The organism is Massilia sp. R2A-15 (assembly GCF_030704305.1).
GTDB lineage: Bacteria > Pseudomonadota > Gammaproteobacteria > Burkholderiales > Burkholderiaceae_D > JAFCUW01.
The window spans coordinates 2,956,097-3,071,439 of sequence record NZ_CP131935.1 but is presented as its reverse complement, the minus strand read 5'-3'; the positions used below and the strand labels follow the sequence as shown (position 1 = coordinate 3,071,439).

Sequence of the window (115,343 nt, the reverse complement as noted above, 5' to 3'; positions counted from 1 at the left end):
TGGCTCATGTCGTCCTGTTGCATTGCAATATAATCCTGCCATCTTTTGTTACATTTGCTTACATTTGGCTTGTATAGCCAAATATTCCCTCGGCTATCTGCCCATCACCAAAAGTAATTCGGTGAGGCTCGGCAGCGGCCGTTGTCAGCATCGGCGCGTAAGGACTAGAATGGAAACCGTTATGGTTCCATTTCGGTGGGAGCGAGTATGGCCAGCACACTGACGCTGAAGAATATTCCTGAGACGGTCTATTTCAGGCTCAAGGAGTCCGCGCTGAGGAATCGCCGCAGCCTGAACAGCGAAGCCATCGTCTGCCTGGAGTCGGCGCTTGCGGCGCAAGCGGACCCGACACCTGATCACATCGCTCGTGCGCGGGCGTTGCGCGCAACGCTGCCGGCCATCGAATTTCGTGCGGAGGACATCGACGCGGCAAAGCGCGCAGATCGCAAATGATCGTCGTGGACTCGAACATCATCGCGTACCTGTATCTCTCGGGAGAGCACACGGCTGCGGCGGAACGCTTGCGCGAGCGCGAGCCACAGTGGGCGGCGCCGATTCTCTGGCGCAGTGAGTTTCGCAATATTCTCGCCGGGTACATGCGTCGCAGGGCTATTTCGTTCGATCAGGCCTTCCAATTGCAAATGGCGGCGGAGAGCCTGATGGATGGAATGGAATTCGATGTGGATTCGCGATCCGTACTTGAATTGGTGCGAGACAGCGAGTGCTCGGCCTACGATTGCGAATTCATCGCTTTGGCAATCAAGCTCGGGATCAAGCTTGTCACTATGGATAAACAGCTACTGCGCGCGTTTCCAGATCGCGTGTTTGCGCTCTAGTGCCGGGCCTGTCAGCTCAACATGCGGCGAGGGAGGATGAATGTCGATCGATCATTGGAGTGACAAGGAAAAGAAAATCGCGCGGCGGGCGTTCGACGCTGCGCTGCAGCGCGAGCGCGCGGCGTTGTTGGACGAGTTCAAGCAGAAGGCGACCGGCGCCAGGGAGTTCAGCGATTTATGGGAAATCGAAGACTACTTGAAGAAAAAGCGGCACGAAATCGACGCTATGTATGACTATCGCTATTCCCGTTTGCGGATGGTCTTTACCTTCCTGCTGGCTCAGGGGCGCGTCACCGACGACGATCTGGTGGGGCTTTCGGAAGATAAGCTGGCCGCGATCAGGGCGCTGCGCGACGACAATCTCAAACGCGAGAGAGACGGAAGTTCGCAGGACCAGCTCCTTGCCTGAGCCGAATCGAGGTCTGGTCCCGCGGGGCAACGGGGACGCCGTGTCCCCATCCTGATTTAGTGCTTCACTTCGCTGGCCGGCATCAGCGTTTCGACCGGCGCGGCGCTGGCAAACAGCTGAGCGCAATCGACCTTGTCGAACTCGTAGTGCTTGCCGCAGAAATCGCAGTTGATGCCCAGGTGCCCCAGTTCGGCCAGCGCATCGTCCACTTCCGGCTGCCCCAGCATCTTGAGCATGTTGCCGACCTTTTCGCGGGTGCAGCTGCAATGGAACAGCGGATGCGCCGGGTCGAACACGCGGATCGTCTCCTCCCAGAACAGCCGGTTCATCAGCGTCTGGATGTCGGTCGCCAGCAGTTCCTCCTGCTTCAGCGTGGACGCCAGCGTGACGGCGCGGTTCCACGTTTCGAGGTCGTCTTCCTCGCTGGCCTGCACCACCTGGTCGTCCTTGCCGCTATGGCGCGGCAGCTTTTGCATCAGCAGCCCGCGCGAGACGGTGTCGTTGGCGCCCAGCCACAGGCGCGTGTCGAGCTGCTCCGAGCGCAGCATGTAATTTTGAATGACCGTCGCCACGTCCTCGCCGTCCAGCGGCACGATGCCCTGGTAGGGCTGCTGGCCCGGCATCTTCTCGAGCGGGTCGAGCGTGATGACGAAGCGGCCCTTGCCGTGCGCGTTGAGCAGCTCGGTCAGCGAGGCGCCGTCCGGCACCACGGCGTCCGGCGCCAGCTTGGCCGTCGCGCGCAGGCGCAGGTCGGAGTCGCACTCGACCACCAGCAGGCGCACCGGGCCGTCGCCGTGGATCTGCATGACGATCGCGCCGTTGAACTTGAGGTTGGCCGACAGCAGGGCGGCTGCCGCCACCATCTCGCCCAGCACGGTCTTGACCGGCGCCGGATAATTGTGGCGCGCCTGGATCTCGCGCCAGGTATCGGAAATTTCGACGAACTCGCCGCGCACGGCGGCGTTGTCGAAGATGAATTTTTGGAGGGTGTCTTTGGTGTCTTGGGTCATGTCTTATCCGATTTTTTTCAGTTCCGCCTGGTAAGTCTTGCCGCGCTTGACGTAGCCGTCGGCGATCTCGCGCAGGCGCGCGATGTCCTGCTCGGCCAGCGTGCGCACGGCTTTTGCCGGGCTGCCGATGATCAGGGAGTTGTCGGGGAATTCCTTGCCTTCGGTGACCAGCGCGCCGGCGCCGACCAGGCAACCCTTGCCGATCTTCGCGCCGTTCATGATCACCGCCTGGATGCCGATCAGCGAGCCGTCGCCGATGGTGCAACCGTGCAGCATCGCCATGTGGCCGATCGAGACGCCCTTGCCGATGTCGAGCGGGTAGCCCATGTCGGTGTGCATCACCGTGTTTTCCTGCACATTGCTGTCGTCGCCGATCGAAATGCGCTCGTTGTCGCCGCGGATCGTCACGCCGTACCACACCGTCGCGTTGGCGCCGAGCGTGACCTTGCCGATCAGGTTGGCCGAGTCGGCCACCCAGGCGGTCGGGTCGATCTGGGGCGCGTCTGGTCCGAGTTGATAGATAGCCATAGTGTGGTGGGAAAGGAATGGTTGGAATGGCGCTATTTTACGCCTCGGGCAGCCAGCCGGCCCGATCACCGCAATTGGGGACGCCCAGCAGGAATTCAACAGCGGCGTATAATTCGAACGGTCGTTCTTTTATTCGCCAAGCATCCATGAAACCGTCCCGATCCGAATTCGTCACCATCCGCGGCCTGCGCACCCACGTCCACCACTGGGGCAGGGAAGGCGCGCCCATCATCTTCATGGTGCACGGCTGGATGGACGTCGGCGCCTCGTTCCAGTTCGTCGCCGACCATTTGGCCGGCGACTGGCACGTGATCGCGCCAGACTGGCGCGGCTTCGGCCTGACCGAGCGCGCCCATGTCGACACCTACTGGTTTCCGGACTACCTCGGCGACCTCGACGCAATGCTGGACCATTATTCGCCCGGCGAAGCGGTCAACCTGCTGGGACACAGCATGGGCGGCAACGTGGTTGGCATCTACGCCGGTGTGCGGCCCGAGCGCGTGCGCCGTCTGATCAATCTCGAAGGCTTCGGCATGCCGGCCACCTCTCCTGAGCAGGCTCCGCGCCAGTATGCCAAGTGGCTCGACGCGCTGCGTCACCCGCCGGAGATGCGCACGTATCCGAGCGTGGCGGCGGTCGCCGCGCGCCTGCAGAAGACCAATCCGCGCCTGTCGGACGAGCGCGCGGCCTTCCTGGCGCCGCACTGGTCGGCGCCGAACGATGCGGGCGAATGGGAAATCCTGGGCGACCCGGCGCACAAGCAGCCCAGCCCGATCCTGTACCGGATCGAGGAAGTGATGGCGTGCTGGAGCGCGATCACGGCGCCGGTGATGTGGGTCGAGGCCGAAGACACCAATATGTGGCTGTGGATGGGACCGAAGCCGCAGGCGCGCATCGAGATCGACCGCCGGCTCGGGCATCTGAAAAATGTCGAGTGCCACATGATGGCGGACGCGGGGCACATGCTGCACCACGACCAGCCGGCGGAACTGGCGCGGCTGATCGAGGCGTTCCTGACCAAGTAGAACGGAGGCAGGGGTCTGGTCCTGCGGACCTGACCCAAGTGTTGGGCCGCGGCTCGGATTGGCCACTCGGCGTACAATGACAACTTCGCCAATTCGCTGATTCGTACATGCTGAACGTAGATTTGCACTGCCACTCGAACGTGTCCGACGGTGTGTTGTCGCCGGCGGCGGTGGCGCAGTACGCGTACAAGGCCGGCGTCGATGTCTGGGGACTGACCGATCACGACGAAATCGGGGGCATTCCCGCCGCGCGCGCGGCCGCCGCCGACATCGGCATGGGATTCATCCCCGGCGTGGAAATCTCGATTACCTGGGCCAGCCAGACGGTGCATATCGTGGGCCTGCGCATCGATGAAACCAACCCGTTGCTGCTGCAGGGCCTGGCCGCCACCCGCAGCGGACGCGACGCCCGCGGGCGCGAGATGGCGGCGCAGCTTGCCGCGGCCGGCATCCCAGGCGCGTATGAGGGCGCACTGCGATACGTCGGCAATCCGGACCTGATGTCGCGCACCCACTTCGCCCGCTACCTGATCGAAACCGGCGCCTGCGCCACCATACCGGAAGTGTTCCGCAAGTACCTCACCGAGGGCAAGCCGGGCTACGTGCCGCACCGCTGGGCCTCGCTGGAACAGGCGGTAGGCTGGATCAAGTCGGCCGGCGGCATCGCGGTGATCGCGCACCCGGGGCGCTACAAATTCAGTCCCGTCGCCGAGGGCGCGCTGTTCGACGAATTCAAGCAGTTGGGCGGTACGGCGATCGAGGTGGTGACCGGCAGCCACACGCCGGATCAATACCCGGTGTACGCGGAACTGGCGCGGCGCTATGGCTTTCTCGCTTCGCGCGGCACCGATTTTCACGCGCCGGGCGAGTCGCGCGCCGAGTTTTCGCTGCTGCCGCCGCTGCCGTCGAACGTCACGCCGGTCTGGCATGACTGGTTCTAGCTCTTGAATTTTCCCTCTAGTAGCCTTATGTTGAGGCTGTGTCAACACTGATCGAAGTCAGCATGGATTCCTGCCTTCGCAGGAATGACGGTTTTTAGGCTGTCGTTCCTGCGAAGGCAGGAACCCATGCTGAGTAAGAAATTCCCCGGAGCCAATAAGAATGAAACGCATCATCCTGTTCCTCGCCACCAACCTCGCCGTGATGCTGGTGCTGACGCTCGTGCTGAACGTGCTCGGCGTGGGCAGGGCGGTCTCCGGCGCCGGCATCAACGTCGGCGCTCTGGCCGTGTTCTCGCTGGTGGTCGGCTTCACCGGCTCGATCATCTCGCTATTAATGAGCAAGCCGATGGCCAAATGGTCGACCGGCGCGCGCGTCATCGACAATCCGGCCAACTCGACCGAGCTGTGGCTGGTCAACACCGTGCGCCAGCTGGCCGAGCGCGCGCAGATCGGCATGCCCGAAGTGGCCGTGTACGACGGCGAGCCGAACGCGTTCGCCACCGGCGCCTTCAAGAATTCCGCGCTGGTCGCAGTCTCCACCGGCCTGCTGCAGGGAATGACGCGCGAGGAAGTCGAAGCGGTCCTGGGCCACGAAATCGCTCACGTGGCCAACGGCGACATGATCACCCTGACCCTGATCCAGGGCGTGGTCAACACCTTCGTGGTGTTCATGGCGCGCGTGGTCGGCTTCTTTGTCGACAAGGTGCTGCTGCGCGGCGACAGCGACCGCGGCCCCGGTATCGGCTACATGGTCACCGTGTTCGTCTGCGAGATCGTGTTCGGCATCCTGGCCTCGATCATCGTCGCCTGGTTCTCGCGCCAGCGGGAATTCCGCGCCGACGCCGGCTCGGCCAGCCTGCTGGGCAATTCGGTGCCGATGCAGCACGCGCTGGCGCGCCTGGCCGGGCTGCATCCGGGAGAGCTGCCGCAGAGCATGGCCGCCTCGGGAATCTCGGGCGGCAACAGCGGCTGGGGCGCCCTGTTCGCCACGCACCCGCCAATGGAGCAGCGCATCGCCGCGCTGCAGGGACTGCGCCCTCAATGAGCCAGTTCTTCCAGATCCATCCAGACAATCCGCAGGCGCGCCTGATCAAGCAGGCCGCGGGGATCATCCATGGCGGCGGGATCGTCGCGCTGCCCACCGACTCCTGCTACGCGCTGGTGTGCCACCTCGACGACAAGGCCGCAGTCGAACGGCTGCGCCGCATCCGCGGCATCGACGAGAAGCAGCACCTGACCTTGATGTGCCGCGACCTGTCCGAGATCGCCCTGTACGCGCGCGTGGACAACCGCCAGTTCCGCATCCTCAAGTCGGCCACGCCGGGACCGTTCACCGTGATCCTCGAGGCCACGCGCGAAGTGCCGCGGCGCCTGTCGCACCCGTCGCGCAAGACCATCGGCCTGCGCGTGCCGGAGCATCCTGTCACCAACGCCTTGCTCGAAGAACTGGGCCAGCCGCTGATCGGATCGACCCTGATCATGCCCGACGGCGAACTGCTGAACGATCCGGACGAGATCCGCGAACGCCTGGCCAAGCTGGTCGACCTGATCATCGACGGCGGCCCGTGCCCGATGGAGCCGACCACGGTGATCGACCTCACTTCCGACGAGCCGCTGCTGGTGCGTCAGGGCAGGGGCGACCCCGCCGTGTTCGGCCTGTAAGCCCTCCCATCCGCGGGGCCGCGCGCCCCGCTCTGATAGAATCGACTTCATGAACGAAATCATCCAGGCGATCGCCGTCTACGCACTGCCGGTCATCTTTGCCATCACCCTGCACGAAGCCGCGCACGCCTACGCCGCCAAATACTTCGGCGACAACACCGCCTACGCCGCCGGGCGCATGAGCATGAATCCGCTCAAACACATCGACCCCTTCGGCACCATCCTGCTGCCGGCCCTGTTGTACATGGCGACCAAGTCGATGGGCGTGCCGATGGTGTTCGGCTACGCCAAACCGGTGCCGGTGGACTTTTCGCGCCTGCGCAATCCGAAAAAGCAGATGGCCTGGGTGGCGCTGGCCGGCCCGGTATCGAATTTCATCATGGCGCTGGGCTGGCTGGTGTTCGCCCTCCTGCTAGCGGCGACCAAGGTCAGCGAGCTGTACCCGCATGAGGTGGCGCGCGCCGGCATCCTGGTCAACGTCGTCATGTTCGTCTTCAACCTGGTGCCGATTCCCCCGCTCGACGGCGGTCGCGTGCTCACCAGCCTGCTGCCGAACCGGCTCGCCTACAAGTTTTCGAAGATCGAACCGTATGGATTTTTCATTGTCCTGGGACTGCTGTACTTCCATATCCTCGATTACTGGTTCTTCCCGATGATGGCGTTCACGCAGGGCTTGCTGCGCCTGGTGGCCACTCCCCTGACTTTACTTTTGAGCTGACCCTATGTATCCCGATCGCGTCGTTTCCGGCATGCGTCCCACCGGCACCATGCACCTTGGCCACTATCACGGCGCCCTGAAGAACTGGATCAGGATGCAGGCCGAACAGCCTTGCCTGTTCTTCGTGGCCGACTGGCACGCCCTGACCACGCACTACGACGACCCTTCCATCATCGAGCGCAGCACCTGGGACATGCTGGTCGACTGGCTCGCCGCCGGCGTCGATCCGTCGCAGGCGACCCTGTTCATCCAGTCCAAGGTGCCCGAGCACGCCGAGCTGCACCTGCTGCTGTCGATGGCCACGCCGCTGGGCTGGCTCGAGCGCGTGCCGACCTACAAGGACCAGATCGACAACCTCACCAACAAGGACCTGGCCACCTACGGCTTCCTCGGCTACCCGCTGCTGCAGGCGGCCGACGTGCTGATCTACCGCGCCAGCCAGGTGCCGGTGGGCGACGACCAGGTGCCGCACATCGAAATGATGCGCGAGATCGCGCGCCGCTTCAATCACCTGTACGGCAAGGAAAAGGACTTCGAGGAGAAGGCGGCCGTGGCGGTGAAGAAGCTGGGCAGCAAGCGCGCCAAGCTGTACATGGAACTGCGCACCGAATACCAGCAGGAGGGCAAGGACGAGGCGCTGGACCAGGCGCGCGCCATGCTCGAAGATGCCGGCAGCCTGTCGAACATCGACCGCGAGCGCCTGTTCGGCTATCTCGAAGGCAGCCGCAAGCTGATCCTGGTCGAGCCGCAGGCCAAGCTGACGGTCGCCTCGCGCCTGCCGGGCCTGGACGGGCGCAAGATGAGCAAGAGCTACGGTAACTCGATCGCGCTGCGCGAGGACAAGGAATCGGTCACCAAGAAAGTGCGGACCATGCCCACCGATCCGGCGCGCGTGCGCCGGACCGACGCCGGCAATCCGAACAAGTGCCCGGTGTTCCAGCTGCACGAGGTGTATTCGGACGCCGCCACGCGGGACTGGGTCGTGAAGGGCTGCACCACGGCCGGCATCGGCTGCATCGAATGCAAGCAGCCGGTGATCGACGCCATCGTCAAGGAACAGGAGCCGATGCACGAGCGCGCGCAGCAGTACCTGGACGACCCGACGCTGGTGCGCGCGATCGTCGCCGACGGCTGCGACAAGGCCCGCAAGCTGGCGCAGGAAACCATGCGCGACGTGCGCGAGGCCATGGGTCTGGCATATACTTGATGAGTCAAGTATCTTCGTGGGTGGCGCGCTGGGCGCCTGTTGTGCCGGCGGGCGAAGTGCTCGACCTGGCGTGCGGGACGGGGCGCCATGCGCGGCATTTCGCGGCGCTGGGGCATGCGGTGCTGGCGGTCGATCGCGATGCCGAAGCGCTGGCGCTGGCGGCGGGGCAGGGCATCGTCACCCAGCAGTTCGATCTCGAGAGCGACAAAATGGGGTCAGGTCCGCAGGACCAGACCCCGGTACCGATCCGTGCCGCGAACCAAGGGCTGGGGTCAGGTCCGGCGGACCTGACCCCGGGTTTGTCGCCGCCGCGTAATCAGTCGGGGTCTGGTCCCGCGGACCTGACCCCATTTACGCCTGGCCGCTACGCCGGCATCGTCGTCACCAACTACCTGCACCGCCCGCTGATGGCGCAACTGGCCGCCAGCCTGCGTCCCGACGGCGTCCTGATCTACGAGACCTTCGCCATCGGCAACGAAGCCTTCGGCAAGCCGTCCAACCCGGCCTTCCTGCTGGCGCCCGGCGAGCTGCTCGACATCGCCCGCGCTTGCGGCCTGCGCGTACTGGCCTTCGAAGACGGCTATACCGCCACCCCAAAACCGGCCATGGTCCAGCGCCTGTGCGCTTGCGGCCCCGTTTTTCCGGTCAGAAATGCCTTGCTCGACAGTTTTGAACATGACTTCTAGTCAAGAATGAACCAATCCTGCGGGCTATCCGCTACAATCAGGCTTTTATTGGCCATTAACATCAGAAGATTATGATCAAGGGCAGCATAGTAGCAATCGTCACCCCGATGCACGAAGACGGCAGCCTGGACTTGCCGGGCCTGCGCAAGCTGATCGACTGGCACGTTGCCGAAGGCACCGACGGCATCGTCATCGTCGGCACCACCGGCGAATCGGCCACGGTCGACGTCGAAGAACACTGCGCGCTGATCCGGCTCGCCGTCGAGCACAGCGCCAAACGCATCCCGATCATCGCCGGTACCGGCGGCAATTCGACCGCGGAATCGATCACGCTGACGCGCTTCGCCAAGGACGCCGGCGCCGACGCCGCGCTGGTGGTGGTGCCGTACTACAACCGTCCTACCCAGGAAGGCATGTACCAGCACTTCAAGGCCATCGCCGAAGCGGTGGACCTGCCGATCATTCTCTACAACGTGCCCGGCCGCACCGTTGCCGACATGAGCAACGACACCGTGCTGCGCCTGGCCAAGCTGCCGAACATCGTCGGCCTGAAGGACGCGACCGGCAACATCGGCCGCGGCGCCGAGCTGCTGCGCCTGGCGCCGAAGTCCTTCGCCGTGTACTCGGGCGACGATCCCACCGCGATGTCGCTGATGTTCATGGGCGGCGCCGGCAACATCTCCGTCACCGCCAACGTGGCGCCGCGCGCGATGCACGAGCTGTGCGTGGCCGCGATGGCCGGCGACATCGCCAAAGCCGTCGAGATCAACAACAAGGTGATCCCGCTGCACGCCAAGCTGTTTGTCGAGCCGAACCCGGTGCCGGTCAAATGGGCGCTGGCCGAGATGGGCCTGATGCCTGCCGGCCTGCGCCTGCCGCTTGTGCCGCTGGCTGCCGAATTCCACGAAACCGTCCGCGCCGCAATGCGCGAAGCGGGCGTCCTTCCACAATCCTGACCGCAAGGCCGGGATCATTTTCCGATACCGCTGACCGCCAGCCCTTACCCTTTACGACATGACTATTCGCAAGACATTTACCCCTGCCGCCACCCGCGGCGCCGTCCTCTCCGCGCTGATGGTAAGCCTGGCCGGTTGCAGCTACGTCGGCAACGTGATGGAGTCCGACAAGCTGGACTACCGCGGCGCCAAGAAGGCCGCGCCGCTGGACGTGCCGCCTGACCTGACCCAGCTGCAAAAAGACAATCGCTACGCCATTCCCGACGGGCGCGGCGTCGCCACCGCATCGGGCCTGCAGCAGAAGGGCGCGGCACCGGCGGTCGTGGCCAGCGGCGAGGCGATCGGCGTGGCCGGCAACGCCGCGGTCAAGGTCGAGCGCAACGGCAACCAGCGCTGGCTGGTGGTCAAGCAGTCGCCGGAGCAGCTCTGGCCGCAGCTGAAGGACTTCTGGCACGATTCGGGCTTCACGGTGGAAAGCGAATCGGCCACCACGGGCGTGATGGAAACCAACTGGGCCGAGGACCGCTCGAAGATCCCGCAGGACTTCATCCGCAATACACTGGGCAAGGTATTCGACTCGGCCTACGGCACTGGCCGCCGCGACAAGTTCCGCACCCGTCTCGAGCGCGCCGCCGACGGCAGCACCGAGATCTACATCAGCCATCGCGGCGCCGAAGAAGTGCTGACCGGCCCGCAGAAGGAAATCCCGCAGTGGACCTCGCGTCCGAACGACCCGGGCCTGGAAGCGGCGTTCCTGGCCAAGCTGATGGCGCGCCTGACCGGCACGCCGGACGTCAAGGCCGTCACCGCCACGGTGGAAAATGCGCCGGTGCAGCCGCTGCACGCCAAGCTGGCCGGTTCGGCGATCGAAGTGGACGAAGGCTTCGACCGCGCGTGGCGCCGTGTCGGCCTGGCGCTCGACCGCGTCGGCTTCACGGTGGAAGACCGCGACCGCGTCAACGGCGTGTACTTCGTGCGCTACGTCGATCCGGACCTGGCGGGCACCACCGGCTTCTTCAAGAAGCTGTTCACGTTCGGCGCCGCCGCCGACAAGGAAAAGGAAGCGCAGCGTTATCGCGTGTCGGTCAAGTCGGCCGCCGGCGCAACGACGAGCCAGGTGACGGTGCAGACCAACGACGGCAAACCGGAGACGACGGCCACCGGCGCCAAGATCCTCAAGCTGCTGGGCGACGAGCTGAAGTAAGCGCAGAAGAGGGGCTGGTCCTGCGGACCCGGCCCCATCTAAGAATAAAAAAACCGGCCTAGTGCCGGTTTTTTTATGGGGGTGGGGGTCAGGTCCGTCGGACCTGACCCCGAAGTTGAACGAGGCCAATGAGTAGTCGTTCCATTGGAAACTCACGCATCGGCGACAACCCCGGGGTCAGGTCCGTCGGACCTGACCCCAAAACCACCAGGCGTAAAAAAACCGGCCCGAGGGCCGGTCTTTCTTGCCATGAGCAAATTAGTGCGATGCAGCAGCCGAAGCAGCGGCCGAAGCAGCCGAAGCAGCAGCCGAAGCAGCGTCAGCAGCAGCCGAAGCAGCCGATGCAGCAGCCGAAGCGGCAGCAGCAGCGTCAGCAGCAGGAGCGGCTGGAGCAGCAGCTGGAGCTGGGGTCTCAACTACTGGAGCTGGAGCAACAACAACTGGCTCTTCTTTTTTGCTGCAAGCAGCCAGAGCAACAGCCAACAGGGAGATGATCAGCAGATTTTTTTTCATGGGTTTTCCTTTTTTAATTCAAAAGTAGAGACAACGTTATTGCGATGAATAATTACCGGTAATTATCGCTCGTTAGGATATTCTCGTCAGCTTTCGTACCTGTGATGGTGCCTGACAGACAACGGAAACTTCCTAACCCGATATTATAGCTAAATTTGGTGCTTCGCAATAGGCGAAAGATGCTTTTATGGAATTTTCTAAGCTGATAACACCGTTCATTTTGTAACAATATGTTTACAACCGATTATCCAACGTGCATAAATGACGTTTTCCCCACAAAAATTTGGCCGCGCTACAGGCCGGTGACAGTCGGATGCAGGCAGGGACGCGACTCCAGCCAGATCGCGGCGAAGCGTTCCAGGCTGATTTCGCAGGCCGCGGGATTGTCGAAAGCGGCCTCGCCGCGCATATGGTCGCAATGGAAGCGGCGCACGATGTGGATCTGGTCGCCGATGCAGAACGAGTCGGTCAGCTGGTGCAGGTTCGGCGGCGTGGCGCGGCATTCGACGCGGTGGGAGTAATCGCGCAGCAGGCGCAGGAAGCGCGGGCATTCGCGCTCGATGTGATCGGTGCGATGCATCGCCAGCACCAGCGCGCCGCCGGCGGCGAGAAAGTGGCGCAGCGCCGCGTCGACGTCGGACTGCCCGAGCGGGAACACGGAAAAATCCGGATCGAACATCTCGAGCACGCCCTGCGAGCGCGCCAGGCATGCGCGAAAGTGCGCACCGAATTCGGCGTGCGAATTGAATTTCACGGCCACCGGTGCATCCATGCGCAGCTCCTTCGCTTGTCGATCAGCCCAGTTCCACCCAGCCGTCCTGGTACCAGGTGTACAGCGCTTCCATCACATCGTCCGACGCGCCGGCCAGCGCTTCGCCCGACAGCATGCGGGTGTTGGCCAGCGTGTCGAGGAGCGCCTTGTCGGCGCGCCCGACGGCGAACGACTCGCCGTTGATGAACACGTGCTTGCCGCGATAGAGCATCAGCGTCTTCAATGACAGCACCACGCCGCGCTTGGCGATCGCCTCGCCGAAGCGGCCCACCGTCAGCGGCTTGGCCGGCCCGGTGAAGAACACGTTGTGTTTCGGCTCGGACAGGTGCTCGCCGAGGAAGATCGTCACGTCTTCTTCGGTGAAGCGCACCTTGTTCAACTCGTCGGCGATGGTCGAGAGCATGTGGCGCGGGATCTCGGCCGGCTTGCCCGAGGCCTCGAGCTCGGGATCGGCGTAGCGGCCCGGCAGGTCGATCGAATCGGCCATGAACTGCAGGAAGGCCTCGCCCAGTTCCTGGTAGGACGGCGAACGGAAGCCGATCGAGTAGGTCATGCACTCGCCCTCGGCCACGCCGTCGTGCGCATAGTGCGGCGGCAGGTACAGCATGTCGCCCGGCTCGAGCACGAACTCCTCCTGCGGCTTGAAATTCTTCAGGATCTTCAGCGGCATGCCGTCCACCAGCGACAGGTCCTTCTGCGCGCCGATGCGCCAGCGCCGCTTGCCGTGCGCCTGCAGCAGGAACACGTCGTAGGAATCGAAATGCGGGCCGACCCCGCCGCCATCGGTGGCGAAGCTGATCATCAGGTCGTCGAGGCGCGCGTCCGGGATGAAGCGGAACTGGCGCAGCAGCGCATCGGCGCGCGCGTCGTACAGGTTGGCGCCTTGCACCAGCATGGTCCATTGCTTCTGCTCGCGCGAGGGCAGCTCGGCCAGCGGACCATGCTGCATGTTCCATTCGCCGTCGGCGTGGGTGATCAGGCGCGACTCGACGAAGTTCTGGGTTGCCATCTTCGCCAATGCGTCGAACGACAGAATCGGCTTCATGCCCGGGATGGCCTGGCGGATCAGCAGCGGTTTCTTGTGCCAGTAATCGCGCAAAAACTGGGCCGGCGTGATGTCGCCGAGGAGTTGGATTTTTTTCATGCGCCATTATAACCGCGCTGTTATGGGCGACAGCGGTGGGGGAGGTATAATCCGTCTGCTAAAACACTGAAAGGAAGCACTATGAAGATTGCCAAGAACACGGTAGTGACGGTCAACTACAAGCTGTCGGACGCACAGAACAACCTGATCGAAGATGGCAGTCAGCCCATGGTCTACCTGCACGGCGGCTACGAGAACACGCTGCCGAAGATCGAAGAAGAGCTCGATGGGAAAGAAGTCGGCTATTCGTCGACCATCCAGATCGAGCCGGACGACGCGTTCGGCGACTACGACCCGGCGCTGGTCAAGGTCGAGCCGCGCAATCGCCTGCCGGAGCCGCTGGAAGTTGGCATGCAGTTCGAAGGCATGCCCGACAGCACCGACGGCGACGACGAAGCGATGATCTTCACCGTCACCGATATCGCCGACGACAAGGTTGTACTCGACGGTAATCACCCGCTGGCCGGCATGGCGCTGCGTTTCGAGCTGTCGGTGATCGACGTGCGCGCGGCCACGGAAGAAGAGATCCAGCACGAGCACGTGCATGGCGCCCATGGCCACCATCATGGCGATGACGAAGGCGACGCCGGCGACGAGTTCCGCTCGCATCCGGTGCACTAAATAACACGAAGGGGTCTGGTCCTGCGGACCTGACCCCATCTTCAGCACTACTGCAAAATGGGGTCAGGTCCGCAGGACCAGACCCCGCCCTCCAGCTACTTCTCGTCGGACGCGTTCTTCAGCGTGAACGGCGCCGCCGCTCCCGGCGTGACTTTCACTTCCACCGCACCCGATCCCAGGCTTAAGTGCCCCAGGTTGCCGCGCCATTCGATGTCCGGTTCGCCCTTCTTCGCCGAATCCGTATCGACCAGCAGCACCTTCCCCTGGAACTTCTGCGCCAGCGACGCAATCTGCCGCCGCGGCTCGTCGAAGCCATCCTGCTTGCTGCTGCTGGCGCGGCCGAGCAGCGCGCGCAATCCGGTCGGCTGCGTCAGCGCCTTCACATCGCCCTCCGAAAACAGCACCACCGCATCGAGCTTCTCGCGCCTGGCCATCGCGAACAGGCGGTTGAGCCAGAAGCGGTTGGCCACCATGCGGTCCTCGAACTCGCTGTTGCGGCCCGCTTCCGGCAGGTAGTGGTTGTTGTTGGCGGGGAGGTTGATGGTCGCGTACAGCACGTCGCCCACCTGCCAGTGCGCGTTCTCGGCGTAGCTGCGGAACTTCGCGCTGGACGATAGACGCGTCACCGCCAGCTTGCGCGCGCCGAGTGAACTGGGCTCGCTGAAAAAGGTCTCGCGCAGCCGGTTCAGGCGTTCGATCGCCAGCGAACGGCCGGCCGAGTTTTTGCAGCCGCTCCAGTCGCTCGCCGCGGGCAGCACGATCATCGGGCGGCGCGCGTCGTCGAACAGTTCGCGCCGGTGCGCGTACAGCTTGTCGCTGCACGGCTCGTCCGCGCCCTTGATGCCGGTGACGACCACGAACGCCAGCGAGGCCTCGCTTTCGTCGGCGATCGCCTGCTTCAGCCGCGCTTCGCCGCCGCCGTTGTGGAAGCTGTGGCCGATCACGCCGAAGCGGTGCTGATCGGGATCCTTTTTCGGCGCCGCCGCGCAGGCGCCGTGCATCGCCAGCACGGCCAGCGCGACCGCTGCAAGCTGGTGCCGGCGCGCCATTATGCGGACAGGCGCTTCAACTGATACAGCTGTTCGAGCGCCTCGCGCGGGGAGAGGGCGTCCGGATCGATCGCCGCCAGCGCCGCGCGCAGATCGTCGTCGGCTGGCGCCGCGGGTGCGGCCGCATCATCCTCCGGCTCGACGCACGGCAGCGCGAACAGGTCGAGCTGCGGCGTGGTGTCGAGGGCCTGCGACTCGAGCCGCGCCAGGTGCTTGCGGGCCGCCTTGATCACGCCCTGCGGCACGCCGGCCAGCTGCGCCACCTGCAAGCCGTAGCTCTGCGACGCGGGGCCGGCCTGCACCGCGTGCAGGAACACGATGCTGTCCTTGTGCTCGACCGCCGACAGGTGTACGTTGGCCGCGCTCGGATGGCTCTCCGGCAGTTGCGTCAGTTCGAAGTAGTGGGTGGCGAACAGCGTGAAGCTGCGGCTCGCGTCGATCAGGTGGCGCGCGATCGCCCACGCCAGCGCCAGGCCGTCGAAGGTCGAGGTGCCACGCCCGACTTCGTCCATCAGCACCAGCGAATGCTCGGTGGCGCCGTTCAGGATCGCGGCCGATTCGGTCATCTCCACCATGAAGGTCGAGCGCCCGCCGGCCAGGTCGTCGGTCGCGCCGATGCGCGTGAAGATGCGGTCGATCGGGCCGATCCTCGCCGAGGCGGCCGGCACGTAGCTGCCGATGTAGGCCAGCAGTGTGATGAGCGCCACCTGGCGCATGAAGGTCGATTTACCGCCCATGTTCGGACCGGTGATCAGCAGCAGCCGGCGCTCGTTCGAGAAGCAGCAGTCGTTGGCGATGAAGCGTTCGATCTGGTTCTCCACCACCGGATGGCGGCCTTCGCGAATATCCAGGCACGGCTCGGCGACCAGCTGCGGCGCGCACCAGTTGTGCTGCAGGGCGTGATGGGTCAGCGCGGTCAGCGTGTCGAGCTGCGCCAGCCCCTGCGCGATCGTCTGCAGGGAGGCGATGTGCGGCGCCAGGTCGGCCAGCAGCTGGTCGTACAGCAGCTTCTCGCGCACCAGCGCCTTGTCCTGCGCCGACAGCGCCTTGTCCTCGAACACCTTCAGTTCGGGCGTGATGTAGCGCTCGGCGTTCTTCAGCGTCTGGCGCCGGCGGTAATCGTCCGGCACCTTGTCGGTCTGGCCGTGCGTGACTTCGATGTAGAAGCCGTGCACCTTGTTGTATTCGACGCGCAGGTTGGCGATGCCGGTGCGGGCGCGCTCGCGCGTTTCGAGGTCCACAAGGAACTGGCCGGCGTTCTCGGACAGGCCGCGCAGCTCATCGAGCTCGGCGTCGAAGCCGCGCGCGAACACGCCGCCGTCGCGCACCATTGCGGACGGCTCTTCGGCCACCGCGCGCTGAAGGAGGTCCAGGCAGGCTTCCGGCGTTGCGATCGCCGCGTGGATCGAGGCCAGCAGGTTCGGCACGCCGGCGATGAAGCTTTGCTGCACGTTGCGGCGCAGCGTCGGCAGCTGCTTCAGGCCGTCGCGCAGGCTGGCCAGGTCGCGCGGGCGCGCCGACAGCAGCGCGATGCGGGTGGTTATGCGTTCGATGTCCGGCACCTGGCCCAGCGTTGCGGCGAGCGCGCCGCTGGTGTCGCTGCCGGCCAGCGCGGCGATCGCCTCGTGGCGCGCGCGCGCGACGCCCTGGTCGCGCTTCGCGTGGTGCAGCCAATGGCGCAGCATGCGCGAGCCCATCGCCGTGCGGCAGTGGTCGAGCAGCGAGAAGAGGGTGGGCGACTCCTGGCCGCGGATGGTCTCGGTCAGTTCCAGGTTGCGCCGGGTGGCCGCGTCCAGGCCGATGAATTCGTTTTCGGTTTCGGTCGACAGGCTTTTCACGTGCTGCAGGCCGCGGCCCTGGGTGGACTGGGCGTAGCGCAGCAGCGCGCCGGCCGCGCCGAACGCGGCGCCCAGGCCATCGGCGCCGAAGCCGGTGAGGGTGGCCACGCCCAGCTGCTCGAGCAGAGCGCGGTGGCCGCCGACGACATCGAAGTGCCAGTCGGGCACCGTCTGCGTGTGCGCGATCGTGCTGTCCTCGAACAGGTCGGCGGTGTCGCCGCGCAGGATCTCGGCCGGCGCGATGCGCTCGAGTTCCTGTTGCAGGCGCACGCCGACGGTGCGCGCGTCGCCCGAGAACTCCATCAGTTTCAGTCCGCCCGATGCGAGCGACAGCCATGCCAGGCCGGTGGTGACGACCTTGCGCTGGCTGATCATGCATACGGCCAGCAGCGGGCGCTCGGCTTTTTCCGGCAGCAGGTCGGCGTCGGTCAGCGTGCCCGGTGTGACGACCCGCATGACCTTGCGTTCGACCGGGCCCTTGCTGGTGGCCGGGTCGCCGATCTGCTCGCAGATCGCGCACGACTCGCCCAGCTTGACCAGCTTGGCCAGGTAGGGATCGAGCGAATGGAAGGGGACGCCGCACATGCGGATCGGATTGCCGTTCGAGGCGCCGCGCGCGGTCAGCGTGATGCCCAGGATGCGCGCCGCTTTTTCGGCGTCGTCGTGAAACAGCTCGTAGAAGTCGCCCATGCGGTAGAAAAGCAGCATGGTCGGGTAGTCGGCCTTCAGTCGAAGGTACTGCTGCATCATAGGCGTATGCTTACTTTTTGGGCCATCGGCGAGCTCTTGATTCAACTGCATATTCATATCTAAGTCTTTGTTCTCATGAGGATTATTTCTCATCGGTTCCATTTTCGTTCCGGCCTCTACGCATCATAACGTTGAGCTGCACTTGGCCATTTGGCGTAACTTTTTGAAGGGTCTTTTAAAAAGTTACGCTAAAATCTCTCAAAGGCTCAGTCAACGTCGTAAAAGTTACGCCGGAAGTTACGCCAAACTAGGGAGTTGCACTATGCAGTTTGATGCGCGCGCGGCCAAGCTGCTGACGGCCGGACAACACTGTACCATTACCGAGTGTCCAGGTCTGCGGCTTGAGGCAACGACGACGACCCGGAAGTGGGTCTACCGCTACAAGAGCCCCGTCGACGGGAAAATGCGACAGGTGAAAATCGGCGAGTGGCCGTCGCTGTCCGTATCGGCCGCGGTGGCGGCGTGGGAGCGCTTGCGCGCGGATCGCGCTGGCGGTGTCGATGCGGCCGCACTGAAAAAACAGGCGCTAGCCGATACGCGGGCGGCGGCGGCCATCGAGCGCGCGGCGGCAAGTGCGGATCGCCTGACGGTACGGCGCCTATGCGGGTTCTACCTGGCCGGCCGGGTCGAAGGGCACCGCAAAGAAAAGGGCGCCGCAGAAGTGCGCCGCGTATTCGACACCATGCTGGGAGAATTCGGCGATCTGACACCGGACCAGGTCACACGCGCCGCCGCCTTCAATCTGCTTGAGTCCTATCTTCACATTCCGGTGCAGGCAGCCAAGCTGCGGGCGGAACTTGGCGGCGCCTGGGATTACGGGCTCGATTCGGGCCGCCTGTCGGACAGCGTGCCGAACTGGTGGCGCCTGATCATGCGCGGGCGCCTGCGCAGCAAGGGGCGCAAGGTTGGCGGCGAGTCGATTGGCACCGGTAAGCGCGTGCTATCGGCCGACGAGATCGGAATACTGATTCGCTGGCTGCCGAACTTTACACGGCTAATTGAGGACGCGCTCACCTTGTACCTGTGGACCTGCGCGCGTGGCGGCGAGATCCTGATGATGGAGCGGCGCGAGATTAGCGAGGAACCGGATGGCATGTGGTGGACCCTGCCGAAAGCAAAGACCAAGAACGCGCGGCATGAAGGCGCGACTGATTTCAGGGTGCCGCTGGTGGGCCGCGCCGCTGCGATCGTGCGACGCCGGCTGGAGACGGAAACGGGTAGCTACCTGTTCCCATCGTCCGGCGCGCTGGGGTATGTCGAGCAGAAGGTCGTCGGCGTCGCGGTGTGGACCCGGCGCCAGACGTGCACCAGTCGGCCGGAACTGAAGCGTTCCCGTTTGCCGATGGCTGACTGGACGCCGCACGATCTGCGGCGCAGTTCTCGCACCCTGCTGGCAGCGCTCGGCTGTCCTGAAGAAGTGGGTGAGGCACTTCTGGGACACATGAAAGGCGGCATTGTCGGTGTGTATAACCGGCACAGCTACGACAAGGAGCGGCGTATCTGGCTGGCCCGTCTTAGCGATCACTTGGAAGTCCTAGCTGCCAGCTGATGTGGGTTTTGGTTTGCGCTGACCGGTATTGCGCGGCGGTGGCAGATTGGACACGGGGCGCGTCTCAGCCCACTCCTCAATTTCGCGCACCAGCCAGCCGACGCGCCGTCCGGAGAGCTGCCGCGGTGCAGGGAACTTCCCCTCACGCACTTCGCGCTGAATCGTCGCTTCGGCTAGTGACACCGCGAGGGCGACCTCTGGCAGTTCCAGGTACAAAGGCTTCAAGATAGTTGCTCCGAATTGCCTGCAAGATTAGCGTGAAGGTCGGCCATTCGCTTCGCATCCGGCGATGGGTCTCCATGGGACTTGGACGGCGCGCAGTTGCCGCCCCCCTGCTGCAGCGCGGTGCCTGTGAATTTCGCTGCCCGCCAAGTACTTTGCTCCATTGAGAAAATAGCATCTAATGTCAGATCAACGAAAAGTCCTAATTTGCGCGCGGCTAAGTGGAAGGCACGCCAGCGCTGCGCGCTCGGCTAAGTCAACGGCACGCCCAGCGCTACGCGCACGGCTAAGTCAACGGCACGCCCAGCGCTACGCGCACGGCTAAGTCAACGGCACGCCCAGCGCTACGCGCACGGCTAAGTCAACGGCACGCCCAGCGCTACGCGCACGGCTAAGTCAACGGCACGCCCAGCGCTACGCGCACGGCTAAGTCAACGGCACGCCCAGCGCTACGCGCACGGCTAAGTCAACGGCACGCCCAGCGCTACGCGCACGGCTAAGTCAACGGCACGCCCAGCGCTACGCGCACGGCTAAGTCAACGGCACGCCCAGCGCTACGCGCACGGCTAAGTCAACGGCACGCCCAGCGCTAAGCGCACGGCTAAGTCAACGGCACGCCCAGCGCTAAGCGCACGGCTAAGTCAACGGCACGCCCAGCGCTAAGCGCACGGCTAAGTCAACGGCACGCCCAGCGCTAAGCGCACGGCTAAGTCAACGGCACGCCCAGCGCTAAGCGCACGGCTAAGTCAACGGCAGGCCCAGCGCTAAGCGCACGGCTAAGTCAACGGCAGGCCCAGCGCTAAGCGCACGGCTAAGTCAACGGCAGGCCCAGCGCTAAGCGCACGGCTAAGTCAACGGCAGGCCCAGCGCTAAGCGCACGGCTAAGTCAACGGCAGGCCCAGCGCTAAGCGCACGGCTAAGTCAACGGCACGCCCAGCGCTAAGCGCACGGCTAAGTCAACGGCACGCCCAGCGCTAAGCGCACGGCTAAGTCAACGGCACGCCCAGCGCTAAGCGCACGGCCAAGTCAACGGCACGCCCAGCGCTAAGCGCACGGCCAAGTCAACGGCACGCCCAGCGCCACGCGCACGGCCAAGTCAACGGCACGCGCAGCGCCACGCGCACGGCCAAGTCAACGGCACGCCCAGCGCTACGCGCACGGCGAAGTTAACGGCACTCCCAGCGCTACGCGCACGGCGAAGTTAACGGCACGCCCAGCGCTACGGGCACGGCGAAGTTAACGGCACGCCCAGCGCTACGCGCACGGCTAAGTCAACGGCACGCCCAGTGCTGCGCGCACGGCGGAAGTCAACGGCAAGGCGGGCGCCGCGCACGGTCAAAGTAAGTGCAACGGCGCGCAGCGTTACCCGCAGGACGACGCTTCAGAAATTCATCGACCCGCAGCCCAGTAAGAAGAATAAGAACAGGAATAGAATAAGAATAAGAATAAGAATAAGTCGCACAATAAGCGTAGGTTCCGCGCCCAGTTTCACGCGGAGGGAACGCACGCGGCCGGAATCGCCGCAGCTGAAATTGCGGGACTGAACGCAGAGGTGCTGCGTAGCGCCGAACGGCTCGCGGCGGCTAAGGAAGAGGCTGCCGTGTTACGAAACGAAGTACATCTGATCGAACGCTGCTACTGACGTAGCATTCCGGCGAACACAGGGGCACTTCGTCCGATGCAGCAAAACCGGGCCCAGTGCCGCCCTCGAAGAGAACCATCAAACGGCAAGGTAACGGTAACGCATCGCGTTAGCAGGAGCAGGCGGCTTCGGCGTGCCGTTGTGATGGCGTTTTAAATCTCGGGGGGCTTAGAGATGATGGCAGCCACTTGCGGACACTAAGCGCTTCGGCGTATGCTCACGGACCGACGTTGAGGACATCCCCTCTGGAGAAATGTTCGCCTAAGTGCCGCATGCTGGCGCATCTTCACACAGCACAAGAGCGGCAAGAATATCTGAGGTTGCCCGCCGGTTGGGTTGGCATCCTCGTTTAAAGATTTGTTTCCCAACACTCTGGGACCCGTCATCCGAAAACAGTCCCACTGACCACGCAGAGCGTCAGGGCGCACCTCGGAGGAATTACTCCCGAACAGGCTCGCGCGGAAGCAAGCCCAGGCGACGACATCGTAGACGGCCAAGGCTTGCCATATCGATGGCAGACTGCAGCCTGATCATCCGCCCCGAGTCCGCCGCGACAACACTCGGAGATGTGCGGAGGAAATCAGAAGGGGGAAGTTTCCGTTTTAATTACAGTATGGAATGCAAATGACGACGCACTATATTCTTCAAGCAGCAGACGGAAGGATGGTTACGAATGACAGGGAGCGAGGGGCGTCATTGACCAGAATTTCGGGTCTTTGCTATGTGTGGGATTCCAAAGAAATGGCAGAACGTGAACTTCCCGCCTATCAAGCAATACTGGGTACGCCGCTGACCGTCCAAATTCGGGTGACGAGTTCATTGATTCGTTCGCTGCGTTCTCCATAGCTCGGTTACATTCCTTCGATATTGCGCCATTTGCCTGTTGTCCAGCGTGCCTGCCATTGTGGACCGGCACGCAAACGCCGGTCGCAGCTCCATCTCGGCCGTATTCGTCGGCGGCGCTCGCAATTCGTGCGGCGGTCGTTGCTGGATAGCTCCGCAAGGTCGGTTAGTACTTAAGGCGCGACAGGCCGCTGGATTGCCGTTTCTCCGGATACCGATGCATCACTGGCACGACAGCAGTCCGTGCGGAGCCGGTCGCGGCCGATACCGCGAGAACCTTTAGCTGCTAATGCAGAATAGTTCCGCAGAAAACCCTTGGGGACGGGGGCGCGGGTGTCTTTGACGTCCGGGCGTTGTCGTGAAAGAGTTTCTTTCATCACGGATTGCCGTCATACCGACGGCGTCGTGACAACAGTGTAAACTTCGGGTCACGTTCGCGATTGTTCGGGCGTTGGCTGTGTTAACATACAGTATTATCCTTGGCAGTGCTGAGGCATGCGCGCAGGTCCAGGGGCAGTCAAGCCGCTCGTGACGTCAGACTGTTTGTTTGTTTGTTTGTTGTAATTTCAGAGAAGAGAGCACATGGTACGTGAGAGTGATGAGCTGACGCTCCTGAAGAAGGCGCTGGAAAGCTATGACCCGAAATTTATTGCCGAGTATCTGAACCGGGTAGCGCCGGGATCGTGGAGCAGGGAGATATTGAAGCGGTGGATCAGTGGCGCCGAGAGCACGACGACTTTCAGTGACGCCGAGTACCGGCACCTGTCAGGTCTTCTGCCCCAACCACCTAAAAAGCGCGCTGCACACGACTTCGACTTCATTGATTTGTTCGCCGGTATCGGCGGGATACGGCGCGGTTTCGATGAGGTCGGCGGACGCTGTGTGTTTACCAGCGAGTGGAACCCGTTTGCCGTGCGCACGTATAAGGCAAACAATTATTCGGACCCGCAGCACCACGTTTTCAACGAAGACATCAGGACGGTGACGCGGAGCGACCGGCCGGAGGTGTCAGAAGAAGAAGCGTACCGCCACATCGATGAGCAAGTGCCGGACCATGACGTTCTGCTAGCCGGGTTTCCGTGTCAGCCCTTCTCGATTGCCGGCGTTTCGAAGAAAAATTCGCTGGGTCGCAAGCACGGCTTCGAGTGCGATACCCAGGGTACGCTGTTTTTTGATGTCGCCCGTATCATTGCGGCCAAGCAGCCGGCCGCGTTTGTGCTGGAAAACGTCAAGAACCTCAAGAGCCACGATAAAGGTAACACTTTTCGGGTCATCATGAAGGCGCTGGACGAACTGGGATATGAGGTTGCTGATGCGGACCACACCTCTCAGCCGGACCCCAAAGTCATTGACGGTGTGCACTTTGTGCCGCAGCATCGCGAAAGGATCGTGCTGGTCGGTTTCCGCAGGGACCTCGGTGTGCACGAGGGCTTCACCTTGAAGGACGTTGCGAAGCTCTATCCGAAGCGCAAGCCTGCGCTGGGCGACATTCTGGACAAGAAGGTTGATTCAGCCTATGTGCTCACCCCGAAGCTGTGGGAGTACTTGTTTAATTATTCGATTAAGCACAAAGCCAAGGGAAACGGCTTCGGCTACGGCCTCGTGAAAGAGACCGATGTGACGCGCACCCTGTCCGCGCGCTACTACAAAGACGGCTCCGAGATCCTGATCGACCGGGGCTTCAACCCTGAGCTTGATTTCGGCCACCAGAAAAATATCGAGAATCGTCCGCGCCGTCTGACGCCGCGTGAATGTGCACGGCTCATGGGGTATGACGGTCCGGGCGAGGAAAATTTCCGCATCCCCGTATCCGATACGCAGGCCTATAAGCAGTTCGGCAATTCAGTCGTCGTTCCCGTGTTTTCTGCTGTGGCGAAACTGATGAAGAGTCGCATTGTTGAAGCAAAGCGTATTCAGCAACAAGAGCAGAGGCGGAAGCTGGCCGCATAAGCCGATGACAGATGTGCACACTCCGGAGCGCCGCAGTAAGAATATGCGCGCGGTCCGGAGCAAGAATACCAGCCCGGAACTGCTGGTCCGAAAACTGTTGTTTGCGCGCGGACTCCGCTTCCGCCTGCATGTCGCTAGCCTTCCGGGCGCACCCGACATCGTCCTGCCGAAATACCGCACAGTTATCTTCGTGCACGGGTGTTTCTGGCACGGTCACGACTGCTATCTCTTCAAACTTCCTCAGACCAGAACCGATTTCTGGCAGTCAAAAATTAAAGCGAACAGCGAGCGTGACCTGCGCAACGCAGAGACCTTGCGACTCGCGGGCTGGCGCGTACTTACTGTATGGGAGTGTGCGCTCAGAGGGCGCCTGAGGCAGGATAAAGATGAGCTCGGGGACCGGCTGGCCCGGTTAGTTCGCTCTGACCGGGAATCCTTGTGTACGGAACAGCGCCACATTCCGGCGAACCGTGTCGCTCCGGCCGACATGCCCGCCGAATAAGAAAACTTCGGCCCGTCTTGTGCGAACTATATCCCACTGTAACCATTAAACAACAGGATAAATCCCGGGAATTTATTCTAAGTTATTGATATTTATGTAAATGTTTTTTCGTCCGAGTCTTTTTAAGTGACGAATAAAAAAATTGTGTTTTCCAAAACATTTACTAGTGGTAACGTGTGTTCATCTTGCAAAGAGGCTACAGATGAACACTTTTCCGTCCGGGTTTGAACACGCCCCCCGTTCAGTCGCAGAACTTTCGTCGCTCCTGGCATCCGTGGGGGCGGATCTTGCGCTGCTGAAGGTACTGCCAAAGAACGCCAACGACAAGAATCAGATTTATCTGGCCGCCGACTTTGGTGTTCTGTATGACCTGTTTGACTTGACGCTGGCCGAACGCGGCGAAAGTGCGAGCGAAACGAAGGCGCGGTCCGAGCCGGGCAGCCGGATTTCTGAGGCCGTATTCAACAGTTTCGCCTGGTTGCGGCGTGACGGCACGCTGGTGCCGGCCAAGCGACTCAAGGCAATTATCTATTCGCAGTATCCCGAAGCGCGACTGTCCGGCCTGCACACCGTTGACAATACAATGCCGCAGGCGCTGTCCGTCGCGTACACGAAGCTGCATCCGGAAGCAAAGCGACTGCTGGTGCTGGCCCGTCTGCCGCGCGGTAAATGCATCGGTATTGTCTGTCTGGACTTTTCGCCCGCATTTGAGCTTGAGCTCGCAGCGCTGCCGGGCTTTGAGCGCGCCCGCGCCTGCAAACGCCTGACCGCCGAACAGGGCAATAGCAGCAAACTCGAGGCTCGCCTCGCCGCCGTTCTCGGCCGGTCCGTGCGCGGCTGCCGACTCGATACATACGGCCGCTCGCTGCCATTTTCCGGAACACAGGTGTGCGGTTATACGCTCGAACACGAGCTCGGTATTAATCCCAATTCGGATTCCGATGGCGATCTGTACGGCATCGAGTTGAAGACGCACACGCAGATCAAGGTCACGCTGTTTACGCCGGAGCCCGACGGTGGCTTCTATGCGAAAGACTTCGCCGGCTTCATGAAGAAGTACGGGTACCGCGACAGCGACGGTGACCTGCGGCTGACAGGCATACACCGCGCCGGCGTGACCTGCGCTAAGTCGGGACTTACGCTACAGGTCCGCGAATTTCGCGGAGAGGGCGGCGAGCGCAGGGCATACCCCTACGATCCTGCGACACCGCTGACCGCGAAATTTGATGCTGTTGACGTCGTACTGGCCGGGCCGGACGGGGAGGTCGCCGCCTCTTGGAGTCTTGAGCGCCTGATGAACTGCTGGGGCGCGAAGCACAACGAGGTCGTCTATATCGCGGCGTCCAGGGTCCGGAATCCCGACAGCGCGGAATTCGACGCCGGATATGAGCATCTTGTGAGGTTCGAAACGACGGTTATTTGGTGCCGCAACACGACGGCCGAGCGGCTTCTGAAGGCGATCAGTGACGGCGTCATTTTTCTCGATCCGGCACCCAAGCTGCATGCGACCGACCCCTCGAAGAATAAACGGCGCGCGCAGTGGCGCGTCAATGACATCACGAAGGCCGCGAGCGCCTTGTATTCGGTGGTTGAATTCAGGACGGTCGCGCCGGTTGCATCCTGAGCGTGCGCCTTCATTATCGGCGTCGCCGGCATATTCAGGATCGACTAACACAGGAGGAAATTTGAACGATAAGGAACTGATTGTTGACTTGCTGATTCGTGCGGTCTGGGGGAATATCTTTCCGGAACTGTGGGGTAAACGCACGCATACGATGGGTCGGGCGTATGTCAAGAATGATTTTCACAATGCGTTCATCAACAAAATCACGGGTTTCCTTGGCGAATTGCGGTACGCAAGCGTTACACGGATTAATCCTGCAATTTGTGCAGGTGGATGGTTTCTTCCTGTAGATCCCGCATCCGAAGATCCGCTAGAAAACACCTGCTATTACAGCGTCCTCGGCAGCGGGTGCAGCGCTGTCCAGACTACTTACGCCGGGCTGAAGAAGGCGCTTCCAGACATTCCGATGTTCTTACTTCGGCCGCGTTTGGATCTTGACCTGCGTTCGCTTGATATCTCCAGTTTCGTGTACTTCAAATTCGAAGGCGGTCAGTTTAATGAGGTTGGGCACGACGTTTTCTTCGGACAGTGGAAAAAGAAGGAGCCCGGGAGGAAGCCTTCGCGTCTGCCGGACATCGATGCGGAGGAAAGCAGGGATACGATCGCGTTTGCAAGGAAATGTCTGATATCGGCCGATGCGATTGATACCGATCTGATGAGGGACTTGCTGCTCGACCGGCACATCTTTGATGTCGAATTGTCGGGCTCATACCGAAAAGGGCGACCGACTGATCTGGACTTCATCAAGGTCAAAAAAGACGGGAAGTTGAAGCTGGTCGACGTGAAGTACAAGTTTGTGAGTGCAAGCAACGAACTCGGTGTCAACGCGGATCATCTTCCGTTTTTCGAGCGAATGGATCAAATTCTTGGTACTGAAACGGCGTATGTCGTCAGTCTTCGGCGCAAATCTGTGGAATGGTCCCATCTTGGCTGGTACTACGTTCCGATGTCCGAATTTTACGGCGCGGAATCGAGTAAGGGAAATGTCGGCATGAATGGCGAGTCTGCAATAGCGACGAACATGCGGCCATTAAGCACGTTTTCTCATTGGAGTGGTTATCGGTGGGACGATGAAAAAATTTGAGTACCACAGCCGTGTTGCTCAGTCGGGCGAAACTTGACAGCTGCCATCCGTCGGAAGACCGCTTCCGAGGTGCCGGCGCGAGCAGAGTTTCGATACCAGGGAAGATCATAAGAAATTTCCTGATTTGTCCCTTTGGTGGTCGAATCGCGCCTGCCTGTTGGTTCCAGGAAAATGAAAGGTTGTAAGAAGTTAAAATTTGCGTGAATCGAAAATCTCCCGATCGTGCCTCAGCCGTCCTCCAGACGGCGACCTCCAGGAATTCTCCATAGGTCTTTCCAGTGTAAGGATGCGAAATTCCGGCATTCATCCCATCGAAAACGTTATGAAAAAAGGAGCGAAGGGGGATTTCTGAACGCATATTTCGAGTATTATTTCACAATCGAAATATTTCGATTCTTTCATTAGAAAATGCAGGCTGTCGGACAGAACCTGTCGGGATGACGGCAAGACCTTACGCAAAATTTCGGGGAAACCATGCGCTTCGAAGGGTTAGACGGGCGGCAGTCCGAGGTAGTGATGGCGTCGGCCGTGGATCGACTGCTGGTGGTGGCCGGACCTGGAGCGGGGAAAACGCAGGTGTCTGCATTGCGGCTTGTGAATCTGGTGGATGCAGGGCTGACCCCGCGTGAAATACTGGTGTTAAGTTTCTCCCGCAGCGCTGTCCGTACGCTCGCGCGAAGGATCGAGCAGCTTGCCTCGACCGCGGAGTCGCTGGTGGAGGAGTTGCGATATATGTCGATCCGAACCTTCGATTCGTGGGCCTTCCGCTTCCTGCGGCAGATGGGAGCGCAGCCGGCCGAGCTGCTGTCCGCATCGCACGATCAAAATATCCAGAAGCTCATCGATGTATTATCAGGACCTTCGCGTTCCCAGGCCTTCGAGCTGCTGTCTGGCGTGCGGCACCTGATTATCGACGAATTTCAGGACCTGCCAGGCGTTCGCGGGACGCTGGTCCTGACGCTGCTGGATTTACTCGCACCGCCGACGCGCACCGGAGTCGGTTTTACCGTGCTGGGTGATCCCGCGCAGGCAATCTACGAATTCGCGGCACGGCAGCCGGATGCAGCCGGCGCCCGGAATTGCTGGAAGCTGCTGCGGGAGCAGTATGGCGCCGGACTGCGGCAGATCGTGCTGGACCGGAACTACCGTTCGCGTCCGGAACTGGCATCGCTTTCTGCCAGCCTGCGGCAGGTGCTTGGCGGTGATGCCGACGCGGGGCACAAGCTGCTGGAAGTACGGCGTCAGATCGGGCTGCTGGGCGTAAGTGAAGTGCCACTCGGTCCCGGGTGGCTGGAAACAATACCGGAAGGGGCAGTTGCCATTCTCACCCGTACCAATGGTGAGGCGATGAACGTTGCGAAAAAGCTTGCCGGATCCGAAATGGAAGGGGGACCTGTCGCCGTCCGTCTGCAGTCGGTCGGGAAACACGCTCCCGTGCCCGCGTGGATTGGTGCCCTGCTCGGTCCTCTCAAATCAACGACCATCGTTCAGAGTCAGTTTCTGAAAATTCATGCCCTCAGCCGTGATCGTCTTGGTCAGCCAACCTGCGACGCGATCGGTCTTCCCGAGGCCGGCGCGGCCTGGCTGCGGCTGCTGCGCGCGAGCGGTGAGGCAGATGCGAGCGCATCGCTGGATATGGCGGACTTGCGGGCACGCCTCAACTGGCCTGATGCTTTTCCTGACGATGCTGCGCCTTCCGGGAACGGGGTGTTCATTTCGACGGTGCACCAGGCGAAAGGCATGGAGTTCGAGACCGTTGTAATCCTCGAGTCCGAGCCCGACAAAGAGGATAAGCCTGAGGAATACCCGGAGGAGGAAGCTCATGTCGGCTTTGTCGCCATCACGCGCGCCGCCCGTCAGCTCAGCCGGATTCCGCCTGGCCAGATCTACCGCGCACCGACAACCTGGACTTTTGGCAATGGCTCCCGACAGCGTCTTTGCCACCGGTGGGGAGGATGGATCAATCTCGCAGTCGGTATCAGCGGCGACATCGATCCCTGCAGCTTCGTCGACCCTGAGGTGCACGGAACCTCCGACGATGTCGCCGAGACACAGGCACTGCTGCTCGAGCAGGCCCGGCAGCTGTGCGGGCACAAGGTCATGCTCGTCAAAGCTGCGATCGATACAAACCGGTATGTCTACAACATCTACCTCCAGGACGACTCCGGTCCCGGCAGACTGCTCGGACGGACCACTGCGCAGCTGACATACGACCTTCTCTCTGTGCTGGGAGGCAAGTCGCCACTGCCGGGCAAAATCTACAATTTACGGATCGGCGACATCGTAACCGTGGTCGGTCCGGACGAAACGACGGTGGCGGTTCCTGCGCAGTTCCGGGCCAGCCGGCTGTGGCTCGGGGTAACGCTGTTCGGGACCGGTGACTTTAAACCTTTCAGGAAGGCGTGAAGCGGTTATGAACAATCATCAGGTCAGGGCCGAAACGGTTGCCCGGATATCTGCTTTGCTGCTCGGCCCGATGGAGGCAGCCGAGGTGATCGGTTCCGCACCGGCCGACACCTATCTGACCGGGATCCTGTGGCCGCAGGGCGCGCCATCTGATCCCGCCGATGATGACACCGGAAGTGGCGTCGGTGACGAGAACGAGGCGGGCGCCGAGCTGGACGTACCGGGATACCGTGCGGTGCGTCCGTGTTCAATTGGCATGACGTTCGCCGTCGATGCAGGAGCGACCGTTGTGATTAGTCTGGCCGAGACGGCGCGCTACATGCAGGTACCGGCGCCCGTCGAAGCGCAGGACCAGCAGCCCGGCAAGAACGGAAAGGCAATCGCTCCGGCGCGGCCGCACTGGCGCAGAGTTGCGCTCGGTTACACGCTGCAAATTGCTCCCGACGTCAGCGCAGCCACGTGGCGCACCAGTACGTTTGCAAATGCGGACGGCAGCCCGGTTCACGACAGCCGGATTGCGCTGCACGTGCGCAGACGCGCTGGCACCGGACAGCAGATTTTTACTGTTACGCTTATCAATATCGCGCCCGAGCCGGACGAGAGCGATCACCGCGACCTCGCATGTCTGTTCCAGTCGGGCATCTCTGTGGTGGCAACCGGACCGTCCGGAGGCGCAGCGATCCGGGCTCGCCACAGTCTGCCGCCCGGTATCGATGACGAAGATGCGCAAAGCGCTGCACTGCTGTATCGCGACGTCAGTGAGTTTGCCATCGGACACGGCGTCGCTGTCAGCTGGTCCGATCCGGACGGCAGCGCGGTCAGACGCGTGCGGACAGACTGGCTTCCCCAGTCCGTCGTGAAAGGGACGAGCGCGGACGGACATGCGCTGCTCGGGCAATTTGCGAAGGCGCATCCGCTGGCGCTTGCCGCTGCCTTCCTGTCCGACGAGACAGCGCGCTCCCAGATCAGCCTCGCGATGCACGCGTTTGTCGATGCGTACGCCACATGGATCGACCGGCAGCTGCGACCGCAACTTGGCAGTTTCGGCGACGCCATGCTCGAGCAGGCGGCGGCAAGAAACATGGCACGCTGTGTCGACACCGCCGCGCGGCTGCACGCGGGCGTGCGGGTTCTGGAAGAGAATGATCATGCATGGAGCGCATTCGCACTTGCCAATCTGGCGATGGACCACCAGTCCCGCTACCCGGCCAAGGGCGACCGTGCCCGTGCGCTGGTGTGGCGGCCGTTTCAGCTGGCATTTATGCTGCTCGTTATTCCGGGTCTTGTCGACCCCGCCGATGATCAGCGCGATTGCATGGATCTGCTGTGGTTCCCTACTGGCGGAGGGAAGACCGAAGCCTATCTCGGACTGACCGCCTTCCAGATATTTTTCACCCGTCTCGCCCAACCGGCGCGCCGCGCGCACGGCGGAGTTGACGTGATGATGCGGTACACCCTGCGCCTGCTCACCGTACAGCAGTTCCAGCGCGCTGCGGCACTGGTCTCGGCCTGCGATGCAATCCGCGCCGGAGACGCGCGGCTCGGTAGCGCGCGCATTACTCTCGGGCTGTTTGTCGGCGGCGACGCCACTCCGAACAGGATGGACGATGCGCGCACTGCGCTGACCGGTGAGCGCGACGGCCAGGCGCCGAAGTCGACGCCACGCCAGCTCCTGCGCTGCCCGGTATGCGGTACAGACCTGAACGCATCGGCGTACCGCGCTTCGCCTACCGATCCGCGGATCGACATTGTATGTGAGGCAACGGCGTGTGAAACCGGCGGGATCCCTTTGCCGGTGCTGACCGTTGACGAAGCGATCTATGCCGCACCGCCGTCGTTGCTGATAGGCACTATTGACAAGTTCGCGCAGCTGCCGCGCAGCAGTGACATCCGCCAGCTGTTCGGACTTGACGGGGGGCTGCGGCCGGGCCTGATCATTCAGGATGAGTTGCACCTGATCTCGGGCCCGCTGGGATCGATGGCAGGGCTGTATGAAACGGCCGTCGATCTGCTCTGTACAGTTAATGGCGTCCGGCCAAAGGTGATCGGCTCGACTGCGACGATCGGCCAGGCCGCGCGCCAGGTCCGGGCGCTGTTCGACCGTACGGTGCTGCAGTTTCCGCCACCCGGGTTCGATGCTGCCGATTCCTTCTACGCCGTCCGCGACGAAGTGGGGGCCGACCGGATCTATCTTGGCGCGGCCTCGGCGGGCCGCAGCCCGAAGTTCTCGCTGCAGGCCATCATCGCAGCCCTTCTGCAGGGTGTCGGCTCGATCCTCGAAAGCGGGCTCGCCGCTGCCCATGGCGTCGATCCCTACTGGACCTGCGTCGCCTATTTCAACAGCCTGCGCGAGCTGGGCGGTGCAGACGTCCTCATGCAGGATGACGTCCCGCGCCAGATTGCCTTTCTGGCCGGGCGCCTCGGGGTGACGCCGCGCCAGCTGGAGATGCCGCCGGTGGAACTGAGCAGCCGGGTATCGTCACGCGACCTGCCGGCCCTTCTGCAGAGCCTGGAAACGCCGTTGAACGACGACCCGTATGCCGGTCCGCCCAAGGACTCGGTGCTCGCCTCAAACATGATCTCGGTGGGCGTCGACGTGCCGCGACTCGGGCTCATGGTGGTGAACGGGCAGCCAAAGTCTACCGCAGAATACATTCAGGCCAGCAGCCGCGTCGGGCGCGGCATGCCCGGGCTGGTCGTCACACTCTACAATTTTGGGCGGCCGCGCGATCTTTCCCATTTTGAACATTTTTGTGGGTACCACGCCGCGCTTTACCGGAGCGTCGAAGCGAGCAGCGTCACGCCGTGGGCGCCGCGGGCACGTGACAAGGCGCTGCACGCGGTGGTAGTGGCCACGATCAGACACCTGGTGCAGGGAATGGCTGGTGATGCAGATGCCGCGCGTTTCAATGCGGCTGATCCGGAAGTCGTGCGTCTGCTCGATCTGATCCGGGAAAGGATCGACTCCTCGTCGCAAGGCGTCGAAACCGCCGACGCATGCGATGACATTGAGGCGATCGTCGACCGCTGGGCCGGGCGCAGTCACGACAGCCGCGTCGGCGGCACCAGACTGGGCTACTGGGAACGGAAGGCGCCGTTCGGCAAGACCGCGCCGCACCTGATGCGATCTGCTGAAGAACCCGGTCAGGCAAACGGACTGGCGTGGAGCACGCCAAACTCGATGCGCGAGGTCGAGCCATCCGCTGCCTTCAGGCTGAAGAGAATTGAGAAAAAGGGGGGCACCGATGGGAATGACAGGTAAGCCGAAATGGCCGAGTGCAGGGAGCAGGGGAGCGGCGCCGCCGGCGGTTGCAGCAGTGGAACCGCTCGGCACGGTACGCCGCTCGCAGCTGGTATCGACTTACAGCATCGGTGCGATCATCGACCTGGAGAAAGGGTCCTTCATGCCGATGGGACTGGAGGACTGGGAAGGGGCTACCCGACAGTTCTCGCTGACGATCAGCGAAGCGCGTTTGCAGGCGCAGCTCGGTGTGACCCATTTCCGTCTGCCGCCGGTTGCTGCAGCGATTCCGGGAACGCGGCTGGTCGAGGAAAAGCCGACTGTGCCGGCCGTGCGCTTTCCGTTATGGCATGAGTGTCCGAAGTGTCATCGGATCGGCACCGAAGGCAGCCCGTTCGAGCTGGCCGCTGACGGCAGCCGGCTCAATTGCACCGCCTGTGGCAAATCGGTCAATACCAACCCGGTCCGCTTTGTGGTCGCTTGTCGCAAGGGCCATATCGACGAATTTCCGTGGGAATGGTGGGCGCACCGCAACCACAAGGCCGGGATCTGCAAACGCCCCGGGCTGTATCTGCAGTCGATGGGGAAATCCGCTGCGCTGGCCGATCTCAGCGTAGTCTGCAAGGCATGCGGTGCACCCCCGGTGTCGCTCGGCGATGCCTTCAGCCCTGGCAGCGTCAACAGTGTCTGCGGCGGCAGCCGGCCGTGGCTGTACGACCGCCAGTCTGGCTGCGATGCGATGCCCCGGGTGATCCAGCGCGGCGCATCCAACGCATATTTCCCGGTCGTTGCGTCAGCCCTGTCGATTCCGCCAGTGTCCGATGCGGCATTCCAGATCATCGAGGAGAACTGGCTGACGCTGGGGGCGGTGGCGGCGGAAGCAGTGACGCCAGTCCTGGAAAGCATCGCAGCACATTTTGATGTCGCGTGTGAGATCCTCACGGCGGCCTACAGGGAGAAAATCAAGCTCGATGGCGGTGCGGATCAGTACACTGATTCGGGATCGCGGGCCGAGGAATACGCGGCGCTGTCGAGCGATCGCCACGATCAGCCCCTCGGCGGGCACGTGCCGCAGTTCCAGAACACCGTACTCGACCCGCCGGCCGCGCTGGCCGGATGGTTCGACGTAATCGGTGCGGTGTCGCGACTCCGCGAAGTGCGTGCACTTGCCGGCTTTTCCCGGATTGAACCCTATCCGGTCAGCGCCGAGCGGATCGCCCACGAGGTGACGGAAGGCAACATCGCGCCGCTGTCGAAGACGCCGCGTTCGTGGCTGCCGGCGGCCGAAATCCGCGGCGAGGGAATCTTTCTGCGATTCCGTGCGGAGGCGATTGCACGGTGGCTGAAGGACAATCCTGCGATCAAAGCCCGTGTGGCGGCGCTGGAATCGCGCTCGGCTGCCATCGCCGCTGAGCGCGGCTATACGCGTGACTATACGATCACTGCGCCACTGTTACTGGTGCATTCGTTTGCGCACGCGCTGATCCGCCAGATTTCAATCGACTGCGGTTACTCGTCTTCCGCGTTACGTGAACGGCTTTACGTCGCAGAACCGAAAGGGGATCACGCGGCAATGAACGGTCTGCTTGTCTACACGGGATCGCCCGATTCCGAAGGCAGTCTGGGCGGGCTGGTGCGGCTGGCCGATCCTGCGCAGCTCGAGCGTATCGTGCAGCAAACCATCCGCAGCAGCCAGTGGTGCGGCAGCGACCCGGTCTGCCTCGAAGGCGACCCGCGGCAGTCAGGTGACCGAATCAGCGGAGCCGCCTGCCACTGCTGCCTTCTGGTTCCGGAGACATCGTGCGAAAAATTCAACCGTGAGCTCGATCGCACCATGCTCGTTGGCGACGCCGACGGCAGATGGCAGGGCTACTTCGGCACCAGGGAACAGGACTGAACACAATGGCAATTCTGATTCCGGATACACCGAAGGAGTGCGGCTATGGCGAGCGGCGCGTCTACGAAAAGCTTGGCCGCGACCTGGATAAGGACTGGATCGTGCTGCACTCGCTCGGACTGCACGGGCACGCCACCAAAATCTGGGGCGAAGCCGATATTGTCGTTCTCTCGACAAAGGGCATTTTCGCGCTGGAAGTGAAGGGGGGCAAGGTATCGTGCACCGACGGAGTCTGGCATTACGGTGCGCCAGGCGGGGCAGGATACTCGCGAAGGGAGGATCCGTGGACCCAGTCGAAGGGAACGATGTTCGCAATCAAGGAGCTGCTCGAAAGGGCGGATGACCGGTTCCGGCACCTGCTGTTCGGATTCGGCGTAGTAATGCCCATGGAAACATTTACCGCAGCCGGAGCCGAAATCGAACCGGCCGTGCTTCTTGACCGCCGCGATTTTGGCCGCAATCTGGGATTCTACATAGGTGATCTCCAGCGCCACTGGACTGGGGAACTGCAGCAGAAACACGGACGGGCGCCACGCCTTCCTACCCTGGACGACATCCGCCGGGCGCGCGCGATCCTGCGGCCCGACGTCGATTCCGCCTATAGCATCGGCAGCTACCTTAACGGGATGGAAAGTACGCTGTTGCAGCTCTCTAACGATCAGATCCGGACGTCGCGCCGGATGGCCTCGAATCCCCGCACAGTGGTGCGCGGAAAGGCCGGCACCGGCAAGACAATTATCGCCGTCGAACGGGCGAAACAGCTGGCGCAGCAGGGGCTCAGGGTCCTGTTCCTGTGTTTCAACCAGCTCCTGGCCGAACACATCCGAAAAAGTCTTGATGCCAACCCGCGCGCCGCCAGTATCGATGTTTGGCATGTCCATTCGCTCTACCGGACTGTCATCGAACGTGCCGGAATGCAGGGCCGGCTCGCCGATCCCCAAGCCGACAGTACGGAGCTGTACGCCACCGTGTTCCCCCAGACGTTCATCGATGCGGCGCTCGAGATGGAGACACCGCAGTGGGATGCGCTGGTGATCGACGAGGCCCAGGACCTGCTGACCCCTGACAATCTCGATGCATTCGACCTGATCCTGCGCGACGGGCTGAACCACGGACGCTGGCATATCTTCTTCGACCGGTTGCAGAATATTTACGGCACCGAAATCCAGGATGCCGTCGAAAAGCGTCTTTCCGAAGCGCAGCCAGCGTTCGATGATTTATTCGAAAACTGCCGCAACACGCGCCAGGTGGCGGTGCAGGCTTCGATGATTTCGGGTATCGATCTTGCGCTCGAAGGCGCGCCGGACGGGGCTAGCTGCGACAACGTCTACTACCCCGACAGCGCCTCGTTTGCCGGTATCTTTAAACAGCAGGTAAGAAATCTGTTACAGCGCGATGTCCTTGCGCGCGACATCGTGATCCTGTCGACCAGACGGCGGGAAAATTCACTCATGCGCGATGTGGCCGATGTTGACGGCATACCCTTGGATGACGTGCGCCATGCCGGTGACAACGCGCTCGCGTTCTCGACCATTCACGCATTCAAGGGACTGGAACGGAAAGTCGTGCTGGTGACCGATCTCGATGAAATCGGGCAGGAAGCGTGGGCCATGCTGCATTACGCCGGTCTCTCCCGGGCAAGCGGATTGCTGATCGCATTTCTTCCAGCGTCTGCGCGGCCAGCCTACGCCGCTCAGGCGGCCGCGTTTGCCCGCCGGCGAATTTCCGGCTGACGTTGCGGGTCGGCATATCAATTCCGGATTACCGGACAAGCAGCAAGGGAGCCAGCATGTGGAGCAAGGGTACTCAGGTGTTTCGGACGGACAACCCGGCGAAGCGCGGAACGACAAGCGGCGCAGTAAGGGCACGTGGATCGACTGAATACTATAGCGTGCGCTGGCAGGACGGCTCGCTCGATTATGTAGCGGAGGACCAGCTGCAGGCGTTCTCTGCCGTCGATCTTGATGACCCGTATGCGGTGCTCGAGAGCGGCCAGTTCGGCAGGGCGGAAAACCTCCGCAGAAGTTTGACCTTCGTTCACCTTTCCGGGCGTCTGGCGAATCTGGTCTATTCGATGGGGGTCACCAATACCGAATTCTTTGCGCATCAGTACAAACCGTTGCTGACGCTGCTCGATTCGCCGGCGGATGGTCTGCTGATCGCAGACGAAGTCGGTCTTGGTAAAACCATCGAGGCCGGGATCATCTGGACCGAACTGCGCGCACGCGAGGATATGCGGCGCCTTCTCGTTGTGTGTCCGGCTATGCTCAGGGAAAAGTGGCGCGAAGAACTGAGGCACCGTTTCGGCATCGATGCAATACTAACCGACGCCCATACGCTCGCTGACGAAATGAAGCACGCCCTGTCGTCCGGAACCTCGAAGGCATGGATATGCAGCTATCAGTCGCTGCGGCCGCCCAAAAGCTGGCAGCCTGCCGGTGGCGCGAAGGAAAAGACGGTCTCGGCCCGGGCGAGGCTGGCAGATCTGTTCGACGAGCAGGCCGGCGACGCACCTCTGTTCGATCTTGTCATTTTTGATGAGGCGCACTACATGCGCAACCCGGAAAGTGCGGCGCACGTACTGGGCACGCTGCTCAGAGAAGTGTCGCATTTCCGGGTGCTGCTTTCGGCAACGCCGATCAACCTTGCGAATGACGATTTGTATCACCTGCTCCGGTTATGCGATCCGGACCATTTCCAGTTCAAATCAAGTTTTGAAGAAATGATCAGCGCAAACAGGCCGCTGGTGATGGCCCGCGATGCCGCGCTGCGAATCGGGTCCGGCGCGGACGAGATCATGGCGCTGGTGAATCAGGCTGGCGCGAGTGAGCTGCTGGCCGGATCACGCCAGATTGCGGCGATCGCCGGCAGTCCGCCCACTGACGAACTGTTGCGCAGTCCGCAGTTTCGCGCTGAACTCGCCGCGACTCTGGAACGCGTGAATCTGCTCGCCCATGTCCTGACGCGAACACGAAAGCGCGACGTTCAGATCGAGCGGCCGCGGCGCGAGGTGCGGGCGGAGTCGGTGCAAATGACAGAGCCCGAGCGCCGTTTCTATCAGTATGTGACCGAGGCGACACGCGAGTTTGCAGTCAGGAAGTCGATTTCGGACGGATTTCTGCTGGCAACGCCGCAGCGGCAGGTTTGCAGCTGCCCCGCCGCCTTCGCGCGCGCCTGGCTCGGATCGTCCAGTGCGCTGGCGGATGATCTGGCCACATCAGTGCTGGAAGACGGAGAAGAAAGCGGCAGTGAATCGGAGCTGGAAGAAATCAGCACCTCGCTGAAGGAATTCCTGGTGACGCATCGTCCGCCGGGTCTGAGCGCCGATGAGCTGGAGCGGAACGATTCGAAACTCGGACGTCTTCTTGCGGTGCTTGGCGAATATTTCGGTGCCTATCCGGAAGAAAAAGTAGTGCTATTTACCGCGTTTCGCGCCACCGCCCAGTATCTCAGCGAAAGTCTGGACAGGGCGGGGATGGGCAGCATGCTGCTCTGGGGGGGGATGCGCGAGTCAAAACAGGGCCTGCTGGATGAATTCCGCGATCGTCCTGAGCTCAAGGTGCTGGTTTCGACCGAAGTCGCGTCGGAAGGTGTCGACCTGCAGTTCTGCCGGCTGCTGGTCAACTACGATCTGCCGTGGAACCCGATGCGGGTGGAACAGCGCATCGGCCGTATCGACCGCCTCGGCCAGAAAGCGAAAGTCATTCATATCTGGAATATTTTTTATCGGGACACCATTGATGAAAGGATTCTCGGCCGGCTCCTTTCAAGGCTTCGAATCTTCGAGGAAGCGCTGGGCGAGCCGGAGCCCGTCATCGGCGAGATCATTCAAAAACTCGAGGCGCGCCTGCTCACTGCGGTTTTGACGCCCGGGCAGGAGGATGCCGAGATCGAACGCGCCAGGCAGGCCCTGGAGAACGTGCGGCTGCGGCAGGCCGAGTTCGAACGCAATGCCGCGCAGATGATTGCCCATGGCGGGCTGGTTCTCGAGCGGATTTCAGCCGCCCGCGATGTGGCGCGCCGGGTCACCGAATCCGATCTGAAGATTTATGTGCGTGATTTCCTTGCACAGCACGCCCAGGGGCACCAGTTCGTCGAGCTTCACGATGCGGACAGTTTCCTGATCCAGCTCCCTGTCGCGATGGCGACGGAGCTTGAGCAGTTCTGCCGTGACAGCGGCCTTGTAGGCCAGACATTGCTGGGAAACGGCACCGCGCGCACGTGCCGCTTTTTCAACAGTATCGCCGCCCAGTCGACCGCGGTGCGTGAATCAATTCACCAGTTCCATCCGTTAATCCGGTTCATTAGCCATAAGCTGAAATCGGTTGGCGAAGCGTTCTACCCGATTGTGGCAGTCGCCATTTCCGCAGCACTGGCGCCGGCGGTGAGGGCGGGCGCGTACATGTTTGCCATCCGGCGCTGGACCTTTGCCGGAATCAAAGAGGAAGAATGGCTGCAGTCGGCGGTTTGCAGGATTGACGACCAGACCTTGCTCGATGATGAAACCGGGGACCAGCTGGTCAGTATCGCCCGTCTGGACGGACACGACTGGCTTGAGGCGGCGAATGTCATCCCTCGACAGCAGGCGGCGGACTGCCTCGACCTGCTCGAAACCCATCTGGAGGCCGCGTATCGGCGCACCGCCAGCCGGAAGCAGGACGAAAATGAGGACCGCCTGATGTTCCAGCTACATGGCATCGACCGCAATCTGCATTCACGGATCACCATACTGCGCGCGACTCTCGATCAGCACGCCCAGCTGGGGCGCACCGGCCTTGTCAGGGCCACACAGGGGCGTATCGATAAACTGCAGGCGCGGATGGATATGAAACGCGAGCAGGTGCGCCAGCGCGAGCGGCTCGTCCATGACCATCATCTTGTGTGCGCGGGGCTGCTCCGCGTCGGGGAGTAACGGAATGGCCGATCTGAAATCCGAACTGAAAAAAATCCGGGCTCAGCGGATCGACACACGTTCCGCCCCCCCAAGAGCAGCCCGGGAGCAGCGTCCGACCGAATCGCGCCGCGACAGGGGGGAAACCGCAGTCCTTCGGACACTGCAGCCCGCCCCGGCGACGGATGAATCCGCTAAGGGCGTCTGCGGCCCGCGCCGCGATTCAGGTATCGGTGCGGCCGTTTCCATGCAAAAGGTCGCGCGCCTGGCGTCGCCTGTCCCGACGGTATTCAAGCCACTAACTAAATCCGGTCTGTTACGACAGAAACTGTACCGCGATCCGGCTGACTGGGTTGCCTGCGGCGTGAATACGCAGATGGAATCCGCCAGCGTACTACGCCACGTCGACATCGTCATCGGTCTGGATTTCGGTACCTCCTACACCAAGGCGGCAGTCGGCTTCATGGACAAGATTTATCCGGTGACCTGGGAGGGCGTGTCGTTGGCCGTGCCCTCATTCCTGCTGGCGAGCGAATATACTGTCGGGCCTCTTGGCGACGCGATGTTCGGCCAGCATCCTGCTTGCCGGCTGGATGAGTTCGCGACGGACCTCAAGTTACCATTCCTCCAGCCCGGAGCGTCGGCGCCTTCAATCGCCCGTGCTGCTGTGTTTCTGGGAATGGTGCTCGGTTACATCCGCGCGTGGGTATTCAGATATCACAGCAAAAAACTGAGCGGGGCGACGATCCGATGGCAGCTTAATCTGGGCGCTCCGTGCAACGGTATGGAGAGCGAGCGCATCGTCAAAGCGTACGAGCGACTGGCCGACATGGCATGGGTACTTAGTATGCATCCCGACGGGCGGAAATTTATCACTGCCGAGTCGCATGCATCGGCGTCGCTGCCCGGGCCCCCCTGTGCTGACCTGATCGCGCGCACGATCTGTCCTGAATTCGTGGCGCAGATGGCCGGCTACATGGCATCGCCCCAGCGCGTGCGCGGGTTGCACGCGCTGATCGATGTCGGTGGCGGGACGGTGGACATAGTAACCTTCAACGTCCATGCAATCGAAGACGAAGACACGTTCCCGTTCCTGGTGCCGGAAGTCAGGCCGCTCGGAACGCATGCGCTTTCCCATAACCGGCTGACCGACATCGAGGAACCTGCCACTGCCGCGGATTACGATGAGCTCGATCCTGTACCTGAAGCGGAAGAGTTTGCAGCCCGCGCCGGCATCGGGATCGGTCACGTTCGCGAGCGTGACGCGCTGTTTTCGCAATCCGTCTCGAAATCCGTGCGCAGCGTATTTGCCACCACAAAGGCACGACGCTACCGGCTCTCCGATGCGTGGGCTGGCGGAGTAAGAACATTCTTCACAGGCGGCGGATCCAGCGTCGGGCTTTACCAGGACGCTATCGCGCGCGCACATTTGCCGGGTACTGGCGGCCTGTTGATCAGGCCCTTGCCCCTTCATCCCAGGCTGGACGGACTACCGCTTGACAGCGGCCAATATCAACGGGTGTCCGTGGCATGCGGACTGGCGCAGGATTCGTTCACACTGGCCAGAATTATCGCCGCGAACGAGGTCGAGGATGACACGCCGGTCATGTACCAAACTGCGGACCGGCCGGATAGAGACGACATATACGGCTGAGCACGCACACACCGGTACGTTTCTCTAGCCTCTGAAGGTTTTAGCCAGCGGTGAACGCTCAGCAGAAATTCGGGCCTGCGCGGGGGGCCCGGCAGAAGCGGTTTTCCGGGCAATGGCAGTTCCTGTGTGAAGTGGCGGTTCCCGGCCTCGGCACCGCGGCCTTCTCAGTCGTTCGACACAATCGCCGAGCGTCATCCAGATTCTTCGATCTAACCGATGATGAGAGGATGCCCCGGTAATATGACGCGCGTCACTCATATTGAACCGGATGGGCGCAGGATGCCGAACCGCATTGTAAAGGCGCTTCGCTCACGATAAATTCTAGCGTTGTTATGTGTAGTAATTTGTCGATAAGGCAGAGAGGGAACGTGTTGTATATGAGCAGATCCTCGGAACGCCGCCTACAGTCGAAGATGCACCGGTCGAATTGGGGGGCAAAGAACGTTTGCCCTAATTGGAGTGCGAATTTTTCAAGTCTGGAAGAGAATTTTTTTATCAAAGGACTAAGTGAGGCGGGCGTTCAGTTTCGTCAGGGAACCACGGACAGACACTGTATTTGCCAGATGGACACGGACGAAATTGCCACGTAGAATTTGATAAAGTTTCAGCAGTCATTGTAGGATAGGACGCGTTAATTCGTCGTTAGAAGGGTGAAGGACATCATTTAATGGGAATGGGTCCCGAACTTCTAAGAGATGACGGAGCCCGACGTAAAAATTTGATTGTTGCACGTAAAGTGATTGCTTCGAAACGGCTTAGCAGCCGAGGCTTGTAATTTAATTCTGATAAAGGGGTGTGTATGGATACCAAAGAATTCGACGATTATTTTAAAAAAGCTTATGCGGAGAAAGCTCCAAAATTTGACGAACACATTAACATTGCTCTGGTAGGAAAAGTTAGTTCGGGAAAAAGCTCCGTTATCAATGCTGTTCTGGGACGTGATCGGTCCGAGCCATTAGCCCAGGTTGGTGCACAGTCGGGGGTTACCACTAAAATTACCCCGTACAGGCTGGACAAAGATGTTTTAATTATTGATTGTCCCGGACTGGATGATGTTCGAGCTGAGAACAGTGAGGAAACAAAAAAATTTCTCGAATCAATTGACCTTGGGCTTTTTGTTGTGACGGGATCCGCCGACGCATCGCAGAAAATGAATTTCGATGATCTGAAGAAAAGCGTTCATAAGGTGATCGTGATATTGAATAAAATTGACGAGTGGGACGATCTCGAGGAGTCGGAATATAGGGCCGTGTTGAAACAATGGAAAATTGTCTTGGGCGTTAAGGAAATTTTTGGTACGTGTGCAAAAGGGTATGATCCGAAAATGCGGAAAGAGGCGCCGATGGACATCAGAGGTATTGATGAGGTGCGATCGGGAATATTCGATTTTTTGGAAATAGAGGGAAAAGAACTTCTCTTGGCAAGACATCTAAAAAACAAGGAGAAGTTCGCGCTGGGAATAATAGCAAGCGCACTGTTGGCCGTGAGCGCAGAGGCGTTCATCCCAGGTAGCGCAGCGTATATTACAGCCACGCAAGTAGTGGCGATTACCTCCCTTAATTATCTGTATACGGGGGAGGTTCTGAACAAATCGTCCGCCCTGGCCCTTTTGCCGACGTTTGCCGGGCAGAGTGTCGGAATGACGGCGTTTCTCTGGGCGAAGTCATTTCTTCCACCCACGGGCGTAATTGATGTCGCCGCCGCCGGGATTGCTGCAGTAGTCACCTTTGCCATGCTGGCTGCAGTGAAGTGGATGCTCGAAAATGGCCATGGTTTCGACGAAAAAGAGTTGCTAAAGCAAATGTTTGGAGAATACAAATCGGTGGGTGGTAGACTAAAGAAAGGATCGTTTAGCGATCTCACGAGCAAGGGGGCGATATTAACCCTCTTGAAACAAATATTGGCGAGGTAACGGGTATCATCACACGGATGCATCGTGTAGTCCGGTGCAAGGCTTGTTATGTCGTATGCTCATCAGGTGAACGCAGGCTGATCGGAGATGCCCATTGACGGCAATGGGCAGTTTTGCCAGGTCGTTCCATTCAGTCCCCTTCGTGAGTGAACTCACTTAAAAAAGAATCCGTCGCCACCGGTGACGTCACCGCTTACAGGAGCCACTTGAAAACCGCCCTTATTGTCATACTGTTCGCCAGTCTTGTTGGGAATGCTTATCAGTATCAGCACGCAAGAACTGTGGGGAGTCAAGCTATCCTTCAGGTCACCGCAGCTAATGAACCCGTTGTGATGCGCACCAAGGGAGGACTTCTGGAGGTGAGTTCCATCAAGGTGCAAGAACGATTCGACGCTTCCGAGATTCATTCGTTTTTTGGGGCTAACCTTGGAAAAACCGCTACTCGGATACGAGTTCCAGTCGTTTATCGCTACCATATCGAATTAGCTCCGGAGTGGACAATTCATTTAGCTGACAAGAAATTCGTGGTCATTGCCCCTGCTGTCAAACCATCTTTGCCGGTTGCAGTAGACACGACCGGCATTGAAAAAGAATCTTTCGGTGTTTGGTCAGTCCTAACGGGAACGACGTTGCTTGATAAGCTTGAGCGTTCTATTTCTCCCGCGCTCGCGTCTAGAGCCGTGTCGATTAATTACGTCCAACTACAGCGAGCAGCGTCGCGGCAGACGGTCAAGGAGTTTGTAGCGAAGTGGTTAGTTACGCAAGATCGATGGAAAACAGCTTCTGAATATCCGATTCAGGTGTATTTTTCGGACGAGCCGATTCAGGTGCTTGGAAATGCAGCACCGGATGCGGCCGCGTCGCCTCGCAACCGGCGATTATAATAGCTGGGGTTTCAAATTCGCATCGTCGCGAACTGTGCGCACCAGATGCGATCGGGTTGGCAAATCGCAGTGGTGGGGGCCTCTATGGTAATGCCAAAAGCCGCCCCGTTTCCTTCCATTTGTACTGCCAGTTCACCGGCGCTTGGTCTGAGCGCTGGGGCGATGCGGAGCGCTTTTGGAAAAGCAATTCGCTTGCTCTGCGGCCGCATTCGCCGGACCGCACTAGGCGAGTTTGTGCATGCGGCGTGGCATCGTGTTCGCCTACGGGTGGATCCGAAAGCGCGGCGGCTTGATGAGCGCGGGTCATTTATCCGCGCAGATTTTGGCACTCTGTGCCTCGCCCACGTTTTGTGCCCGGTGCCGGCGAGCCGTCGGGGCCCGTCCTCCAGCGGGGGGCCGCGCTCCGGAGTGCCACTACTAGGTTATGTGCAATTCACCCGCTTCCCGTCCCCGCCTTCAAGGTAACCACGACGCGCTCAACCCTTGTCAACCGTGTCCCTTTTCGAAGAGCGCCTTGGCGATCGAGCCGCCCGCGCGGCGACAGCGGCCCCGGCGTGCTCCGCTGCTGCCTTCCAGTAAGGGCGCGCGCGTCGGGACCCTCGCGATCTGATGGTTGAGCGCTGGATTCTTCGCCCTGATGGGAGCGCTCCTTCGGACATAGTGTTGTTTTGCTCGACGAAACAAGGAGATTCTCCGGATTCTATCGGCATGTTCGAAATCTCATTGGGACGTATACCCCGCACGGCGCGTAGTAGCACTGAACGTCAAAACGAGCCGCCAAACAGTTTCGGGTTGAAGTAGTTCACAGCCACGACAATTGCAGCCAAGGTGACGGTTAAAATAATGCCCAGTCTAAGGAGCAGTGTCATTGTTTTCCTCGCGTTGCATGTGAATCTTGGTGACCCTGGATAGCGCCGTCTTTGCGTCCCGCATGAGTGGACGCATCATCAGCCAGCCGGCCAATGTCGCGGCCAGCCCGAGGGCGGCGATTGTCAGCGTTGCACTGGCTGTCAGCCTTCCGGCAGTGCCGGCCAGGTAGCCGAGACCGGCGGCGCCGAACAGTCTCAGGTAGAGCGCGGCCGGCAGGCGTCGTAGATCCGTTGGCGGTCTCATTGAGTTGACTTCTGAAGCGCGGCGTCGAGCTTTTGCCGGGTGGCTGGGTCGAGGTAGGGCAGCGCCTTCGACACGGCGCGGCCGATGCGCGCCTGCTCGACGGTGGCGGCGTTGAATGCCAGCATGGCGCCGAGCACCAGCGCGGACGAGGTTGCGCTGCACGCGAACAGGGCCTTCCATGGGAATCGCGGCGTGGAGGCGGGCGAGGGGCGGGCGGTTTGGCGCGCAGGCGTTGCCGGTTGCGCGTGGGCCTGTTGCTGTTGCAGCAGTAGCGAGGCGTTGTCGGCGGCCTCCTCCAACACCGCTTCCAGACGGCTCATCAGGGTGCCGAGTGCATGCAGGTCGCCCTCGAACAAGGCGTGTCCGTCGGTCATGAGTCTGGCGATGGTGTCCACCTTGTCCAGCAGCGGACCCATTTCGCCGAGGATCGTCCGTACCGTTGCTTCCTTCACCGTCTGCGATGCGTCAGTCATGCGCGCCTCGCAGTGCCGGCGTACGGCGCCAGCAGGTCGCTGTAAGCCTGCTGCAGGTTGGCGTAGGCGGTGCTGCCCAGGTCGTGGGCGATCTGGCCGTCCATGGCCAGCTCGAGCGCGTCCATGTCGCCGGCCGCCCTGGCTTCGTGGCGCCTGGCGCGCCAGTCGGTCGGGTCGGTGGCCAGTTCGGCCATGGTCATCCGGGTTGCCTTGATGAGCTCGTACACGTCGTTCGCGGTCACCACCGGCGCCGGCATCCAGTGCGCCTTGTCTTTGCCGTCCTCGAGGGCGAAGCCCATGATGTGGGCGTACATCCGGTCGATGGTGTCGCTGCCCTGGTGCTGGTTGAACACCACGCGGATCTTTCTGCCGGCGATCCCTAGACGGTGCAGCCATTCGATAGTGGCGATCGTGTCCTTCTGCTGTTTGTCGGCTGGTACCGTCGGCACCACGATGAGGTCGAATTCGCCGGCGGCGGAGCGGTATTTGATCAGCTCCTCCATGAAGACGGTGACGTTCGACGCGCCAACGTCGACAATCAGGTCGTCGCTCATCATCAGCTCGCGGTAGATGTCGCGGAACCGCGCGGCGCTGAACTCCTCGATCGTCAGGCTGTCGATCTGCGTGGCGTCGGTGTTGTTGACCGATTCGACCGATAGGATTTTGGCGTTGGGCCGGAAGGCGCCTAGAAGGTGCGCCGCGAGCGTGGTCTTGCCGACGTTGCCCGACAGGTTCAGGACGCAAATCTTCATCGCGTGGTAGTGCTTCATGTTGGATTCCCGGGTTTTCGCTGCCGCATCACTTTTGCATAGTCCTTGGCCGCGAGGTCGCGCCTAGCCTCGTCCAGCACCGCGCGGGTGGAACCGCCTTCCGAACGCGATGTGGCCGCGGGCGGAGCGGCAGTTGCCGTGGCGGTCGGTGGCGCGGGCTGGGCAGGCTGGATGCGGGCCAGGTAGGTGACGAACATCTTGTAACTCATCTCCAGGCCGGCCGCGTGCAGGCTGGACCAGATTTCCTTCTTGCTCAGGCCGCGCACGCGGGCGTCGGTTATTTTGGGCAGCAGGTTGCGCACCAGCGCGATTTTTCTCGTCGGCAGGGTGTTGTCAATGGCAGTTTCGAGACCGGACAGGTCAACGGGTTTCATCGGCGGCGGTAATTGCTGAGTTGAGCCGATGATTGCAGAGCGGACGGATGAAGTAAATCGCCGCACGCCGCAGACTATATCTGGATCAAGCCAGTCGTGGATGCGTCGAAAAATGCCTAGTGGCGAAATGTGGCACCTGTGCTGTTCTATCCGCCGATGTCCAGCGATTTGTTTGCGGCTTGTGGCCCTTCGGCAGGTTGCCAGTAGTACAGCCGACGCCGGGGGCCACGCTGATTCCTCCTGGCCTTGTGAGGGGCGTGAAGAAACCGGGAAAGCGCAAAGCAGACTAGCGGTGTGCAGTGAAAGCGTCTACGCGGTTTACAAACTGCTGCGCAGCGCGCAAAATAAAAAAATTGCAACTCCACCAACAAATTCTATAGCGCACATTTGCTTCAGGTACCGCGCACGTAGACTGCTATGGGTGAACTATGTGGCGCTATTATTTTTTGGCCTTTTTAGGCTTGATAATCGCATGCACTATCGCACAAGCGTCCGATCGGCCATACGCCGCGACCCTCAATGCTCATACCGCGAAATATCGGTACAACGGATATTTTGGTTCCCTGGTTCGAATGCGAGTATTGCCAGATGGGAATTTATTGGCGATCGATGGCTCAGGAATGCTCATTAAGGGCGGTGGGGATCCAACAACGTGGGAGCGGAGCTGGGGTAGCGGAATTGACGGCAACGATTTCGCGGTGAGTAAGGATGGAAAGCATCTCTGGTTGGCCGGCAACGAGGGGAAATTGATTTACAGCCATGATGGCGGTGAGCACTGGGAAACAAAAGAAACCGGCACCTCCGAAAACCTGTTGACTATCGAAGTGTCCTCTGATGGCGGCACGCTCTGGATCGCAGGCAATAAAGGTGTGCTTCGCCGTTCGAACGACGGCGGAAATCATTGGGAGACGATCAATTCAGGTTCCACGCAAGAAAGGATTAACGCGATCTTCCTAACACCGAATGGCCGACACATCGTCGTCAGTGGAAGCAACGGTTTCATAGCAATAGGGGAAACGAGCGCTCGCGTATTGAGCAAGCAAAACCACTGCACTTATCAAAACCTGAAGCGTATCGCTGCAACGCCTGATGCCACTAAAATCGTTATCGTGGGTACAGACGGGACAATCTGCACCTCGATCGACCTGGGCGAGCATTGGAGCCCCGCCGTTCTTTCGAGTTATGAAACTCAGTCTCTATGGGACGTCGCTTACTATCCCAAATCCGATAGCTTCATTGCTGTTGGCGAGAAGGGAGCCATCTTCTTGTTGCAAGGCGCCATTTGGAAATACCAATCCCCAGAATGGCTTAGCGATACCCTTAACAACGTTGTCGTGGCCGGAAAAGACCAAAAATTGGTCGCCGCGGGTGGCGGTGGCGTTATTATCAGCTCGCGCGACTCTGGGAAGACTTGGACCAATATCGATGACAAGGCGGTTCCCCACGAGTCCTTTGTCGAGGTGTCCGGTTCGGACGATGGCACAGTTATCGTCGCAGCAGGCTCGGACAACCAAGTGTCTATGAGCCAAGACGGTGGTAAACATTTCACAACCACGACAGTAGGCGTATCGCCTTTAAAATCGGTCACGATGTCCGGGAACGGACAGACCGCCTACCTAGGCAGTTCCGCAGGTGTCGTTTTCCGTTGGACCGCAGCTACCTCCAATTGGGAGCGCATAGCTTCGACAGTCTCGAGCAGCATTACCGCGATGCACACTAATCGCGACGGCAAGCTGTTACTAGTAACCACGGAGGAGGGGACCATTTGGCGGATGGGAGTAGATGCCCCAACCTTGCATCTAGTCCATCCGGCCGAATCTGGCATGGGGCTTTACGCGCTCGCTGCCGACCCCGCCGGGGAACGATTTCTAGCGGTGGGTGCGCAGGGGCGAGCCCTAATCAGCCTAGATAGCGGTTCAACCTGGATGCCTAATAATATTGATACCCCTAACAATTTGTTAAGTGTCGCTTGGGACAGCGATGGTGTCCTCTGGACCGGAACCAGCAATGGAGCGATTTACACTGCCAGCAAAATAGGTGCTCCTTGGAATTACGCTGGCGCTGTTTCTGGCAGCGCCGATAGTATGGCTGTGATGGATGGAATTCTTTGGATAGGCGCGGACAGAAAAATACTTGCAAGCTACGATCGTTTTCTATCCCGCGCCCAGATAAAGGAGTTTAAGGGAACCGCCCAAACTATGTTCGCAGCCACGACTACTCACTCATTGTGGGTGGCCACTGTCGACCATGAATTAGGAATGTTCAGTCCAGACGGCAGCAAATATCCCAATCTTGTTAATTTTAGCGTGCCACAAGTGCTTTCGCCACGAATGACAAACTCCTTAGTTCTCACATTTAAAAATAGCAGACTTTGCTCTACAAATGACATTAAATTCAAAGGTTGGATTGGCCCCGAAAGTTCAGCCGTTGAAGAAATCAACCTGAATAAAACGTTGGTTTCAAATGACACAGTCAGGCTGTCATTTGTTCCCCCAGGGGATTTGCCGGGTTTAAACATAACAATTCGCATCGCCGCGGTGTGTGGGACCGATTTCATTTATATGTATAGCTTCTACGGTCGCGCGCTTATTTCCTGGATTGATCGAATCCCCGGCGGGTATGGAACCGTAGTCGGATTTCTGACGGCGATCTTGTTGCCAGCGCTTTCGCTCGTACTTTATGCGTTACGACCTGCGGCGCTACTTCAACTCCAAGCAATCATCTCAACGGAGTCGGTTCCCACCATTTTCAGGCCGGTTGCATCGTTCGTGGGCCATTATCTGTTGACTGGGTTTCTATGCAAGCGTCCTCGAGTATTAGCGGCGTGGGTTGCGTTGCGAGAAACCGGATTTCGCGAGGTATGGAATCGACATCCGTTGACAATAGATCACCAAGCATACATTCCCCTTCCGTTGGAGGTGCTTGATGGTAGCGGTAGTACCGATTGTGTTGACTATCCCGCTGGTGCGCTTCTGGCTCCCCATTTTACAATAGCACCGATAGTAGTTCAGATCGTCGGGGTAGCGGGCATCGGCAAAACTACCTTTGCCTGGGCGTTGGGACAGTGGATGCTGGACACGACCCTGCTTCGCCGAACCGCCTTTCCTATTCCCTTGAGCGCGAACGGCACAGCGCCCCCGGCGCAAGCCTTTGAGCTTGCGTTGCAACAATTCTTCGGAAAACTAGCGCCACGCGGCGAGTTGCAAGGGAATTTATTGGATCGCGGGTATTTGGTTCCCATTGTTGACCGTCTCTCGGAACGAGACTCGGGGTACCAGCAACAGGTGGAGGAGTGGGGGAGCGGAATTGGAGTGTTGGTAACGACTACTCGGAGGCCGAGTCGGCTCCCAGGCAATAGTCTTCAAATTCGTCCCATGCCAATCACATCAGTTTCAGTTTTGTCTCGCTACATTGAAAACGAAATGAGTCGGAGGCAGGGCGGGGGGCTCGCGAAGTCAATGCTTGGGACCGCAGACATTGTTAGCGTATTGGTTCACTCAATTGTAGGAAGTCCAACTCCCACCATGGAAACTAACATCGCTGGAAGCATCACGCCGCTTCTTGCGAGCACTTTCACGGCTCTTGCGGTTGAACTTCTAGAGGCAGGAGCCTCGTTGGACTCATTGCCCCGTTCAACCGCGCAGGTGTACTTGACTTATCTGCGTCGTATGATACGGCCCGCATTTCCCGAACTTTCTAGTCAGAAGATCTTATGTGCCTGCAGCGAATTGGCACAACATTGTTTGCGCGATAGTAGCGGGCCTCGTCCAGTTGCGCTGGAGCTCGCAGTGACGGTCATTGATCGTTTACTCGGCGACGGGAGTGGGGAGCCGTTAATAGAACATTTAGTTGTAACTGGTATCATAAGAATGCAGGAAAGAATCGGCACTCAGTCAATTATTTTCGTCATTGATTCCTATGCAGAGGTACTTGCTGCCTATTTCATCGTTTCGAATGGGACAGAAGGTGCAATTCTCGAGGCAGCTTTGCGGCTTCGCGTCGACAACGACGCCGTCGGGACACTTAGTCTTTCGCAAACTTTGGGATATGTTGAGGAGTTCCGCCGAGCTAGCATCGTGTGAGCGGACGCCTAGCTACTTGGAGCAACTATAGCCAACGTAAATTGAGCAAGCAACTGAAAGAAAGGCTTGTTCACGGCTTGAATCAGTCTGCTTCCCGGTTTGGCAGCAATCCTATACGAGACTCGACAGCTTTCCGAGGCTGTCGGTTGCTGCATTTTGTCTCCGCTCACCGCCGGTAATTTAGGGATTGAGCACCCCGAGCGCGGTCTTAGCGACAAGGATGGTGACATTCGGTGCACCGACGTCGACCATCAACTCGACGCTCATCAGCTTCGCGCTCAACTTTGCGGAACCGAATGGCGTTGAAATTCCTCGTTCGTCAGTCGCTGTGTTTTTCGCTACCGAACCATTTTTGCACAATTCGCTCTGTCCCGACTGCTGATTGTATGGCCGTCGAGTAAATCTTCGCCCGCGGCGGGCTGTGGATCATGCCATCGTCGACGAATCGAAGACAGGTAGGGGGATTTGTGGTTACCTGTGTTTTTTATGCGCCGCTTTGTCTTCTTGCGTATGCCACCTGTAGTTTTTTATTGTTTGGCGCAAAGGAATTCAGCGATTGATGCTGGAATCGTCGGATTAGTTAACGACGCGCACAGAAAAAGCCAACAGCATTGCCCATACGCTTTTTGATGCAGAACGGCAATGCCACTGCGCCGCACAGCTTTGCGCAAAACAAGCCGCCGCCCTGATTTGCTATCCGGTTTGCAATGTCTGCCCTCCCGTTTGCCCGCTAGTGCGGCTTGGTTTGATGCCCGGTCCGAACTGTTTGGCGTCCCAGTTTGATATACACCATACGCACATTACATGTTCAATCGAAGCGCCTATGGCTGAGCCTATAGTTGCGGTAATACCTGGCGCCTCCAGTAATACCCGGCCGTGCAAACGATTGAATACGTTGATATTTTATTTTCGAAAGTAAAACATGCCTTCATTGACAATGAAACTCAGTGCGGAAGAAGAGGAAATTATTCTACGCCGCATGAAGCTAAACGGAGAGACAAACAAGAGTGCCCATATCAAGCGAATTTATTTTGGAAATGGCGGTGGCGGCGATTTTACAGCGACCGATCTGGTGCGCAAGATCGACAGCCTGGCGGACAACGCGCATGCGGTTACCAGGCTGATCGGGCAGCTGGTTGATGTCCACGAGGCGCCGGTTGCGCTGAGCATGTCTGCAGCGATCTTGCTGTTGCTGTATCCGTCGGTGCCGCCTACGGCTCGCGCACAAGTGGATAAATACATCGACATGCGCACCATCGAGCATCTGCTGAAACGGGGCGGCCAATGAGCGCCGGGGAAGGACGCTACGACGACCGTGCCAAAGGCTACCTGTTTCTGCTGATGGTGGCAATGGTCGTCGTCGGGTGGGTGTGGGGCGTGAAACTGATTTACACGATCCCGCCGAGCAGGGTAGCGGCGGCGTACTGGTATGCGATGCTCGCCACGCCCGGTGAGCCGCGTCTGTGGATATTGCCCGGGATCGGATTCGCATCCGGCTTCGCGATCTTCGTCACGGTCAACCAGTACCTGCGAACCGGCTTCGGCGGCGCGAACTACCTGTACAAGCTGCGCGGCCCGAAAATGGTCAGCGCGGCAGAACTCAAAGACAACACGCAGGAGAATGTTCCGCAGTTGTCGATTGCCGGCATTCCGATCCCGACCAGGACCGAACGGGAACACCTGTCGGTCACCGGTTCCACCGGGTCCGGCAAATCGCAGGCGATCGCCGAGTACATCGAGAGCGCGCTAGCGCGCGGCGACCGCATCATCTGCATCGACCCCAACGGCGGCTTCATGCAGCACTTCTACCGCGAAGGCGAGGTAATTCTCAATCCCTTCGACCAGCGCGGGGAGGCCTGGTCGATCTTCAACGAGATCGTTACCGCTTACGACGTGACGCAGTTCGCCGTCTCGATCATTCCGCGTTCGCCGTCCACCGAACAGGAGGGCTGGAATGCGATGGCGCGCACCATTACGAGCGAAGTCATGCTCAAGCTGGCAGCGAGCGGCGCGGGGACCACTGAGATGCTCGTGTACTGGCTGACGATTGCAAGTAACGAAGGGCTGCAGGCCATGCTTGCCGATACTTCGGCGGCCGGCATGTTCCATGGCGCCGACGAGACGCTCGGCTCCGTGCGCGCGGTGCTCACCCAGTACATCACGCCGCACAAGTTCTTGTCCGCGATGAACCCGGACGAAGCGCCGTTTTCGATCCGCGACTGGCTCGCCAACGGTAACGGAAACATGTGGGTGACGTGGCGCGAAGACATGCTGCAGTCGCTCAAGCCGCTGATCTCGTGCTGGGTCGACGTCATCTGCGCCGCGTCACTGTCGACCGACGCAGGCCAGTCACAAGTGCTGCACCTGATTGTCGACGAGCTGGATTCGTTGGAAAAGCTGAACTACATGGGGGCGGCGGCGACGAAGGGGCGCAAGCACGGCTTCCGGATACTCCCAGGGATCCAGTCTTATGCCCAGCTCGATCAGACCTACGGCAAGAACGACGCCACGACCCTGAAGAACAGTTTTCGCAACACGCTCAGTCTGGGCATCAGCGAAATGGATACGTACACCGCGGAGGAAATCTCGAAGGGGCTGGGCGAGCACGAGGTGGTGCGCATGAAAAAAAGCGTCAGCACCGGCGGAATCGGCAGCGGGAGCCGCGCCAGCACCTCGCGCGAGTCGGTGCGGGAACGGCTGGTGCTGCCGTCGGAAATCCATACCTTGCCGGACCTGCACGGCTACCTGAAATTTGCCGGAGACATCGCCCTGGCGCGGGTGCGGGTGCGCTACCAGACGCGCCCGGTCGTGGTCGAGCCATTGTTGCTGATTGCGGCGAAGTGGACGACACCGATCAGCGTGCAGCGCGCTGGAAAGCCTTTGTTTGGTGGCGGCGATGCTCTCGTTTAAATTCATTTCGTCGTCGAAGGGCGCGCAAAGTTACTACGAGAACGAGGACGACTATTACCTGGAGGACGACCACCAAGGACAGTGGGAAGGCAAGGGCACCGAACTGCTGGCGCTTGCTGGCGACGTTGACCGCGACACCTTCAAAAACCTGCTGGAAGGGATCTTGCCGGATGGCCGGCAGATCCGCACGCGCATCACCCACAAGCAGGGCGACGGCAAGGACTCGGCGCCGCGGCTGGGGATCGATTTTACCTTCAGCGCGCCGAAAAGCGTCAGTATCGCCGCGCTCGTCAACCACGACGCCGCGATCGTTCGGGCGCACGACGACTCGGTGCGGGCCGCCATTGCCATGCTCGAAACGAAAGTGCTGGCGCGCAAAAAAGTCAACGGCGTCAGCTACCGCCAGCGCAGCGGCAACTTGGTGGTGGCTGCATTCCGGCACGACCTGTCGCGCTCGCAGGATCCCCAGCTGCACACCCATGCCATCGCGATGAACATGACCCAGCGCGACGATGGCCGCTGGGTCGCGCTGACTAACGATGACATGCTCAAGAGCGTCCGCCTGGTCGGCGCCTATTACCGTTCCCAGTTGGCGCAAAACCTGCTCGCGCAGGGATATGCGATCCGCAGTACCCGTGATGGCTTCGAACTGGCGGACGTGCCGGACCAGGCCATCGATGTCTTCAGCCAGCGCGCGCGGCAGGTCGAGGCGGCGCTTGCCATCCGGGGCCTGGACCGCGCGCACGCCAGTGGCGCGCTCAAGCAAGCCATCACGACGGCGACGCGGCCAAAGAAAGTCAAAGTTGACCGCGCATCGCTGCGGGCCGAGTGGACCGCCGCACTGGCCGAAGCAAAAGTCGATCTGTCCCGCGCTTTGCCGCGCGAGCCTGGCGGCCGCCTCGGGATGATCGCCGTGGCCCAACTTGACGACAGCGCGCGCCGGGCGGTGGACTTCGCGATCGAGCATCTGGCGGAACGCCAGGGCATCTTTACGCACGGCGAGCTGCTCGAGCGCGCCGTCACGCGCAGCCTCGGTTCCTTCGCGGCCATCGAGGCGGAGCTGGCGGCAGCTGTGCGGGACGGGCGCCTGGTCGCCGAATTACCGCTATACCAGAGCGCGAGGTCGTTCTCGCGCGAGCAGGAGCACGCCACCAAGTTCCAGAGCGCGCAGTTCCACGCCGCGCACCACGGCGACAAGCTGACGCGCGCTTCATGGGTGGGCCTAACCATGATGCAATCCGGCTTGCCGCAGGCGCAGGCAGAAAAGCTGGTGGGCGAGTCGATCGGCAGCGGACGCCTCGTCGAGGCCGAGGGTCGGTTCACCACCCCGTCGATGCTGGCAACCGAGCGCGCCATCCTCGCTATCGAGGAGAAAGGAAGGAATGCCGTAGCGCCCGTCAAGACCGCGCATGAGGCGCGGGCGATGTTCGAGGGGGCCGGCCTGAACGAAGGGCAGCTCGCCGCGGCCTCCTTGATTCTCACCACGAGCAATCGGGTAGTGGGCATTCAGGGCTATGCGGGAACCGGCAAGAGTCACATGCTCAGTGCCGCGGTAGACATCATCAAGGCGGAAGCGGTCGGTGCGGCGCTGCGCGAAGGCTACACGGTGGTCGGCATTGCCCCTTACGCGTCGCAAAATAAGGCGCTGCTCGATCTCGGCATGCGGTCGCAGACACTGGCATCGTTCCTGCTGCGCAAGGAGGACCAGCGGGCATTGTCGCCGAAAGCGATCGTGTTCCTCGACGAGTCGAGCGTCGTGCCGGCGCACCAGATGCGGGAGCTCATGGAGCTGGTAGAAGGCACGGGCGCGCGGTTGGTGCTGATCGGCGACGTCCGCCAGACCCAGTCGGTGGAGTCGGGCAAACCGTTCGAACAGCTGCAGGGAGCGGGCATGTCGACGGCCCATCTGACGGAAATTGTCCGCCAGCAGACGCCGGAGCTCAAGGCGGCCGTCGTCAGCGCGGCCGGCGGCCGCATCGACGCCGCCGTGCAGAAGCTGAACTCGCACACCATCGAAATCGCCGCGGCGCCAGTCCGACACCAGCGGATCGCCAGCGACTATGCTGCCTTGCCACCAGCAGAACGCGAGCGCACTCTGCTGGTGGCCGGAACCAACGCCGCGCGCCAAAGCCTCAACGCGCTGGTCCGGGCCCAACTGCGCCTGCCGGACGAGCACCAGATTGCAACCTACGACAGTGTGGACATGACGCGCGCCGAGAAAAAAATGGCAGGCAGTTTTTCCCCCGGCCAGTTCATTATGCTCGAGGGTGCGGCCGGCCAAGGGCTTGCCCGGCGCGAGTATTACGAAGTCGAATACGTTGTCGATAAGGATAACCGGCTCACGGTGCGCGAACCGCAGGGTAGGGCCATCGTCGTCGACCCAGCAAAGCTGCGCAGCATGTCGGTGTTTACCCGGCAGACCCTGCCGCTGGCGCGCGGCGACTGGGTTCGCATCACGCGCAACAACACCCAGCTTGGCCTCGCTAACGGCGAGCGCTGGCAGGTCGGGGCCATCAATAAGAACGGCATCCAGCTCAGCAATGGCGCGGTGCTGTCCCGCGCTGCCCCCTTGCATCTGCAGCACGGCTACGCCAGCACGGTCAACAGCGCGCAAGGACTGACGACGCACCGGGTCCTGATCGACGCCGACACCAAGAGCCTGACGAGCAACCGCGCTGTGTTCTATGTGGCCATCTCCCGACCGCGCCATGAACTTACCATTTATACCGACAGCCGTGCGAGGATGACTGAAGTCATGGCGCGCGAGCCGAAAAAGTTTGCCGCGCTCGAATTGCGCGGTAATGATCTGGAACGCAAGATGATGGCCGCCGCCATGCGGCGCGCCAGCGCGTGGCAAAAGGCGCCTCCGAAGCAGTCCGCGCTTCGCACTTCGTACGCTGCGAAGAACCGCACGCGTTGATCGCTTATCGCCAAATTCCTTCCCTGGACAATTCCCGAAATTCATATTCTGCCTAGCCACATAGCATCGTTTTCTTGGGTAATGATTTCCGGTTTTTAATGGCAAATTCGCGAGTTTGATCGCGCGTAATCCACCGCTGAGTATGTGTTGATTGTCTTTTTTATACCCTCTAACATGTGTTTCGACTGCTGAGTAGCTCATCTATAAGAACCTTAAAGGGGTTTGTGTATCCATGGATATGAACGTTCACCCGCAAATAGAGCGGTGTGCGCCAGAAATAAGCGCCGGCCTCATGACGGCGTTGGTGCAGCGTGAATCGAACGGCAATCCTTTTGCGATTGGGCTGGACGGCAAAGAAGGATTTTTTCCGCAGCCGCGTAGCCTGCATGAAGCGGTGTCAGCTGCCGAGGCACTGACGAAACACGGGAAAACTTTTTCTGTGGGACTGGCGCAGATTCATTCATCGAATATCAAATCGCTTGGCATAACGTGGAGGCAGGCGTTCGATGGCTGTGAGAATTTGAGGGTCGGGCAGCAGATATTTTCAAGCTTCCATTCGAAGGCAATCAAAGCGGGATTTCGAAACGCGGATGCTGTGTTCGCCGCACTGCGCGGATATAACTCGGGAAATTTATACGCCCCGGTCAGCAATGTCTACGCGACTGCGATCATGGCGAACGCGACAAGCGATCTCCGGCGACGGTTATCGCCGAGCGGAGCGGTGCGATATATCGGGCACGTTACGTCCCCGACCGCGGAACCGGTGCAATCCGAATCGGCGGAATTGTTCGAAAAATAAATTAGCCAGGGAGAGATCATGGGATTGCAAAAAGTGATGGTGGTGTTACTAACCGACCGCTTCGCCAAAAAATATACGATTGCCATTTTGTGCGGCTATGCCGCATTGCTGGTCGCCAGCCCAGCGCAGGCGCAGAGTCTGCGCGGAACGGCCGAGCAGATCTTCAACACGATCTACGGCCTGGTCGGCGTTCTGGGCGCGCTTTCGATCCTGGTGTGTGCAATCAACTGGAAAATGGGGAATTTTCTGGGCACCCACGATCCGAAAAAAATGTTCGTCACCTCGATGATCGGTACCGCTCTTGCTTTTGGCGTCGTGTCGATCGTCTCCTTTATCAAAGGCGCCGTTTCCGCGTCGGTCGGCATCCAGGGAGTCTGAGTGGACAGCCTCGACAGGAGCACCATCATCCGCGCCGGCCAGCGGCCGGCCGTGATCGCTTATGTTCCGATCAACGTCTTCATCGCCGAGTGCATCGCCGGCTTGTCGCTCTTCTGGCTATTCGGTGTGTGGGCTGCGGCGTTTCTGCCAGTGCACCTCTGGTTTGTCATCAAGACAGCGGAGGACTATCACTGGGTTGCCGCGACGCGGGCCACGGTCGAGCATACGATGTTCGCATGGACGGGATTGCTTCCCCGTGCGGTCAGGAATAAGGATCTGCACGGGAAGGGGGTTGTCACATTTTCCGCCAGTACGCACCGATTGGGAGAGCGCAATTATGCCGATCTCGACCAATGAGCGGGAGATGACGGCGACGCGCCATATCCCGTTCAGCCGCCAGTATGACAAATACACCTGCGGCACTCTCGACGGCGACCTGACCCAGACCATCCGGCTCTCCGGTATCCCTTTCGAAACGCTCTCTGCCGACGAGATCAATGGCTGCTCGCGCCAGTGGTTTTCGGCCATTAATACCCTTGGTGCAAGAAACACCCGCGTGGCGCTGTGGAGCCACATCGTGCGCCGCAAAATCCGTTACGACATGTCCGGGATCGAGTACGACAACTGGTTTTCGGCCGAGCTCGGCCGGCAGTACGCCGAGCGCCTCGCTGCCCGGGATTTTTATGCGATCGACCTCTACCTCTCGCCGGTCTATCGGCCAACGCCAGGCCGGGCGGAGAAACTGGCGGGCGCGCTTGCAGATACACGTGCTCAGCGTACGCGTCTGATCCGCGCGGGCGTCGACGAGCTCGAGAAGATTGTGAAGCAGTTGATGGTCAGTTTGCGCCGCTACCACCCTATGCGCCTCGGCAGTGTCGTCGGCGAAGACGGTGTCGTGACGTCGGATCTGGCGCATTTCTATTCGACCTTGCTAAATGGCGGTGACAGCGGTCCCGTCGCGCTTAACAGCGCTTCGGTCCGTTACGCGATCCAGCGCAATGACCTGCATTTCGGTGCCGAGATCGTCGAGATCGAGACGCCGACCAGTTCGCGTTTTGCCGGAATTCTTGGGCTGAAGGCGCCGTATGGCCGCGGCGACATGGAGATTGGCGCCGATCTGCTGCATGGACTGCTGCGGGCGCGCTGCGAATATGTGCTGAGCCAATCGCTGGCGTTCCTGCCGATGAACAAGGCCGATAGATTCTTGCGCACGCAGCTGTCGCAAATTGCAAGCGCCGAGCAAAACAGTCTGATGGAAAAGCAGTTGAAGGAAGCGTTAGAGCAGCTGCAAGCTGGAAAATATGGGGTCGCGGAACACGAATTTATCCTCACTATTTACGGCGACACCATTGCGGAGGTGAACGCAGGAGTTGCCGAGGCGGTGGCCGCGCTGGAAGCGAAGGCGCTGGCGGTGACACGCGAGCGGCGCGGGACGCTGATCACTCAGTACTTCAGCATGCTGCCGGCAAACTTCTCGATGGGACGGCTGCGCGCAATGCCAGTCAGTACCGACAATTTCAGCAGTTTGTTCCCGATGCATAATTTTCCCACCGGGAACGCTCAGGGGAGCCAGTGGGGCATGCCGCTGGTAATGCTGGAGACGACCAGCGGGGCGCCCTATTTTTTGAATTACCACGTCAGCCGCAACTCTGTGCAGGCATCGGAACGGCAATTGGAATACGAAGAGTCGGCCGATGAGGACGCGGAAAGCGGCGGGTCGTGCGAGAGGGTGATGCGCAAGGAGAGCGGCAACGTGGTGTTCATTGGCGGAAATGGTGCCGGCAAGACCGTTGTGCAGACCTTTATCCGTGCGCTCACCCGAAAACGCACGATGCGCGGACCCCGCCCCTACAAAAGTTTCGCTTTCGACGCCGATTGTGGACAGGAGATTTTTATCAAGGCTCTGGGTGGCCGGTACTTCCGCTTCAAGACCGGCGAACCGACGGGGATAGCCCCATTTTCGCTGCCCGACACGGAAGAAAGCCGGCAATTCATCATCGGTCTGGTCTCCTGGTGCGCCAGTCAGGATCCCGGGTACGAGCCATGCAGCGAAGACGCGGAGTGTCTGAGGAAGGCGGTTGACGCAGTGTACGCGCTCGAAGGCGGCCGCAGGTTAGCGCGCATCCGGGATTTGCTGCCAAAGGGCAGGAATACGCTACACGGCGCGCTCTCGCGCTGGGTCGAGGGCGGCAACGAGGCCTGGATACTCGATAACGACGAGGACTTGCTGGATTTGGACGGTGCGAACGATTTTGGCTTCGACATGACGACCTTCCTATCCCTGCCTTATGCGCGGACGCCGATTCTCATGTACATCATGCACAAGATCAACCTAGCCGCTGCGGGAAGCCCGCATTCGATCGATATTGACGAAGCGGCGACCGCGCTCAAGGACTGCTTTCTTCAGGAGATTATCGAGATCAAGGCGCGCAGGATCCGCAAGCAGGATGGCGTGATCGGTCTGAGCCTGCAGAACGCCGCCGACGTTAGCGGCGGGGTGCTTGCGGCCACATTGATCAATCAGTTTCCGCTCAAGGTCGCATTTCCAAATCCCACCGCAGATCGCAAGGACTATGTCGACGGCTGCAAGTTTACCGAGGCGGAATTCTTGTTGATCAGGGAAGGGATGCTCGACCGGCCGGGTAAGTTTTTGCTGAAGAAGGCCAACGAATCAGTCGTTATTTGTCTGGACCTGACCGGCATGAACGACCTGCTGGCCGTACTGTCCGGCAGCACCGACAACACCGTGATCGCCCGCGATCTTATGGCTAGGCTGGGCAATGAGCCGCAGGCCTGGCTCCCAGAGTTCTTCAAATGGAGGACGTGATGATTCAGAAGTCGGTTGCCTTCGCAATTCTCATGGTTTTGGCCGGCGCGACACGTGCGGGAACGCCCGTGACGGTGGTCTACGATGCCACCGCCAGCGCCAATCAGGTCGCCAATATTGCGCAGTATGCGAAGCAGGTGGTGCTGCTGCAGCAGCAATACGTGCAACTTCAGCAGAGTTATCACGCGCTCAACGGTTTGCGCAACGTTGGCTTGCTGATGAATAACGACCTGTTAGCGCAGTTCCTGCCGGCGGACTATCAGCGTGCCTACGCGGCGCTTAAAAGTGGACAGGGTGGCTCGCTGGCGGGCATCAGCGGCACGCTGAATCAGATCGCCGCCGCCAATCAGGCGCAGTCGTGCAGATCGGCTTCCGTCAGCGCGGGGTCGGTTGAGGCGTGCAACCGGAGCTGGCAGACCTTGGCCATGAATAAGTACGTCGGCCAAGCGGGCTACGACCAAACCGCGGGCAACATCGGGCGGTTGCAGCAATTCGTGAACGCCATCACGTCGAGCCCGGACCCGAAAGCCATGCAGGACCTGCAGGCGCGGATCGCAGTCGAGCAGGTGAAAATGCAGAACGAACAGATGAAGCTGCAGACCGTTGCGATGATGCAGCGCGCTGACGAAGACCTGGCGCGCGCGCGCAACGCGCAGACGACTCAGCAAGCATTGATGGCGCCGATGAATCTGCGCTGGGGCGCGAACGCTGCCAATAACTAGTCGCCGACAAAGAGGTTTAACGTGAATAGATCATATGTTTCTTGCACATTTCTGAGCTCACTATTACTCGCTGCGTGCAGCCATCGCGAAGTGGCCACCGACCCGGCAGCTGCAGCTTTGGCGGCCCAATATTGCGCCCGTGATTTTGCTCCCTGGGTACGGATTGTCGACGCATGCAATGGCGAAATACGGAACGGGAAACGCGACTCAAGTTGCGCGATTATGGACAAGGTAAATGTGATTCTGGATAAGCGCCTCAGGGAAAGCGAATTTAAAGAATGTACGCCCCCCGAGCTACGTTGGGGAGTTAAAGGTGCTGGCAAGTGATCGCAAAGTTCCAAACTTCCAAATGAGGAGCAGAATGTGCCTAGCCACGCATTTTCCGATCTTTTCGGCGAGGTCGACAGCAAGTTCGCAGCCGTGACATCCAACGCGGCTGCTGGGATGAGCGCGTATGTCATGCCAATAGGCTGGGCAATGCTGGGAATTTCCTTACTGGTCTACTCCGCGCTGATCTTGGAAGGAAAGATCAACAACCCGATGCTCGACTGGATGTCGAGGGGTGTGGGAATGATGTTTGTGCTGATGGCGTCCGGAATATATTATGGGCCGTGGATTTCTTCAGCTCTAACGGGGCTGCCTACCGCCTTGTCAGCCGCAGTGGGCAACTCGAGCAGTCCCACCCAGCTTCTCGATACTTTAGCTGGAAATCTCGAAGCGATGGTGGCTGGCATTGCCACGGGCGCTGTCGATGCGTTTGTTGCATGGAATATCGGTGGCGGTGTATTGCTTTTCTTCGCGGTGATTGACGTAACACTCGTCGGTTGCGTTTTACTAGTTGCTTGTGCATTCAACCTCATGTACGCGAAAATTGGCTTGGGGATCGTGCTAGTAGTCGGGCCGTTTTTTGTTCTTTGTTTATTCTGGCCCCAATCAAAAAACTATTTTTATTCGTGGTTGAGCACGGTACTGTACTTTATTTTTTTGGCTGTGATCTCAACACTGTTCGTCGTCTTCTTCATTGGAATCGCTCAAACCTTCATGACTCAAATGGAGTCAATGATCAAGGGGCTGACAGCGTCTGGTGGTACCTCGTCGTACGCTGCCGCGGTCGCCGATGCAATTAAGGCTTGGGCGAACAACACTCCGGTACCCGCTTCAAGTGCGCCGCATACCTCCGCTTCGCAGCTTTTCAATATCGTTGCTCTCGTTGTCGAAATCAACTTCGTCTTCATGACAATGATCTTGGTAGCGATCGACATGAAATCCATGGTCGCCAGCCTGACGGGCGGCAGCGGCGGCTCGGCAGGTAGCGGGGCCGGGAGAATCCTCCAGCATTTTCGACACTGACATTCCTCGGAGCGCTTGTGAAAATCCTCATCATTGTTATTTGGGTATTGTCCCTTGCCGGGTGTGCCGCCGCCGCGTCGCCGGGCTGCACCGGCACGGCGCGTCATGTGAACCAGCCGAGCGTTCCCGTCGCCGCGGCCGACGTCGTGTGTCCGGCCGCCGAGGGCGTTTAAATGGACGCGGATTCCACTACGCATTTTTTTGCGGAGAGCGTCAGCTTCGACGAGTCGTTCATCGACGGTCTGAAAAAATCGGTCAAAGCCTGGCGCACTTTCGCATTTCTGGGGTGGACGGTAGCCACGGTCGGAATGGTGTCATCCGTGTCGATGGTCATGCTGCACGAATTTGTTCCCGTGATCGCCAGGGTGGACCGGCTGACTGGAGCGGCGGACGTCACTGTCGGCATTGAACGCGTCAACCTCGGTGACCCCGCCAACGAGAGGATGATGGTCGCCGACCTGGTGCGCTACACCAAGGCGCGCGAGGGATTTACGCGTGGGGAGGCCGAGAACAACTATGTGACGGTGTACGTCATGAGCGACCCCGGCATGCGCGGTGCCTGGGATGCGGAATATCGCGCCGACAGAAATCCGCATTCTCTAATCAGCACGCTCGGCGTCAGGGACCAGATCAAGCTCACCAACATCAGCGTGTCGTTCCTGCCAACCGACTCACCGAAATATCGCGTGGCCCAGGTCCGGTATTCCAAGGAGAGACACGTTGGCACCAGCGAGCCGACCACGCAGCATTTCGCCTCTACCCTGACCTTCACATACGACGCAGCTGCGATCCCGAAGACCCCGGAGGGCGTCGCGGTCAACTTCGCCGGATTCCAGGCGCTGAACTACCGGCGCGATGAAGAGTCGGAGGAAATGCGGATACGATCGGCGGAAGGGGAACCGTCGACTGCGGTGTTTCCGGTCGTCCCTGCGACCGTGGGTGTCGTCGCGGAGCGCTCGAAATGATGCGAGGGCCGCTGGTCGCGTGCATTTTGGCCGTGTGCTGCGCGGGCGTTGCCCCCGCGTCTGGCGCAAGTAAGAAGGGTGTCGGCAAGAGCGCGACGCACGCGCGTGCGCAAGCAAATCACTTCAGGACCATTCCCTACACCGGCGACATCGTGGTCGTGCAAGCGATGGTGGGCCGCATGCTGGAGATCGAATTCGGCAAAGCGGAGACATCGATCGAGTTTGCAATGGGCGACCGCGAGGCATGGTATGTCAAGACCGTCGGCAACGTCATGTTCATCAAGCCGAAGGCGGCAGTGGCTGACACCAATCTGCGGGTAATCACCAACCGGCGCAAGTACTGGTTCGACCTGGTGATGACCGATCGCTTGGGCGGCTTGCCGTACCACCTCGATTTCAAATATCCGCCGGAGCCAGTCGGTGCGCCGATATCGACACCGGAAGCGTTGGCGGGTGAGGGGAAGCTGGCGATCGACCAGCAGCTGAGCAGTGCGCTGCGGGCCGCTATCGCAAAAACGGTGACAGGCAGCGCCGGGAGCGGCACCCTGAATGGCAACTACGATTTCATCGGCCCTGATGAACTGCTGCCAACCGCGGCGTACGATAACGGCGAGATGACCTACATTGAGTTTGCTCCGAACAATCCCATGCCGGTTGTTTTTGCCGTGGACGAAGACGGCAAGGAATCTCGGGTCAATTTCCATGTCGAGAGAGATGTCTTGATCGTGCATCGGACTGCTCGCCGACTCGTATTCAGGCGCGACCAGGTCGCCGCCTGCCTGATCAATGGCAACTTCCGTACAAGCGGGGCTAGCGCAACTTATACCTCGTCGCAGGCGGTGCAGCGCAAGGTGAAGGGAGAACCAGATGTTCCTTAACAAGCGCAGGCCACCGGTCTCGGAGCACGATCGCAATGGCTTACAAGAGGCAGCTGCGGTCGGCGCGACTCCCGGCCAGAAAATGATCGGCGTCTTCACTGCCGTCGCCGGATCGGCGGTCCTGCTCGGGGGCTTATATTTCAAAGTCGTCCGGTCGAACGGCCCCGTGCTGCCGGCGACAAGCAGCGCCACGCCGTCCGCGGCCCCCACGCTGCATGTGCCGCTGGATTTGACGCCAGTTGCGCCGCCCGCCAGCCCCCAGGTCGGCCTTGCGCAAAGCCCACCCAACCTGCCGCCTGGGATGCCGCCGGAGTCCGCGATGGCGCAAGGACAGGTGCCGCTTCAAGGCGATGCGGGGGGCGGCGCGCATGCCTCGGCCCCGGTCAACCCAGAACGGCAGGCTGCGATCGCGCGGCGCTTATCCGGCGGCTTCGGCAGCGTTGATGCAGCGGCGCCGGACGCGGCGGCCGCGGCAAATGCCCCCGCAGTGCCGATGTCGGACAGACCCGTTGCGCCGGCGGCGGGAGCCGACCTGTCCGGCCAGACCGGTCTTTCCGGTTTGCTGGTGGGGACAACAACGCCGCCGGCATCGGCTGCGCGCATCGGCCACCAGCACATGACCCTGCTCAAGGGAACCAGCATCACCTGCAGTCTGGATACTGCCATCCAGACCGACCAAATGGGTTTCACAAGCTGTCTTACCGATTACCCGGTGTATTCGATGGACGGCAAGGTGGTATTGCTGGAGCGCGGCACCAAGGTCGACGGCGAGTATACCCGCGCCGTGGCGCGCGGCGTCACGGCGATCTTCGTTTTGTGGACGCGCGCCGTCACGCCGACCGGGGTCGTGGTCAACCTCGTTTCGCCGGGCACCGATCCGCTGGGACGCGCTGGCTTGGCGGGCAAGGTGGATGCGAAGTTTTGGGACCGCTACGGCGGCGCGCTGATGTTCTCGGTGCTGCAGGATGGTATCGCCGTCAGTACCGCGCGCGGCAGCGGTGGCAATACCCAGATCAACCTTGGCAACACCCAGGCCACGGGCGTCACCGCGGCCGGCGAAATTCTGAAGCAGAATGGCGACATCATGCCGTCGATGTCGATGCCGCATGGCGCGCGGGTGGGAATTACGGCGGCGCGCGATCTGGACTTCTCCGGCGTCTATGCACTCGAGACGGTGGGGCAGCGATGAGCGCATTGACGCCCAGGCAGACGAAGGAATCGCTCGCAGCGATGAACCACCGCCTGCGTTTGCTCGCGCCGTTTCTGGCTGACCCCGACGTCCAGGAAATCGCGGTGAACCGTCCCGGCGAGGTCTGGCTGTGGAAGCGCGGCCTGTGGGTGCGGGTGGTGGTGGCTGAACTCGACTACGGCGTTCTGGACGCGATCGGCGCTAACCTGGCCAACTACGTCAGCAAACCGTTCGATCGGACGCACACCAGTCTGTCAGCCCATTTGCCGAGCGGCGAGCGGATCGAAATGACGCACCCGCCGACCGCGCCGGAAAGTACCATTTACTTAAACGTTCGCAAGCATGCCGGGGGCGCTTTCCCCCATGGCAGCCTAGTGGCGGAGGCCTACTACGCCAATACCAGGCACGATTTTGCCTTGAACCTAAGTGCAGACCGGCGCGCGTTTTATGCGCAGCATATCAGCGACGATGAACGGACACTGTGGGAACTGGCTTGTGGGGGGCAGTGGGCGTCCTTCGTCGAGCGCGCAATCGGGCTGTATCAGAACATCGTGGTGTCGGGCGCAACGGGCTGTGGGAAGACTTCTTACATCCGCTCGCTCATCGAACTGATCGATCCGGCAGACCGTCTGATCACGGTCGAGGATACGCCCGAAATGCCACTCAATAATCATCCGAACAGCAACGCCCTTTTTTACCGGAAGGCGACTGATGGGGAGGGGGCAGGTGCCGAGGATGTCGTGCATTCGTGCATGCGCAAAACGCCGACCCGGGTGATCCTGGCCGAGCTGCGTGGCGCCGAGGCGATGTTTTACCTTGCCGGCGTGCTCAGTTCCGGCCACCCCGGCGGCCTGACGACCACGCACGCGAACACGACGCGCGACGCCTACGTGCGGCTGGCGCTGCTGATCAAGTCTTCGCCGACTGGGCAGGGGATTGATTTGGCGACGATCCAGAACATGTTGTACATGACGGTCAACGTGGTCGTGCAGCTGAAATTCGACCGTGCTACCGGCAGACGGTTCGTGCCATCGATTTATTACGACCCGATGTACCGGCTGTCGTTGCTGACCTGACGCGAGTGTTGTACAGACGCCGGTTCGTTCGCACGCGAGTCCGCCTGGAACCTGACCGATGTGGGCGCAGCCAGCGATAGCAATTCGAGTAAGACCGTTCGGCCGGGTGCCGAGGACATCTGACCTGGAAGACTCATCATGAAATCGACCTCTACCCTCCCACCATCAGGCCGGACCGGCACGTCCCCGCCCGTCGTTCGGGACGCCGTGCAGCAAGCACCGAAGGCCCGTCACGCAGCAGACACGCGTCTTGGGGGCGGCGCCGATACTGGCCTGGCCCCGGCCTTGGCGAAATCCAATTCGAAATCTGTTTCGACCGCGAATGCCCAGGAAAAGAGGGCGACTCCCTCAAAGCGCACGGCGGGACTGGAACACAGGGACGGTGCGAAACATCGAGCCCGACCCGTCCCGGCAGGCGCCGTCCCGTCAGAACCTGGAAAAAAGAACGCCGCTCAACCGAAGAAGGACGCCGAACAGGGCGTAGAACAAAAGAAGAAAACTGGCGTCGATAAGGAGCATCCCTATATGGCAGGACGCTTGTCGACGGCAGCGGCGCTCCGTCACGGGACGATTCACCTGCTTACCGGGATTGCGGGCGGATACTTGGTGAATCGCGCGCTTAACCACAAGACCGACGGGAAGAGAAAGGTAGGGGTGCCACCCAAGGCCGAAGGCGTGGGACCGGATTTGATGCGGCCGGATGCCGGCCCGAGAGGCCCGGCGGACCCACGCCGGGAGCAAGCGAGGAGGATCGAGGCCGCCGGCAGAGCCGAGCGGCAGAAGCGCGCGCCCCAGCCGTCCGCCCATCTGGGGGCACGCTCGCACGACCAGCCCGAGTTCGGCGGCGCGCTGGGAGTTCCGGTTTCCGGACGGGAGAAGAGCGCGCCGCATCGCGTTGCGCACCCGCACGCCGCGTCGCAGTCGCCTCACGAAGCAAAGCAGGTGGCCAAGCCGGGCGCTGAGCAGCGTGCGCCTAACAAAGCAAAAGGGCGGCAGCGTTAGCGAGCGAAGTGTCGATATCTCCGGAGGTTTGCATGAAACACGACCAAGTTCAAGCGCTGAACTACTGCGCGCACGCGATTGACGATTTGCGTGAGACTGCCGCCGCGCTGACGCAGATCGCGCCGCACACCGCTCGGGTACTGCACCGTCTGATTGTGATGTTGCGCTCCTGTGTGAAATTCATCTTGCCGAACTGCTGCAACCTGGTCGAGACGGATGCGCTGCGACAGGCGCATCTGGATCTGATGCGGCTTCCCTATCCGTGTGTGGCGTTCGAGGCGCCCTGGTTCAAGGAGGAAGACTGTCCGGCATACCTTGGAGAATTCGAACAAGCGCCGGCGACCAAACGGATCGCTTTGTGCTGGGATCACCGGCAGTTCGAACCGCTGCCTGGTTTGAACACCTTTTTCGATGCATTTGAAGGCGGCGGCACGTTCGTGGTGCCGATCTATTGGGGCCCGGTGCAGAAGCGATGGACCGTCGCACTAGGCGGGGCGTTTATCCCCTACGAGAATGAACTCGCCCAGCTGAACCCGGTCGAGACCTTGCCCGCGAGCCGCATCGCGCTGGACGCAAAGATCGCCGCAGGTCACGCGCACGCCAAATCCATGCAAATTGCCGCGGAGCCCTTTCCGATTCTGCCAGAAGTCTTCGAGGCGACGCTTGTCGCGTATGGCAGCCGCGCGAAGGCGAATGCACAGATCATGCTCGATGCGCACGACGAGATGCTCATGCTGATTCAGGCATGCAGTGTGATTAACTGCGCGAACGTGACGGCAGCTGACGTCGCGCGGCCGGAGGTCCTCAACAAAAAGCGCGTGGAAAAGGGTAAGCAACCATTCTTCTCGTACAAGGTACTGCAGATTTCAGACGATGCTGGAAAGCCGGGGCGCGACGGATACACGGGCCACCACGTCAGCCCGCGCATGCACCTGCGCCGGGGCCATCTTCGACAGCTCGAGCGCAAGGTGGTGTGGGTGCGTCCGGCGATGGTCAATGCTGACTCGCCGCGCGGCGTGGTGCACAAGGACTACGGGTTGGCGGCACCGGTCGCGCCCGGCAAGCAGCGTGGTACAGGTCGGAATGGAAATAGGCAGCCGTCGCGCAGGGCAGTATGAGGGCGAACAAAAAAAGATCAATCGGCAATATTTCGCAGCATGCCGTGCACCGAAGGCCACCTCGTCCGCAGATTTTGAACCAGGGGGCATCCCAGCCGTTGAGTTGCCTAGCCCGCAGCGCCAAGGGACGAGGTCTTGACCCCTTGCAGGTGGAACTAACCCAGGCGCTCGGACGGAGGCGGGACGGGCGGTGCGTCGGCGAAGAGCTTGACAGACCACTCCTGCTTATTCTTGTCCGTGTCGACCTGTTCGCACCCAAGGGGCCGCTCCCATCCTTGAATCAGCATTCCGTTGCCTTGCATCGTTACAAGCCGCGCCCGATACAGCAGGGGCAAGATGGTGCCAGGCTGCCCAGCGCCGCCCGCAGCGTAGGCAGCCGCGACTACTTCATTACCTTGCCGAAATTTGCTGATGTGCCCGACGATGCCCGATTCTAACGAGATATCTCGATCCGCCTTACGCTTTCCGAAGTCGCGCAACCGCTTGAGGTGACTGTACATGCATACAGTATAGCGCGTGCTAGCCTGCGCTCCACTTTCGCCGTTCTATTGACTCAGCTCGATCAATCTTGCGCCGGGTTCGCGAATTCCTTTCTAACGCCGAGAACGATTCTTCGAGAAATAAGCCCGTGTTATCCCACTCCACGCTGCGCTGTCCTGAAGCGGCCGTCGGAAGCGGGGTTCAGCCGCGTAAGACAGGGCGATGCGGGGCTGCTATAGCTATTTCGTAGTTTCAGCGCCGGAACTTTCAATCGATCCGCTGCGCGACGTGCGCCCCTTGGTTTCGCACGTTCCCCATTGATCGATCTACCTTATAGCAGCTGAAAAATTCGGGACCCAGCGCCATGGAGCGCAGCAAAAATTCCGCTTGCTCCGATGGCAGTTCCGCATGTAACCACAATGCTGCGTCCTCGGGGGTGAGTACCAAGGGCCGACGGTCGTGCACGCCAAGTAGCCCACCTCGACGGCGCGCTCAGTATAGGTACCCGCCTGCGCGGGTACGACGGTCTATAGGCTGAGCGCGCCGAGCTGCTCCCGCTAGCGTTCCGACGACCGTGACCTATCACGGGGTCTCGAACGCCGAGAAGTCACACGCGCCGTAGCGCGATTTGTGATTTGTCTGCCTTAGCCACCGGGCAATCCCGGCAAGCGCATAGGTGTTCGAGCCGTCTTTCACGCGTATTTCAGGATGGGTTAATTAAAGCAGCGAATTCCGAAAACATGGAGTTCTGCAACAGTTGGTGAAATGAGCTTTATCTGGTTTGCGGCGTTCTGCAAGAATTCAACTAACTCGGTGAAGCTGCGACCCGTTCCGCTCGGGAGCGCCCATCGTTTATCGTCAAGCTGCATCAACACCAATATTCCCCTCGTACTGTTACGTCCCTTGAGGTACTGACCCACCAATTGTCGCTTCAGTGTGTCTTCTACTAGGGACGACGCTGAGTACGGACGAGTTCTGTCGAGCGGCTTGATTTCCACGCACACTTTTGCCGTCGCGCAGGCCAACTGAATGTCAGTGCGCTTATCGTCATCCACTTCTTCCTCCCGATGAATGCTAAAACGAAGGTTTTGAGTGTCTTGGAATTTGGCGGCAAGCCAGAGCTGAAGATATTTCTCGAGCATCCCGGGCACAAAGAGTTTTCGCTCGCTGAATGGTCCCTCTTCAATTGAGGTTCGAACTTCTTCCAAGCGTGCTAGTACCTGGTCGTAGAGTTGCGCCTCGTTTCGCGGTTCGGAATCAAAGGCTGAATGAATGTTGCGCAGCCGTTCAATATCCCACTGTTGTCCTGCAGCGGCATCAAGCTCAGCGTGTTGAGCTAAAAAGCCAACAAGGTCCCACCGACGCTCGGTACCAGACTCCCCAGCTATTAACTTAAGAAGAGCGTTGTGCCCAGGCGCTCCTCGCATATTTATAAATTCTTTTGCAATGGCGTAGAACATCTGCTTTGTTGGCGGGCCAAAAAACGCAGCGTCCTCATCGTCCTCGTTTGTAACAATCGAGCTATGCAGACGTAGTACCTCCGAGACTTCGAGCAGCAAGTCAATTGTGGCTGAATTCCACGGTTGTTGAGCCCATTGCAGACCGGCCATGGCAGCCGCAAAATTGGCGACCTGAAGGTCCTTTTCGCTATCCAATCTAGAGAGATGTTGCTTGAACCAATTCCAAGCGATGTGCGGCCTAGCGGTTGCCCAGAGCTGCAGCCATGACAAGTCTTGAACTCTACCGGACTCGGTCTTTATAGAGTCAAGCTCAATTTGGCATACTGAGTCGAAGTCCGCTGGTGACATGAGACCGTCTTCGTAGAGTGCGGGAACCAGTTTCTTCAAAACATCTTTGTTTTTCACGGCTCCGCTAAGGACGAGCGGAGTTGTTCCAGCGAGAAGACCACGCCGAATGGATGGTGGACAACGCATTGCCATAGCGAACGCACCCCGTACTCCGTTGCCAGGCACCGAGTCTTTGGCCTCCTTTAATACCCAGGGGTTCAGCGCAGCTTCGACTTCTACAGGTCGAGCCTTATGAAGGGATTCGAGCCAGCTTGGCGGTCCGGGAAGCGACCACACGGCAATCTGGGCAGCGGCCTCCACTTCTGCCGTCGGAAGGCCTGAGAAATCTATTCCCTCGCTCGCGGATAGGGTTGCTCCCGCGAGTGCAGCGAGAGCCCCCCACGGTACGCTACCATTGGGATAGTTTGAGGGATTTGGTGGACTGGCTTTCTTCCAGTAGGCCTTCAGACCGGCGCTAAAGGCCGCTGCGACTTCACGCCCGAATCGTGAGACGAGAACATCAAGGTCGACCCCATCACCATCGCTCGAACTTGAGCTCCGATAGGCGAAAGACAGGAGGTGTTGCAGACTTCCGAAATCAGACCCGTCTGTGATGCCGGCACTCTTAGAAAGAAGGTTCGCCTTGAGGTGAGCAAGGTCGACTTCCTGCATTGCCTTCTTGGTTCGTTGTTGAAGCTCCCATCCTCGTCGAGTGCGTACTCCCGTCTGCCACTGCTTATACCTGTGTAGCACCGTGGCTAAACGCGGTCCTTTCATAGGTCCACACAGGGCGCGTAACGCCAATACGCGTTCTCGTCCCGTCCCTAATCTGAACGCCACTTCAGTGCCAACTTGGAACCAGACTTCTTGTTCTTCTAAAGGGATGGGCATTTCCTGCGCACGGTGCGTCAGTTCGGGCAAGTCTTCAACGTCAAAGGTAACGATACATGAGTTGGTCCAGACAAGGCGGTTCGTTGAGAAGCGAATGTCTTCGGAGCGAGAAATTGCAAGCGCGATGTTCCAGCGAAGGGCAGGTCGCGCTTTGATGGCTTCATGCAGGCGTTTGAATTCATCGCGGTCAGTAAATCCGCTATCACGCATCGCTTCAATTCGCTCAGCCGCTTCCACAAGGGGCGGTAGCGACAGAATGTCGGTTTCCTTCGCCAAGTCGAGAACTCGCTCGAAGCAGTCAGGTAGAACGTCCAGAAGCCATGCGCGTTCGGGTTGGTTCTCGACAGGAAACCGTGCAAATGGTTTGCCCTCGGCTGGATGCGGGAGGCTCTCAAGAATAGCTGTAAGTATAAGAGTCGCGTTCGACAGGGTGGTTTTCGGGAGCATGTCCCTCTTCACCGCATCGGCCATCGGCCCAGAGCCGAAATCTCCTTCGCTCTGCGTGCGGCCGAAGATTGCTGCCAATCTGGCTGGCGTGAATTCTGACCAGTTAATGCAGACGAGAGCGTGGGCGATGAGTCGGTTACTCTTAAACGCGCCGGACTCAATGTCGGCAAGCACTTGGTCACGATGCGCCGACGTGCCTGCCACTTCCAGAATGGCCAACGCCGCCGCGCGCTCCCACTCTGGGCGTGTCGTATCCCGGTAAATTGCAAAGGCTGGGGCGGCGCAGTCTTCGAGTTTTCCATGCTGAGCCAAACGATATGCAATGGACCTCGCCTGAACCGAAGCACCGTCGTCACATAAGACTGCCGCAATTTGACCTGGACTGAGAGCGCGACTGACCCGTAAGTATTCGCTAGCGCTCTTAAACCACCCGCTGACTCGAGGGCTTGTTTTCGTTCCCGCAATAATTGCATTGAAAGCAAGGTCTGCGGAACGTTGGTCCCAAGACTGCGGGTCGCCATTATGCAGCAATATTTCGGGGAACTTGGAGACCACCCATGCGCGTGCACGCACATTAATGGCCGCTAACCAGGCCAACACCGGACGTCGTGAGGAGATAAGTGTTAGCTCGCCATTTGGCCGACCAGCAAAAAGTGGTTCAAGCCGGCCCAATGGGACGCCTTGGGCCAGCCTGGCATCCACCCATCGCGCGGCTAGGTACTCTCGAACGGAGCGGTGGTGGAACTTAACTCGGTCGAAGCTGGCTTCGTCGAATATTGCAGTAGCTAGCAACAGATGGACGTCGGCAGGCTTCCAGCCACGAAGCACCTCAAACGCGTCAAGAATGCGCGTCTCGGCAGGATTAGTCTGTCGCAGGGCTATAAAGGGAAATGCGCCAAATTCTGCTGCGGCAGCCAGTTCAGCGGCTCCATCGCGTAGCTGCACCTCAGCTAGCGCCTTTCGAGCCTGCTGGTAGTGTGGATTGAATTCGCTAAGCCTTGCTGCTATGTTCGCGTCTATGAGCTGAGTGTAAGTTCCGAGAACCCTTCGCTGATTCCACAGTTCGACCATCCAGCGCAAGTCGAGAGGCCGACTCGCCATAAATTCGTAGTCCCCGTCATCCACTGCGGCCCAGAAGGGCGCATCGTCTTGTAAACCAAAGTGTCGGGCGCAGCGCTGTGCTTCTTCGCGTGACAGAGCGTCGAGTGTTGTGACAAACAACTCTTCTGCACTCTCATTCTGGGGTTCAGCAGTGGTTTTTTGTTCGTCTGCGGGTGGTATGCATGCGCTTGCTTGAGCCAGAGCTTGATTTATCGGTTGTAAGAGTTGCGTCGTAAGCGCTCCGCTTACCTCCGGCACCGTCCAGTCAGTCACGCGTGACGAAATTGCAAGTCGGACGCGCGCCATGTGGGGCGCTAGTGCATCTCGAACTATCCAGACCGCACGGGTGAAGTCTGCATGGGATTGCAGCCTAGCCTCATCGACGGCGTCCAAGAAGAAAAAGGCCTCCTCAGTGCTTGTCTGCCAGGCCGTGAAAGCCGGCAGCGTATCACCTAGTGCCAACTGCCAATCATCCCTTGTCCTGAGGATGTTCAATGGCAGCAAGAATGCGGGCCGGCCGGCAGCCATGAGTCGCTTTGCTTCCAGCTGGAATTCGACCGTTTTTCCGATACCAGCTTCACCGAGAACCACCGTTAAGCGCTTTTGATGAAGGTCCTCCCACGTCAGACGGTTCCGGTTCGAGCCAAAATACTCGTGCCAGTCGACCTCATCCTCCTCGAGCTGAGGTTCCGTATATACCCCAAAGGTGCGTAATAGTTCAATTTGCATTGTAGTAGAGTACTACAATGGCTGGTCAGGTCCATACAGAAAGAAGTACCCCCGGCTTTACATCGGACTCGAGGATGCGTCGTTCGCGTTGGATAGGCACCGCGCGACCGCCGTACAGGCCCGACTAAAACGGGTCGTACCAATACCAAAGAGGCGTCAGAGGAGAGAAAGATGCGGTTCGAGCGTTTCGATAAGATTCATGGCTATAGAATATTCAAAGATTTTTCCTGGCCTCGGGACCTAGATGGGTTTGAACGCTACAATCTCCTTTACGGTTGGAATGGGAGCGGTAAAACCACGCTTTCTAACTTGTTTAAGGCGCTTCAGGCTCATGCCGATATATCAGACGCACAGATAGACTTCATCTTTGGGGGAAACTCGGTTTCTGGGAGTGCGTTGTCTACAGCAAACGCACGGCCAAAGGTTCGTGTATTCAATCACGCGACCGTCGCTAACAGCGTTTTCGAAAGTTCTGGAGGTGCCAATTCTCAGTTAGCGCCTGTATACATATTCGGCGAAGGCAGCGCAGAAAAGCAGGGGCAGCTCAATACTCTGAAGGCCAAATTTCCAGAGCTTACCAGGCAAGTACAGGAGACAAATGAACAAGAACGACGTGCAGCAAAGTCTCTCGAAGATTTCGCCGCAGCCACAGCTCGAACGATTAAGAATCTCCTGGTTGCGCAGGGCGGAAAATTCAACAATTACAACGCTGCTGATCTTCGCAGAGATATTGCCATATACCATCGAGAACCCAAACCTCAACTCTCGAATGAAGAATACGCGAGGGACATGGAACTAAAGGGAGCCAAGCCCTTGCCTCACGTACGTGTTCGCGACGTTAGCTTCCCAGATGTCAGTAGTCTCTATACCGACGTACAGAACGCGCTTCAACAGACCGTTGTTTCGCAAGTCATCGACAGCCTTGCATCAAATCCACCGTTAGCGACTTGGATTCAAACAGGTCTGGCTCTTCATATGCACGAAGGTGACTCAGCTATCTGCCAATTTTGCCAACACCCGATGGCGTCGGGGCGTTTGCGCCAACTGGAAGCTCACTTCAATGACGAGTTCCGTCTTTTTACTGAATCATTGAAAGCATTGACGGTACGGGTTGAGAGCGCAGCCCAGTCGGCGTCATTGTCGACTTTGCCGAAAGCGACGGAACTGTACCCAGACCTTCAAGAGGAGTACACGAAAGCATTAGTCCAACTCAATTTGCACATGAATAACGTCAGAAATACCCTCACCGCCCTTGCCTCAGCAATTCGCTTCAAGCAAGAGCACGTTTTCGAGAGGCTTGACCTTGAGGACGTGATTCTCGGTGGTGATGGCGTGCCAGGTACGAACAAGTCCATGTTGCGGCGGTTCTTCGAGGTACTTGGTACAGGCGGCCCTGCAATTATCGGTGCTTTCGTTGGAAGGTCAGCACTTCAGAGTCTAAAAGATGTTATCGAGAAACATAACGAGAAGACAGATTCGTTCGCCGAAGAAGTTATCAAGGCTCGCGAACGTTTGCTCGGAAACGAGCTCGGTGGGGTTCTTGTCGAGTGGCAGCAAAAGCAGTCCGAGCTTGAGGATGCTAAGTCGAAAGCTACCGACGCTATTGGAGAGAAAGCAACAGCAGAGGAAGAAGCTCGACGGCTTGAAGCGAAAATTTTGGAGCATCGGCGGTCTGCTGATGAACTCAACAGTGACCTTGTAGCATACCTTGGGCATGACGACATACAGGTTTTAGCAGAGGAAACCGGCTACCGAATTATGCGACGCGGCGGTTTGGCTACCCATTTGAGCGAGGGGGAGCGTACCGCGATTGCGTTCCTCTATTTTCTGAAATCACTTGATGACCGGTCATTTGACTTAGCCAACGGTATCGTCGTCGTTGATGACCCAATCTCAAGCCTCGACTCCAATGCGATATACAGTGCCTTCGGGTTTATGAAGCGTAAGCTTGTCGACGCGGGCCAGCTCTTTGTCCTGACGCACAACTTCACCTTTCTCCGCTTGGTCAAGAATTGGCTGCAGCACCTACCCAAGAAGGAATCGAGATTTTTCATGTTGCGAGCCATCACTCGAGATGGAATACGTAGCTCGTCGATTCAAGAGATGGACCCACTGTTGAAGAATTTTGAGTCGGAATATCACTATCTCTTCCGACGAGTGGTCGACGCGAGCTCTCTTCCAAATAACGTACCGATGCAGGACTATTACGAACTGCCGAACCTTGCCAGGCGTTTGGTTGAGTCTTTTCTGGCGTTCAAAGTCCCCGGGCGTCAATCTATGATTCAACGCCTGGACGAGCTGAAATACGACGGTCCGAAAACGACGCGCATTTCCCGCTTCTTGGATACATATTCCCATGCTCCCAACATGGCTGGGGACCACGAAAGCGAATCGTTGCTTTCAGAGGCGCCATCTGTTTTGCGCGACGTGCTAGATTTGCTAAAGTGGTCCGACAAGCATCACTTCGAGCGAATGATGGTCATGTGCACATGAGTGACCCACGAGAAGTATTTGGGCCTTTGGCCAGATGACAGGCGCTAAACCAAAAGGCCTTTGGGTTAATAATCTTTAATATTGTTAGGGTCGAGGGGCTAGCCGAATGGACACTGCTGCTAACCGAGAATTTGCATCGTCTGCGTCACCGTTGAACTGGTACGAGGTAGCGAAACTCATGCATGAAAATGCGCATATCCTTCACAATACACCTCAAGGGCTGGTTAGTTTTACCTCGGGCTGCGAGCGCGTTACACGTAGAAGCAGTAATAGGCCCGTTTTTTTATTGGCAGCTTTCGCGATGGAAAATCTCATAAAGGCGTTTCTCATCTACGAAAATCCGCATTTCATCGAGGGCGGAAAGCTGTCAAAGAAGCTTCTAAATGGTCATAGCCTTAGCAGGTTGCAGAAGGAATGTAAAAAAATCCCTCAACCCAAGAGAACTGTTCGTGTCCTAGAAACTCTTGAGACTGGAGTGAATTCCTGGGCCAGGTATCCGTGCAGCACTTCCCAAGAACGACAGACTTGGGAAAGAGCGGTAACTCCTGAATTTTGGAACGAATATAATAGAGTATTCGACTTATACCGTGCGAGGCTTGAGGCGCTTTTGTCTAAAAAATCGAAAGGCGCTTACGGGTGTGTTGGCACTGTAGAGTTCAAGTAGGGAACGTAATTCTAATGTGGTTTTTGTGTGCTAAATTTTGGTGATTTTTATGGGGTGGGGACAGTAGATGCCTACTTATGCTGAATTAAAAGCGTAAATTCAAGAATTGGAAAAGCGAGCTGAAGCTGAATCGCCACGATTTTGCTAGACACCCAGAGTGATCCAGATGCAGTTATCCTTGCGTTCGAAATTGGAGATGCAATGACCTTCCTAGAACGGGAGGTCAAGATTATGATTCGTCATGAAAGCGGTGGGTCAGGTTAAGAAAAGTTGGTCGCACAATAAGTCTATCCCTTCTTCACCGCTTTCTCATTTCTGGGTTCTTCCCGCTTATGCGGATGGCGCGACCGGGCCCCACGGCGGTTTTTGCCGATCTTTCCTTACCAACTCATGAATGGACCACGCCACAGTTTGCGCCTTGACGCCGCAAATCTTCGGCCAGGCGCAACGGCGCGCCGCAATTCATTACCAATCGATTACATCCCGGGCAGGGACTTCGCCAGGGCTCAAATCTGCCTTTTACGAAGGTAACATCGTATTGATGAGCGCACCCGGACACCTGATGGATATCCTCACCAGACATCGTGCAGCCGCCCTGACGCCGGCAGCGGCGGCCGGCATCGTGGCGCGACAGCGGGGGCGCCACGTCAGCGGTCGATTGCTGTTTGCGGCGCTTGTCGCGTTGGCAGTTCCCGCTCGGTCATATCCAGATGCTGGGCAAATCGCACGGCGATACGATTGCCGCCGAACTGCCGGGGTAGCTACCGTTTCATCCGGAGTTGGCGCTGGCCAGCCTGGCTGGTCACGCGCTCGATTTCTGGCTGATTTCGGAAGACCTGCCCGATCCGGACAACCGGGTAACGCACGATGCCGACGGCGCCATCGTGCTAAACCTGGTGCCGAACAACCTGGAAGGACACCACCGCCTGCGCGACAAGCTGCACCAGATGCTCGACGCCATGGATTGTCATCCGCATCTGCTGCCGCGCAACCTGTATCTGGGGAAGGACATTCCGATTGGCGGGACAGCGCATCAGAATGGGACTATCCGGTTCGGCAACGATCCGGCTACCTCCGCGCTGGACGTCAATTGCAAAGTGCATGACCTCGATAATTTGTACGTGGTTGACGCCAGTTTCTTCGTTTCATGCAGGGCGGTGAATCCCTCGCTCACCATTATCGCCAACGCGCTCCGCGTCGCTGACCATCTTCGAATGCGCCTGCGCTGATCAATCAGAGCGCGCCGGACATTGCGAGGTGGCTTTAGTCCGGATCGCCATGGGCCACTAGCAACCGACCAATGCGGCCGCTCGATCGACCGCTTTTGCAATGAAAATTCCACCGGTCGATGTAAAATTATCGCCGGCGTTTCATATTTCACGGTCTGATTTGGCAAGCCGCGAAGGATTGCGCGGTCGACCGTTCATAGCGCTGAGCTACACGCTGAAAGGATGTTGCCGCGCTGCCGGTAGTCCATTCGAGACATATTTATCGGTAATACGCTCCTGCAATCGAATCGAACTACAAAGCGCGTCAACAGTATAAATCGTATGCGTCCGATGCCCGGTAGCAGGCCGGGGGGCAAGGCGGTGGAATGGTGGAAACGATTTATGATGATGCGAGATAAATCGTATAAATCGTATAAATCGAAGTGATCGTAGTTTCGTTTAAGCAGGCGATCCGAAGGGCAGCTAGCCGTCTCAACTAGCATTTTTGGCGTAGTTTTTGGCGTAATTTTTTGAATTTCTGCGCGGCCTTCATAGGAGTAAGTACTGCTGCATCATGGGCGTATGTTTTTCGCCCGCGCTGTTCTTGATGGCGGCTGCGTTGATTTCGGTCGGAACGGTGGTCATTTATTCTTCATGGGGATGATGCGGCGGCGGCGCCTGCGACGATCCGCCATTTTACCGCTTTCGCCACACAGGCCGAAGCAAATCCCCATGCCCGACGGCGTGTGCCTAATAAATGGGGTCTGGTCCTGCGGACCTGACCCCATCTTGGTCGGCGACGCCGGCATCATGCAACCATTGGGTTGCTTTTCTGGGGATCGGCTCCTATACTTCTTCATGCAACCATTCGGTTGCGTCAAGTCATCCAGAGGAGCGAGTATGAACACCCATTCGGATACCGACCGCATCGAACGCAGCATCGTCATCAACGCCCCGCGCGAACGCGTCTGGCGGGCCCTCGCCAACGCGGAGGAATTCGGCACCTGGTTCGGCGCCAAGCTGGCCGGCCAGGCATTCACGCCCGGGCAGCGCGCGCGCGGCCAAATCACCTATCCCGGCTACGAGCACATTTACTTCGACGTTCTCGTGGAGCGCGTCGAGCCGCAGGACCTGTTGTCGTTTCGCTGGCACCCGTATGCGGTCGACGCCGCAGTCGATTATTCCGGCGAAGAGCCGACTCTGGTGACCTTCACCCTGGACGATGCGCCGGGACAGGGCACGCTGCTGAAAGTGGTCGAATCCGGCTTCGACAAGCTGCCGCCCGAGCGCCGCCTCGAAGCCTTCCGCATGAACAGCGGCGGCTGGGACGCGCAGATGAATAACATCGTTCGCCATGTCGGGGCATAAGGGCGCGCACGATGAAGTGCTGGCGCGCGTGTTTGCCGCGCTGGGCGATCCGACGCGCCTGAAACTCATCGCGCTGCTGTGCGCCGGCGGCGCTTTCTCGATTGCGCAGCTCACGGCCGGCACGGACATCAGCCGGCAGGGCGTGACCAAGCATCTGCACGTGCTGGCCGAAGCGGGCGTGGTGCGCGACGTGAAGGTGGGCCGCGAGCGGCTCTGGCAGCTCGAGCCGGCGCGCATCGAGGAGGCCAGGCGCACCCTCGAGATCATCGGGCGGCAGTGGGAGACCGCGCTCGGCAAGCTCAAACGTTTTGCGGAATCCGGGTGACCGGTGGTCAGGCGCGCGCCGCCAGCTCGCGCTCGATCTGCGCGAACGTCATCGGTTTTCCGAACAGCCATCCCTGCGCATATTCCACCCCGCGCTGGCGGAGGAACTGCGCCTGCGCCTCGGTCTCGACGCCTTCGGCGGTCAGCTGCAGCTTCAGGCTCTTGGCCATTTTGATGATGTGCCGGACCACGTGGCTCGTCGGCGCCTCGGTCGCGATGGCCTCGACGAAGCTCTTGTCGATCTTCAGATGGTCCACCTCGAGCGTCTGCAGGTACGACAGGCTGGAATAGCCGGTGCCGAAGTCGTCGATGGCCACGCGCACTCCCTTCGCGCGCAGGCTGCGCAGCACCTCGCGCGCCAGCCCCACGTCGAGCAAGCCGCGTTCGGTGATCTCGACGACGAGGTTGCGCGGCTGCGCCGCCGTGAGGGAGAGGAATTCATCGAGCCGGGCAGGCAGCCGCGCCGAGTGCAGGTCGGTGGCCGACAGGTTGACCGCGACGTGAAATCCTGGATGGCGCCGCAGGAACGCACCGGTATCGTGTGCGGCGAGCGTCAGCACGCGTTCGGTGATCTGCTCGATCAATCCGAATTGTTCGGCGATCGGAATGAAGATATTCGGATCCACGATCTCGCCGGTCGGCCGCTGCCAGCGGATCAGGGCTTCGACGCCCACCCACGCGCCGGTCTGCAGGTCGACGATCGGCTGGTACAGCAGGAACAGTTCGTTGCGTTTCAGGCCGGCCCTGATCGCCGCCGACAGCGACAGCTGGATGCGCGCGAGCAGTAACACGGCCGCGGCGAGCGCGAGGCCGGCGATCAGGCCGGCGGGCACCAACCGTTGTATTGCGTCATGCGTGGCGGCGCTGGAATCGCCGAGGGGAATCGCCGCCACCGCGGCATACTGGAAGCGGTCGGACTTCACGACCGCCACCAGGCGCTGGCCATCGACGAAGGTGACCGCCTTGTGCGGCTCGACTTTCCGGAGCCAGCCGGGGTCGACGAAATGACGCGACGTCATGGGCGCCGTATCGCCCAGCAGGTATATCGCCAGCGACACGTCCTTTCCGTTGACGGTTGTATCGATCGGCAAGTCCTTGTGGATGATCGCAATGTGGTTCTGTCGTTCGAGCGCAATGAAGGAAACGCGAGGTGCGAAGGGAAAACGCAGGTTCTTGCGCACCGCGACGCCGTTCGCGGTCACGAAGTCCGGCGCGCCGAGCGGCAGGCCTTTGCGATCGTGACCTAGCGAGGAGCAGGCAATGCGGCCGTCCTTGACGTAGCCGACAGCCTGCACATAGCTCGACGCCAGGTCGATCTGGCGCATCAGGTCGATATTCGCATCCGAACAAGGGGGGCCGTTGCGTGCCGCCGCCAGCAACTTGAAACCGCGGTCGACCTGAATGGCCGTGGCATCGGTGCGCAGCAGGACATCACGCGCATAGGCGAGAACCCGCTCGGTTTCGATGGCGCGGCCCTGGCGCTCCGCTTCATGGATCGCCAGCAGGACCGGCGCGCCCACGGCGAATGCCGCGACCACCAGCGTCAGCGCCATGGCCGCCTGCTTCTTCATGCTGAACCACCGTGCTGGCAAATGGCGTGCATCGGCAGGTGGCATCCGGGTCCAGGCGACATGGTCTCTCCGTGCTTGCGCTGTGCGAAATATGATACCGCACGATTTATGCAAGTTTCATACAAATCTCTGCAGGTTGATCGTCGTGACAAGCGGCAGCGTACAGGGGTAGAATTGGCTCATGCATAATTGCCGCCTCGTTCTGATCGCCTTGATCTTCGTCCTGCACAGCGCGGCGGCGATGGCGTCGTCGGTGCGGATCTGCTGCATGGACGCGCACTGTCCAGTCGCCGAATGCGTGGCGATGGGCTGCATCGCCGATCCGCTGCCGCCGGCGGCCGTCGGCGCCGCGGGCCGGGCGACGGTTTCGGCAATGCGCGCGCCAGCCGTACCGGGGCCAGGGATGCGTATCGCGGCGCGTGTCGAAGAAATATGGACGCCGCCCGACTGACGTGAGCGGGAAAATCGCAAGAGCAGTCTCACATCAAATAACAAGGAACGAACATGAAATCAAAATTCTTCAAAGTGGGCGCCGCAGTTGCGCTGCTGGCGGTATCGGCAGCCGCCGCCGCATCGAACATGGGCTGCTGCCTGAGCGTCGAATGCTGCCTGCGCATGCTGGGCTGCTGCTAACCCAGTCCGCGCGTAAATGAAAAAGCCGGCGCTGCGAAGCGCCGGCTTTTTTGCTGCTGGGGTCTGGTCCTGCGAACTGACCCCATTGTCGACAAGGCCACGGATGGTCAGGACTTGTCGGTCTTCGATGCCGATTGCTTGCTGCCGCTGTCGCTTTTCTGGCTCTGCTTGCTCGTGTCGGACTGCTTGCTGGCGCCGGTGGTGGCGCCGCTGCGCGATGCTGGCGGCGTATTGCCCGGCGCCTGCTGGCCCGACTGCTTGCTCTCGGCGTGAGTGTGGTTATGTCCGCTGCTGACTTTGCTGCTCATGTGATCTCCTTTGTTGTGTAACAAACTGAACACCATCTTGCACCGGCGTTGTCGGCCCGCTAATAGGCGCGCGACGACTATCCGCGTAGGACATCGCTTACTCGAATTGCTTTCTCGCTTGTCCAAACGACCAGAATGCGTTTAGAATCATCGCTGCCGAACAACGGCAAACGCTAGGGGTCCTGCAAGTCGCAAATGCGATGCGCAGGTGAGAAATACCCTCCGAACCTGATCTGGATAATGCCAGCGAAGGGAAGCATAGTGACACCGGCCGCGCGCCGTCTCCCTACACTCCTTTGCTGGCTCCTGCTCAAACCATCGAGAAGCTACGCAAGGAGCCACATGAACGCCAATCCGAAATTCTTGTCCGCCACCGCCACGGTGGATGAAGCCGCAATCCGTCCGTTGCCGAAGTCGCGCAAGGTCTACGTCGAGGGCAGCCGCCCCGACATCCGGGTGCCGATGCGCGAAATCAGCCAGTCCGACACCGCCGCCTCGTTCGGCGCCGAGAAGAATCCACCGGTCTACGTCTACGATACTTCCGGTCCGTACACCGACCCGGACGTGAAGATCGACATCCGCTCCGGCCTGCCGTGCCCGCGTACGCCTTGGATCGCAGAGCGCGGCGACACCGAGGAGCTGCCGGGTCCTTCCTCGGCGTTCGGCATCGAACGCTCGCTGGACGCGGCCAGCGCGCAGATGCGCTTCAACCTGCAGCGCAAGCCGCGCCGCGCCCGGGCCGGGGCCAACGTCACGCAAATGCACTATGCGCGCAAAGGCATCGTCACGCCGGAAATGGAGTTCGTCGCGATCCGCGAGAACATGCGCCGCAAGGAATACCTGGCGCAGCTGCAGGCCTCCGGCCCGATGGGAAGCCGCCTGGCCGACCTGATGGGACGCCAGCATCCGGGCCAATCGTTCGGCGCCAGCATCCCGGACGAGATCACGCCCGAATTCGTGCGCGACGAAATCGCCCGCGGCCGCGCCATCATCCCGGCCAACATCAACCATCCCGAAGTCGAGCCGATGATCATCGGCCGCAATTTCCTCGTCAAGATCAATGCGAACATCGGCAATTCGGCCGTGACGTCGTCGATCGGCGAGGAGGTCGAAAAGATGACCTGGGCGATCCGCTGGGGCGGCGACAACGTGATGGACCTCTCGACCGGCAAGCATATCCACGAGACGCGCGAGTGGGTGATCCGCAACAGCCCGGTGCCGATCGGCACGGTGCCGATCTACCAGGCGCTCGAAAAGGTCAACGGCAAGGCCGAAGACCTGACCTGGGAGATCTACCGCGACACGCTGATCGAACAGGCGGAGCAGGGCGTCGACTACTTCACCATCCATGCCGGCGTGCTGCTGCGCTACGTGCCGCTGACGGCGAAACGCCTGACCGGCATCGTCTCGCGCGGCGGCTCGATCATGGCCAAGTGGTGCCTGGCGCATCACCAGGAGTCGTTCCTGTACACGCATTTCGAGGAGATCTGCGAAATCATGAAGGCCTACGACGTGTCGTTCAGCCTGGGCGACGGCTTGCGTCCCGGCTCGATCTACGACGCCAACGACGAGGCGCAGCTGGCCGAACTGAAGACGCTCGGCGAACTGACCCAGATCGCCTGGAAGCACGACGTGCAGGTGATGATCGAAGGTCCCGGCCATGTGCCGCTGCACCTGATCAAGGAGAACATGGACCTGCAGCTGGAGCAGTGCAGCGAGGCGCCGTTCTACACGCTCGGGCCGCTGACAACCGACATCGCGCCCGGCTACGACCACATCACGTCGGGCATCGGCGCGGCGACCATCGGCTGGTATGGCACGGCGATGCTGTGCTACGTCACGCCGAAGGAGCACCTGGGCCTGCCGAACAAGGCCGACGTCAAGGACGGCATCATCACGTACAAGATCGCCGCCCACGCGGCCGACCTGGCCAAGGGCCATCCGGGCGCGCAGATCCGCGACAACGCGCTGTCGAAGGCGCGCTTCGAATTCCGCTGGGAGGACCAGTTCAATCTCGGGCTCGACCCCGACAAGGCGCGCGAGTTCCACGACGAGACCTTGCCCAAGGATTCGGCCAAGGTGGCGCACTTCTGCTCGATGTGCGGCCCGCATTTCTGCTCCATGAACATCACCCAGGAAGTGCGCGACTACGCCGGGAAGATGGGCATTTCCGAGGTGGCGGCGCTCAGGCAGGGCATGGAAGTGAAGGCCGTCGAATTCGTCAGGCGCGGCGCACAGATCTACCAGAAGCAGTGAGGCCGCGATGACCGAAATTATGTTGAACGGGGCGCCGCATCAAATGGCGCAGGGGGCGACGCTGGCCGACCTGGTGGAGGCGCTGTCGCTGTCGAACCAGGCGCTGGCGCTGGCGGTCAACCGGCACGTGGTGCCGCGCCAGCAGTGGCGCGAGCGCGGCGTGCAGCCGGGCGACCGGATCGAAGCCGTGCGCGCCATCGGCGGCGGCTGAACCAAAGGAGAACGTGATGAACGAATCGAACAACGACGCCGGCCTGACCATCGCCGGCAAGCAGTACCGCTCGCGCCTGCTGGTCGGCAGCGGCAAGTACCGCGACCTTGCGCAGACGCGCGAAGCGACCGACGCCGCCGGCGCCGAAATCGTCACGGTGGCGATCCGGCGCGTCAACATCGGCCAGGACCCGAAGGCGCCCAGCCTGCTCGACGTGCTGCCGCCGTCGCAGTACACGATCCTGCCCAACACCGCCGGTTGCTACAACGCAGAGGACGCGGTCTACACGCTGCAGATGGCGCGCGAACTGCTGGACGGGCACAAGCTGGTGAAGCTCGAAGTGCTGGGCGACGAGAAGACGCTGTTCCCGCACATGCCCGAGACTTTATTGGCGGCCGAGAGGCTGGTGCGCGACGGCTTCGACGTGATGGTGTACTGCAGCGACGATCCGATCCAGGCCAAGATCCTCGAGGAGATCGGCTGCGTCGCGGTGATGCCGCTGGCCTCCCTGATCGGCTCCGGCATGGGCATCCTTAATCCATGGAACCTGTCGTTGATCGTCGAGCAGTCCAGCGTGCCGGTGCTGGTCGATGCCGGCGTGGGCACGGCGTCCGATGCGGCCATTGCGATGGAGCTGGGCTGCGACGGCGTGCTGATGAACACGGCCATCGCCGGCGCGCGCGATCCGGTGCGCATGGCGCGCGCGATGCGCCTTGCCGTCGAGGCGGGCCGCGAGGCCTGGCTGGCCGGGCGCATACCGAAGCGCTTCGCGGCATCGCCGTCGTCGCCGATGGCCGGGCGCCTCGCGTGAGGCGGCCATCCGTGCTGGTGTTCGCCGGCGCCGATCCCAGCGGGGGCGCCGGCATCGCCGCCGATATCCTGGCGATTGCGGCGCTGGGCGCGCATGCGCTGCCGGTCATCACCGCGCTCACGGTGCAGGACAACGACCGGGTGTTCGAGGTGCTGCCGGTCGATGCCGATGTCGTACTGCGCCAGGCGCGCGCATTGGCCGGCAAGATCGCGATCGGCGCGGTGAAGATAGGCATTCCCGGCAATCGCGCCAATGCCGACACAATTGCCGCGGTGATCTGTTCGCTGAGGCGGGATAATCCGGATCTGCCGGTAGTGCTCGATCCCGTCCTTGCCAGCGGCGCGGGCGACCACCTGTCGTCCATCGACGCGCTGGCGCCTTTGCTGCCGCTGGCGTCGGTGCTGGTGCCGAACCTGCCGGAAGCGCGCGTCCTGGGCGCCCTGGCGCATGACGCCGTCAACCTGCTCGTGACGGGCGGCCACGCCGACGGCGCAATGGTGGTCAACCGATGGCAGGGCGAGGGCGGCGAACGCGCATGGCGCTGGCCGCGCCTGGCAGGCGAGTTTCACGGCAGCGGCTGCACGCTGGCTGCGGCCATCGCCGCGCGGCTGGCGTGCGGTGACGCCATGGAAAGCGCATTGACGGCCGCGCAGGCGTACTGCCATCGGGCGCTGGAGAGTGCGTATTCGATCGCCGCCGGCCAGCGCATTCCGCAGCGCTGCTTATCCACTTCTTCGCAGGGATCTCCATGAAGGGCCTTTATCTCGTCACTCCCGACTGGGACGACACCGCCGCGCTGATCGACGCCACCGACAAGGCGCTGCGCGCCGGCGCATCGCTTGTCCAGTACCGCCACAAGAGCGCCAGCCCGGAACTGCGGCGCGAGCAGGCGGCCCGGCTGCTGGCGCTGTGCCGCCATCATGGCCGCCCGTTCATCGTCAACGACTTCATCGACCTGTGCCTGGAGCTCGGCGCCGACGGGGTGCACGTGGGCGGCACGGACGCCTCGGTGGCGCAGGCGCGCAACGCGCTCGGCGCCGGCAGGATCATCGGCGCCTCGTGCTACGGCGACAGGCGGCTGGCGCGCGAGGCTGCCGCGAGCGGGGCAAGCTATGTCGCGTTCGGCGGCTTCTATCCGTCGCGCGTCAAGCAGTATCCGGTCACCACGCCGCCCGAAATCGTCGACTGGGCCCGGGCTGAAATCGCGGTGCCGTCCGTGGTCATCGGCGGCATGACGCCCGAGAATGCGGCGCCGCTGGTCGCGCGCGGCGCCGACATGGTGGCGGCGATCAGCAGCGTGTACGGCGCCCCGGCGATCGAGGGGGCGGTGCGGCAATTCGCGCGACTGTTTTCGCAGTGCGATGAAGGTCGCCGGCCGGCCGGCACGGCAATGGCGGATCCGGCGGCCTAAGGCGTTTTCCCTGGCGGGATGTGACGCAGCACCCGCGCCGCCAGCTTGCGCCATTTCTTGTGCGCCGTCGCGGCGGCGGCCGGCGGCTCGCCCGAGTCGGCGCGCAGCGCCAGTGCCTGGCGGCCGCCGACGCGGATCACGCGGTAGCAGTAGGCGCCGTCGGCTTCGGGCGCGGGCGCCTTCGCGACGAGGACAAATTCCCCGGTCGCCGCGGCCGCCGGCGCGGACTTGACGCACAGGGGCACCGGGCCGAAGCGGTCGGGCACGCCGTTCTCCGCCGCTTCGGCCAGAAAATCGGACTTGATGAAGCGCGTTCCCGCCAGCTCCAGTCCGGCGCGGCCGGTCGCGCCGCGGTCGAACAGGTAGCTTTTCGTGCCATCCGCGCCGCCGCACTGGATCAGCGTGGCGCCGCTCGATTCGCTGTAGGCCACCAGCACCGGCTGTCCCTTGCAGGGCGCCTCGCGAACGTCGCCAGCAGGCACGTTGAAGCCGCACACGCCGCCGGCGCAGTCGAACTTCGAGACCTTGCCGGCGCCGCTGGCGGGCAGCGCGAGTGCGACCGCTGCCGCAAGGAGCAGGCCGCGCATCGCGGCGCAGTGTTCAGACGCCGGCAACTTGCGCCGCCCCGAACTGTGCAATCAGCGCCAACTGCGGATTGGCGCGCTTTTTTGTCACGCCATGTTCGGTCGATTCGAACGGGGCGCCGGTGAGGATGCCCATGCGGCGGCTGATGCAGTCGGACTGGAAATCGGCATTCCCCAGCCTGGCGCGCTCGACGACGGCGATCTTCAGGAGCGCAGACTGGGTGGCCGGTTTCTCGTTCTTGACCCGTGTCCCGATTTCTTCGAGCGCCTTGGTGATGCCGCCTTGCTGCACGCACAGGTCGAACAGCGCGGCGTAGCTGCGAAACTCCAGCGCGACCATCAGGGCGGGCGCGATGGCGCGCAACTGGCGTACCGCCTGCATCGTCAGTGGATGGAATTTTGCCTCCGCCTCCGCCAGCTGGATGGCGTTGAACCGGTCGACCGAGCCGACCGCCTGGAACGCGGCGCGCCACGCGGGCTTGTCGCGTCCCTGAAGCTCGCGCGTCCACACCAACTGGGCGGTTGAGTCGCCGCGGTCGAGCGCCGATTTGAGCGCCGCGAAATTGGTGGTGGGGCCGAAGCAGCCGGCGAAGGCCGCGGCGTCGGCGGCCAGCATCTTGCTCAGCAGGGGGCCGAGCGTATTCTGGCCGAAGTTCCACTGGATCAGGCCGAAGGACATGCCCTGGCGATCGAAGTCGTCGGCCAGCGCCTGGAAGTTCATCGACTTGCTGCTTTCGAAGAAGGTGGTGATGCGCAGCGCCATTTCCTGCGCCTGTGCCAGCGTGACCTGCGCGGTGGGCCCGCCGGGCGCGGCCGCGAGCGGGGCCGCGGCGCCGGAGATGGCCTGGTTGCCGCTGGCGTCGAACTGCCGGGCGCCGCCGGCGCCCAGGCCCTGCTGGCTCTGCTGTCCGCTGATGAATCCTGGCCGCCCCACGCCGGCGGACGGTTCGACGGGCTCCCTGTTGTTCGAATTACCCATACCAGCCTCCGTGATGTGCGATAGCGACCAATCGATACTCTCACCGACCAACAGGTAAGACAATATCAATTGTGATGGGTTCCGTGCCGAAGCCGCTAGCGGTCGACCATCGCCATGCGCTCCTTGCTGTAACGCGGGCCGGCGACTTGCGACATGGCCAGGTCCAGCTGCGCCATTTCCGCCTGGTCCAGCGCGACGGCGGCGGCGGCCACGTTTTGCTCGAGATAGCCGCGCCGCTTGGTGCCGGGGATGGGCACGATATCGTCGCCCCGGTGCAGCGCCCACGCCAGCGCGACCTGGCCCGGGGTGAGATTCCTTCCGGAGGCGATGTCGCGCACCAGCTGGGCCGCCCGCATGTTGGCGTCGAAGTTCTCGCCTTGCAGGCGCGGGTCGAGGTGACGGAAGTCGGACGGCGGATAGGTTTCAGCGCGCTGCGCCGTGCCGGCCAGGAAGCCGCGGCCGAGGGGGCTGAACGCCACCAGGCCGATGCCCAGCTCGCGCAGCAGGGGCAGGATATCGGCTTCGAGGTTGCGTTCCCACAGCGAGTACTCGCTTTGCAGGGCGCTGATCGGGTGGACCGCGTGCGCGCGCCGGATGTTGGCGGCACCGGCCTCCGACAGGCCGAGGAAGCGCACCTTGCCTTCGCGGACCAGGTCGGCCATCACGCCCACCACCTCTTCGATCGGCACCTGCGGATCGATGCGGTGCTGGTAGAGCAGGTCGATGTAGTCGGTGCCCAGCCGGCGCAGGGAGCCTTCCACCGCGGTGCGGATGTGCGCGGGGTCGCTGGTGACGCCGGTGGTCGCGCCATCCTCGATGCGAAAGCCGAACTTGGTCGCGATGACCGCCTCGCCGCGCCGGCCCTTGAGCGCGGCGCCGAGCAGCGTTTCGTTGGTGAAGGGGCCGTACTGCTCCGCCGTGTCGAACAGCGTCACGCCAAGTTCCAGCGCGCGGTGGATCGTCGCGATCGATTCGGCTTGGTCGGCCGGTCCGTACGCCGTGCTCATTCCCATGCATCCCAATCCGAGGGCCGATACGCTCAGTCCCTGTGTGCCCAGCCTGCGTTGCCCGATCATGTGATTCTCCAAAAAAGATTCGATGAGCAGAGTATCGCCCCTTGCTGACGGTTAAACAATCCTCTTAAAATGCAAAGGATTGTGAACCTGAGTGCAACAAAGGAGCGGTGCATGGAGATGTTGCGGGAAATGGCGATATTCGCGCAGGTGGTCGACAGCGGCAGGTTCTCGGCCGCGGCGCGCCAGCTCGGGCTGACCACCTCGGCCGTCAGCCGGCACGTGGCGCGGCTCGAGGCGCACCTGGGCGGACGCCTGCTGCACCGGACCACGCGCGCGCTCGCGCTCACTGAACTGGGCGAGCAGGTGCACGCGGCGTGCGCGCGGATGCTGAGCACGGCGCGTGAAATCCATCTGCTGGCCGGCACCTACAGTGCGCGGCCCAACGGCGTGATCCGCGTCACGGCGCCGGTCGTGTTCGGGCAGGTCTGGCTGGCGCCGAAGCTGCCGGCGTTCCTTGCGCTGTATCCGGAAGTCGATGTGCGCCTGACCCTGGTCGACCGCACGGTGGACCTGATCGAGGAGGGCGCCGACGTCGCGATCCGCATCGCGCGCGAACTGGCGCCCGGCCTGGCGGCGCGGCCCTTGTGCGGCATGCGCTATGTGCTGGTGGCGTCGCCCGGCTACCTGGCCGAACACGGCGCGCCCGCAACGCCGGCAGCGCTGCGCGAACGTCCGTGCATGCACCTCGACTACGGGCCGTTCGGAAATCAATGGACGCTGCGTCGGGGCGGAGAGAAAGTCGCCGTCAGCGTGGCGTCGCGCCTGACCATCAACAACAGCGGCGCGATCCTGGCGGCGGTGGAAGCGCGCGGCGGCATCGGCCTGCTGCCGGACTTCACGGCGCGGGCCGCGCTGGCGGCGGGGCGGGTGGTGCAGCTGCTGCCCGATTGGGAATTCGACGAGCCCTACGCCGGCGCGGTGCACGCCGTCTACCTGCCCGGACGGCACCTCGCATTGAAGGTGCGCGCCTTCATCGATTACCTGGCGAACACGGGGTCTGGTCCCGCGGACCTGACCCCATCTTGAATTGGCCGCGCGCTGACAGAGGCGCCAAATCGGAACATGGGTCAGGTCCGCAGGACCAGACCCCAACTGATTAGACCCGCACCAGCAGCTTGCCCAGGTTCTTCCCCTCGAACAGGCTGTTGAGCGCGGCCGGCAGCTGGTCAAAGCCGTCCACGTAAGTCTCTTGCGACACGATCTCGCCGCTCTTCACCCACGGCGCGACGGTCTTGACCATTTCGTCCATGCGGCTGGTGAAGTCGCGCGCCAGGATGCCCTGGATGGTCGCGCGCTTGAACAGCATGTGCTGCAGGAAGCGCGGCGCCAGGTCGGGCGTATCGAGGCCGCCGTCGTATTGGGCTATGGCGCCGCAGATGATGATGCGCGCGCGCAGCTTGATCAGCGGGATCACGGCGTCGGTGACCATGCCGCCGACATTGTCGAAGTAGATGTCCACGCCGCCGGTGGCCTGCTCGATCGCCGCGCGCAGGCCCTCGACGGTCGGATGGGCGCGGTAGTCGACCGCGCCGTCGAGTTTCAGCGTGTCGGTCAGGAAGGCGCACTTGGCGGCGCCGCCCGCGATGCCGATCACGCGGCAACCGGCGCGTTTGCCGAACTGCGCGACCAGCGAGCCGACCGCGCCGGCCGCGCCCGACACCACCAGCGTGTCGCCGGGACGCGGCTTGCCCGCTTCGGTCAGGCCGAACCACGCGGTGCGGCCGGGCATGCCGAGCACGCCCAGCGCGGTCGATACCGGCGCGGCGGCCGGGTCGAGTTTGGTCAGTTCGCTGTGATGGCACTTGGCGTACAGCTGCCAGCCGCTGTAGGCGGAGACCCAGTCGCCTTCCTTGAACAGCGGACTGTTCGACGCCACCACCTCGCCGACCGCGCCGGCGCGCTGGACGATGCCCAGCGGATGCGGCACGTCGTAGGTGTTGCGTTCGTGCTGCTGGATGCGGATGTAGGGATCGACGCTGATGATGCGCGCGCGGATGATTACCTCGTTGGCCGCCAGCGTGCCGTCGAGTTCGCTCTCGCGCAGTTCGTAATGCTCATCGCCGACGCGCGCGTCGGGGCGTTTGACGTAAAACCACTGTCGGTTCTGGAAGCTCATGGGAAAAGGCCGCGCTGGAAAAGGGCAGCCATTCTATCAGCAAAGCAAAGCGCGCCACGGCCGGGCAGGCCGCGCAACGCCCGGCGCGCGCAGGTGACGCAAGCCTGCGGGGCGCGACAGGGCGATGCTAGGCGGGGTCGCCGAGGGCATCGATCCGCCGGACTTCGGCGGTGATCATCTTGCGCAGGTTCTCCTTGTGCAACTCGGCCGCCTGGCGGGCGTGGTGCAAGGCTTCGCCGGAAAAGTCGATCTGCATGGGCGTCATGGCGGGAAACACCAGCGAAGGCGCCAGCAGCTGCATCAGGCGCGCGGTGGCGTCGCGATCGGCCAGGGTGGCGGCGAAGACCGATTCGGGCTGGGTCAGCGCCTGGAGCTGGTGGTACTTGGCGCGGTCCGCGACCACTTGCGCCATGTAGGTCGAATGGGCGATTTGCGCGCCTACCCGCTCCACTTCGTCCATCGCTTCCGCCAGTTGTCCCAGCGGTTGTTCCAGCCGGGCTGCCGCCTCCAGATACGCTTCGGAATGCCTGCTGGGAGGGTCGATTGTGCCGGTCATGATAATTCCTTCGAAGTTCGTCGGAATCCTGATTGTGCGCCGAAATGGTTAATTTTGCAGCACGCGGTTTCATCCGCAGATCCGCACCGCCGGTGCATGTTCATACGGTTGAATTGGGCGTCATTCGGCGCGGTTCGTTCCAATTGCGGAGGAACTCTGCAGCAATGGCAGAGGAGCACGGCGAAAGGCCGCACGTTTGATGCAGCGCAAACCGCCGTCTTGCAGGGAGGATCAAATTAACAATTCGGCCGGCTGCCGGTCAGCCGGGCGGCTGCCGGTGCAGCGCATCGTGGCGGCGTCCTGGCGCGCCAGCCGGCCGACGCGGTAACGCGATCAGGTCGATGACATCGGCGTGCCGGGATACAGCTTGTCGTTGCGGCGCCGCCGGTGCGAAAGGCAAGGGGAAGGGCCGGCTGGAGCAGCGCGGCGGTCGGTCGTTGCGCGCGGTTTGAATACCGCCGGGGCCGACGCAGCCGGCCCCGCGTCGCTGCGCGTGAGATAGTCGATCGTGAAATCCAGCATGGCAGCCCCCGAACGGTAATCCTGCTTGCAAGATAATATTAACCGCACGGGAGCGTACTGGGCGAGTCCGAAAACGCGATTGTTTAGCCTTCCGCAACGCGCTTCGCAATATGTGCCAGCGCCTCGTCGACCTGGTCGATCAGGATCAGGCACAGGTCGCCTTCCGACAGGCGCGCCAGCGCCTTGTCGATCGCCACGAACTCGCCGGTGATCTCGTCGATGTGCGTGGTGCGCTTTGCGCCCTGCAGGCCCTGGCGCAGCAGCGCGACGACTTCGCCGTCCTCGCGTCCGCGCTGGCACTGGTCCTGGTAGAGCAGCACGTCGTCGAACGCGTTGCCCAGGATCTCGGTCTGCTGGCGGATGTCCTCGTCGCGGCGGTCGCCGGCGCCGGAAATGACCACCGAGCGGCGCTTGGCCGGCATGCTGTCGACCGCGTTCACCAGCGCGATGATGGCGTCCGGATTGTGCCCGTAGTCGGCGATCACGGTGGCGCCGCGGTAGCTGAACACGTTGAAGCGGCCCGGCGCATTGTCGGTCTCGCCGGCGAACGACTTCAGGCCGGCGCAGATCGATTCCCACGGCATGTTCACGGCCCACGCCGCGGCGACCGACGCCATCACGTTCTCGACCTGGAAGCCGACGGTGCCGTTGCGCGTGATCGGCACTTCGGACAGCGCCACTTTGTACTGGGTCTTGCCCTGCGCTGCCACGAGGTGGCCGTTGTCGATGTAGACCACGCGGCGTCCCTTGGCGCGATGCATCGACATCACCGGATGCTGCGAATCGGCGGCGAAGAAGGTCACGTCGCCGCGGCAGTTGTCGGCCATGGTGACGACGATCGGGTCGGCCGCGTTGAGCACCGCCATGCCGCCGTCGGCGACGTTCTGCACGATTACGCGCTTGAGCACCGCGAGGTCTTCCAGCGTGGTGATGTAGTTCAGGCCGAGGTGGTCGCCCGAGCCGATGTTGGTCACCACCGCGACCTGGCAGCGGTCGAAGGCCAGGCCCTCGCGCAGCAGGCCGCCGCGCGCCGTCTCGAACACGGCGGCGTCGACGTCCGGGTGCATCAGCACGTTGCGCGCGCTGCGCGGGCCGCTGCAGTCGCCGCGGTCGATCGCGCGGCCTTCGATGTAGACGCCGTCGGTGTTGGTCATGCCGGTGCGCAGGCCGCCGGCCGTGAGCAGGTGGGCGATCAGGCGCACCGTGGTGGTCTTGCCGTTGGTGCCCGTGACGGCGACGACCGGGATGCGGCCGTCCTCGCCGTCGGCGAACATCGACGAGATGATCGCCTCGCCAACCGCGCGGCCCTTGCCGAACGACGGAGACAGGTGCATGCGCAGGCCCGGCGCGGCGTTCACTTCGACCACGCCGCCGCCTTGCTCTTCGATGGGTTTCAACACGCTGTCGCACACCAGGTCGACGCCGCAGATGTCGAGGCCGACCATGTGCGCGGCGGCGACCGCGCGCGCGGCCACTTCCGGATGCACGTCGTCGGTGACGTCGGTGGCGGCGCCGCCGGTGGACAGGTTGGCGTTGTTGCGCAGGATGACGCGGCGTCCGCGCGGCGGCACCGACTCGGCTTCATAGCCTTGCGCGGCCAGGCTGGCCAGCGCGATGTCGTCGAAGCGGATCTTGGTCAGCGAGGTCGAATGGCCGTTGCCGCGGCGCGGGTCGAGGTTGACCTGGTCGACCAGCTGGCGCACGGTCAGCACGCCGTCGCCGATCACCTGCGGCGGATCGCGGCGGGCGGCGGCCACCAGCTTGTCGCCGACGACCAGCAGGCGGAAGTCGTTGCCCGGCAGGTAGCGCTCGACCATGATGTCGTCGCGGAATTCGGAGGCGGCGGCGAAGCCGGCCGTCATCTGTTCCTTGGTGGTAATGTTGACCGTCACGCCCTTGCCCTGGTTGCCGTCCTTCGGCTTGATCACGACCGGCAGGCCGATCTCCAGCGCGGCGGCCCAGGCGTCGTCGGCATCGACCGCCACGCGCCCGTGCGGCACCGGCACGCCGGCGGCGTCGAGCAGCTTCTTGGTCAGGTCCTTGTCCTGCGCGATCGACTCGGCGATGGCGCCGGTGCGGTCCATTTCGGCCGCCTGGATCTTGCGCATCTTGCTGCCCCAGCCGAATGCGACCAGGCTGCCCTCGGTCAGGCGGCGGAACGGGATGTTGCGCGCGACGGCGGCGTGCACGATCGAGCCGGTCGACGGGCCGAGGCGCAGGTCTTCATCGAGGTCGCGCAGCTGGGCCAGGGCGCCGTCCAGGTCGAACGGCGCGTCGTCCAGCGCGGCCTGGATCAGCTGTTCGGCCAGTTCCAGGGCCAGCTTGCCGACTGCTTCTTCCGAGTATTCGACGACGACCTGGAACACGCCCGGTTCGACGGTTGCGGTGGTGCGGCTGAAGGTGACCGGGCAGCCGGCCTGCGCCTGCAGGTCGAGCGCGGCCAGTTCGAACACGTGCGCCATCGGGATGCGGTCGTCGTGGCCGGTCGGCTGCAGCGGCGACAGGGCGGGGAAGCGGGCGCGCAGGCGCGTCTCGAAACCGGCGAGGTTGCCCACGCATTCTTCGTCGGGAGTGCAGTTGAGGACTACCTCGACCGAGGTGTGGTGACTCCAGAGGTTGGGGCCTCGCAGCGCCCGTACGCGTGAAACTTGCATAAACCGTTAATCCTGTCTGATGGGCTGTGCCCGGAACCTGGCGCCGCGCGCCAGGCTTGATTCGTTTAGTGAGGGGCGTGCTTGGCCGCCGGGTCGAAGGTGCGGAGGCCCGCCGCCATGATCTCCGGCTCGACGCCCAGCGCCCAGGCCGCAGCCACCGCCGCCAGCACGCTGGCGGGATATTTGACGGTGGCCGGATTGAGCGCGGCCAGCGGCAGCAGCACCGCTTCGTCGGCGCCGTCGGCCAGCACGATGCTGCCGGCGCGCACGATGACGTTGCGCTCGCCGGCGGTGCGATGCGCTGCCACCACGGCGTTGTCCGGATCCTCGGAGTAGAAGATCACGCGGCCGTCGCACAGGCCGGCCAGTTCGGCCACCGCTTCGTTCTCGGCGTTGAGCACCGCCACGCCGTGCGGCAGGATCACGTCGACCTGCGTGCGGATGACGTTGGCCATGTCGTCGATGTCGCGGATATAGAACTCGGCCAGGCCTTCGATGCCTTCCATGTCGGTGACGATGCCGACCTGGCACTTGTCGTAGGCCAGGCCTTCGGTGAGGATCATGCGCGCATTGCTCTCGAAGACCGCGGTCTTGAGGGTGCGGTTGATCAGCAGGCGCTGGCCCGCTTCCCACTTGATGCAGTCGCCCTTGACCACCTGGCGGTGATCGAGGTACAGGCCCTGGCCGCTGGCCACGCCGACGTGGATGCCGGTCAGGTTGACCAGGCAGCCGACCATGCGCGCGATCAGGCTTGTGCCCTGGGTGCCGGTGACGCCGACGATGGGGATGCGGCCATTTTCTTCAGGCTCGAACAGGTGCGCGACGATGGCCTTGCCGACCGGGCGTGCCTCGCCATTGGCAGGTTTCAGGTGGGCCAGCAGGCCCGGGCTGGCGTTCACTTCGATGACGGCGCCGCGCTGCTCGTCGAGCGGGCGCGAGATGTCTTCGCACACCAGGTCCACGCCCGCGATGTCCAGGCCCACCACGCGCGCCGACAGGGCCGCGGCGTGCGCGACCGACGGATGGATCTTCTCGGTGACGTCCCAGGCCACGTTGCCGTTCGGCTGGATCAGCACCTTCTGGCCGTCCTGCGGAATCGAATACGCGGTCAATCCCTGGCGCTGCAGTTCGAGGATGATCTCGGCGCCTTTTTCGGGCGCCAGCGCGTTCAGCGGCGCGTCTTCGTTGGTGCCGCGGCGCGGATCGGTGTTGATCTGGCTGTCGACCAGTTCGATGATGTTCGACTTGCCGTCGCCGGTGACCCACAGCGACTCGCCTTTCGCGACCGCCACCACTTCGGTGCCGACCACCAGGATGCGGTGCTCGTCGCCGGCGATGAAGCGCTCGACGATGACGCTCTGGCTGCCGCCCTTTCGGCTGGCCAGTTCATAGGCGGCGGTGACGTCGGCTTCGGTCATCAGGTTCAGCGACACGCCGCGGCCGTGGTTGCCGTCGTACGGCTTGACCACTACCGGCAGGCCGATGTCCTGCGCTTCTTCCCACGCTTCCTCGGCGCTGCGCACCAGCGAACCTTCCGGCACCGGAATGCCGCACGATTTGAGCATCGACTTGGTCAGGTCCTTGTCGCTGGCGATCGACTCGGCGATCGCGCTGGTGCGCTCGGTCTCGGCGGTCCAGATGCGGCGTTGCGCGGCGCCGTGGCCCAGCTGGACCAGGTTGCCGTCGGTGAGGCGGATCGACGGGATGCGGCGCTCGGTGGCAGCTTCCACGATGTGCGCGGTGGACGGGCCGAGGCAGTGGTCGTCGACCAGCTCCTTCAGCGCCGCGACCTGCGCGGCCAGGTCGTATCCGGTGTCGTTGATGGCGGCCAGCAGCAGCTCGCGGCCGGCGGCCAGCGCGGCGCGCCCGACGTGCTCGTCGCGGGTGCGGAACGCCATCTTGTAGATTCCCCGCTCGCCGGTGGAGCGGGTCTTGCCGAAGCCGGTCTTCATGCCGGCCAGGTTCTGCAGCTCCAGCACGACGTGCTCGAGGATGTGACCGGCCCAGGTGCCGTCGCGCAGGCGCTCGAGGAAACCGCCATGCTCGCCGACGCCGCAGCGGTGCACCACCAGCCCTGGCAGCCATGCCTCCAGGCGCTCGTTCAGTCCGGGGATTTTGTTGGACGGCGCGTCTTCCAGCGCGCCGATATCGACCACGACCTCGATGACGGGGCGGTAGGTCCAGATGTTCGGACCGCGCAGGTGCGTCACACGGAGGAACTCAAGGTCTTTCTTGTTTGTCATGTAAATAATTTCTTGATAATGGCTGCGCATTCTTCGGATGCGTTGGCCATTCTGAGGCATTGCCTGTGTTTGACTGCATCTGGCTGTCCTCGAGGAATGCCGAGGCTTCCAAAAGGACATCATGTTGTATACTTGCTGAAACGAAGCTTACCGTGCCGAACCGATTTCTGCCAGTCTGGACCCTCCGATAGAATACCGTAGATTGCTCCTTCCCTCTGGAGCATCCCATATCGGCAAGACCTGTCTGCAACAGTTTCCTCGGGCAGACAGTGCGGGCCGAAGCGGCCTTTCCTATTTAATCGAGAAGACTTGCCCGTAACGGGCGGCATGACAATGACATCTCAACAACTCGTTTCTCCTGCGTCGCTTGCCCTTTCGGCCAGTTTCCTGCCCGATCAATGGTTGCCTGACGTCGAGAAAAAACTTTTACCGGGGGAGAACGTCTTGAGTAGCGTCGAGGTTGACCTCGATGCGAAATTACGTTTCACCAAAGGGATCGTGGTGGTGACCGACCGCCGCCTGATCGCCCGCGCGCCTGGCGAGACCGAGTGGCGCGACTGGGTCTTCCGCCCCGGCCTGCAGCTGAAGCATCACGACCACGCCGGCGTCGGCCACCTCGAGCTGGTCGATGCGCAGGGGCGCCTGGCCGCATGGCGCTTCACGCTGGGCCAGAACCTGCAGGCGATCCGCGTGCTCGACACGTTCCGCGAACAGCTGGAAAGCCACGTCAGCGGCCGTCCGGTGGTGCAGGCCGAGCAGCACGTCTGCCCGAGCTGCAAGGCGCCGCTCGAGCCGGACCAGGAAGAGTGCCCGATCTGCACCAAGGTGCTGTACACGCCGCCGTCCACCTGGACGCTGTTCCGGCTGTGGACCTTCGCCAAGCCCTACGGCGGCCAGCTGGCGCTGGGCTTCTTCCTGATGGTGGCCAGCACCGCCGCGCACATGATCCCGCCGTACCTGACCATGCCGCTGATGGACAACGTGCTGATCCCGTTCCAGAACGGCCAGCCGGTGGACCAGAAACTGGTGTGGATGTACATGTCCGGGCTGCTCGGCGCCGCGGTGCTGGCCTGGCTGCTCGGCTGGTGGAAGACCTACGTGCTGGCGCTGGTGTCCGAGCGCATGGGCGCCGACCTGCGCTCGACCACGTACGAACACCTGATGCGGCTGTCGCTCGAATTTTTCGGCGGGAAGCGCACCGGCGACCTGATGTCGCGCATCGGCAGCGGCTCCGACCGCATCTGCGTGTTCCTGTCGCTGCACCTGCTCGATTTCGCCTCCGACGTCCTGATGATCATCATGACCGGCGTGATCCTTTGCTCGATCAACCCGCTGCTGGCCGTGATTACCCTGGTGCCGCTGCCGTTCATCGCCTGGATGATCCACATCGTGCGCGACCGCCTGCGCACCGGCTTCGAGAAGATCGACCGCGTGTGGGGCGAAGTGACCAACGTGCTGGCCGATACGATTCCAGGCATCCGCGTGGTCAAGGCGTTTGCCCAGGAAAAGCGCGAGGCGGTACGCTTCCGCGAAGCGAACAAGCACAACCTCGCGGTCAACGACAAGCTCAATAAAGTGTGGTCGCTGTTCTCGCCGACGGTGTCGTTCCTGACCGAGCTGGGCCTCTTGGTGGTGTGGGTGTTCGGCATCTGGCAGGTGTCGAAGGGCGACATCACGGTCGGCGTGCTGACCCTGTTCATCACCTACAGTTCGCGCTTCTACGGGCGCCTCGATTCGATGAGCCGGATCGTGTCGGTGACGCAGAAATCGGCGTCGGCCGCCAAGCGCATCTTCGACATCCTCGATCACGTGTCGAGCGTGCCCGAGCCGGCCAACCCGGTCAAGCTGGACAAGGTGGAAGGGCGCATCGACCTGCGCGAAGTCGGTTTCCGCTACGGCAACCGCGCCGTCAACCGCGGCATTTCGCTCAATATCAAGGCGGGCGAATTCGTCGGCCTGGTGGGCCACAGCGGCTCGGGCAAGAGCACCCTGGTCAACCTGATCTGCCGCTTCTACGACGTGTCCGAAGGCGCGATTTTGCTCGACGGCGTGGACATCCGCTCGTTCGCGGTGGCCGACTACCGCCGCAACATCGGCCTGGTGCTGCAGGAGCCGTTCCTGTTCTTCGGCACCATCGCCGAGAACATCGCCTACGGCAAGCCGGGCGCCACGCGCGAAGAAATCATCGCCTCGGCGCGCGCGGCCCACGCCCACGAATTCATTCTGCGCCTGCCGCAGGGTTACGACTCGATGGTCGGGGAACGCGGGCAGGGCCTGTCCGGCGGCGAGCGCCAGCGCATCTCGATCGCGCGCGCGCTCCTGATCGATCCGCGCATCCTGATCATGGACGAAGCGACGTCCTCGGTCGATTCCGAGACCGAGAAAGAAATCCAGAAGGCGCTCGACAACCTGGTGCAGGGCCGCACCACGATCGCCATCGCGCACCGCCTGTCCACCTTGCACCGGGCCGACCGCCTGGTGGTGCTGGACCGCGGCGTGGTGGTGGAAGAGGGCAGCCACGACGAACTGATGGCGCGCGAGGGCGCCTACCACCGGCTGTACGAAGCGCAGGCACGCAACGTCGACACCGACATGGACGAGGACGAATAACGATGGCGACAAGTAAATTCGCACTGGCGCGCGACAGCTTCGGCGTGCTGGAGCTGACGACGGAAGACGGCCAGGTGCACCAGGGTGTCGCGCCGGTGCGCGCGTTCCCGATCCAGTCGCCCAGCCAGGGCATCTCGCTGGTGCTCGGCGACGGCAAGGAAGTGGCGTGGATCGACGACATCGCCGACCTGCCCGCGGCCGAGCGCGCGCTGCTGCAGGACGAACTCGATGGGCGCGAATTCATGCCCGAGATTTCGCATATCTCCAGCGTGAGCAGCTTCGCCACGCCGTGCACCTGGTTTGTGAAGACCGATCGCGGCGACACCGAATTCACGCTCAAGGACGAGGGCGACATCCGCCGCATCGGCGAGGCCTCGCTGCTGGTGGCCGACAACCACGGCATCCACTACCTGATCCGCAACATGTTCACCATCGACAAGCACACCCGCAAGATTCTCGACCGCTTCCTGTAGGAGTTCGCATGCACTATCTGCTCTGTTACGACCTGGCCCATGATTACCTGGAACGGCGCACGCAGTATCGCGCCGAGCATCTCGAACTTGCGTGGCAGGCGCAGGAACGGGGCGAGCTGGTGCTGGCCGGCGCGCTGTCCGATCCGGTCGACACGGCCGTGCTGATGTTCCAGGCCGACTCGCCCGAGCCGGTCGAAGCGTTTGCCAAGGCCGATCCGTACGTGATCAATGGCCTGGTGACGTCATACAAAGTCCGTCCGTGGAATACCGTGGTGGGCGAGGCGGCAACCACGCCGATCCGGCCGACCTGACGCGGGCCGGGGTCTGGTCCTGCGGACCTGACCCCATTTTCAGCCAAGAGGTGGCCGGGATCCCATCTTGACGCGCGCTGAACGCTCCTGAAACAGGCTCTCCAGATTGATCCAAAGTTGCGCGGGCATGCCGAGCGCCAATTCGAGTTGGCGAGCTATCTCCGCTGTGACAGTGGACCTGCCATCGATGATCGCGGCTACTTCATTGATCGACATTCCGCTCTGTTTCGCCAACTCTTGTTGAGACATCTCGCGGGACTCGATTACAACTTCCAGAACCTCGCCGGGAGTAACGGCATAATCCGGTTGAAAGTGATACACAGTCGGCTTACCCATGTTTATCCTCGTAGTTTAGCCAGTGACGCGGCTCGGATCTGTTCCTGGGGATAGCACATCATCTTAAGACAGATGCAAAATGGGGTCAGGTCCGCAGGACCAGACCCCGGCCGCGACATATCTGATCTAAACTGCAAGCTTGCAACTCCACTGCCGCAGGCCGAAAGCTGATGACAATTGCGTGTAATGGAGGTTTCGCTGTCGATCATCGAAAGGAGAAAACGTGGCACTAGTCTGGTCCGAATCCGTAGAGTCGTTCGATTGGGAGGCGCTGTCGGCGCTGTTCGAGGCGTCGCCGCCGCTGGGCAACAAGCAGCCGGCCGATTTGAAAGTCGCCTTCGGTAACAGCATGTTCCGCTGCTTCGTGCATGACGGCGACAAGCTGGTGGGCGTGGGCCGCGCGCTGGCCGACGGGGTTTACACCTGCTACATCGGCGACATTGCGGTTCATCCCGACTATCGCGGCATCGGGCTGGGCAAGCAGATCGTATCCGAACTGCTGCGCCTCTCCGCCGGGCACAAGAAAGTGATCCTGTACGCGGCGCCCGGCGCGGAAGGGCTGTACCAGAAATTCGGATTCCGGCGCATGCGCACGGCGATGGCGCTGTTCGAGAACCAGGATCTGGCGATGGAACGCGGCTACCTCGAAGCCGCTTAGCAGCTACCCCAGGGTCTGTCCCGGCGGGTCAGACCCTTCGAAGTCCGGCTGCGCCAGCGACTCGTCGAGCAGCGCGCACATGCGCTTCCAGTGCGATCCTTTCCAGTACACCCGCCCACACTGGTCGCAGGTGGAAAATTCCTGCTGGTGCGCGCGCACGCTGGCCGGCAGGCGGTCCTGCACCAGTTCCTTGGCCACGTCATGCAGCGGCGCGTTGCAATGCAGGCAGATGGTAAACGGCGCTGCGTGCGGCGCCAGCGCCAGGCGCTCGACCACCTCGGCCAGCTGCTGCGCCGGACGCAAGGCGTGCACATAGCGGCCGTAGCCGACGCCGCGCCGCTTGAGCAGTTCGCGGTCGCGCGTGAGCACCACCCGTTCTTCGCCGGCGGCGATCGCAACGATCGTATCGTCGTCGAAATGGTTGTCGTACAGCGTATCGAAGCCGGCCATGCGCAGCATGCGGGCCAGGCCGCCGAGGTGGGCGTCGGCGACGAAGCGCCAGGCCGGCGGCTGCGGTGCGCCGACGCCGAACTGCGCGAAGCGCGGATACACGGCCAGCCGGTCGCCGTCTTGCAACAGGCGATCGAGCGGCGCCGCTTCGCCATTGAGCAGCGCCAGCGCCACTTCGGTATGCGGCACGCCCAGCGCTTCGACCATGTGCTTGACCGTAGCGTTGCGCGCACACGACACCTCAAAGGCCTTTTGGCGCCGTACGGGGGCCAGAAAGGCATTCAATTCACCATAAAAGCGGAATGTTGCGCACGCCATAAGCCATCCGTTGGATATTTACCTGCTTTGTCGTAAAGTATAGGCAAGATTGCAACGCAGAGGAGTTGCACGATCGAAGCGAACCGCATTCATGCCGTGGTAGTGTCCATCGGATCCGCAGGGGACCTGTTCCCCATGCTGGCGATGGCGCTCGCCTTGCGCGGCGCCGGCCACAAGGTCAGCTTCCTGGCCCCCAGCCAGCACGAGGCGCAGGTGGCTGCGGCCGGCCTGGCGTTTCATCCGCTGCCGGTCGATGCCGCCGTGCTCGACGATCCCGAACTGTGGAACGCGCGCAAGGGCTTTGGCGTGGTCTGGCGCGCCACCCGCGAGGCGGCGGCGCGGCTGCCGGCCTTCGTCGACACCTTGCCGGCGGAAGAAGCCTGCGTGCTGCTGGTGCATCCGCTGGCGCTGCCCGAAGCCGACCTGTGCCGCGCCGCGCGCCCCGACATCCGCATCGCCTGCGCCTTGCTTGCGCCGTCCAACCTGCCCACGGTGTACGACCCGCTGATGATGGGCCCGCACCGGATTCCGACATGGATGCCGTTGGCGCTACGGCGCTGGCTGTGGCGCCGCGCCGGCCAGAGCGTGATCGACCCGGTGGCGCTGCCCGGCATCAACGACGCGCGGCGCCAGCGCGGGCTGCCCGCGGTGCGCAGCCTGCTGGAATGGATGTTTACCGTGCCCGACCTGTCCATCGCGCTGTTCCCGGAGTGGTTCGCGCCGACCCAGCCGGACTGGCCGCAGCCGCTGCTGCACGCCGGCTTTGCGCTGTACGACCCGGAGCCGGGCCGCGCCATCGAGCCGGAGCTGGCGCGCTTCCTCGACGCCGGCCACGCGCCGATCGCCTTCACGCCCGGCACCGGCAATCGCCAGGCGGCGGGCTTCTTCGCCTGCGCGCTGGCGGCGGTGCGCAAGCTCGGGCGGCGCGCGGTGTTCCTCACCCCGCACCGCGAGCAGCTGCCGGCAAACATGCCGGCCGGCGTGATGTGGCGCGACTACGTGCCGCTGGCCGCGCTGCTGCCGCGCGTGGCCGCGCTGGTGCACCACGGCGGCATCGGCACCACCGCCGAAGCGCTGCGCGCGGCCACGCCGCAGGTGGTCGTGCCGCTGGCCCACGACCAGTTCGACAATGCGGCCCGGGTCGAGGCGCTGGGCGCCGGCCAGGTGCTGCCCTCGGCACGCCTGACTGCCGCGCGCCTCGAACGCAGCCTGCGGCAGCTGCTGTCATCACCCCATGTCGCGGCGCAGTGCGAGTCCATCGCGCTGCGCTTTGGCGAAGGGCCGGCCTTCGGCGCCGCGTGCGCCGCCTTAGCCGATTTGCCCTTGCCGATGCAACCGGTTCGACCATGATGTTGTGTATTTGGTACAAAGCTGCAAATACTTTTTCTTATGAGCGTTAGCGAACAGAGCGGGATATGGCAAATCGGCAATAGTTGAGCTCATGGTCGACAGCCACTTTGCGTAGACCGACAAGGTTCCCATCCGGCGAGGCGTATTTCGTCAGGTGGGATTGAAATTCAGGCTTTTTACCACCCCCCATCAAAAATACTTAGAACGGATACTAACCATGAAACTTGCTAAAAATCTGGTCAAACTCACTGCTGTTGCCGCCGCCATCCTGGCTAGCCAGGCCAGCTTTGCAGGCGAAAACGACTTCGTCAATTCGGACTGGGCCGACCACGCGTGGTACATCGGTGCCGGCATTGGCCAGTCGCGCGCTTTCATCCCCCAGGACGACAACCTGAGCGGCCTGCGTGCCCGCGGCACGATCAGCAGCTACTCGGAAGATCACAAGGACATTGGCGCCAAGCTGATCACCGGTAAGCAGTTGAGCCGCAATTTCGCGATCGAGTTTTCATACTTCGACCTGGGCAAGTTCGATTACAACGCTTCCACCTCGAACGGTTTGAACCTGAACCGCAACGTCGGCGTGCGCGGCGGCGCCCTCGACCTGATCGCGATGCTGCCGATGTCCGAGCGCTTCTCGGTCTACGGCCGTGTCGGCGGCACCTACGCCATGGTCAAGGAACACTACACGGGTAACACCCTGCAGGCGATCGACGGCAACAGCAACCCGCGCTACAAGTCGGGCAACGTCAAGGCCGGCCTGGGCCTGGAATACAAGTTCACCGAAGCGCTGGCAGTGCGCGGCGAGATCGAGCGCTATCGCATCAAGGACGCGTGGCAGCGCCGCGGCGACGTCAACCTGGCGTCGGTCAGCCTGATCTGGAAGATGGGCCGTCCGGTCGCAGCGCCAGTGGTGTACACCCCGCCGCCAGTGGTCGAGACCCCGCCAGCGCCACCAGCGCCAGTAGTCCAGACCCCGCCACCACCGCCACCAACCCCAGTGTCGGAAAAAGTGTCGTTCGCTGCTGAAACCCTGTTCGACTTCGACAAGTCGGTCGTCAAGCCAGCCGGCAAGGCAGCGCTGGACGAACTGCTGATGAAGCTGCAGGGCATGAACACCGAAGCGATGGTCACCGTTGGCCACACCGATTCGATCGGCACCAACGATTACAACCAGCGCCTGTCGCTGCGCCGCGCCGAAGCCGTCAAGGCCTACCTGGTGTCGAAAGGCGTTGATGCATCGCGCGTGTTCATCGAAGGCAAGGGCGAGACCATGCCAGTAGCCGACAACAAGACCGCCGCTGGCCGCGCCAAGAACCGCCGCGTGACCGTGGAAGTCGTGGGCACCCGCAACCCTTAATCGGCGACGCTCCCTCGACAAGCCGCCCGGTGCAAGCCGGGTGGTTTTTTTTCGTCCATGCCTTAGTTTTTCTTATGCATGGTTGGGTGTGGCAACGAACCGATTTATCTCGCCACCGGCGGTGTAATCGACGCTTGCCTTCTTGGGAGATGACGATGCCGGACACAACGGACGGGCCGCTGGCCGGATTTGTGCAGGTGCGCGGCGCCCGCGAACACAACCTGAAAAACGTCTCGCTCGATATCCCGCGCGATGCGCTGGTGGTGTTTACCGGCGTGTCCGGCTCGGGCAAGTCCTCGCTCGCTTTCGGCACCCTGTACGCCGAGGCGCAGCGGCGCTACCTCGAATCGGTGTCGCCCTATGCGCGCCGGCTGTTCCACCAGATGCCGGTGCCGGAAGTGGACGACATCACCGGCCTGCCGCCGGCCGTCGCCCTGCAGCAGCAGCGCGGCTCGCCCACCACCCGCTCGTCGGTCGGCAGCGTCAGCACCTTGTCCAATTCGCTGCGCATGCTGTACTCGCGCGCCGGCGACTACCCGCGCGGCCAGGAGCTGCTGTACGCCGAGTCGTTTTCGCCCAACACGCCCGAAGGCGCCTGCCCGGAGTGCCATGGCCTGGGCCGGGTCTACGAGGTGACCGAGGCGTCGATGGTGCCGGACGATTCCTTGACCATCCGCGAGCGCGCGGTGGCCGCCTGGCCCACCGCCTGGCACGGCCAGAACCTGCGCGACATCCTGACCACCCTCGGCTACGACGTCGACACGCCGTGGCGCGAGCTGCCGAAGAAAGCGCGCGACTGGATCCTCTTCACCGACGAACAGCCCACCGTGCCGGTGTACGCCGGCTTCACGCCGCAGGAAGTGAAGGCGGCCTTGAAGCGCAAGGAGACGCCCAGCTACCAGGGCACCTTCACCGGCGCGCGCAAGTACGTGCTGCAGACTTTCGCCACCACCGAAAGCGCGTCGATGAAAAAGCGCGTGGCGCGCTACATGGTCAGCTCGGAGTGCCCGCAGTGCCGCGGCAAGCGGCTGCGCCGCGAGTCTCTGTCGGTCACTTTCGCCGGCCATGATATCGCCGACATCTCGCGCCTGCCGCTCGAACGGCTGGCCGCGATCCTGCGCCCGCACGCGGACGGCAGCGCGCGCAAGGATGCGAAGGCCGCGGCCGCGCATCCGGAAAAAGCCATCGTCACCCAGCGCATCGCGCAGGACGTGTGCGCGCGCCTGGGCGTGCTGCTCGACCTGGGCCTGGGCTACCTGGCGCTCGAGCGCAGCACGCCGACCCTGTCGCCGGGCGAGCTGCAGCGCCTGCGCCTGGCCACCCAGGTGCGCTCGAACCTGTTCGGCGTGGTGTACGTGCTCGACGAGCCGTCGGCCGGCCTGCATCCGGCCGACACCGAAGCGTTGCTCACCGCGCTGGCCCAGCTCAAGGCGTGCGGCAATTCGCTGTTCGTGGTCGAGCACGCGCTCGACGTGATCCGCCATGCCGACTGGATTGTCGACGTCGGCCCGGCCGCCGGCGAGGGCGGCGGCCATGTGCTGTACAGCGGCGCGCCGGCCGGCCTCGAAAAAATCGAGGAATCGCAGACCCGCCGCTTCCTGTTCGCGCGCGACAAGCCGCCGCGGCGCGAGCCGCGCGTGCCCGCCGACTGGCTGCGCCTCGAAGGCGTCACCCGCAACAACCTGCACCAGCTCAAGGTGGACTTCCCGCTCGGTGTGCTGACCGGCGTGACGGGCGTATCGGGCTCGGGCAAGTCGAGCCTGGTCAGCCAGGTGCTGGTGGAACTGGTCGCGGCCAGCCTTGGCCACGCGATCGAGGCGGAAGCCGAGGAGGGCGAGGCGCTCGAACAGGAGGCGGCGCTGCCGCTGGAAGGGCGCATCGTGCACGGCCTGGCCGGCATCAAGCGCCTGGTGCGGGTGGACCAGAAGCCGATCGGGCGCACGCCGCGCTCGAACCTGGCCACCTACACCGGCCTGTTCGACCATGTGCGCAAGCTGTTCGCCGCGACCAAGATGGCCAAGTCGCGCCGCTACGACGCCGGCCGCTTCTCGTTCAACGTCGCCAAGGGACGCTGCGAGCACTGCGCCGGCGAAGGCTTCGTGATGGTCGAACTGCTGTTCCTGCCCAGCGTGTACGCGCCGTGCCCGACCTGCGCCGGCGCGCGCTACAACGCCAAGACGCTGGAAGTGCGCTACCAGGACAAGAACATCGCCGAGGTGCTGGCGCTGACGGTCGACGCGGCCGCCGAATTCTTCGCCGCCGATCCGGCGGTGGCGCGCTCGCTCGAGACCTTGCGCGAGGTCGGCCTGGGCTACCTGCGCCTGGGCCAGCCGGCCACCGAGCTGTCCGGCGGCGAGGCCCAGCGCATCAAGCTGGCCACCGAGCTGCAGCGCGCCGCGCGCGGCAACCTGCTTTATATATTGGACGAGCCGACCACCGGCCTGCATCCGGCCGACGTCGAAAAACTGGTGGTGCAGCTCGACCGCCTGGTCGACGCCGGCAACACCGTCATCGTCGTCGAGCACACCATGCGCGTGATCGCCGCCTGCGACTGGGTGATCGACATCGGGCCCGGCGCCGGCGAGCAGGGCGGGACCATTGTCGCCGCCGGGCCGCCGCGCGAGATCGTCAAGGTCGCCGCGAGCCGCACCGCGCCATATTTAATCAGGTATTTTGACCAAAAGTGACACGTGGAATCATTCGTGCGCGCCTTCAATTACGCTAAACTAAGGGAATTTTGCTAACAGACCAGGTATTCACCAACGATGATCGATAACACTCAGTTCCGGCGCATCCTCTCCCGCAACGTCGCCATGCCGCTGGGGGTGGGCGTTCTCAGCGCCGTGGTGTTCGTCGCCATCGTCGCCTACCTGATCAACGTCCTGAACTGGGTGGAGCACTCGCAGCGCGTGATCGGCGACGCCAACGAGGTCAGCAGGCTGTCGGCCGACATGGAAGCGGGCATGCGCGGCTACGCGCTCAGCGGCGACCCCGCGTTCATGGCGCCTTACCTGGCAGCCAAGCCGCAGGTCGAGTCGGAATTGCAGGCGCTGATGGAGGAGGTGGCCGACAATCCCCTGCAAGTGACGCGTCTGCGCAAGGTGCAGGCGGCCCAGAAGCTGTGGGAAGAATTCGCTACTGAGGTGATCGAAACGCGGCGCAAGGACGGCGACTACATGGCCTTGGTCAAGAGCGGCCGAGGCAAGGCGCTGACCGATGAAGTGCGGCGCCAGTTCGCCGGCTTCCTCGACGCCGAGCAAAAACTGCTTGCCGCGCGCAACGACGAGGCCAAGAGCACCACCCGCTGGTCGGTCATCATCTTCTTGCTGTTCAAATTTGGCGTCTCCGGCATGCTGGCCTTCTTCGGCCGGCGCGACCTGGTCGGCCTGTCCAATTCCTACACCAAGGCGATGGACCAGCAGCGCGCCCACACCGAGCTGCTGGAAAGCCAGTCCTGGCTGCGCACCGGCCAGTCCGAGCTGGGCATGGCGATGGCCGGGCATCACGCGATGGCGCCGATGGCCCAGGCCACGCTCGAACAGATCACGCGCTACGTGGACGGACTGGTCGCCGCGATGTACGTGCGCGAGGATGGCGGCATCCTGCGCCGCGTCGCCACCTACGGCTTCTCGGAGGCGTGGGCCGGCCAGAACCAGGTGTTCCAGCCGGGCGAATCGCTGGTCGGCCAGGCCGTGCGCGAAGACCGCATGCTGGCGCTGGACGAACTGCCGCAGGACTACATCAAGGTGTCGTCGGGCCTGGGCCGCGCGGCGCCGCGCCAGCTGGTCATCGCGCCGTTCCGCAACGAGGGCGAGATCAACGGCGTGGTCGAAATCGGCTTCTTGCACGAGACCAGTGCACGCGACCTCGAATTCCTGCAGCTGGTGAGCGAGGGCGTCGGCGCCGCGGTGGCGGCGGCGAAGTACCGCCAGCGCCTGCAGGAGTCGCTGGCCGAGACCCAGCAGCTCAACGAAGAACTGCAGGTCCAGCAGGAAGAGCTGCGCACCGCCAACGAGGAACTCGAAGAGCAGTCGCGCGTGCTGGAAGAATCGCAGTCGCACCTGGAAAACCAGCAGGCCGAACTCGAACAGACCAACGACCAGCTGGCCGAGCAGGCGCTCAGCCTGGACGCCAAGAACAGCGCGCTGAACGCGGCGCAGGACGAACTGCGCCAGCGCGCCCAGGACCTCGAGCGCGCCAGCCGCTACAAGTCCGAATTCCTGGCCAATATGTCGCACGAGCTGCGCACGCCGCTCAACAGCTCGCTGATCCTGGCCAAGCTGCTGTCCGATAACGCCAAGGGCAATCTCTCCGAGGAGCAGGTGCGCTTCGCCCAGACGATCTACTCGGCCGGCAACGACCTGCTGCACCTGATTAACGACATCCTCGACATTTCGAAGGTCGAGGCGGGCAAGCTGGAGCTGGTGCTCGAATCGCTGCCGCTGCGCCGCGTGGTCGAGTCGCTCTCCATGACGTTCGAGCCGCTGGCGCACCAGAAGCAGCTGCGCTTCTCCGTGCAGGTCGATCCGTCCGTGCCGGCCACCATCTGGACCGACCGCCAGCGTCTCGAGCAGGTGCTCAAGAACCTGCTGTCGAACGCGGTCAAGTTCACCGAAACGGGGGGCGTGACCATGACCGTCAGCAGCACGCCGGGCGGACCGGTGCGCTTTGCGATCGAGGATACCGGCATCGGCATTTCGGCCGAACAGCAGGACAAGATTTTCGACGCCTTCCACCAGGCCGACGGCACCACCAGCCGGCGCTTCGGCGGCACCGGCCTTGGCCTGTCGATTTCGCGCGACCTGGCCACGCTGCTGGGCGGTGACATCAGCGTCACCAGCTCGCCCGGCAACGGCAGCGTGTTCACCCTGACCCTGCCGCGCACCTGCCCGGCGGAAGCTGCGCCGGCGACGCCGTCCGAGCCGTACGTGCAGGCCGCGACGCCGGTCGCGATCCCCGCGCCGGTTGCGGCGGCGCCTGCCGCGCCGCCGGCCGCAGCTCCGGCAGAGCCGGCGCCCTCGTTCGCCGACGACCGCGCGCTGGCGGCGCAGGACAATGAGCGCTCGGTGCTGGTGATCGAAGACGATCCGGCCTTTGCCGCCATCCTGTTCGAGCTGGCGCACGAGATGCGCTACCGCTGCCTGGTCGCACTGACCGGCGCCGAGGGCCTGCAGCTGGCGACGCAGTACCTGCCCGACGCGATCCTGCTCGACATGCGCCTGCCCGACCGCTCCGGCCTGTCGGTGCTGCAGCTGTTGAAGGACAACGCGGCCACTCGCCACATCCCGGTGCACGTGGTGTCGTCCACCGACAACGGCGGCGAGGCGCTGAACCTGGGCGCGATCGGCTACGCGCTGAAACCGACCACGCGCGACGACCTCGAAGCGGTGTTCCGCAAGCTGGAAGAAAAATTCACCCAGAAGATCAAGCGCATCCTGCTGGTCGAGGACGACGAGCGCCAGCGCGAGAGCGTGGTGCAGCTGATCGCCGACAGCGACGTCGAGATCGCCGCCGTCGGCTCGGGCGAGGAGGCGCTGGCGCTGCTGCGCACCAACGTCTTCGACTGCATGATCATCGACCTGAAGTTGCCCGACATGCAGGGCAACGAGCTGCTCGAAAAGATGTCCACCGAGGACCTGTGCTCGTTCCCGCCGGTGATCGTCTACACCGGCCGCAACCTGACGCGCGACGAGGAAAACGACCTGCTCAAATATTCGCGCTCGATCATCATCAAGGGCGCCCGTTCGCCCGAGCGCCTGCTCGACGAAGTCACGCTGTTCCTGCACAAGGTCGAGGCCAAGCTCTCGACCGAGCGCCAGAGCATGCTGAAAACCGTGCGCGGCCGCGACCGCGTGTTCGAGGGGCGCACCATCCTGCTGGTTGACGACGACGTGCGCAACGTGTTCGCACTGACCTCGGCGCTGGAGCAGCGCGGCGCCAAGGTGGAAGTGGGCCGCAACGGCTTCGAGGCGATCAGCAAGCTCGATGAAGTGGCCGGCATCGACCTGGTCCTGATGGACATCATGATGCCGGGGATGGACGGTCTGGAAGCGATGCGCCGCATCCGCGCCGACGGCCGCTTCGGCCGCCTGCCGATCATCGCCATTACCGCCAAGGCCATGAAGGACGACCAGGAGCAGTGCCTGGCCGCCGGCGCCAACGACTACCTGGCCAAGCCGATCGATTTGAACCGCCTGTACTCGCTGCTGCGGGTATGGATGCCTAACCTGGAACGGATTTGAAAACGCCGCTGCACGTCACCGACATCGAATTGCGGATGCTGATCGAGGCTGTCTACCTCCAGTACAACTACGACTTCCGCGATTACACGGGCGCTTCGCAAAAGCGCCGGGTGCTGCACGCGCTGCGCGAAATGGGCTGCGATTCCATCTCGGCGCTGCAGGCGCGCGTGATGCACGAGCCGGCCGCCTTCTCGCAGCTGCTGCAATACCTGACGATCCCGGTCACCGAGATGTTCCGCGACCCGAGCTTTTTCGCCGCGCTGCGCGAGCACGTCGTGCCTTTCCTGAAGACCTACCCGTCGCTGAAGATCTGGGTGGCCGGCTGCAGCACCGGGCAGGAAGTCTATTCGATGGCGATCATGCTGCGCGAGGAGGGCCTGCTGGAGCGCTCGATCCTGTACGCGACCGACATCAATCCGGAGTCGCTGGAGACGGCCAAGCGCGGCGTGTTCCCGCTCGACCAGATGCAGCTCTACACCGAGAACTACCAGGCGGCCGGCGGCAAGCGCGCCTTCTCCGACTACTACACGGCGGCCTACGGCGGCGCCCTGTTCGACAAGTCGCTGGTGGAGAACGTCACCTTCGCCGACCACAGCCTGTCGACCGACAGCGTGTTCTCGGAGACGCACCTGATCAGCTGCCGCAACGTGATGATCTACTTTAACAAGCGCCTGCAGAACCGCGTGTTCGGGCTGTTCCACGAGTCGCTGTGCCACCGCGGCTTCCTGGCGCTGGGCAGCAAGGAGAGCATCGATTTTTCCGAGTACGCCGGCCAGTTCGAGCCGCTGGTCAAGCGCGAGCGGATCTACCGGAAGGCCGGCGCATGAGCGAATTCGCACCGGAGATCCGCGCGCGCAGGCCGGACGCGATCATCATCGCCGGTTCGGCCGGCGGCGTGGAGGCGCTGGTCAGGCTGCTGGCCGGCCTGCCCGAGACCATGCAGGTGCCCGTGATCTGCATGCTGCACATGCCGGCCAGCCGCGACAGCCGGCTGGCCGAGCTGTTCGCCGGGCGCCTGCCGGTGCCGGTGCTGGAGGCGGCCGACAAGCAGCCGGTCGCCGACGCCACCGTGTACTTCGCCGGATCGGGGTACCATCTGTCGGTCGAACAGGACCGCACCTTCTCGCTCAGCTGCGAGCCCCCGGTGCATTTTGCGCGGCCGGCGATCGACGTCCTGATGACATCGGCGGCCGACGTGTACGGACGCGCGCTGGCCGCCATCCTGCTGACCGGCGCCAACACGGACGGCGCCGAGGGCATGGCGGCGATCCATGCGCGCGGCGGCCTGACGGTGGTGCAGGACCCGCGCGAGGCGCAGGTGCCGACCATGCCGCAGGCGGCGATCGACGCCTGCGTCCCCGACCTGGTGCTGCCTTTGGCGCGCATCCATGATTTACTGAAGCTGATGGTGGAGAGAACATGAAGGACCAGGCCCTGAGCAAAGTGCTGATCGTCGACGACCTGGCGGACAACCTGCAGGCGCTCGACGCGCTCATTCGCGACGAGCAGCGGATGATTTTCCACGCAGCCTCCGGTGAACAGGCCTTGCAGCTGCTGCTCGAGCACGAGTTCGCGCTGGCGATCCTCGACGTCCAGATGCCCGGCATGGACGGCTTCGAACTGGCCGAACTGATGCGCGGCACCGAGCGCACCCGCCATATCCCGATCGTGTTTACCAGCGCCGCCGGGCGCGAGCTCAATTACGCCTTCAAGGGCTACGAGACCGGCGCAGTCGATTTCCTCTACAAGCCGCTCGACAGCGATGCGGTGCGCAGCAAGGTCAACGTGTTCGTCGCGCTCGACCAGCAGCGCCACGAAGTGCGGCGCCAGGTCGCGGCGCTGGAAGAAAGCCGCAAGGAGCAGCAGGTGCTGCTCGAACAGCTGCGCGCGACCCAGGGAGAGTTGCAGCGCTCCCTGCGCATGCGCGACGACTTCATGTCGCTGGTGGCTCACGAACTGCGCACGCCGCTCAACACGCTGTTCCTGGAAAGCCAGATGCGCATGCTGCAGCTCCAGCGCGGCAACGTCGAGGCGCTGGGCCCCGAGCGTCTGCCGGCGATGATCGCGCGCGACCAGCGCCAGATCCAGTCGATGATCCGCCTGATCGACGACATGCTCGACGTCTCGCGCATCCGCAGCGGCAGCCTGTCGATCCGGCCGACCGACTTCGAACTGATGGCGCTGTTAAAGCGCGTGGTGTCCGACCTGGCGCTGCAGGCGTCGGGCTACGGCGCCACGATCACCTTGCATCCGCACGGCCCGGTGGAAGGGCGCTGGGACGAGTTCCGCATCGAGCAGGTGGTGGTCAACCTGCTGACCAACGCGCTGCGCTACGGGAACGGCAAGCCGGTCGACATCGTCGTCGAGGCCGACGCGCAGCAGGTGAGGGTCGACGTGATCGACGCCGGCAAGGGCATCTCGGAAGCGGACCAGCGCCGCATTTTCGAGCCTTTCGAGCGCGGCGCCGGCAGCGGCGAGGTCAAGGGCCTGGGCCTGGGCCTGGCGATTTCGCGCCAGCTGGCCGAAGCGCACGGCGGGCGCCTGTTCGTCACCAGCGACGGCCACACGGGATCGATCTTTTCCCTGGTGCTGCCGCTGTTCGCCAGCGACGACATCAGCGCGAACAACGCCGCCGCCGCCGAAGCCGCAAGCTATCGCCCGGCTCAATAAAAACTATTTCAACTGTTAATCCAATAGTT

Annotated in this window: 91 protein-coding genes and 1 riboswitch; of the genes, 66 read left to right on the top strand and 25 right to left on the bottom strand. The window is 61.8% G+C overall.

What is annotated here, in order from left to right; translation table 11 throughout:
* Nucleotides 1-207: 207 nt before the first annotated feature.
* From Q4S45_RS14105 to Q4S45_RS14095, 3 genes are read left to right on the top strand one after another with little or no spacing between them, the layout of a single operon-like run.
* On the top strand, nucleotides 208-453 hold the full coding sequence (locus tag Q4S45_RS14105) for a hypothetical protein (RefSeq protein WP_305505205.1): 246 nt from the start codon (nucleotides 208-210) through the stop codon (nucleotides 451-453).
* Entirely contained in the window at nucleotides 450-836 is a 387-nt protein-coding gene (locus tag Q4S45_RS14100) for a type II toxin-antitoxin system VapC family toxin (protein WP_305505203.1), read from the top strand. Before Q4S45_RS14105 ends, Q4S45_RS14100 begins: the two co-directional genes overlap by 4 nt.
* A 40-nt stretch (nucleotides 837-876) precedes the next feature.
* On the top strand, nucleotides 877-1,245 hold the full coding sequence (locus Q4S45_RS14095; protein WP_305505201.1) for a hypothetical protein: 369 nt from the start codon (nucleotides 877-879) through the stop codon (nucleotides 1,243-1,245).
* A 56-nt stretch (nucleotides 1,246-1,301) separates the two neighbouring features.
* Here the strand turns inward: Q4S45_RS14095 and hslO are convergent, their stop codons facing one another.
* Together hslO and Q4S45_RS14085 are read right to left on the bottom strand one after the other, a co-directional pair.
* A complete protein-coding gene (gene hslO / locus Q4S45_RS14090) occupies nucleotides 1,302-2,255 on the bottom strand; it encodes an Hsp33 family molecular chaperone HslO (protein ID WP_305505199.1) in 954 nt (317 codons plus the stop codon).
* Nucleotides 2,256-2,258: 3 nt separating this feature from the next.
* The gene (locus tag Q4S45_RS14085; protein ID WP_305505197.1) at nucleotides 2,259-2,783 is read right to left on the bottom strand and encodes a gamma carbonic anhydrase family protein; all 525 of its coding nucleotides are present in this window, start codon (nucleotides 2,781-2,783) and stop codon (nucleotides 2,259-2,261) included.
* 146 nt (nucleotides 2,784-2,929) lie between these two features.
* On the opposite strand from Q4S45_RS14085, the gene Q4S45_RS14080 reads away from it, so the two are divergent.
* From Q4S45_RS14080 to bamC, 9 genes are all read left to right on the top strand, one after another.
* Nucleotides 2,930-3,808, top strand: coding sequence for an alpha/beta fold hydrolase (locus tag Q4S45_RS14080; RefSeq protein ID WP_305505195.1), 879 nt, complete (start codon nucleotides 2,930-2,932; stop codon nucleotides 3,806-3,808).
* A gap of 107 nt (nucleotides 3,809-3,915) precedes the next feature.
* Entirely contained in the window at nucleotides 3,916-4,749 is an 834-nt protein-coding gene (locus Q4S45_RS14075) for a 3',5'-nucleoside bisphosphate phosphatase (RefSeq protein WP_305505192.1), read from the top strand.
* A 160-nt stretch (nucleotides 4,750-4,909) separates the two neighbouring features.
* Entirely contained in the window at nucleotides 4,910-5,794 is an 885-nt protein-coding gene (htpX, locus tag Q4S45_RS14070) for a protease HtpX (protein ID WP_305505190.1), read from the top strand.
* The gene (locus Q4S45_RS14065; RefSeq protein WP_305505188.1) at nucleotides 5,791-6,411 is read left to right on the top strand and encodes an L-threonylcarbamoyladenylate synthase; all 621 of its coding nucleotides are present in this window, start codon (nucleotides 5,791-5,793) and stop codon (nucleotides 6,409-6,411) included. The genes htpX and Q4S45_RS14065 overlap by 4 nt, the downstream gene beginning before the upstream one ends.
* A 49-nt stretch (nucleotides 6,412-6,460) precedes the next feature.
* The gene (locus tag Q4S45_RS14060) at nucleotides 6,461-7,129 is read left to right on the top strand and encodes a site-2 protease family protein (RefSeq protein ID WP_305505186.1); all 669 of its coding nucleotides are present in this window, start codon (nucleotides 6,461-6,463) and stop codon (nucleotides 7,127-7,129) included.
* Nucleotides 7,130-7,133: 4 nt separating this feature from the next.
* Nucleotides 7,134-8,336 carry a tryptophan--tRNA ligase gene (locus tag Q4S45_RS14055; protein WP_305505184.1) on the top strand — a complete coding sequence of 401 codons (1,203 nt, stop codon included), beginning with the start codon at nucleotides 7,134-7,136 and terminating at the stop codon, nucleotides 8,334-8,336.
* Nucleotides 8,336-9,022, top strand: coding sequence for a bifunctional 2-polyprenyl-6-hydroxyphenol methylase/3-demethylubiquinol 3-O-methyltransferase UbiG (locus Q4S45_RS14050; protein ID WP_305505182.1), 687 nt, complete (start codon nucleotides 8,336-8,338; stop codon nucleotides 9,020-9,022). Before Q4S45_RS14055 ends, Q4S45_RS14050 begins: the two co-directional genes overlap by 1 nt.
* A 71-nt stretch (nucleotides 9,023-9,093) precedes the next feature.
* Nucleotides 9,094-9,978 carry a 4-hydroxy-tetrahydrodipicolinate synthase gene (gene dapA, locus Q4S45_RS14045; protein WP_305505180.1) on the top strand — a complete coding sequence of 295 codons (885 nt, stop codon included), beginning with the start codon at nucleotides 9,094-9,096 and terminating at the stop codon, nucleotides 9,976-9,978.
* A 58-nt stretch (nucleotides 9,979-10,036) separates the two neighbouring features.
* The gene (gene bamC, locus Q4S45_RS14040) at nucleotides 10,037-11,182 is read left to right on the top strand and encodes an outer membrane protein assembly factor BamC (RefSeq protein ID WP_305505178.1); all 1,146 of its coding nucleotides are present in this window, start codon (nucleotides 10,037-10,039) and stop codon (nucleotides 11,180-11,182) included.
* 258 nt (nucleotides 11,183-11,440) lie between these two features.
* Here the strand turns inward: bamC and Q4S45_RS14035 are convergent, their stop codons facing one another.
* The 3 genes from Q4S45_RS14035 to Q4S45_RS14025 all read right to left on the bottom strand — a co-directional run bounded on the left by Q4S45_RS14035 (nucleotide 11,441) and on the right by Q4S45_RS14025 (nucleotide 13,611).
* The gene (locus Q4S45_RS14035; protein WP_305505176.1) at nucleotides 11,441-11,695 is read right to left on the bottom strand and encodes a hypothetical protein; all 255 of its coding nucleotides are present in this window, start codon (nucleotides 11,693-11,695) and stop codon (nucleotides 11,441-11,443) included.
* A gap of 292 nt (nucleotides 11,696-11,987) precedes the next feature.
* Entirely contained in the window at nucleotides 11,988-12,467 is a 480-nt protein-coding gene (locus Q4S45_RS14030; RefSeq protein WP_305505174.1) for a hypothetical protein, read from the bottom strand.
* 22 nt (nucleotides 12,468-12,489) lie between these two features.
* Nucleotides 12,490-13,611 (bottom strand): cupin domain-containing protein, encoded by a 1,122-nt coding sequence (locus Q4S45_RS14025; protein WP_305505172.1) that lies wholly within the window; start codon nucleotides 13,609-13,611, stop codon nucleotides 12,490-12,492.
* Between the two features lie 81 nt (nucleotides 13,612-13,692).
* On the opposite strand from Q4S45_RS14025, the gene Q4S45_RS14020 reads away from it, so the two are divergent.
* Nucleotides 13,693-14,232, top strand: a complete 540-nt coding sequence (locus Q4S45_RS14020; RefSeq protein ID WP_305505170.1) for a peptidylprolyl isomerase — start codon at nucleotides 13,693-13,695, stop codon at nucleotides 14,230-14,232.
* A gap of 95 nt (nucleotides 14,233-14,327) precedes the next feature.
* On the opposite strand, the gene Q4S45_RS14015 is transcribed toward Q4S45_RS14020, so the two are convergent.
* Entirely contained in the window at nucleotides 14,328-15,281 is a 954-nt protein-coding gene (locus tag Q4S45_RS14015) for a hypothetical protein (RefSeq protein WP_305505168.1), read from the bottom strand.
* Nucleotides 15,281-17,920 carry a DNA mismatch repair protein MutS gene (mutS, locus tag Q4S45_RS14010; RefSeq protein WP_374046037.1) on the bottom strand — a complete coding sequence of 880 codons (2,640 nt, stop codon included), beginning with the start codon at nucleotides 17,918-17,920 and terminating at the stop codon, nucleotides 15,281-15,283. Before mutS ends, Q4S45_RS14015 begins: the two co-directional genes overlap by 1 nt.
* Nucleotides 17,921-18,131: 211 nt before the next feature.
* On the opposite strand from mutS, the gene Q4S45_RS14005 reads away from it, so the two are divergent.
* The gene (locus tag Q4S45_RS14005) at nucleotides 18,132-19,418 is read left to right on the top strand and encodes a site-specific integrase (protein ID WP_305505165.1); all 1,287 of its coding nucleotides are present in this window, start codon (nucleotides 18,132-18,134) and stop codon (nucleotides 19,416-19,418) included.
* Here the strand turns inward: Q4S45_RS14005 and Q4S45_RS14000 are convergent.
* Nucleotides 19,404-19,643, bottom strand: coding sequence for an AlpA family transcriptional regulator (locus tag Q4S45_RS14000; protein ID WP_305505163.1), 240 nt, complete (start codon nucleotides 19,641-19,643; stop codon nucleotides 19,404-19,406). The genes Q4S45_RS14005 and Q4S45_RS14000 overlap by 15 nt on opposite strands.
* A 2,263-nt stretch (nucleotides 19,644-21,906) precedes the next feature.
* On the opposite strand from Q4S45_RS14000, the gene Q4S45_RS13995 reads away from it, so the two are divergent.
* The 13 genes from Q4S45_RS13995 (at nucleotide 21,907) to Q4S45_RS13935 (ending at nucleotide 44,170) form a co-directional block, all read left to right on the top strand.
* Nucleotides 21,907-22,128 (top strand): hypothetical protein, encoded by a 222-nt coding sequence (locus Q4S45_RS13995; protein WP_305505161.1) that lies wholly within the window; start codon nucleotides 21,907-21,909, stop codon nucleotides 22,126-22,128.
* Nucleotides 22,129-22,707: 579 nt separating this feature from the next.
* Nucleotides 22,708-24,075 (top strand): DNA (cytosine-5-)-methyltransferase, encoded by a 1,368-nt coding sequence (gene dcm / locus Q4S45_RS13990; protein WP_305505160.1) that lies wholly within the window; start codon nucleotides 22,708-22,710, stop codon nucleotides 24,073-24,075.
* Between the two features lie 4 nt (nucleotides 24,076-24,079).
* A complete protein-coding gene (locus Q4S45_RS13985; protein WP_305505158.1) occupies nucleotides 24,080-24,577 on the top strand; it encodes a very short patch repair endonuclease in 498 nt (165 codons plus the stop codon).
* A 202-nt stretch (nucleotides 24,578-24,779) separates the two neighbouring features.
* On the top strand, nucleotides 24,780-26,201 hold the full coding sequence (locus tag Q4S45_RS13980; protein WP_305505156.1) for an MvaI/BcnI family restriction endonuclease: 1,422 nt from the start codon (nucleotides 24,780-24,782) through the stop codon (nucleotides 26,199-26,201).
* Nucleotides 26,202-26,262: 61 nt separating this feature from the next.
* Nucleotides 26,263-27,285 (top strand): hypothetical protein, encoded by a 1,023-nt coding sequence (locus tag Q4S45_RS13975; RefSeq protein ID WP_305505154.1) that lies wholly within the window; start codon nucleotides 26,263-26,265, stop codon nucleotides 27,283-27,285.
* Nucleotides 27,286-27,813: 528 nt separating this feature from the next.
* Nucleotides 27,814-29,691 carry a UvrD-helicase domain-containing protein gene (locus tag Q4S45_RS13970; protein ID WP_305505152.1) on the top strand — a complete coding sequence of 626 codons (1,878 nt, stop codon included), beginning with the start codon at nucleotides 27,814-27,816 and terminating at the stop codon, nucleotides 29,689-29,691.
* Between the two features lie 7 nt (nucleotides 29,692-29,698).
* Nucleotides 29,699-32,953, top strand: a complete 3,255-nt coding sequence (locus tag Q4S45_RS13965) for a helicase-related protein (protein WP_305505150.1) — start codon at nucleotides 29,699-29,701, stop codon at nucleotides 32,951-32,953.
* Between the two features lie 55 nt (nucleotides 32,954-33,008).
* Complete coding sequence (gene drmB / locus Q4S45_RS13960) at nucleotides 33,009-34,829, top strand: DUF1998 domain-containing protein (RefSeq protein WP_305505148.1); 1,821 nt, start codon at nucleotides 33,009-33,011, stop codon at nucleotides 34,827-34,829.
* A gap of 5 nt (nucleotides 34,830-34,834) precedes the next feature.
* Nucleotides 34,835-36,562, top strand: coding sequence for a nuclease-related domain-containing DEAD/DEAH box helicase (locus tag Q4S45_RS13955; RefSeq protein WP_305505146.1), 1,728 nt, complete (start codon nucleotides 34,835-34,837; stop codon nucleotides 36,560-36,562).
* Between the two features lie 56 nt (nucleotides 36,563-36,618).
* Nucleotides 36,619-39,741, top strand: a complete 3,123-nt coding sequence (locus tag Q4S45_RS13950; protein WP_305505144.1) for an SNF2-related protein — start codon at nucleotides 36,619-36,621, stop codon at nucleotides 39,739-39,741.
* A 4-nt stretch (nucleotides 39,742-39,745) separates the two neighbouring features.
* Nucleotides 39,746-41,374 carry a hypothetical protein gene (locus Q4S45_RS13945; RefSeq protein WP_305505142.1) on the top strand — a complete coding sequence of 543 codons (1,629 nt, stop codon included), beginning with the start codon at nucleotides 39,746-39,748 and terminating at the stop codon, nucleotides 41,372-41,374.
* Between the two features lie 799 nt (nucleotides 41,375-42,173).
* Nucleotides 42,174-43,286, top strand: a complete 1,113-nt coding sequence (locus tag Q4S45_RS13940) for a GTPase (RefSeq protein ID WP_305505140.1) — start codon at nucleotides 42,174-42,176, stop codon at nucleotides 43,284-43,286.
* Between the two features lie 206 nt (nucleotides 43,287-43,492).
* Nucleotides 43,493-44,170, top strand: a complete 678-nt coding sequence (locus tag Q4S45_RS13935; protein ID WP_305505137.1) for a hypothetical protein — start codon at nucleotides 43,493-43,495, stop codon at nucleotides 44,168-44,170.
* A gap of 852 nt (nucleotides 44,171-45,022) precedes the next feature.
* Here the strand turns inward: Q4S45_RS13935 and Q4S45_RS13930 are convergent.
* From Q4S45_RS13930 to Q4S45_RS13915, 4 genes are read right to left on the bottom strand one after another with little or no spacing between them, the layout of a single operon-like run.
* A complete protein-coding gene (locus Q4S45_RS13930) occupies nucleotides 45,023-45,283 on the bottom strand; it encodes a hypothetical protein (RefSeq protein ID WP_305505135.1) in 261 nt (86 codons plus the stop codon).
* On the bottom strand, nucleotides 45,280-45,756 hold the full coding sequence (locus tag Q4S45_RS13925) for a hypothetical protein (protein ID WP_305505133.1): 477 nt from the start codon (nucleotides 45,754-45,756) through the stop codon (nucleotides 45,280-45,282). The genes Q4S45_RS13930 and Q4S45_RS13925 overlap by 4 nt, the downstream gene beginning before the upstream one ends.
* Complete coding sequence (stbB, locus tag Q4S45_RS13920) at nucleotides 45,753-46,526, bottom strand: StbB family protein (protein WP_305505131.1); 774 nt, start codon at nucleotides 46,524-46,526, stop codon at nucleotides 45,753-45,755. The genes Q4S45_RS13925 and stbB overlap by 4 nt, the downstream gene beginning before the upstream one ends.
* Complete coding sequence (locus Q4S45_RS13915; protein WP_305505129.1) at nucleotides 46,523-46,900, bottom strand: hypothetical protein; 378 nt, start codon at nucleotides 46,898-46,900, stop codon at nucleotides 46,523-46,525. The genes stbB and Q4S45_RS13915 overlap by 4 nt, the downstream gene beginning before the upstream one ends.
* A 428-nt stretch (nucleotides 46,901-47,328) precedes the next feature.
* Between Q4S45_RS13915 and Q4S45_RS13910 the strand changes: the two genes are divergently transcribed.
* The 16 genes from Q4S45_RS13910 to Q4S45_RS13835 all read left to right on the top strand — a co-directional run bounded on the left by Q4S45_RS13910 (nucleotide 47,329) and on the right by Q4S45_RS13835 (nucleotide 69,116).
* On the top strand, nucleotides 47,329-50,982 hold the full coding sequence (locus Q4S45_RS13910; protein WP_305505127.1) for a YCF48-related protein: 3,654 nt from the start codon (nucleotides 47,329-47,331) through the stop codon (nucleotides 50,980-50,982).
* Between the two features lie 922 nt (nucleotides 50,983-51,904).
* Nucleotides 51,905-52,270 (top strand): hypothetical protein, encoded by a 366-nt coding sequence (locus Q4S45_RS13905; protein ID WP_305505125.1) that lies wholly within the window; start codon nucleotides 51,905-51,907, stop codon nucleotides 52,268-52,270.
* A complete protein-coding gene (locus tag Q4S45_RS13900; protein WP_305505124.1) occupies nucleotides 52,267-53,892 on the top strand; it encodes a type IV secretion system DNA-binding domain-containing protein in 1,626 nt (541 codons plus the stop codon). Before Q4S45_RS13905 ends, Q4S45_RS13900 begins: the two co-directional genes overlap by 4 nt.
* Nucleotides 53,879-56,812, top strand: a complete 2,934-nt coding sequence (mobF, locus tag Q4S45_RS13895) for a MobF family relaxase (protein ID WP_305505122.1) — start codon at nucleotides 53,879-53,881, stop codon at nucleotides 56,810-56,812. Before Q4S45_RS13900 ends, mobF begins: the two co-directional genes overlap by 14 nt.
* A 232-nt stretch (nucleotides 56,813-57,044) precedes the next feature.
* Nucleotides 57,045-57,611 carry a lytic transglycosylase domain-containing protein gene (locus Q4S45_RS13890; RefSeq protein ID WP_305505120.1) on the top strand — a complete coding sequence of 189 codons (567 nt, stop codon included), beginning with the start codon at nucleotides 57,045-57,047 and terminating at the stop codon, nucleotides 57,609-57,611.
* Nucleotides 57,612-57,629: 18 nt separating this feature from the next.
* Entirely contained in the window at nucleotides 57,630-57,989 is a 360-nt protein-coding gene (locus tag Q4S45_RS13885) for a TrbC/VirB2 family protein (protein WP_305505118.1), read from the top strand.
* A complete protein-coding gene (locus Q4S45_RS13880; RefSeq protein WP_305505116.1) occupies nucleotides 57,990-58,346 on the top strand; it encodes a VirB3 family type IV secretion system protein in 357 nt (118 codons plus the stop codon).
* Nucleotides 58,327-60,816: a conjugal transfer protein TrbE gene (locus Q4S45_RS13875; protein ID WP_305505114.1), complete on the top strand. Its 2,490-nt coding sequence runs from the start codon at nucleotides 58,327-58,329 to the stop codon at nucleotides 60,814-60,816. The genes Q4S45_RS13880 and Q4S45_RS13875 overlap by 20 nt, the downstream gene beginning before the upstream one ends.
* The gene (locus Q4S45_RS13870; RefSeq protein ID WP_305505112.1) at nucleotides 60,816-61,538 is read left to right on the top strand and encodes a type IV secretion system protein; all 723 of its coding nucleotides are present in this window, start codon (nucleotides 60,816-60,818) and stop codon (nucleotides 61,536-61,538) included. Before Q4S45_RS13875 ends, Q4S45_RS13870 begins: the two co-directional genes overlap by 1 nt.
* Before the next feature lie 363 nt (nucleotides 61,539-61,901).
* Nucleotides 61,902-62,888, top strand: a complete 987-nt coding sequence (locus Q4S45_RS13865; protein WP_305505110.1) for a type IV secretion system protein — start codon at nucleotides 61,902-61,904, stop codon at nucleotides 62,886-62,888.
* A gap of 17 nt (nucleotides 62,889-62,905) precedes the next feature.
* Nucleotides 62,906-63,061 (top strand): hypothetical protein, encoded by a 156-nt coding sequence (locus tag Q4S45_RS13860; RefSeq protein ID WP_305505108.1) that lies wholly within the window; start codon nucleotides 62,906-62,908, stop codon nucleotides 63,059-63,061.
* Complete coding sequence (locus tag Q4S45_RS13855; RefSeq protein ID WP_305505106.1) at nucleotides 63,062-63,853, top strand: type IV secretion system protein; 792 nt, start codon at nucleotides 63,062-63,064, stop codon at nucleotides 63,851-63,853.
* Complete coding sequence (locus tag Q4S45_RS13850) at nucleotides 63,850-64,731, top strand: TrbG/VirB9 family P-type conjugative transfer protein (RefSeq protein ID WP_305505104.1); 882 nt, start codon at nucleotides 63,850-63,852, stop codon at nucleotides 64,729-64,731. Before Q4S45_RS13855 ends, Q4S45_RS13850 begins: the two co-directional genes overlap by 4 nt.
* On the top strand, nucleotides 64,721-65,920 hold the full coding sequence (locus Q4S45_RS13845; protein ID WP_305505102.1) for a TrbI/VirB10 family protein: 1,200 nt from the start codon (nucleotides 64,721-64,723) through the stop codon (nucleotides 65,918-65,920). The genes Q4S45_RS13850 and Q4S45_RS13845 overlap by 11 nt, the downstream gene beginning before the upstream one ends.
* Nucleotides 65,917-66,996: an ATPase, T2SS/T4P/T4SS family gene (locus Q4S45_RS13840; protein WP_305505100.1), complete on the top strand. Its 1,080-nt coding sequence runs from the start codon at nucleotides 65,917-65,919 to the stop codon at nucleotides 66,994-66,996. Before Q4S45_RS13845 ends, Q4S45_RS13840 begins: the two co-directional genes overlap by 4 nt.
* Nucleotides 66,997-68,030: 1,034 nt before the next feature.
* On the top strand, nucleotides 68,031-69,116 hold the full coding sequence (locus tag Q4S45_RS13835) for a hypothetical protein (protein ID WP_305505098.1): 1,086 nt from the start codon (nucleotides 68,031-68,033) through the stop codon (nucleotides 69,114-69,116).
* A gap of 1,193 nt (nucleotides 69,117-70,309) precedes the next feature.
* Here the strand turns inward: Q4S45_RS13835 and Q4S45_RS13830 are convergent.
* Complete coding sequence (locus Q4S45_RS13830) at nucleotides 70,310-74,551, bottom strand: hypothetical protein (RefSeq protein WP_305505096.1); 4,242 nt, start codon at nucleotides 74,549-74,551, stop codon at nucleotides 70,310-70,312.
* Nucleotides 74,552-74,722: 171 nt separating this feature from the next.
* Here Q4S45_RS13830 and Q4S45_RS13825 point away from each other — a divergent pair, with 171 nt between their 5' ends.
* The 4 genes from Q4S45_RS13825 to Q4S45_RS13810 all read left to right on the top strand — a co-directional run bounded on the left by Q4S45_RS13825 (nucleotide 74,723) and on the right by Q4S45_RS13810 (nucleotide 80,609).
* Nucleotides 74,723-77,044 carry an AAA family ATPase gene (locus tag Q4S45_RS13825; RefSeq protein ID WP_305505094.1) on the top strand — a complete coding sequence of 774 codons (2,322 nt, stop codon included), beginning with the start codon at nucleotides 74,723-74,725 and terminating at the stop codon, nucleotides 77,042-77,044.
* A gap of 1,443 nt (nucleotides 77,045-78,487) precedes the next feature.
* Complete coding sequence (locus Q4S45_RS13820) at nucleotides 78,488-78,937, top strand: GMC family oxidoreductase (RefSeq protein WP_305505092.1); 450 nt, start codon at nucleotides 78,488-78,490, stop codon at nucleotides 78,935-78,937.
* A gap of 879 nt (nucleotides 78,938-79,816) precedes the next feature.
* On the top strand, nucleotides 79,817-80,284 hold the full coding sequence (locus Q4S45_RS13815) for an SRPBCC family protein (RefSeq protein WP_305505091.1): 468 nt from the start codon (nucleotides 79,817-79,819) through the stop codon (nucleotides 80,282-80,284).
* Complete coding sequence (locus tag Q4S45_RS13810) at nucleotides 80,271-80,609, top strand: helix-turn-helix transcriptional regulator (RefSeq protein ID WP_305505089.1); 339 nt, start codon at nucleotides 80,271-80,273, stop codon at nucleotides 80,607-80,609. The genes Q4S45_RS13815 and Q4S45_RS13810 overlap by 14 nt, the downstream gene beginning before the upstream one ends.
* 7 nt (nucleotides 80,610-80,616) lie before the next feature.
* Here Q4S45_RS13810 and Q4S45_RS13805 read toward each other — a convergent pair whose 3' ends face one another.
* On the bottom strand, nucleotides 80,617-82,179 hold the full coding sequence (locus Q4S45_RS13805; protein ID WP_305505088.1) for an EAL domain-containing protein: 1,563 nt from the start codon (nucleotides 82,177-82,179) through the stop codon (nucleotides 80,617-80,619).
* 181 nt (nucleotides 82,180-82,360) lie between these two features.
* Here Q4S45_RS13805 and Q4S45_RS13800 point away from each other — a divergent pair, with 181 nt between their 5' ends.
* Both Q4S45_RS13800 and Q4S45_RS13795 read left to right on the top strand, forming a co-directional pair.
* Nucleotides 82,361-82,630 carry a hypothetical protein gene (locus tag Q4S45_RS13800; protein ID WP_305505086.1) on the top strand — a complete coding sequence of 90 codons (270 nt, stop codon included), beginning with the start codon at nucleotides 82,361-82,363 and terminating at the stop codon, nucleotides 82,628-82,630.
* A gap of 53 nt (nucleotides 82,631-82,683) precedes the next feature.
* Nucleotides 82,684-82,812 carry a hypothetical protein gene (locus Q4S45_RS13795; protein WP_305505084.1) on the top strand — a complete coding sequence of 43 codons (129 nt, stop codon included), beginning with the start codon at nucleotides 82,684-82,686 and terminating at the stop codon, nucleotides 82,810-82,812.
* A gap of 107 nt (nucleotides 82,813-82,919) precedes the next feature.
* Here Q4S45_RS13795 and Q4S45_RS13790 read toward each other — a convergent pair whose 3' ends face one another.
* Nucleotides 82,920-83,120 (bottom strand): hypothetical protein, encoded by a 201-nt coding sequence (locus tag Q4S45_RS13790; protein ID WP_305505082.1) that lies wholly within the window; start codon nucleotides 83,118-83,120, stop codon nucleotides 82,920-82,922.
* A gap of 165 nt (nucleotides 83,121-83,285) precedes the next feature.
* Nucleotides 83,286-83,392: riboswitch (TPP riboswitch) on the top strand.
* A gap of 70 nt (nucleotides 83,393-83,462) precedes the next feature.
* Between Q4S45_RS13790 and thiC the strand changes: the two genes are divergently transcribed.
* The 5 genes from thiC to thiE are packed head-to-tail and all read left to right on the top strand — an operon-like array spanning nucleotide 83,463 to nucleotide 87,809.
* On the top strand, nucleotides 83,463-85,376 hold the full coding sequence (thiC, locus tag Q4S45_RS13785; protein WP_305505080.1) for a phosphomethylpyrimidine synthase ThiC: 1,914 nt from the start codon (nucleotides 83,463-83,465) through the stop codon (nucleotides 85,374-85,376).
* A gap of 7 nt (nucleotides 85,377-85,383) precedes the next feature.
* Nucleotides 85,384-85,587: a sulfur carrier protein ThiS gene (gene thiS / locus Q4S45_RS13780; RefSeq protein WP_305505079.1), complete on the top strand. Its 204-nt coding sequence runs from the start codon at nucleotides 85,384-85,386 to the stop codon at nucleotides 85,585-85,587.
* A 16-nt stretch (nucleotides 85,588-85,603) separates the two neighbouring features.
* Entirely contained in the window at nucleotides 85,604-86,398 is a 795-nt protein-coding gene (locus Q4S45_RS13775; protein WP_305505078.1) for a thiazole synthase, read from the top strand.
* Entirely contained in the window at nucleotides 86,395-87,150 is a 756-nt protein-coding gene (locus tag Q4S45_RS13770) for a bifunctional hydroxymethylpyrimidine kinase/phosphomethylpyrimidine kinase (protein ID WP_305505077.1), read from the top strand. The genes Q4S45_RS13775 and Q4S45_RS13770 overlap by 4 nt, the downstream gene beginning before the upstream one ends.
* Nucleotides 87,147-87,809: a thiamine phosphate synthase gene (gene thiE / locus Q4S45_RS13765; RefSeq protein ID WP_305505076.1), complete on the top strand. Its 663-nt coding sequence runs from the start codon at nucleotides 87,147-87,149 to the stop codon at nucleotides 87,807-87,809. Before Q4S45_RS13770 ends, thiE begins: the two co-directional genes overlap by 4 nt.
* Here the strand turns inward: thiE and Q4S45_RS13760 are convergent.
* The 3 genes from Q4S45_RS13760 to Q4S45_RS13750 form a co-directional block, all read right to left on the bottom strand.
* Nucleotides 87,806-88,396: a hypothetical protein gene (locus Q4S45_RS13760; RefSeq protein ID WP_305505075.1), complete on the bottom strand. Its 591-nt coding sequence runs from the start codon at nucleotides 88,394-88,396 to the stop codon at nucleotides 87,806-87,808. The two genes, thiE and Q4S45_RS13760, sit on opposite strands and share 4 nt — an antisense overlap.
* A gap of 13 nt (nucleotides 88,397-88,409) precedes the next feature.
* Nucleotides 88,410-89,372 carry a hypothetical protein gene (locus Q4S45_RS13755; protein ID WP_305505074.1) on the bottom strand — a complete coding sequence of 321 codons (963 nt, stop codon included), beginning with the start codon at nucleotides 89,370-89,372 and terminating at the stop codon, nucleotides 88,410-88,412.
* 95 nt (nucleotides 89,373-89,467) lie between these two features.
* Complete coding sequence (locus Q4S45_RS13750) at nucleotides 89,468-90,448, bottom strand: aldo/keto reductase (RefSeq protein WP_305505072.1); 981 nt, start codon at nucleotides 90,446-90,448, stop codon at nucleotides 89,468-89,470.
* Nucleotides 90,449-90,559: 111 nt separating this feature from the next.
* On the opposite strand from Q4S45_RS13750, the gene Q4S45_RS13745 reads away from it, so the two are divergent.
* Nucleotides 90,560-91,474: a LysR family transcriptional regulator gene (locus tag Q4S45_RS13745; protein WP_305505070.1), complete on the top strand. Its 915-nt coding sequence runs from the start codon at nucleotides 90,560-90,562 to the stop codon at nucleotides 91,472-91,474.
* 70 nt (nucleotides 91,475-91,544) lie between these two features.
* On the opposite strand, the gene Q4S45_RS13740 is transcribed toward Q4S45_RS13745, so the two are convergent.
* The 5 genes from Q4S45_RS13740 to cphA (Q4S45_RS13720) form a co-directional block, all read right to left on the bottom strand.
* Nucleotides 91,545-92,564: an NADP-dependent oxidoreductase gene (locus Q4S45_RS13740; RefSeq protein WP_305505068.1), complete on the bottom strand. Its 1,020-nt coding sequence runs from the start codon at nucleotides 92,562-92,564 to the stop codon at nucleotides 91,545-91,547.
* A gap of 127 nt (nucleotides 92,565-92,691) precedes the next feature.
* Nucleotides 92,692-93,120 carry a hypothetical protein gene (locus Q4S45_RS13735; RefSeq protein ID WP_305505066.1) on the bottom strand — a complete coding sequence of 143 codons (429 nt, stop codon included), beginning with the start codon at nucleotides 93,118-93,120 and terminating at the stop codon, nucleotides 92,692-92,694.
* 333 nt (nucleotides 93,121-93,453) lie between these two features.
* Nucleotides 93,454-93,642, bottom strand: a complete 189-nt coding sequence (locus Q4S45_RS13730) for a hypothetical protein (protein ID WP_305505064.1) — start codon at nucleotides 93,640-93,642, stop codon at nucleotides 93,454-93,456.
* An 83-nt stretch (nucleotides 93,643-93,725) separates the two neighbouring features.
* Nucleotides 93,726-96,296 (bottom strand): cyanophycin synthetase, encoded by a 2,571-nt coding sequence (gene cphA, locus Q4S45_RS13725; protein WP_305505062.1) that lies wholly within the window; start codon nucleotides 96,294-96,296, stop codon nucleotides 93,726-93,728.
* Nucleotides 96,297-96,361: 65 nt separating this feature from the next.
* Nucleotides 96,362-98,539: a cyanophycin synthetase gene (gene cphA / locus Q4S45_RS13720; RefSeq protein WP_305505060.1), complete on the bottom strand. Its 2,178-nt coding sequence runs from the start codon at nucleotides 98,537-98,539 to the stop codon at nucleotides 96,362-96,364.
* Nucleotides 98,540-99,034: 495 nt separating this feature from the next.
* Between cphA (Q4S45_RS13720) and Q4S45_RS13715 the strand changes: the two genes are divergently transcribed.
* Genes Q4S45_RS13715 through Q4S45_RS13705 form a run of 3 tightly spaced genes read left to right on the top strand, consistent with a single transcriptional unit; the run spans nucleotide 99,035 to nucleotide 101,933 of the window.
* On the top strand, nucleotides 99,035-101,149 hold the full coding sequence (locus Q4S45_RS13715; RefSeq protein ID WP_374046109.1) for an ABC transporter ATP-binding protein: 2,115 nt from the start codon (nucleotides 99,035-99,037) through the stop codon (nucleotides 101,147-101,149).
* Nucleotides 101,150-101,151: 2 nt separating this feature from the next.
* Nucleotides 101,152-101,622 (top strand): DUF1854 domain-containing protein, encoded by a 471-nt coding sequence (locus Q4S45_RS13710; RefSeq protein WP_305505058.1) that lies wholly within the window; start codon nucleotides 101,152-101,154, stop codon nucleotides 101,620-101,622.
* An 8-nt stretch (nucleotides 101,623-101,630) separates the two neighbouring features.
* Entirely contained in the window at nucleotides 101,631-101,933 is a 303-nt protein-coding gene (locus Q4S45_RS13705) for a YciI-like protein (protein ID WP_305505056.1), read from the top strand.
* A 39-nt stretch (nucleotides 101,934-101,972) separates the two neighbouring features.
* On the opposite strand, the gene Q4S45_RS13700 is transcribed toward Q4S45_RS13705, so the two are convergent.
* The gene (locus Q4S45_RS13700; protein ID WP_305505054.1) at nucleotides 101,973-102,269 is read right to left on the bottom strand and encodes a helix-turn-helix domain-containing protein; all 297 of its coding nucleotides are present in this window, start codon (nucleotides 102,267-102,269) and stop codon (nucleotides 101,973-101,975) included.
* Between the two features lie 223 nt (nucleotides 102,270-102,492).
* On the opposite strand from Q4S45_RS13700, the gene Q4S45_RS13695 reads away from it, so the two are divergent.
* A complete protein-coding gene (locus Q4S45_RS13695; protein WP_305505052.1) occupies nucleotides 102,493-102,927 on the top strand; it encodes a GNAT family N-acetyltransferase in 435 nt (144 codons plus the stop codon).
* Nucleotides 102,928-102,930: 3 nt separating this feature from the next.
* On the opposite strand, the gene Q4S45_RS13690 is transcribed toward Q4S45_RS13695, so the two are convergent.
* Nucleotides 102,931-103,695 (bottom strand): Mut7-C RNAse domain-containing protein, encoded by a 765-nt coding sequence (locus Q4S45_RS13690; RefSeq protein WP_305505050.1) that lies wholly within the window; start codon nucleotides 103,693-103,695, stop codon nucleotides 102,931-102,933.
* A 102-nt stretch (nucleotides 103,696-103,797) separates the two neighbouring features.
* Between Q4S45_RS13690 and Q4S45_RS13685 the strand changes: the two genes are divergently transcribed.
* The 7 genes from Q4S45_RS13685 (at nucleotide 103,798) to Q4S45_RS13655 (ending at nucleotide 115,314) form a co-directional block, all read left to right on the top strand.
* Nucleotides 103,798-105,045 (top strand): glycosyltransferase, encoded by a 1,248-nt coding sequence (locus Q4S45_RS13685; RefSeq protein ID WP_305505048.1) that lies wholly within the window; start codon nucleotides 103,798-103,800, stop codon nucleotides 105,043-105,045.
* 217 nt (nucleotides 105,046-105,262) lie between these two features.
* Nucleotides 105,263-106,402, top strand: a complete 1,140-nt coding sequence (locus tag Q4S45_RS13680; RefSeq protein WP_305505046.1) for an OmpA family protein — start codon at nucleotides 105,263-105,265, stop codon at nucleotides 106,400-106,402.
* Nucleotides 106,403-106,551: 149 nt separating this feature from the next.
* Nucleotides 106,552-109,089 (top strand): excinuclease ABC subunit UvrA, encoded by a 2,538-nt coding sequence (gene uvrA, locus Q4S45_RS13675; RefSeq protein ID WP_374046036.1) that lies wholly within the window; start codon nucleotides 106,552-106,554, stop codon nucleotides 109,087-109,089.
* Nucleotides 109,090-109,167: 78 nt separating this feature from the next.
* Nucleotides 109,168-112,644, top strand: coding sequence for a response regulator (locus Q4S45_RS13670; RefSeq protein WP_305505042.1), 3,477 nt, complete (start codon nucleotides 109,168-109,170; stop codon nucleotides 112,642-112,644).
* A gap of 35 nt (nucleotides 112,645-112,679) precedes the next feature.
* Nucleotides 112,680-113,471 (top strand): protein-glutamate O-methyltransferase CheR, encoded by a 792-nt coding sequence (locus Q4S45_RS13665; protein ID WP_305512109.1) that lies wholly within the window; start codon nucleotides 112,680-112,682, stop codon nucleotides 113,469-113,471.
* Nucleotides 113,468-114,067: a chemotaxis protein CheB gene (locus Q4S45_RS13660; RefSeq protein WP_305505039.1), complete on the top strand. Its 600-nt coding sequence runs from the start codon at nucleotides 113,468-113,470 to the stop codon at nucleotides 114,065-114,067. Before Q4S45_RS13665 ends, Q4S45_RS13660 begins: the two co-directional genes overlap by 4 nt.
* The gene (locus tag Q4S45_RS13655; RefSeq protein ID WP_305505037.1) at nucleotides 114,064-115,314 is read left to right on the top strand and encodes a hybrid sensor histidine kinase/response regulator; all 1,251 of its coding nucleotides are present in this window, start codon (nucleotides 114,064-114,066) and stop codon (nucleotides 115,312-115,314) included. Before Q4S45_RS13660 ends, Q4S45_RS13655 begins: the two co-directional genes overlap by 4 nt.
* The last annotated feature ends 29 nt before the right edge of the window (nucleotides 115,315-115,343 follow it).

Excerpts from the sequence above, each read along its gene's own strand:
- Q4S45_RS14105 (WP_305505205.1), top strand. The coding sequence starts at position 208 with ATGGCCAGCACACTGACGCTGAAGAATATTCCTGAGACGGTCTATTTC.
- Q4S45_RS14100 (WP_305505203.1), top strand. The coding sequence starts at position 450 with ATGATCGTCGTGGACTCGAACATCATCGCGTACCTGTATCTCTCGGGA.
- Q4S45_RS14095 (WP_305505201.1), top strand. The coding sequence starts at position 877 with ATGTCGATCGATCATTGGAGTGACAAGGAAAAGAAAATCGCGCGGCGG.
- hslO (WP_305505199.1), bottom strand. The coding sequence starts at position 2,255 with ATGACCCAAGACACCAAAGACACCCTCCAAAAATTCATCTTCGACAAC.
- Q4S45_RS14085 (WP_305505197.1), bottom strand. The coding sequence starts at position 2,783 with ATGGCTATCTATCAACTCGGACCAGACGCGCCCCAGATCGACCCGACC.
- Q4S45_RS14080 (WP_305505195.1), top strand. The coding sequence starts at position 2,930 with ATGAAACCGTCCCGATCCGAATTCGTCACCATCCGCGGCCTGCGCACC.
- Q4S45_RS14075 (WP_305505192.1), top strand. The coding sequence starts at position 3,916 with ATGCTGAACGTAGATTTGCACTGCCACTCGAACGTGTCCGACGGTGTG.
- htpX (WP_305505190.1), top strand. The coding sequence starts at position 4,910 with ATGAAACGCATCATCCTGTTCCTCGCCACCAACCTCGCCGTGATGCTG.
- Q4S45_RS14065 (WP_305505188.1), top strand. The coding sequence starts at position 5,791 with ATGAGCCAGTTCTTCCAGATCCATCCAGACAATCCGCAGGCGCGCCTG.
- Q4S45_RS14060 (WP_305505186.1), top strand. The coding sequence starts at position 6,461 with ATGAACGAAATCATCCAGGCGATCGCCGTCTACGCACTGCCGGTCATC.
- Q4S45_RS14055 (WP_305505184.1), top strand. The coding sequence starts at position 7,134 with ATGTATCCCGATCGCGTCGTTTCCGGCATGCGTCCCACCGGCACCATG.
- Q4S45_RS14050 (WP_305505182.1), top strand. The coding sequence starts at position 8,336 with ATGAGTCAAGTATCTTCGTGGGTGGCGCGCTGGGCGCCTGTTGTGCCG.
- dapA (WP_305505180.1), top strand. The coding sequence starts at position 9,094 with ATGATCAAGGGCAGCATAGTAGCAATCGTCACCCCGATGCACGAAGAC.
- bamC (WP_305505178.1), top strand. The coding sequence starts at position 10,037 with ATGACTATTCGCAAGACATTTACCCCTGCCGCCACCCGCGGCGCCGTC.
- Q4S45_RS14035 (WP_305505176.1), bottom strand. The coding sequence starts at position 11,695 with ATGAAAAAAAATCTGCTGATCATCTCCCTGTTGGCTGTTGCTCTGGCT.
- Q4S45_RS14030 (WP_305505174.1), bottom strand. The coding sequence starts at position 12,467 with ATGGATGCACCGGTGGCCGTGAAATTCAATTCGCACGCCGAATTCGGT.
- Q4S45_RS14025 (WP_305505172.1), bottom strand. The coding sequence starts at position 13,611 with ATGAAAAAAATCCAACTCCTCGGCGACATCACGCCGGCCCAGTTTTTG.
- Q4S45_RS14020 (WP_305505170.1), top strand. The coding sequence starts at position 13,693 with ATGAAGATTGCCAAGAACACGGTAGTGACGGTCAACTACAAGCTGTCG.
- Q4S45_RS14015 (WP_305505168.1), bottom strand. The coding sequence starts at position 15,281 with ATGGCGCGCCGGCACCAGCTTGCAGCGGTCGCGCTGGCCGTGCTGGCG.
- mutS (WP_374046037.1), bottom strand. The coding sequence starts at position 17,920 with ATGCAGTTGAATCAAGAGCTCGCCGATGGCCCAAAAAGTAAGCATACG.
- Q4S45_RS14005 (WP_305505165.1), top strand. The coding sequence starts at position 18,132 with ATGCAGTTTGATGCGCGCGCGGCCAAGCTGCTGACGGCCGGACAACAC.
- Q4S45_RS13995 (WP_305505161.1), top strand. The coding sequence starts at position 21,907 with ATGACGACGCACTATATTCTTCAAGCAGCAGACGGAAGGATGGTTACG.
- dcm (WP_305505160.1), top strand. The coding sequence starts at position 22,708 with ATGGTACGTGAGAGTGATGAGCTGACGCTCCTGAAGAAGGCGCTGGAA.
- Q4S45_RS13985 (WP_305505158.1), top strand. The coding sequence starts at position 24,080 with ATGACAGATGTGCACACTCCGGAGCGCCGCAGTAAGAATATGCGCGCG.
- Q4S45_RS13980 (WP_305505156.1), top strand. The coding sequence starts at position 24,780 with ATGAACACTTTTCCGTCCGGGTTTGAACACGCCCCCCGTTCAGTCGCA.
- Q4S45_RS13965 (WP_305505150.1), top strand. The coding sequence starts at position 29,699 with ATGAACAATCATCAGGTCAGGGCCGAAACGGTTGCCCGGATATCTGCT.
- Q4S45_RS13955 (WP_305505146.1), top strand. The coding sequence starts at position 34,835 with ATGGCAATTCTGATTCCGGATACACCGAAGGAGTGCGGCTATGGCGAG.
- Q4S45_RS13950 (WP_305505144.1), top strand. The coding sequence starts at position 36,619 with ATGTGGAGCAAGGGTACTCAGGTGTTTCGGACGGACAACCCGGCGAAG.
- Q4S45_RS13945 (WP_305505142.1), top strand. The coding sequence starts at position 39,746 with ATGGCCGATCTGAAATCCGAACTGAAAAAAATCCGGGCTCAGCGGATC.
- Q4S45_RS13940 (WP_305505140.1), top strand. The coding sequence starts at position 42,174 with ATGGATACCAAAGAATTCGACGATTATTTTAAAAAAGCTTATGCGGAG.
- Q4S45_RS13930 (WP_305505135.1), bottom strand. The coding sequence starts at position 45,283 with ATGAGACCGCCAACGGATCTACGACGCCTGCCGGCCGCGCTCTACCTG.
- Q4S45_RS13925 (WP_305505133.1), bottom strand. The coding sequence starts at position 45,756 with ATGACTGACGCATCGCAGACGGTGAAGGAAGCAACGGTACGGACGATC.
- stbB (WP_305505131.1), bottom strand. The coding sequence starts at position 46,526 with ATGAAGCACTACCACGCGATGAAGATTTGCGTCCTGAACCTGTCGGGC.
- Q4S45_RS13915 (WP_305505129.1), bottom strand. The coding sequence starts at position 46,900 with ATGAAACCCGTTGACCTGTCCGGTCTCGAAACTGCCATTGACAACACC.
- Q4S45_RS13910 (WP_305505127.1), top strand. The coding sequence starts at position 47,329 with ATGTGGCGCTATTATTTTTTGGCCTTTTTAGGCTTGATAATCGCATGC.
- Q4S45_RS13905 (WP_305505125.1), top strand. The coding sequence starts at position 51,905 with ATGCCTTCATTGACAATGAAACTCAGTGCGGAAGAAGAGGAAATTATT.
- Q4S45_RS13900 (WP_305505124.1), top strand. The coding sequence starts at position 52,267 with ATGAGCGCCGGGGAAGGACGCTACGACGACCGTGCCAAAGGCTACCTG.
- mobF (WP_305505122.1), top strand. The coding sequence starts at position 53,879 with ATGCTCTCGTTTAAATTCATTTCGTCGTCGAAGGGCGCGCAAAGTTAC.
- Q4S45_RS13890 (WP_305505120.1), top strand. The coding sequence starts at position 57,045 with ATGGATATGAACGTTCACCCGCAAATAGAGCGGTGTGCGCCAGAAATA.
- Q4S45_RS13885 (WP_305505118.1), top strand. The coding sequence starts at position 57,630 with ATGGGATTGCAAAAAGTGATGGTGGTGTTACTAACCGACCGCTTCGCC.
- Q4S45_RS13875 (WP_305505114.1), top strand. The coding sequence starts at position 58,327 with ATGCCGATCTCGACCAATGAGCGGGAGATGACGGCGACGCGCCATATC.
- Q4S45_RS13870 (WP_305505112.1), top strand. The coding sequence starts at position 60,816 with ATGATTCAGAAGTCGGTTGCCTTCGCAATTCTCATGGTTTTGGCCGGC.
- Q4S45_RS13855 (WP_305505106.1), top strand. The coding sequence starts at position 63,062 with ATGGACGCGGATTCCACTACGCATTTTTTTGCGGAGAGCGTCAGCTTC.
- Q4S45_RS13850 (WP_305505104.1), top strand. The coding sequence starts at position 63,850 with ATGATGCGAGGGCCGCTGGTCGCGTGCATTTTGGCCGTGTGCTGCGCG.
- Q4S45_RS13845 (WP_305505102.1), top strand. The coding sequence starts at position 64,721 with ATGTTCCTTAACAAGCGCAGGCCACCGGTCTCGGAGCACGATCGCAAT.
- Q4S45_RS13840 (WP_305505100.1), top strand. The coding sequence starts at position 65,917 with ATGAGCGCATTGACGCCCAGGCAGACGAAGGAATCGCTCGCAGCGATG.
- Q4S45_RS13835 (WP_305505098.1), top strand. The coding sequence starts at position 68,031 with ATGAAACACGACCAAGTTCAAGCGCTGAACTACTGCGCGCACGCGATT.
- Q4S45_RS13830 (WP_305505096.1), bottom strand. The coding sequence starts at position 74,551 with ATGCAAATTGAACTATTACGCACCTTTGGGGTATATACGGAACCTCAG.
- Q4S45_RS13825 (WP_305505094.1), top strand. The coding sequence starts at position 74,723 with ATGCGGTTCGAGCGTTTCGATAAGATTCATGGCTATAGAATATTCAAA.
- Q4S45_RS13815 (WP_305505091.1), top strand. The coding sequence starts at position 79,817 with ATGAACACCCATTCGGATACCGACCGCATCGAACGCAGCATCGTCATC.
- Q4S45_RS13810 (WP_305505089.1), top strand. The coding sequence starts at position 80,271 with ATGTCGGGGCATAAGGGCGCGCACGATGAAGTGCTGGCGCGCGTGTTT.
- Q4S45_RS13805 (WP_305505088.1), bottom strand. The coding sequence starts at position 82,179 with ATGAAGAAGCAGGCGGCCATGGCGCTGACGCTGGTGGTCGCGGCATTC.
- Q4S45_RS13800 (WP_305505086.1), top strand. The coding sequence starts at position 82,361 with ATGCATAATTGCCGCCTCGTTCTGATCGCCTTGATCTTCGTCCTGCAC.
- Q4S45_RS13795 (WP_305505084.1), top strand. The coding sequence starts at position 82,684 with ATGAAATCAAAATTCTTCAAAGTGGGCGCCGCAGTTGCGCTGCTGGCG.
- Q4S45_RS13790 (WP_305505082.1), bottom strand. The coding sequence starts at position 83,120 with ATGAGCAGCAAAGTCAGCAGCGGACATAACCACACTCACGCCGAGAGC.
- thiC (WP_305505080.1), top strand. The coding sequence starts at position 83,463 with ATGAACGCCAATCCGAAATTCTTGTCCGCCACCGCCACGGTGGATGAA.
- thiS (WP_305505079.1), top strand. The coding sequence starts at position 85,384 with ATGACCGAAATTATGTTGAACGGGGCGCCGCATCAAATGGCGCAGGGG.
- Q4S45_RS13775 (WP_305505078.1), top strand. The coding sequence starts at position 85,604 with ATGAACGAATCGAACAACGACGCCGGCCTGACCATCGCCGGCAAGCAG.
- thiE (WP_305505076.1), top strand. The coding sequence starts at position 87,147 with ATGAAGGGCCTTTATCTCGTCACTCCCGACTGGGACGACACCGCCGCG.
- Q4S45_RS13760 (WP_305505075.1), bottom strand. The coding sequence starts at position 88,396 with ATGCGCGGCCTGCTCCTTGCGGCAGCGGTCGCACTCGCGCTGCCCGCC.
- Q4S45_RS13755 (WP_305505074.1), bottom strand. The coding sequence starts at position 89,372 with ATGGGTAATTCGAACAACAGGGAGCCCGTCGAACCGTCCGCCGGCGTG.
- Q4S45_RS13750 (WP_305505072.1), bottom strand. The coding sequence starts at position 90,448 with ATGATCGGGCAACGCAGGCTGGGCACACAGGGACTGAGCGTATCGGCC.
- Q4S45_RS13745 (WP_305505070.1), top strand. The coding sequence starts at position 90,560 with ATGGAGATGTTGCGGGAAATGGCGATATTCGCGCAGGTGGTCGACAGC.
- Q4S45_RS13740 (WP_305505068.1), bottom strand. The coding sequence starts at position 92,564 with ATGAGCTTCCAGAACCGACAGTGGTTTTACGTCAAACGCCCCGACGCG.
- Q4S45_RS13735 (WP_305505066.1), bottom strand. The coding sequence starts at position 93,120 with ATGACCGGCACAATCGACCCTCCCAGCAGGCATTCCGAAGCGTATCTG.
- Q4S45_RS13730 (WP_305505064.1), bottom strand. The coding sequence starts at position 93,642 with ATGCTGGATTTCACGATCGACTATCTCACGCGCAGCGACGCGGGGCCG.
- cphA (WP_305505062.1), bottom strand. The coding sequence starts at position 96,296 with ATGCAAGTTTCACGCGTACGGGCGCTGCGAGGCCCCAACCTCTGGAGT.
- cphA (WP_305505060.1), bottom strand. The coding sequence starts at position 98,539 with ATGACAAACAAGAAAGACCTTGAGTTCCTCCGTGTGACGCACCTGCGC.
- Q4S45_RS13710 (WP_305505058.1), top strand. The coding sequence starts at position 101,152 with ATGGCGACAAGTAAATTCGCACTGGCGCGCGACAGCTTCGGCGTGCTG.
- Q4S45_RS13705 (WP_305505056.1), top strand. The coding sequence starts at position 101,631 with ATGCACTATCTGCTCTGTTACGACCTGGCCCATGATTACCTGGAACGG.
- Q4S45_RS13700 (WP_305505054.1), bottom strand. The coding sequence starts at position 102,269 with ATGGGTAAGCCGACTGTGTATCACTTTCAACCGGATTATGCCGTTACT.
- Q4S45_RS13690 (WP_305505050.1), bottom strand. The coding sequence starts at position 103,695 with ATGGCGTGCGCAACATTCCGCTTTTATGGTGAATTGAATGCCTTTCTG.
- Q4S45_RS13680 (WP_305505046.1), top strand. The coding sequence starts at position 105,263 with ATGAAACTTGCTAAAAATCTGGTCAAACTCACTGCTGTTGCCGCCGCC.
- uvrA (WP_374046036.1), top strand. The coding sequence starts at position 106,552 with ATGACGATGCCGGACACAACGGACGGGCCGCTGGCCGGATTTGTGCAG.
- Q4S45_RS13670 (WP_305505042.1), top strand. The coding sequence starts at position 109,168 with ATGATCGATAACACTCAGTTCCGGCGCATCCTCTCCCGCAACGTCGCC.
- Q4S45_RS13665 (WP_305512109.1), top strand. The coding sequence starts at position 112,680 with ATGCTGATCGAGGCTGTCTACCTCCAGTACAACTACGACTTCCGCGAT.
- Q4S45_RS13660 (WP_305505039.1), top strand. The coding sequence starts at position 113,468 with ATGAGCGAATTCGCACCGGAGATCCGCGCGCGCAGGCCGGACGCGATC.
- Q4S45_RS13655 (WP_305505037.1), top strand. The coding sequence starts at position 114,064 with ATGAAGGACCAGGCCCTGAGCAAAGTGCTGATCGTCGACGACCTGGCG.